This window comes from Mycobacterium sp. SVM_VP21, assembly GCA_024758765.1.
Taxonomy (GTDB): Bacteria; Actinomycetota; Actinomycetes; order Mycobacteriales; family Mycobacteriaceae; genus Mycobacterium; species Mycobacterium heraklionense_C.
In genome coordinates, this window is the sequence record CP101406.1 from 3,570,756 (window position 1) to 3,686,098 (window position 115,343).

Consider the following 115,343-nt stretch of genomic DNA (forward strand, 5'->3'; position numbering starts at 1 on the left):
CCGAGTCGTTTGATTTGTCGGGTGAGTCGGGGCGCCGGCACCGACAGCGCCTCGGCCAGTACACCCATCTGGACCGTGCCGCCCGCGGCGTTGTCCAGGATCTCCAGCAAGTGCACGTCGACCAGCGACAGCTGGTGAGCATCGATCAGGTGGCGATTGAGCATCGTGGTCATCCGCAAGACCGTCGCCAAGTAGTTCTGCCAGGACTTCTGTTCACGATGATCCAGCCCGCCCACGCCGCGGTGGGGGTGGCCCGCACCAACGCCGGCCATCACCGGCCGCCTGATCCCCCACTCACGGCCGTACTCCCCGGCGGCGGGCCGGTGCGGCGGCGGCGGCGAGTGCGACGACGTTGGCGGCCGGTGGCCCGAACGCCGGCCCGGGTGCCTGCCAGTGCGCCACCGGGTCCAGGGTGCCGTCGAGGTACTGCCAGCGGCACGCCACCCGCCGGATCTGCCCGTCAGGACTGCTGGGCAGGACGCTGGCTGGCACCAGCAGGATCGAATCCGCGCGAACGCCATGCTGATCGACCAGTGCCGACTGAATCCGCGACACCAACAGGGCGAGCTCGTCCCCGTCGACGGTGCAGCTGATCTCCTGGACCACCACCAGAGCCTCGGCGTCGTCGGCGAACACCGCGCCTCGCCCACTCAGCAACACCGCATGGCAGTCCTGCACCGTGGCTTCGATCTCGTTGGGGTAGTGGTGGACACCGCCCAACACGACCAGATCCGGGCAACGGCCGATCACGCATAACTGCCCGCCATGAATGAAGCCGCGGTCCCCGGTCCGCAGGAACGGTCCCCCACCCCCGTCAGCCAGAAAGGCCTCGAAGATCCGATCCGTCTGCGCCGGCGCCCCCCAATAGCCTTGGGCCACACCGGGCCCGGCCACCCAGATCTCCCCCACCTCATCGGGGCCGCATTCCAGGCGGGTGTCGGGGTCGACGATCACCACCGGCTGACGCGCACGCCCACACCCCAACACCGCAACCGCCCCCACGTCGTCGGGGGATGCGGGAGCGACCCACCCCGCACCCAGCCCCGCCCGATCCACCGAACACACCAACGGCCCCGGACTCTCCGCACCACCGGACACCAGCAGGGTTGCTTCCGCCAGCCCGTACACCGGCGTCAACGCTTGCCGCACAAACCCTGCCGGCGTGAACGCCTCAGCAAAGGCCTGCACGGTGGCCGCGCGCGCCGGCTCGACCCCGACGAGCACCGCCCTCGACAGGCTGGAGAGATCCAGACCCGCACGCTGGGCCGCGGTACTGCGCTGCACGACGAGCCGATAGGCGAAATCCGGGGCCACCGTCGCCGTGGCCCGCCACCGCGACACCGCCTCCAACCAGCGCATCGGGTTCTGCATAAACGCCGACGGCGCCATCAACACCGTGCTGGCACCCAAGAAAATCCCCGTCAGCACCACACCGATCAAGCCCCACACCGAATGCGTCGGCAACCACGACACCACCACATCCCGGTCATCGCCTAACCCCGCCGCGCCAACAGCGTCCAGGTTGGCCATCACATTCTCGTGCGTGCACACCACGCCTTTCGGGGAGCACGTCGTTCCCGCCGGATACGCGATTACCGCGACACTGTCGGAGTCGACCACCGGCGCCGCCCACGCATCGGCATCACTCTCCTCGGGGCCACACCACACCAGCGGGGCCCCATGGGCTGAGCCGGCGATGGCGTCCACCGCCGAGCGCACCGCAGCCGGCATCTGTGGCGATGCCACCGCGAAACCCACCCCGGCATCGGCGATCACCGCCGCCAGGCGCGGGCTCAGCTGCTCGGCCACCGGCACCGCCACCGCCCCGGCATACCAACACCCGAAAACACCGGCAATGCCGTCCAATCCGGGCCGGCACACCACCAACACCCGCGAACCAGCACCAGCCCCCAACCGCTGCAACCCCGCCCCGATCGCCCGCGCCCGAGCATCCAATTCCCGAAACGTCACCGCGCAGCCATCACGACCATCACCGTGATAGGAGTAACTGAACGCGGTCTTCTCCCCACACCGCGCCGCCTGCTGACGCAACAACTCCACCAGGGTGTCCGCGGTCGGCACCACATGTCCCCCCATCCGAGCCTGCCTCAACCCCGCGGACACAGCGGGGACATCCGTTCCGGCAGCGGTGAGTCGCGGCGGGGCTCACACCACACGCAGGCCATCGGGAATCCTTCGCGAATCACGCCACAACGCATCGGGGACAAAACGCTGGAACAGATCCGGCGGCAACAACGTCTGTCGCGGCGAACATCGGACGGTGGCACCGACGGTGTGCAATCCAGGGGTGCCTGCCGCAACAGGAGATGACGTGCATCGACCTCACCGACACCCTCCTGGCACACCGGGCCGGCGGCCGCCGGGCCCCAAGACCCGACGACCGCCAGCGTGGACGACTCCGTGAGCAGATTGGACAGTGTTCACGGGCTAGCCGGCTTTACCGTCGGCTCCCTTACTGCCGGTGGCACCCTGGCTGCCGTCGGGCTTGCCGGAGCCGGGCCCGCCACCGGCGCCACCCGCGCCGCCGGTACCGGGTGTCCCAGTCGTCCCGCTGCCGGTGGGGGTGCCGCTATTCCCGCCGGCACCACCGGTGCCGCCGGCCCCGCCGTCGGCGCCGGCTCCTTGGGACCCGTTGGCGCCGCTGGCGCTCACGCCGCCTGCGCCACCATCTCCGCCGGCGCCGCCGGTACCGCCAGTTCCGCCGGCGCCGCCGTCGAGGCCGTTGCCGGCCCTGTCCACACCACCCGCGCCGCCGTAGCCGCCGGTGCCACCTTCGCCGCCCAGACCGCCGGCGCCGCCCACACCGCCGGCACCGGAGCCCGACGTGCCCCCGGCACCACCGGCACCGCCGGCACCGCCGGTCCCACCGGTATCCCCAGTGGCGCCCGCCGCGTTCGGCACACCGCCGGCACCGTGATAGCCGTACCCGCCCGCCCCGCCGGTCCCACCGGTACCGCCAGCACCACCATCGGCAGCCCGGGCCCCGTCACCACCGGCACCACCGGTACCGCCGACACCCCCGGCCTGGCCGGTACCACCAGACCCGCCAGCACCACCAGCGCCACCATTACCGGCGTGACTGGCGCCGAGGCGCAGGTCGTTGGTCGGGATCGGCGTGCCACCGCTGTCACCGCCACGACCGCCGGCGCCACCGGCGGCACCGGCCGAACCTGCCGCGGAAATGCCCGTTCCGGAACCGCCGAGACCTCCGGCGCCACCGCTCCCGCCGATAGCCGTACCGTAACCGCCCGCACCCCCAGCACCGCCGTCACCCGCGGGATGATTTCCATATTCACCGCCGCGACCGCCGGCACCGCCGTTGCCGCCCACGCTGACAACGTCGCTGCCGCTCGCGCCTGCGCCACCGGAGCCGCCGGCGCCGCCCGCGCCGCCTTCCACCGAGAAGCCGCCCGCACCGCCGTTACCGCCCTTACTGAAGATTGTGCCCGCCGAGAAATGCTCGCCGTTGGCATCGTCCCAGCCGGTACTGGTGCCCCCAGCACCACCGGCACCCCCAACAGTGCCGCCAGGCCCGCCGGCGCCGCCATTACCCCCGGCGTACGTACCGGTACCGCCGGCACCACCGTTGCCACCGTCACCTAAGCCTCCGTGCCCTCTACCAGCCTGTCCACCGGCACCACCGGCACCACCGGAGGTCTGGACGGTGTCGTTGCCGGTAGCAGCGTTGCCGCCGTTACCACCGTCACCGCCGGCACCGCCGACAGCATTACTTGGGGCAAGGCCGAAGGCCACGGAGGCGTTGCCTTTACCGCCCGCGCCGCCGGCACCGCCTTTACCGTCGGTGGCGTAGCCACCGTTACCGCCGTTTCCACCGGCGCCACCGGTGCCGGCGGGTTCGGTCGCAGTACTTGCGCTCTGGCCACCTTCCCCGCCGGCGCCGCCCGCGCCGCCGTTGAGGCCGGCACCGCCATTCCCGCCGGCACCACCGGTGCCGCCCGCACCGGCCCCGTAGGAAAAGGGGCCCCAGCCACCCTCACCGCCCGCGCCGCCGTTGCCTTGGTAGACGCCATCGACTTGGTATGCATTGCCGCCGGCGCCGCCCGCGCCGGAAATGAGGGTGGTGCCGGATGCGCCCTGCCGTCCCAAGGAGAAACTCGAACCCGTGGCGCCGCCAACCCTGCCAGCACCGGCATCACCGCCATCGCCACCCACACCGCCGTTGACGTGGGCGGCGATGCCGACCGCGCCCGCACCGCCATAGCCTGCGGCACCCCCGTCGCCTCCGTTGCCCCCGTCACCGAAGACGAACCCGCCCCGACCGCCGTAGCCACCGTAGCCACCGCCAGTGCCGTCACCGCCGGCGCCGTTGCCCCCGTCGGCGAAGCTACCGGCGGCACCGTTGAGTCCCTGACCGCCCGCGCCGCCATTCCCGCCGTTGCCGAACAGCCAGCCAGACGCATCGCCGCCATTACCGCCAGTGCCCCCGTAGCCGTGTTGGCCGCCTTGGCCAGGAATACTCGCCATACCGTTACCGCCGCTACCGCCAGCACCGCCGTTGCCCATCACAACACCGCCGGCACCACCGTTGCCGCCAGCTCCGCCAGCACCGCCATCACCGCCGGCCCCACCGTCACCGATCAGCCCCGGCGCGTTGCCGCCGGCACCACCGGCCACACCCGGGTCTGCGGCGGCGTCATAGCCGGTCCCGCCATTGCCGAACAACAATCCACCGGCACCACCATTGGGATCGGTCGCCGTCCCGTTGGTACCGTTGCCGATCAAATACACCCCGAACGCGGTGTTGATGCTCTTGTCGACCTGCTCCCCCAACGGACTGGTGATCCACGCCTGCAAACCAGTATTGATAGGGGCGTAGATCCACTGGTCGAACAACTGCGTGTAGTCAACCGACGCCGAACCACTTGTTGCCGCCGCCGCACTATCGGCGGCGAACGTGGGATCAAAACTGCCCACCAACGAGCTCAGATCCGCACCCCACGCCGGATCCACACTCGACAACGAATCAATAATCGGATCGAAGAAAAGGTCCTCAATATCGGCCCTGGCCGACGGGACCGCCGCCAGCGGACTCATCCCGAAGGCCAAAAACGCGCCCACCGCACCACCGGAGCCAATCGCCCGACTACGGCGCCGCCCTTTCGTGTAGTGAGCACCATGCTTGCTGGGGGTGTGACGACGACTCATGTGCGGAAAACCTTTCGTATAAACAGCCCGATCCGGGCAGAGGAAGCTTCAGGAGGGGAGTTGTTCGGCCGCTCACAAGGCGGCAAGAAGGTCCTGCCAGACGGTGGACACATCCGCGGCCATCGAGCCCGCAGAACCCCCATCAAAGAAATCCGTCGGAATCGTCGGCAAGGTGACATCGGCCAACGGCGACCCCGACCCATGCCAACCCAACAACGCCGCAATGGTCTGCGCCCACCCCTCCCAAGCCCCCAACGGACCCACCGGCTGGCTGGGAGCATCAAGGGTCTGAATGGCGGGGACACCGGTGAAGTTGATGCCCACACTGTTGAAGATCGACCCACCGACCCCCGGGTCAGCGTTGTGGCCTACGCTGCCGGGGCTGAGCAGCCCGCCGAACCCGATATCCAGATTGGCCATGGCCATCCCCTTCGGGAATAGGCCCAAGCCGTTGATCGTCGGCAGCAGGCTGTCAAGGTTGAGGGTGGCGCCATTGAAATAGCCGCCGACCATATTGGCCAACGTCTCATTCAGGCTGTCGCCGGCGCTGATGCTGTTGGCCAACGCCACCCACGGGCTGATCTCGGGGCCCAGCATGCCCATGATGATCCCGCTGGCCGGTGACCCGAGAAAATTAACAATGGGGATAGCGGCTGCCTGCTCGCCGGCCGGAATATAGCCGGGGATCTCCGAGAAAAGCTCCGCATGGCCCGGGCTGATGCTGCCGATGCCGTCGAGGGTGTGCGCAAGGACGATATTCGTGGTGGCCGTGTCGGCGTTTTGCAGCCCGTAGCCCGTCGTCACCGCATTCAGGTTCGCCTGTATCTGCTGCATCGAGGCGTTGATGCTCGTCGGGTCGTTGAACCAGTCCTGCAGGTAGCCCGACATATTGGCGATGAACTGCTGCCATCCGATAGCGGGAGCCTCGAAGAAAGTGTTGAGCAGCTTCGTGCTGTTTTCCGACGCGGTATTGAACACATCGACCCACGGGGTGAGCAGACCGGACTCGCCGGACGTCAGGGTCACCTCACGCGCGGTGGCCGGCGAGGGCGCATACCCCACACCGGTGGCCACACCCGCGACTAGGCCGGCCCCCAGCATGCAGACACCGGCAATGGCGAAGGGGCGGAGCATGGTTGGGCAGGAAGACGCCCCGGCCGCAGTGCGCGGTGCTGCGCACACGGGCGTCGGCGTGTATGGAGAAGCCATGGATGGTGTCCCTTCGCTGTGGTGAGTGGATGCGCTGACCGTCATGGCCGAACCGAGCGAAGCCGAGCGGCCGGTATTGGTACCGCGTGACAGATTCACGACGCCCCCTCCGATCGGTCTCGGCTCAGGCCAGCCAAGGTGTTCGCCAGTAAATCTGAGGGGTACGCACTTTTCGATAGCTTGCTCTTAATTCGTCTCCCAGGTTTCAGACTGAGCAACGCCTAACAACGCCAATATCATTGCCAATACTAGTGATTGACTCATACCAGCAAATTTTAAATGCCCTACTAGTAGTTCAAAATGGAACTTGCTGAGCCGACGGCACCGAAGCACGTTCGATCCGCTGGAAATGATTTGCTGCGAATCAGCTATTCGCGTTCAGCACAGATGATTACGCAGTATGACTGTTAGCTGTACCGGCCAAGCAGCAGGCAGGTGCGGGCACGCCGCTCCCCTGCGCATCACTTCATTGAGGACGCCCGCACAGGGGCGCCACCTGATGACAAGGAAAGGAGTTACCCCAGCAGACGCAGCACGCCGTCGGTGAAGGCCTGCGGGTCCTCGATCTGCGGATAGTGGCCCAGCCCGGGCAGCTCAACGACGTCGGCCGCCGGACGCAGCTGCCGCAGGCCATCCAGCACATTGGTGGTGGCCACCGGATCGCCCAGCCCCCATACGAAACCCAGCGGCTTGGGCCAGTCACGCACCGCACCGTGCCAGCGCTGCGCATGCTTCACCCGCTCGTCGAGGTAGGCACAGAGCAGGTGCGCGATCCGGTTTCCGCCGTTGTGGGTCAACAGGGCCCACTGCGCGGCGGCCTCATCCGGCGTGAGCGGATGGTCGGTGCTGAATAACTGGCCGAACCCGCGCTCGAAACTGCGCCGGTTGGTCAACCGGGCCGCGATAGCACCGAACGGGCCGCGCAATATCTTCTGAATCGGGCGCAGGCTGGCCCGCTCCAGGATCACACTGCCGTTGGTCAGCACCGCGCGTTGCAGGTCGAAGGTCAGCGTGCCCTCGATGTCGCGGGCCAGCAGTTCGGTGGCTACCGAGGTGCCCATGTCGTGGGCCGCCAACACCACCGGTCCGCTGATAGCCGATTCGACCACCTGCTGCACCAGGTCGGCCTGCTCGAACAGGCTGTAGCGATGCGGGCGCGGCTTGTCCGACAAGCCGAACCCGAGGAAGTCCATCGTCATCCAAGACCGGCCGGCAAGCCGGGCCACGACCGCCCGGAAATCATAGGAGCAGGACGGAAAACCATGCAGCAGTAGCACCGTCGGCCCGTCCCCGGCTCCTGATCGAACAAACACCCGGCCCGCGGCGCCCGACACCCACCGGCCACCGTCTTGCCACTCACGCACACTGTTGGGCCATGCCATGTTCGCCATCGCGGTCATTGTGCGCTACGCCTCAGATCAGCGCCAGCAGGTCAGCCAGCGCCGAGCCAGTCGCGTCGGCGGCACCGAGGTTCCCCAACGCGTCGATGATGTCGCCGAACACCGCCTGGGGGAATCCGAGGAACGTGGTGGCGATGTCGTGCAGACCGGTCTGCAACGCCTCGCCGATCGTGGCTGTGTCACCCCCCATCAGCGCCTCATAGAGGTTCCAGGCCGCGACTTGCGGCGTGATGATCAGGTCGCGCACATCCATGATCAGGCTGGTCAGCAATCCCGGGTCCTCCGGGACTGCAATCCCATTCCAGCTGACCAGCGTCCAGCCGTCGGTGGGGTTGCCCTCGATCTGCACAATGCCGGTGTTGGGCAACATCGGGGATCCGTCGTCGTTGGCGAACATGGTCTGCAGCGTCAGCGGCAACAGCAGCGAGATGTCGGGGTTCTTGACGTTGAGCGCCACCCAGGCGGCGATGTCGGCTTCGTTGTTGAAAGCCACCGCGGTGATGTCACCGGTGTCGCTGACGACCGGGTTGGCCATCGCGGCGCTGTACATCGCATTGACGGCGCCCGTGAAGTTCTGGTCCATCACCACGCCATTGGGGTCCTCGACCGAACCCGGGATGGGCGCCAGGACCAATCCGAACAATGTCCACAACATCGGCGTGAACTGGTAGAGGAACCCGGCCAAGCTCGCGATCGGCTGGCCGGCATAGATGCCGCTGTCGATCTCGTTGAGGCCGGGCAGGATCTGCGTGGTCATGTGTTCCAGGTCGGCGAACGGCGCGGCGGTGTCCATGTCGCGGATGGCCTGTCCGGAGAAGATCCCCGCGACAGAGTCGCCAAGTTGGTCGTGAAGCTTGTTCGCCACATCCTGGGCCTGTTGCACGCCGAGATCACTGAGCGGCGGGCCCGGGTGGTCCGGCGACGGGGTGATCATGTCGTTGTAGGGCGGCATCCGCTGACCGTGCCGGACGATGTCGATCACGATGTCCTGGTTCTCGTCAGAGGCCAGTCGGATGTCGAATACCGGGGCATGCGGCAACGACGTCGGCGCGACGCAACCGATGCCGGCGCCAGCGAGTACGACACTGGCGGCGATCGGCCAGATTCGCTGAAGAGACCTAACAGGCATGGCAAGCACCTTTCGCTCAGAAGGCCGAGAAGATCGTGTCGATCACCGCGCCGGGGAACTGCACCAGCGCCGAACTGATCACGTCGAAGCTGTGCTGAATCGAGTCCATGATCGTGGTCTGATCGCCGTTGAGCACGGCTTCGTAGACGTCCCACAGCGCGGACTGCGACGGCAAGACCAGATCACGCACATCGACGAACAGCCCGCTCAGCAGATCCGGATCCTGCGGGATCGCGTGCCCGTCCCAGCTGACCAGCGTCCAGCCGTCGGTGGGGTTGCCCTCGACTTCGACGATGGCGGTGTTGGGCAGGAAAATGGTCGTCTGGCCGTTCGGGACACTGTTTGCCTCTCTGATGAGGTCCAGGAAGAACAGCAGATCGGGGTTGTCGACGTTCTGCATCACCCACGTGAAGATCGACGCTGTGCTGGTAAACGCGACATCGGTGACCTGGCCGTTGTTGCTGATGACGTCGCTGTTGGCCAGTGCGTGGTCATACATTGTTTGAACACCGTCGTCGAATCTTTCACCCATGACGATCCCGTTCGCGTCGTGCGAGCCCGGGGCTGCCAGCAGTGCCAACCCCAGGGGCGCTCCGAGGCTCCACGCTCCGACCGTCAGAAACGCGATGCGGCCGCCGAGGCTTTCAATGGGATCGAGCGCGTAGATTCCGCTGTCAACCTCGTCGAGTTGGGGCAATAACTGCGGGGTCATCCCCACCAGATCAGCGAACGGCGCGGCGGTTTCCATCACCCGGAGACCCTGCCCGGTGAAGAGGCCGGCGACCTGGCCGAGCTCGTTGAAGAGCTGGTTCCCGACGTCGGACGCCTGTTGCTGTCCGAGATCGCTGAGCGGAGCCCCAGGATGGTCCGGAGAGGGGGTGAGCATGTTTTCGTACGGCGAGATCATTTCTGCGTGCCGCACGAAGTCGATAACGATGTCTTGCGCGGTGAGCTGGATGTCGAATGCGGCCGCGGCCGGCGGGGCCGGCGGCGCGGGAACCGGGACAACGGCGATGCCGCCGACCATGGCGACGCCGGCGGTGAGAGACAGAACATGGCTTGCCTGCATGGCGCGGACCTCTTTCGGCAGTATGCGGAATGGGTTATTTGGCAATCATTTAGCTTGTTCTAAGTAACACCAGCCGTTATTGGGCCGTGGACGAGCTAACTGCAATAGGCGGGATCATCTGCTGAGCGCTGGCTTCCCGGTGCGGTCCGGGCAGCGGTCGCTCAGCCGATCGCCATCACGCGTCTGGCCGTGCGGTCCCAGCGCGGCGCGACACCTGCGACTGTGCGTCCCCGCGGAAGAGCAGCCTTGGTGGATCCGCTCGCCAACAGCCGTAGCGGCGATTGAAATTCCTTGTTCCGGAGGGCAAATACGCATAGTTATGCGCCGTCGCCGGATCTCCTTTCGGAGCGAAGCGTTACGAGCCGCGGTTGCGCCACTGCCGGTGCAACTTGCGCTGCAGGTAGCCTTCGACACGGCATTCCCGCCGGTCGACGATCGTGCGGGGACGCCCGTCTACACGGCCCAGCGCGAGCACAACAGAGGCTGCAACCGGGAGCATGGGGGTAATCCCTTGCCGGTAGCAGCTAACTGTCATTTGCGCTCCTTAAAAACGTCTACATGACTTTAACCCATGACACTGCTGTGAGGAAGATCAATTTTTCTTTCGACACACGCCGGGAACTTCCTCAGGTGGTGGCCGGCGTTGTCGCGCGGGCGGTAGCGTGGCTGAGCGGGCGGCGTCGCCCGGCGGCTGCCGGATCCGGCTCACGACGTGTGGAGGCGAATAGATGGGCTCTTCGGAACCCGACAGACCGGTGGTGGCCGCCCGATGAGGTTCGTCAGCGGATATGACCCCGCCCACGACCTGACTTACAACGACGTTTTCATCGTCCCCAACCGCTCTGCCGTCGACTCACGTCTGGACGTCGACCTGTCCACCCGCGACGGCTCCGGCACCACCATCCCGGTGGTGGTGGCCAATATGACCGCGGTGGCCGGCCGACGGATGGCCGAGACGGTGGCTCGCCGCGGCGGGATCGTGGTGTTGCCCCAGGACCTGCCGATCGACGCCGCGAGCCACACCATCGCCTTCGTGAAAAGTCGCGACCTGGTCGCCGACACCCCGGTGGTGCTCTCGCCCGAAGACTCGGTGTCCGACGCGATGGCCTTGATCACCAAACGCGCGCACGGCGTCGCGGTCGTGGTGGTCGACGGCCGGCCCACCGGCTTGGTCACCAAAGGGTGCTGCGAGGGCGTGGATCGCTTCACCCGAGTCCGTGATGTCGCGCACGCCGAGCTGATCAGCGCACCGGTCGGCACCGAGGCGCGCGGCGTGTTCGATCTTTTGGAGCACGCGCCGGTCGATGTCGCGGTGCTGACCAATCCCGACGGCACCCTGGCCGGCGTGTTGACCCGCACCGGCGCAATTCGGGCCGGGATCTACACCCCCGCGACCGACGGATCCGGGCGCTTGCGGGTCGCCGCCGCGGTGGGCATCACCGGCGACGTCACCTCCCGGGCCGCAGCCCTGCTGTCGGCCGGAGTGGATCTGCTGGTCATCGACACCGCCCACGGGCATCAGGAAAAGGCCTTGCAAGCCATCCGCGCGGTCGCGGCACTGCAGCCGGGAGTGCCCCTGGTCGCCGGCAATGTGGTGTCGGCCGAGGGCACCCGCGACCTGATCGCCGCGGGCGCCGACATCGTCAAAGTCGGCGTCGGGCCCGGCGCCATGTGCACCACCCGGATGATGACCGGAGTGGGCCGCCCCCAATTCTCCGCTGTCGTCGAATGTGCTACCGCGGCACGCGAACTCGGCGCACACGTGTGGGCCGACGGCGGGGTGCGCCATCCCCGCGACGTCGCGCTGGCTCTGGCCGCGGGAGCGTCGAACGTCATGATCGGCTCCTGGTTCGCCGGGACCTATGAGTCCCCCGGCGATCTGATGTTCGACCGCGACGGCAAGCCGTACAAGGAAAGCTACGGGATGGCGTCCAAACGCGCGGTGGCCGCGCGCACCACCGCTGACAGTGCGTTCGACCGCGCCCGCAAGGCATTGTTCGAGGAAGGCATCTCGACGTCGCGGATGGCCGTGGACCCCGAACGCGGCGGTGTCGAAGATCTGCTCGACCACATCACCTCCGGCCTCCGCAGCACCTGCACCTACGTCGGAGCGGCCGACCTGGCCGAGTTGCATGACCGGGTGGTGTTGGGCGTGCAGTCAGCTGCGGGATTCGCCGAGGGCCATCCGCTACCGTTCGGCTGGTGAGACGATGTCATTTCGCATCGACTGTGCGGTTTCGTACGCGACACGCCACGCCAGCCGGATGAAATCGCACACTCGGTGGGGCCTGGTCCGGCGATGACCATCGCTGTCACTCTGGCCAGCCTGCTGGCGTTCGCGATCCTGACCCTGGGCACCGCGGTGTTCGTGGCCGCCGAGTTCTCCCTGACCACCCTGGAACGCAGCGTCGTGGAGGCCAACGCCCATCGCGGCGGCCGTCGGGACGTCTACATCCAAGACGCCCACCGCACGCTGTCATTTCAGCTGTCCGGCGCCCAGCTGGGTATCTCGATAACCACGCTGGCCACGGGCTATCTGGCCGAACCGGTGCTGGCCCGCTGGCTGCGCCTCCCGTTGGTGGCCGTGGGCCTGCCCGAGCGGATGACTGGCGGGGTTGCGCTGGCCCTCGCGCTGGTGATCGCCACGTCGTTGTCCATGGTCTTCGGCGAGTTGGTGCCCAAGAACCTGGCCGTGGCGCGACCGCTGCCGATCGCCCGCGCGGTGGCGGGGCCGCAGCTGCTGTTCTCCCGGCTGTTCGCGATCGCGATCAGGGTGACCAACGGGACGGCGAACCGCATCCTGCGCCGGGTCGGGATCGAGCCCGCCGACCGGCTGGCCTCGGCGCGCTCGGCGCGCGAGCTGGCGTCGCTGGTGCGCAATTCGGCGCGCAGCGGTGCCCTCGACCCGACCACCGCCGCGTTGGTGGAGGGTTCGCTGCGATTCGGTGCCCTGACCGCCGCCGAGCTGATGACGCCGCGATCCAAAATCGTGAGCCTGCAGGCCGGCGACACCGTCGCCGATCTGGCCGCGGTCGCCATCGACACCGGTTTCTCCAAGTTTCCGGTGGTCGACGGCGATCTGGACGCCACGGTCGGCATCGTTCACGTCAAGCAGGTGTTCGCGGTCGCCGTCGCCGATCGCGCATCCACCCGGGTCACGACCGTGGCCCAACCGGTCGCGGTGGTGCCCTCGACCCTCGACGGCGACGCCGTGATGGAACAGATCCGGGCCAACGGCCAGCAGGCGGCCATGGTCGTCGACGAATACGGCGGCACCGCCGGCATGGTGACCGTCGAAGACCTCATCGAGGAGATCGTCGGTGATGTCCGCGACGAACACGACGACGCCACCCCCGACGTCGTGGCCTCCGGCGGCGGTTGGCAGGTATCGGGCCTGCTGCGCATTGACGAGGTGGCCGCCGCCACCGGCTACCGTGCACCGGAGGGCTCCTACGAGACCATCGGTGGACTGGTATTGCAGGAGCTCGGCCACATTCCGGAGGCCGGCGAGACCGTCGAACTGACCGCGTTCGACCCCGACGAGCTCTCCGCGCACCCGCCACGCTGGCTGGCCCGGGTGGTCGCGATGGACGGCCGGCGTATCGACCTGCTCGAGCTCACCCCGTTGGGGGCAGGCGATGGGTGACGTGCTGAACGTGGTGCTCACCGTGGTGCTGATCATCGGAAACGGGTTCTTCGTCGGCGCGGAGTTCTCGCTCATCTCAGCCCGCCGTGACCGGCTCGAGGCGCTGGCCGAACAGGGCAGGCGCAGCGCGGTCACCGTCATTCGCGCCGGTGAACAGCTGCCCCTGATGCTGGCCGGCTTCCAGCTGGGGGTCACGGTGTGTTCGATCCTGCTCGGCCGTATCGGTGAGCCAGCGGTTGCTGACCTGCTCGAACACCCGTTCCGGCTGGCGGGTATCCCGGATCCGCTGCTGCACACGGTGGCGTTTGTCGTCGCCCTGGCGGTCGTGGTCACCCTGCATGTGCTGTTCGGCGAGATGGTCCCGAAGAACATCACCTTGGCCGGCCCCGAGACCGCGGCGATGCTGCTGATCCCGCCGTACCTGCTCTACATGGCCGCCGCGCGGCCCTTCATCGTCTTCTACAACTGGTGCGCGCACGTCATCATGCGGGCCCTGCGGGTGGAGCCCAAGGACGAGCTGGAGATCACGGTGTCCACCGTCGAGTTGAGCGAGATGATCGCCGAGTCGGTCTCGGCGGGTCTGCTCGACCTCGAGGAATACACCCGATTGACCCGCGCCCTGCAGATCCGCACCCGGGTGGTCGCCGATGTCGCGCTGCCGATCAGCGACATCCGCGCCGTGCCGGTGGCAGCTACCGGGCGCGGCCCGAGCGTCGCGGCCATCGAAAAGGCCTTCGCCCAGACCGGTTACTCGCGGTTCCCGGTTGTCGACCAGGGCGAATTCGTCGGCTACCTGCACATCAAGGATGTGCTGTTGCTCAGCGAGACTCCAACCGGGTCAGCCGCGGCAGGGGACGCCGTTGTCGACGTCGCCGTCGTGCGCCCCCTGCCGCGCATCCCCGCCTCCCTGCCGCTGGCCGATGCGCTGTCGCGGCTGCGCCGCCGCAACAGCCACCTGGCGCTGGCGGTCGCCGAGGACGGCACCGCGGTGGGGATAGTGACCCTCGAAGACATGGTCGAGGACGTCGTCGGCACCGTCCGCGACGGGACACACCATGTTTGACCTGGCGGAACGGGTTCTGGAAGCCAGGCAGTGGCAGGCCCGGGCCGAGGACTACCGGCAGCGCCTTGAGGACTTTTTGGCCCCGCTCCTGCGCCGGATCGCGGCCGGCGACCCGGTGCCGAAATTCCTGTTCAGTTACTACAGCCTGCGGCCGGCGCAGTTGCGCAGCTGGAATCCCGGCTTCGGGGTGGCGCTCGTCGGGCCGGAGGCGGTGCGCGACTACCGCGCACGGCGCGGCTACGCGGTGCGCGGCGACCGGGTCGGCGTGGCCGAGGAATACCTGCGTGAGCGAGCCGACACCGTGACGTTCATCGCACGGCTGTTGCGTGCCACTGGCGAGCGGCCGGCCCAGCTGAACTGCTTCGGCCTACACGAGTGGGCAATGGTGTATCGCGACTCAGCGCAGGAAGCCCTACGGCACGGTCATGTTCCGCTGCGTCTTGGCGCGAAAGAGACCGACGCGGTGGTGGAGTCAATTCCCCTGCGCTGCACCCACTTCGACGCGGTCCGTTTCTTCACCCCGGCCGCGGCGCCGCGCAACGCCGCGACGCCGAGCCGGGCCACCCAAATCGCTTGGGAGCAGCCGGGTTGCCTGCACGCCAACATGGACATCTACAGGTGGTGCTACAAGCTGGGTCCGCTGATCGACTCCGAACTACAGCTGGCCTGCTTGGAGCTGGCTGCAGCGGCGCGCGAGATCGACATGCGCGCCAGCCCTTACGACCTGAGCGGTTACGGTTATGCGCCGATCACCGTCGAAAACGCGGCCGGCCGTGCCGAATACGTCCGCTGCCAAAGCGAGATCGCACGCCGCGCTGCACCGCTGCGGGCCGCACTGTTGGAACGGTGCGACCTGCTGACAGAAATCGCCGGATGCGAATAGCCTCGCTACCTGCCGGTAAGGTGGTAGATCGGCTATGAGGGAGGAAATCATGACGGACCGGGTGTCGGTGGGCGACCTGCAGGTCGCACGCGTGCTGTATGACTTCATCACCGACGAGGCCCTGCCGGGCACCGGTGTCGACCCCGACAGCTTCTGGGCCGGCGTGGACAAAGTCGTCACCGATCTGACGCCCAAGAACCAGGAGTTGTTGGCGCGTCGCGACGAGCTGCAGGCGCAGATCGACAAGTGGCACCGGCACCGCGTCATCGAGCCGCTGGACACCGAGGCGTACCGGGCCTTCCTCACCGAGATCGGCTACCTGCTGCCCGAACCCGAGGACTTCACGGTCACCACCTCCGGCGTGGACGACGAGATCGCGGCACAGGCCGGCCCGCAGCTGGTGGTCCCGGTGCTCAACGCCCGGTTCGCGCTCAACGCCGCCAACGCCCGCTGGGGCTCGCTGTACGACGCGCTCTACGGCACCGACGTGATCAGCGAAGACGACGGCGCCGAGAAGGGCACGTCGTATAACAGGGTGCGCGGCGACAAGGTGATCGCCTACGCGCGCCGGTTCCTCGACGACTCCGTGCCGCTGGCCAACGGCGCCTGGACCGAGGTCAAGAGTTTCGCGGTGAACGATGGCGCGCTGGTGGTGACGCTGGGCGACGGCCTGGAGACCGCGGTCGCCGCTCCGGCGGAATTCGTCGGCTACACCGGTGAAGCCGCCTCGCCGTCGTCGGTGCTGCTGTCCCACCACGGGCTGCACATCGAAATCCTGATCGACCCGACATCGCCGATCGGATCCACCGACGCCGCCGGCATCAAAGACGTGGTGCTCGAATCGGCGGTCACCACGATCATGGACTTCGAGGATTCCGTGGCCGCGGTCGACGCCGAGGACAAGGTGCTCGGCTACCGCAACTGGCTGGGTCTAAACCGCGGTGACCTGTCCGAGCAGGTCAGCAAGGGCGACAAGAGCTTCACCCGCACCCTGGCCGCCGACCGGGAGTTCACCGCACCGGACGGGGGCACCCTGACCTTGCCGGGCCGCAGCCTGATGTTCGTCCGCAACGTGGGTCATCTGATGACCAACGACGCCATCGTCAACAGCGCGGGCGCCGAGGTGTTCGAGGGCATCCAGGACGCGCTGTTCACCGGCTTGATCGCCTCGCACGGCCTGACCGCCTCCGATGACAACGGGCCGCTGGTCAACAGCCGCACCGGGTCGATCTACATCGTCAAGCCCAAGATGCACGGTCCGGACGAGGTCGCTTTCACCGCTGAGCTTTTCAGCCGGGTCGAAGACGTCCTGGGTCTGCCGCAGAAGACCCTCAAGATCGGCATCATGGACGAGGAGCGGCGCACCACGGTCAACCTGCGGGCGTGCATCAAGGCCGCCGCCGACCGGGTGGTGTTCATCAACACCGGCTTCCTGGACCGCACCGGCGACGAGATCCACACGTCGATGGAGGCCGGGCCCATGGTCCGCAAGGCGAGCATGAAGTCGCAGCCGTGGATCCTGGCTTACGAAGACAACAACGTCGATGCCGGATTGGCCACTGGCTTGACCGGCCACGCCCAGATCGGCAAGGGCATGTGGGCGATGACGGACCTGATGGCCGACATGGTCACCCAGAAGATCGGCCACCCGCGCTCGGGTGCGAGCACCGCGTGGGTGCCCTCCCCCACCGCCGCCACCCTGCACGCGATGCACTACCACCAGGTGGATGTGTTCGAGGTGCAGAAGGAACTGGCCGGAAAGCGCCGCGCCACACTCGATGCGCTGCTGACCATCCCGCTGTCGGAGGGTCTGGCCTGGGCACCCGACGAGATCCGTGAAGAGGTCGACAACAACTGCCAGTCGATCCTGGGCTACGTGGTGCGCTGGATCGACCAGGGTGTGGGCTGCTCGAAGGTTCCCGACATCCACGACGTGGCGCTGATGGAAGACCGTGCCACGCTTCGGATCTCGTCACAGCTGCTGGCGAACTGGTTGCGGCACGGGGTGATCACCGCCGACGACGTGCAGTCCAGCCTGGAGCGGATGGCCCCGGCGGTGGACCGCCAGAACGCCGGTGACGCGAGTTACCTGCCGATGGCGCCCGATTTCGAGTCCAGCATCGCGTTCGCAGCCGCACGCGAGCTGATCCTGTCCGGGACCACTCAGCCCAACGGCTACACCGAGCCGATCCTGCACCGGCGTCGGCGGGAGTTCAAAGCCCAGGCCGGTATCTGACCCAACGCAGACCCGATGGACATCACCGTGGCCGGACAACTGACCAGGCGGAGAGGACGCACCCACCGTGGGTAGGCACAGTTTCCCCGGGCCGGACGATTCCGACGACGAGCCGGTGGGCCGCAGCGATCCCGGCGACAGCTACTTTTCCGACGGCCCCGACCTGTTCGGCTTCGGCGACCCCGACGATGACGACTACGTCGACGACTATCACGACGCGTTCTATGACGAGTCGTTCTCCGACGGCGGTGACGCCGGATATCGCGAGCCGCGATACGCGGGATACGAGGACGGCGGTGCCGGATTCGACGATGCCGATCCGGCGCAGTACATGCGTCGCGGCGGTGAGCCCGATGAGGAGTCGCGTTACCGCACCGGTCCTTTCGGCGCCATAGGCGGCGTGGCCGGCGAGTCATCGGTCGCGGATCAAGACGAGCCGCGCGGCGGACACCGCGACCTCGACCGGTGGCGCCGGCATCGCAACGACTCGGGGTCGCGCGGCGTCAGCGTCGGCGTGATCGCCGCACTGGTGTCGGTGATCGTCATCGTGGGCGCGGTAATCCTGTGGCGCTTCTTCGGCAACTCGTTGTCGCATCGTTCCGCCGTCGCCGCCGGCAACTGCCCGGCAGGCGATCTGACGGTGGCCGTCGTCGCGGACCCGACGATCGCCGACCATGTACAGGGCTTCGCCGACAGGTTCAACAAGACCGCCAAGCCGATCGGTGACCGCTGTGTGTCGGTGCAGGTCAAGCCGGTCGATTCCGATGCCGTGGTCAGCGGTTTCATCGGCGACTGGCCCGCGCAACTCGGGCAACGCCCGGCACTGTGGATTCCGGGCAGTTCGGTCTCCACGGCCCGGCTGCAGGCCTCCACGGGTGCGGAAACGGTCAGCGACAGTCGTTCGCTGGTCACCTCGCCGGTGTTGTTGGCGATCCGCCCCGAGCTCAAAAGCGCGCTACAGAAGCAGAGCTGGGCGAGTCTGCCCGACCTGCAGTCCGACCCTGACGGACTGGGTCATCTCGGGCTGGCCGGCTGGGGGCCGCTGCGGCTGGCGCTGCCGATCGGCGGCAACGGCGACGCCGCCTTCCTGGCCGGCGAGGCAGTGGCTGCCGGAGTCGCCCCCAAGGGAGCGCCCATCATCGATGGGATCGGTGGGGTGCACCGGCTCGCGGGCGGAGAACCCAAGCTGGCCGACGCTTCGCTCGCTGAGGCGTTGAACGTGCTTCTGCGCCAGGGAGATCTGGCGGCGGCACCGGTGCACGCGGTGGTGACCACCGAGCAGCAACTGTTCACCCGTGGCCAGTCGCTGTCGGATCCGGCGACCACGCTGGCATCCTGGCGGCCGCCGGGTCCGGTGCCGGTCGCCGACTACCCCACCGTGTTGCTCGCCGGGTCCTGGTTGTCGCAGGAACAGATCAGCGCTGCCAGCGAATTCGCTCGCTTCGCCCGCAAGCCCGACCAGCTCGCCGAGCTGGCCAAAGCCGGATTCCGCGTGGAAGGGGTCGCACCGCCCAGCAGCGAGGTGACCGGCTTCCCGGCGGTGTCGGACACGCTGTCGGTCGGCGACGATGCGACGCGCGCCGCCCTGGCGGGCGCCCTGACCACTTTGCCGGGCAGTGCGGCCGTCACGGTGATGCTCGACCAGTCGATGACCACCGACGAAGGCGGCAAGAGCCGATTGGCCCACGTGATCGCGGCGCTCGATCAACGGATCAAGGCCCTGGCCCCGAATTCGTCTGTGGGCCTGTGGACCTTCGACGGCACCGAGGGCCGCAATGTGGTCACCGGTGGCCCGCTGGACGAGCCGCTCAACGGCGGGACTCGCGCGGAGGCCTTGGTCAGTGAGCTCAACGACCTGAGCTCGACGCCGGGAGGTGCGGTGTCGTTCACGACGCTGCGTATGGTGTACACCCAGGCCTTGGCCAACTACCGGCCCGGGCAGGCCAATTCGGTGCTTGTCATCACCGCGGGCCCGCACACCGACCGGACTTTGGACGGCCCTGGGCTCCAAGACTTCATCCGGGCCAACAACGACCCGCAGCGACCGGTGGCGGTCAACGTCATCGACTTCGGGGCGGACGCCGACCAGGCGACCTGGCAGTCGGTGGCACAACTTTCCGGTGGCACATACCAGAACCTGCGCGGGGCGAACTCCCCCGAACTTGCCGGTGCGCTGAACTCGCTGCTCAGCTGAGGCAGCGACCGCCGGCAGATCAGCTGAAGGCCTCCACCGGCGGGCACGAGCAAACCAGGTTGCGGTCGCCGAAGGCGCCGTCGATCCGGCGTACCGGGGGCCACACCTTCGGTCGGAATCCGCGGCCCAGCGGGTAGGCGGCCTGTTCCCGGGTGTAGGGGTGCTCCCACTTGTCGACCATCAGGCACTCCGCGGTGTGCGGGGCCCCGCGCAGCGGATTGTCCTCAACCGTCCATTCGCCGGAACCGACCCGGTCGATCTCGCCGCGAATGGCGATCATCGCCTCGCAGAACGCATCGACCTCGGCGAGGCTCTCGCTCTCGGTGGGCTCCACCATCAGGGTTCCAGCCACCGGGAAGCTCATGGTCGGGGCGTGGAAACCGTAGTCGGCCAACCGTTTTGCGACATCGTCGACGGTCACACCGGTGCTTTTGGTGATCTCTCGCAGGTCCAGGATGCACTCGTGGGCGACCATGCCGTTCTCACCGGTGTAGAGCACCGGGTAATGCTCATCCAGCCGTCGGGCGATGTAGTTCGCCGACGCGATCGCGGTCAGTGACGCCGCGCGCAGGCCGTCGGCACCCATCATCCGGATGTAGGCCCAGGTGATCGGCAGGATCGACGCGGACCCGTACGGCGCCGCCGACACCGGATGCCCGCCGGGCAACTCAGCGGCCAGCGGGTGTCCGGGCAGAAACTCGGCCAGGTGCTCCCGCACCGCCACCGGTCCGACGCCAGGGCCGCCGCCCCCGTGCGGGATGCAGAAGGTCTTGTGCAGGTTGAGGTGGCTGACGTCTCCGCCGAACTTTCCGGGCCGGGCCAGCCCGACCAGCGCATTGAGATTGGCGCCGTCGACGTAAACCTGGCCGCCGGCGTCGTGCACGGCGGCGCAGATCTCGGCGATGTCGTGCTCGTAGACGCCGTGCGTGGAGGGGTAGGTGATCATCAACGTCGACAACGCCGCGGCGTGCTGGTCCACCTTGGCCCGCAGGTCGTCGAGGTCGACGTCGCCGTTGTCACGGCAGGCCACCACCACCACCCGCATCCCGGCCAGCGCCGCCGACGCGGCGTTGGTGCCGTGGGCGCTGGAGGGGATCAGGCAGATATCGCGGTGCGACTCGCCGCGGCTGGCGTGATAGGCGTGGATCGCCAGCAGACCGGCGTACTCCCCCTGCGATCCCGCGTTGGGTTGCAGCGACACCGCGTCATATCCGGTGATGCCCGCCAGCCAGCTCTCCAGCTGCGCGATCAGCGTCCGCAAGCCCACGGCGTCACCGGCCGGAGCGAACGGGTGCTGGCGCGCGAACTCGGGCCAGGTGATCGACTCCATCTCGGCGGCGGCGTTGAGCTTCATCGTGCACGACCCGAGCGGAATCATGCTGCGGTCCAAGGCGATGTCCTTGTCCGACAGCGAGCGCAGGTAACGCATCATCGCGGTTTCGGTGCGATAGCGGGTGAACGCCGGGTGGGTCAGGAATTCCGACGTGCGGGTGTCGATGGGCGCGCCGGCCGGCTCGACCGCCGCCAGCCCGAAGGCGTCCAGCACCGCGGCCACCTGCGCGTCGGTGGTCGTTTCATCGCAGGCCACCGAGACGTGGTCGGCGTCGACGCGCCACAGGTTGATCCCGCCGGCCTTGGCCGCGGCGATCACCTCGTCGGCGCGGCCCGGCACCCGGGCCAGCACCGTGTCGAAATAGCGGTCGTGCACCAGCGCGTCACCAAGGGCGGCGCCGATCTTCTCGGCCTGGGCGTGCACTCGCCGCGCGATCGCGGTCAGACCGTCGGCGCCGTGGTAGCTGGCATACATCGCGGCCATCACCGCCAGCAGCACCTGCGCGGTGCAGATGTTCGACGTGGCCTTGTCCCGGCGGATGTGCTGTTCGCGAGTTTGCAGCGCCAGCCGGTAGGCATCAGCGCCATCCCGATCCCTGGACACCCCGACCAGCCGCCCGGGCAGCTGGCGGGCGTGACCCGAGTGCACCGCCAGGTAGCCGGCATGCGGGCCGCCGAAGCCCATCGGCACCCCGAACCGTTGGGCAGTGCCGAACGCCACGTCCGCGCCGATCTCGCCGGGCGGGGTGAGCAGCGTGCATGCCAGCAGATCCGCGCCCACCGCCACCAGCGCGCCCCGGCCGTGGGCGGCCTCGATCAGCCCCGACCAGTCGGTGATCCGCCCCGAGGCGCCCGGCAACTGCACGATCACCCCGAAAAAGTCACCGTCGGGAAGTCCGTCACGCAGGTCGGCCGTCACGATCTCGATGCGCAGCGGTTCGGCCCGAGTCGCCAGGACCGCCGCCGTCTGGGCGAACAGGTCGGCGTCGACCAGCAAACGGTGCGAGGTGCCGCGCGTCGCGCGGTGCATCAACGTCATTGCCTCGGCGGCCGCGGTGCCCTCGTCGAGCATCGAGGCGTTGGCGATCTCGCACCCGGTCAGATCGGCGATCATGGTCTGGAAGTTCAGCAGCGCCTCGAGCCGGCCCTGGCTGATTTCGGGTTGGTACGGCGTGTAAGCGGTGTACCAGGCCGGATTCTGCATGATGTTGCGCAGCAGAACCGGCGGGGTGAACGTGTCGTAGTAGCCCTGGCCGATCATCGACGCCGCGACCGTGCTGGCATCGGCCAGGGCGCGCAGCTCGGCCAGGGTCTGGGCCTCGGTAGCCGGGGCCGGCAAGACGTCCAGCCCGGGCGCGATGCCGTCGGCACTCAGCGCGTCGAGGATACCGGCGGGAACAGCCTTGGCCGCGAGATCCTCCAGCGACGCGACACCGATGGTGGCGAGCATCGCGCTGATCGCGACGCTGTCGGGGCCGATATGCCGGTCAACGAAGCGGGATTCGGGGTGCTCGGACACGGGGACTCCTGGGCGCTAGACGACTGCGAGACGGTGTCCTCCCCCTCTGTCGTCTGCCCGGCCCGGGCGCCTGAGAGATTCGGCCCCGAGATTTCTTCGGTGCCTTTCCCCATGGGCGGGTGAAACCCGAACGGGCGTCACCGCTTTCCAGAGGCATCAATGCCGGCGCGGTCCGGGTGCCTGAGAGGTTGACGGAGAGGTATTGCTCCTTCGGCGTCCGCGGCTGGCTGCCACGGAACTCTCCCGCGAGAGGCTGATGCGGACCCAATACTACCCGCCGAGCCCATGCGGCCAGGATTCCTGGGCGGTTTTCAACCGCTGCGTCGAGGTTTTGAGCCCTAACCGGTTTTGCGGTCGCGGAACTTGCGGCGGCTGGCCAATTCGTCTTCCGGTGCGGCGATCGACTCGCCGCCGTCGGCACGCTCGCCGGGGAAGTCGGAGATCACGCCGGTCAGCTCGCGCATCGCGCCGGACACCGCGATACCGAACACGCCCTGGCCGCCCTGCAGCAGGTCGACGACCTCTTCAGCCGAGGTGCATTCGTACACGGTGGTGCCGTCGGAGAACAGCGTGATGTTGGCCAGATCCTGGACACCGCGCTCGCGAAGGTGGTCGACAGCGATCCGGATGTTGTGCAGCGAGATGCCGGTGTCGAGAAGTCGCTTGACGATCTTGAGCACCAGGATGTCTTTGAACGAGTACAGCCGCTGGCTGCCGGAGCCGGCCGCACCCCGGATGGAGGGCACCACCAGCGAGGTACGAGCCCAGTAGTCGAGCTGGCGGTAGGTGATGCCGGCGATCTGGCAGGCGCTGGGGCCGCGGTAACCGACGAGTTCATCGGGAACGGAGTCGTCCGGGAACAGGCCGCCCTGTACGGGTTGGCCGGCGCTGGTGGGGGCCGCGGGGACTTCGCGGTCACCCTTGTCGGGCTGACCCGTGAAGTCCAGCTGTTCCTGCCCCGGTTGGTCGCCCACGCTGCTTCCTCTCGCCGATCGCGCTCGTTGCCACTGACTGGCCAGTGGCCGCGTTTGCTCTTGCCCGAGTTGGTCGTGAGCATACGCCCTCCGACGAGCTGCTGTGCAGTTGTTCCCGCCGTGGTTCAAGTATGGGGGCCGTCTTTTGCGCGTGTTGCTTTCGTTCGGGCGTGTCGCGCCGACGGCAGAGAGATGAAACGGATCTGTGACGAGGCTGAGTCCGCCGCGCCGGGTCAGGTTGCTTTGAAATCGTCGGGCGACACGCTATCGAGGAATTCCTTGAACTTCTCCACCTCGTCTTCACGCACCGTGCCGGCCGTCTCGTCATCGCCCTCGTCGGGGATCAGCAGGCCCGCCTCGGCCAGCACCGCTTCTTCGACGTAGATCGGCACACCCACCCGCAACGCGATGGCCACCGAGTCCGACGGGCGCGCCGACACCGTGATGTCGCGATCGAAGATCAAGTCGGCGTAGAACGTGCCCTCCTGCAAGTCGACGATTCGGACCTCCTTGAGCGAATGCCCGAGCGCGCCGATCAAGTCACGGATCAAGTCGTGAGTCAGCGGCCGGGCGGGCTCCACACCCTGTTGCTCCAAGGCGATGGCGGCAGCTTCGGCCTGCCCGATCCAGATCGGGAGATATCGATCACCGTCGGCTTCGCGCAGGAGCAGCACCGGCTGGTTCTGCGGCTGCTCGACGCGGATGCCGACCACGCGTACTTCACCCATCTCCAGTCAGCCCTCCGCGTTCGCTGCGTCCCAAAGTCCCTGTCGTCCCAGTATGACTCGCTGCGAAACCCCCGGTCGGAAACCGCATGCCGCGCAACAAGCCGCCGAGGCGAAGTCTAGTCCTCAGCCGTGCAGTACGTCGTGTACCGACGACTTGAGCAGCGCGGTGTGCAGAGCGATCGCCAGCGCCGCGACCTCGCGCGCCAAGTCATCGGCCCGGTCGCGTGCGCCCGCCTTGCCGCCCTTGACCAGCGGGCCCGCAATCTGGGCGATCAGGTCGGACTGCCGGTCTGCCGCCGAGCGAAATGCTCGCAGGTGCCGCGGCTCCACGCCGTAGTCGGCCAAGCCGCGCGCGCACTGGACGATCACCACCGCGTGCTCGTCGAACAGTCCCCCCGGGCCGGCGGTGATCACGCCCGATCTGACCAATGCCGTCAACAGCGCATCGTCGCCGCCCGAGCGCGCCAGCAGATCCTCCCGGCTCAACCGCACCTGCCGCGGCGGCGCGGGCAGCGCCGTCCCGTTATGGGCGATCTCGCTGCCTGCCGACACCAGTCGTGGCGTGGGGTAAGGCGACTCCGGTGACGGCAGCGCGCCATCCGCTTCGGCGTCCAGCCGCGCCTTGATCACTTTCAACGGTAGGTAATGGTCGCGCTGTGCGGTCAGCACGTAACGCAGCCGTGCGCAGTCGTACGCACTGAATCGGCGGTAGCCCGACGCCGCCCGCTGCGGCATGACCAGCCCCTCGGTTTCCAGGAAACGAATCTTGGAGACCGTGACGTCGGGAAAATCCGGCCGAAGCAGGTCCAGCACCGCTCCAATTGACATCCCGGCCAGTTCAGGGCTGTCCGGCGCGGTCATTAGCTGCCCGGCCCGGCCTCGGTCTCACCCGTCTTCGGGCCGGTCAGGAACACCAGGCGGAACTTGCCGACCTGCACCTCATCGCCGTTGACCAGGACCGCCGAATCGACCGGCTCCCGGTTGACATAGGTCCCGTTGAGGCTGCCGACGTCGACAACCTGAAACTCGTTGCCCTCCAGCCGGAACTCGGCATGACGACGACTCACCGTGACGTCATCGAGGAAGATGTCGCTGTCGGGGTGCCGACCTGCCGCGGTGACCGGTTGGTCGAGCAGGAACCGCGATCCGGCGTTGGGACCGCGCTTGACGACCAGCAGTGCCGAACCCACGGGCAGCCCTTCCACACCCGAGGTGAGGCTCTCGCCGCCCGCCTGCGAGGGAGCGTCGAGTTCGTTGAGGAAGTCGGCGCGGAAAACCGATGTGGTTTCCACCGTGACCTCATCGCCTGCCTGGTCTTGCCCCGTTGCCGGGTCCTTCTCCGTCACCCGCTACTCCTCACTGGCCGCTGTTTTGCTACCTGGTCGCGCCCGCCGGACATGTCTTGCGCCCAACCCTGAATCGTTGAGTCGACCGTACCGCGCAGCGGTACGTCATGTCCCCCGCACCGCGGGATCGTGTCGGGTGGATACCCGCGCGTCCCGGCAGGCAGGCTAACAATCGTCATTCCGACAACGTCGCCCGGTAGGCATCGGCGGTCAGCAGCCCCGACAAACTCTGGTCCAGAGCCGCCGAATCCGCGTTCGCCACCTGAAGTTCCAGCAGCCAGCCGGCGCCGTAGGGGTCGGAGTTCACCAATTGCGGGTTAGCGTCCAGTTCGGCGTTGACCGCGCTCACCGACGCGGTGATCGGTGCGTAGAGGTCCGAGACCGACTTGGTCGACTCCACTTCGCCAAAGGCCTCTCCTGCGGTGACCCCGGTGCCCGCTGCGGGCAGCTGCACGAAGACCACGTCACCCAGGGCGGCCTGCGCGAAGTCGGTGATACCCACGCGGACGGTGTCCGGGCCGGTGCGGCGAACCCACTCATGCTCAGCGGTGTAGTACAGGTCGGATGGAACTAAGCTTTCCGAGCTCACGGTGATCGTGCTCCTTGCGCTGTCGGGCTCACTTGACTGGCTGAGCGTATTGGCGGGGTTTCGGTTGTCGCAACACGGTCACCTGAACGCGGTCGGCCTGCTGCACTGCCATGGCACCGCCAAGACGTTTGACGCTGTCGACGGCCCCGCCGGGAATGTTCATCGCGGCCGCCAGAGTGGGGGGATCCCCAATCGCCAGAACCGAATACGGCGGCGTCAGAGCCGTGCCGTCGAACTCCAGCGCACCGGGTGTGCCGCCAACCCACGAATCCACCCCGATGCGCACCGCCTTGGTGCCGTCGCGGACCTCCATCGCCTCGGCACCGGCAGCCCGCAGCTCGTTGATCACGTCGAGCATCGTCTCGGGTGCCACCCCGCGGGCCGGATCGTCGACGGTGACCACGACGCCGGGTCCGACCGCGCCCACGGTGCCGATCATGATCGCCAGGGCGGCTAGCCGCGCTTGGGCGTTCTCGATGGCGGCCTGGTCACTGCTGCCGGATTCCTGCAGGGCGTTGAGCGTCTGCTGCAGCTCGGCGACTTCGGTGTTAAGGGTGGCCTCGCGTTGGCGCAGCGAGTCCAGCAGCACCAGCAGGTCAGCGGGCCGGGCCGTCTCCAGCGCGTCCTGGGAGTCGTTCTGGCGGACCTGAGTGACAATCGCCACGCCCAACAGCAGGCACAGCAGCATTCCCAGCACGCTGAACAGCGGCCCGGAACGGCCGCGGGGCGGCGGCATACCGTTCTGCGAGGGCGGCTGCGGCAGCTCGTGGCGGCCGTGCGACGCCGGGTCGGTGCTACTCATGCGTGTCAGGCCCCGAACAACCGTCGCCGCAGCGCCGCTGCGTTGCCGAAGATGCGGATGCCCAACACCACGATGATCGCGGTCGACAGCTGTGTGCCGACCCCCAACTGGTCACCGAGGTAGACCAGCAGCGCGGCGACCAGAACGTTGAACACGAACGACACGACGAACACCTTCGCGTCAAAGATCCGCTCTAGGTAGGCACGCAGGCCGCCGAACACGGCGTCCAGCGCGGCCACCACGGCGATCGGCAGGTAGGGCTGAACCACCTCCGGCACGCTGGGGTGAAAGATCAACCCCAAGACGATGCCGGCGATCAGCGCGGCGATACCGATCATTGCGACATCACTCCAGCCTCCCGAACCGGACCCGTTCCGGCCACTACGGCCAAGCCGCGGCCCGCAGCGCAAGCTTGCGTCACGATGCCCCTATCTGTTTGGCAAACCGGACATCTCGTATCGATCCGGCCGGCAGGGTGATGTCGGCCGAGCTGCGGCCGTCGACACGGACCACCACCCCGTAAGAGGCCTCCAGCAGCCGTAGCCGGTACAGCCCCGGGCTGCGGTCGAAGGCGTCGCGCAGCCGGCCTGGCGGTCCGATGGCTTGCAGCAAATAGGGACTGCTGATCGGCTTGTTGTCGACCAAAATGGCTCCGCCGGCCTGCCGGATCGTGACATTCGGGCCGATGCGCACGTCGCCAACGGCGATCGCCTCGGCTCCGCTGGCCCATAGCGAGTTGACGACCAGCTGCAGGTCGCGGTCCAAGATGATCTGCTGGCTGCCCGACACCCGCTGTTTGGAGGCATCGGAGAGATTTCGCCCGGCTCCGGGGTCGGTGACGGTGACGGTCACCCCGGGACCGCTCACCCGCGTGCTGGCAGCCTCCAGGCTGAGCGCATCCAGGCCGGCCAGCACCCGCTGCCCCTGGGCGTCGTCGGCCAGCCGGTGCCGGCGCAGCTCGTCGACACGATTGGCGTAGGTGTCACGTTTGTCGGCCAGCCGGCCGGTGACGATTTCGGCCGCTCGGACGTTTTTCGCCAGTACCTGTTGGGCGTCGTGCACCCCGGGGGCCACCGACCGCGCCTGCGCCACCGCGACGGCGAACACCGTCGCCACCAGCAACGCCGCCACCGCCTCCCATGCCCACCCCGCGACCCGGGCGGTGGCCGCCGGGGGCGCGGTGCGGCGTGCACGCCTGGCCGCCGCGGCGGCATAGCCCGAGTCGAGATGTTCGGACAGCAGGGAACGCAGCAGAGACGGCACTGCGAATTTCCGCGGCCTGCCGGCCTCGTGGGTGCCTGCCCCCTGGGAGTCGTATCCGCTCAGCGCGAAGAACGGCTCAGCCACCGGCAACCTTCGGCATGGTGCGGACCACCAGTCTCACCTGGATCAGGTACAGCACGAACGCCCACAGGTACATGCCCAATCCCCAGATCAGGAAACCCCATCCGGCCGCCAGCACCACGCGGCTCCACAGCGCGTCCCACTGTCCCAGCAGGATCAGCGGAAACGCCGACATCAGCGCGAAGGTGCCCGCTTTACCCACATAGGTGACCGGCAGCGCGGTCAGGCCCCGGCTACGCAGCGCCGGCAGCGTGGCGGCCAGCAGCAGGTCTCGGGCCAGCAGCGTTGCGATGATCGCCCAGGGCACCAATCCGCGCACCCCGAACGCGACTGGAATGGCGATCATGTAGAGCCGGTCGATCGCCGGGTCCAGCAGGGCGCCCAGCGTCGAATACTGGTTGAACAGCCGGGCCACTTTGCCGTCGGCCCAGTCCGAGGCGCCGCTGAGCATCAGCGTCGCCACCGCCGGCCCGTCCGCCCGCGCAACCAGCAGTAGATAGAGAAAGACGCCGATCAGCCCGAGACGTGCCAGGCTGATCACGTTGGGCACCGTGAGTACCCGGTCTTGGACTTGCTCGGTGCCAGAGCCGGCAGCCATACCGACCCCCTAGCGGAAGATCCCGGGCAGGCTCAGCGCGTCCATGCTGTCGTCGCTCAGCGGGTTGTCGCGAACCATGTAGGTCCACGTCGAGGTGGGCCGGGCCAGCTTCGACAGGTCGATACCCGGCTCGGACTCGATCGAATCCGAGGTCTCCAGGGTCTGCTGGGACGCCTCGATGGCATCGGCGGCCAGGGAGGCGAACGCGTCGAGCGCCAACCGGTGGAACTCGTCGAGCGGGTTCTGCCGGCCCAGGGCACGCAGGTGGATGCTCTCCCGGATGTCGGCCAAGTACGCCAGGTGGTCGGCCCAGCCGCGGTCCAGGTGGTAGAGCATGATCAGCCGGCAGATCTTCTCCAGCTTGGCTTCGCCGTCCTCCCCGTCTTGCCCCAGCTGCTCCTTCAATTCCGCGTAGCGCTTCGGGGTGAGCTCGGCCAGCTCCTCACGAGCCGCCGGGGTGGACAACAGCGTGTTGCGCCGTTCCACGATGATGGTGCGCTGCTGGGCGATCAGCTGGTTGTACCGCCAGGTGTTGGCGTGGATGTCGAGCAGCTTGCCCTCGGCGATGCGCTGCGCGTGGTCGAGCAGACCGGAGGCCTTGGGGCTGAGGATCCGGCCGTCGTCGTCGGTCTCGGTGGGCAGCTTGTTGGCTTCCAGGTTGGTCGCGGCGACCTCGTCTTCCCAACTGGAGAAGAACACCGACGAACCGGGGTCGCCCTGACGGCCGGCGCGGCCCCGCAACTGGTTGTCGAGGCGCTGGGTGTGCTGTCGGCCGGTGCCGATCACGTGCAGCCCGCCCAGTTCGACGATCGCGTCGTGGTCAGCCTCTTCGGATCCGCCCAGGCGGATGTCGGTGCCGCGGCCGGCCATCTGGGTGGAGACGGTGACCACCCCGAGCTTGCCGGCCTCGGCGATCACCGTGGCCTCTTCGGCGTCGTTCTTGGCGTTGAGGACCACCGCCGGAACACCGCGCTTGCGCAGCCGCTCGTGCAGTTCCTCGGACTCGGCGACGTCGTGGGTGCCGACCAGGACCGGCTGTCCGGTGGCGTGCACCTCGACGATGTGCGCCACGATCGCGTCGTTCTTGGCCGCGGCGGTGATGTAGACCCGGTCCGCCTCGTCCTCGCGGATGTTGGGCATGTTCGGCGGGATCGGCGAAACCCCCAGCTGATAGAACTGCCGCAACTGCTCACCGGCCGCCAGCGCGGTACCGGTCATGCCGCACACGGTCGGGTACCGGTTGACCAGCGCCTGCACCGTGATGGTGTCGAGCACCTCACCGGTCTCGGTGGTCTCGATGCCTTCCTTGGCCTCCACCGCGGCCTGCAGGCCGTCCGGCCAGCGCTGCAGGGCGGCGATCCGGCCGCGCGAGGCGTTGATCAGCTGTACCTTGCCGTCGCGGACGATGTAGTGCACGTCGCGCTGCAGCAGCACGTGGGCGTGCAGGGCGACGTTGACCTCGGTCAGCGTGGAGACCACGTGCTCCTCGGAGTACAGGTCGATGCCGCCGAGCGCCTTCTCGACTTTGTTCGCCCCCACCTCGGTGAGGTGGATGTTGCGCCGGTCCTCGTCGGAGTCGTAGTCCACCCCGGGCTTGAGTCGTCCGACCAGCTCGACGATCTCCATCCGCGGCGTCTCGCGGTGGGTGGTGCCGGCCAGCACCAACGGCACCAGCGCCTCGTCGACCAACACCGAGTCCGCCTCGTCGATCAGCGCCACGTCGGGGTTGGGCGAGACCAGGTCGTCGACATCGGTGACCAGCTGGTCGCGCAGCACATCGAAGCCGATCTCGTTGATCGACGCGTAGGTGACATCGCACTTGTAGGCCGCGCGGCGCTCTGCCGCCGTGGAGTCTTCGGTGATCCAGCCGACGGTGACCCCAAGCGCCTCCAGCAGCGGGCCCATCCATTCGGCGTCACGGCGGGCCAGGTAGTCGTTGATGGTGACCACGTGCACGTGCCGGCCACCGATGGCGTATCCGGCGGCGGCGATCGCACCGGAGAGCGTCTTGCCTTCACCGGTGGCCATCTCGACCACGTCCCCGGCCAGCATCCGCAGCGCGCCCTGCAACTGAACATCGAACGGACGCTGGCCGATGCTGCGCTCGGCCGCTTCGCGGGCGATCGCCAAGAACTGCGGGATGTCCGAGGCGTCGGCCAGCTCCTTGAGTTTGAGCAGTTGCGCGGCTTTGAGCAGCTGCTCGTCGTCGAGCCCCGCCGCCTTCTTGGCGTACTCGCCGGCCGCCGTGACCTCGGCCATCGAACGACTCTGGTTCTTCTCGGTGCTGGCGCCCAGCAGTTTCCAGAATTTCCCGCTGAGCCGACCCGACTTGGTTCGCGTTGCGGAGACAGTCTTGGAGGTGTTAGCCACAGCACAACGGTACGCGGTGGCCGGCGCCTGCAACCCGGGGGCACCGTCGCGTCGGCGGGGTGCCGGGCATTGCTTATCCGGCACGACGCCGCACTGCTGCGGTAGGTTTCGCACGGGATTTCTCGATTCGGATACCGACCGCGACGCGATTGCGGCAACACGAACGGCAAGGAGACATCGACAGTGGACTCGAAGCTGTTCAATCCGTCCATCGACTGGGCGCACGCGCTGCCCGATTCACTGGTGTGGATCGCGCTGGCCTGGACCATCAGCGCGGTTAGCGTGCTGGCCGTGGCGACCCTGCTGCGGGTCAGCACTCGATGGGGGCGCCAGTTCTGGGAGATCAGCGGCGCCTACTTCACCGGGCGTGACAGCCGCCGGGTCTGGCTGATGTTGGGTGTGCTGCTGCTGTCGGTGATCACCGCGGTCCGGCTCAACGTGTTGTTCAGCTTCCAGGGCAACGACATGTACTCGTCGTTGCAGACCGCCTTCCAGGGCGCCGCCGGGGGCGACGAGGCCATCAAAGCCTCGGGCGTACATGGATTCTGGATGTCGATCGGCATCTTCAGCCTGATGGCCGTGCTGCATGTGATGCGCGTCATGCTTGATATCTACCTGACCCAGCACTTCATGGTGAACTGGCGTAGCTGGCTCACCGAGCGACTGACCGGGGACTGGTTGGACGGACGGGCCTACTACCGGGCCCACTTCGTCAAGACACCGCTCGACCCCGCCGTCGGCGAAGCCATCGAAGGCGCGATCGACAACCCCGACCAGCGTATTCAGCAGGACATCGACATCTTCACCGCGGGCAACGGCGCCAACGTCAACGCACCGGCCAACGGCACCGGCAGCACGCTGTTGTTCGGCGCCGTGCAGTCCATGGTCACGGTGGTGTCGTTCACCGCCATCCTGTGGAATCTGTCGGGCACCCTGACCGTGTTCGGGTTCGACATTCCGCGGGCGATGTTCTTGATCGTCCTGGTCTACGTGGCCATCGCAACCATCGTCGCGTTCTGGATCGGCCGCCCCCTGATCCGGTTGAGCTTCCGCAACGAGCTCACCAACGCCGCCTTCCGGTATGCGCTGGTGCGGGTGCGTGACGCCGCCGAGTCGGTGGCGTTCTACCGCGGCGAGCTGGCCGAGCGGGTCCAGCTGCGGACGCGGTTCCGCGCGATCATCGCCAACTATCTGAAGTTCGTGAACCGGACCATCGGGTTCTCCGGCTGGAACCTGTCGGTGAGCCAGGCGATCGTGCCGCTGCCCTGGGTGATTCAGGCGCCGCGGCTGTTCTCCGGACAGATCATGTTCGGCGGGGTGGCGCAGACCGCGTCGGCGTTCGGCAATATCTCCGACTCGCTGTCGTTCTTCCGCAACGCCTACGACAACTTCGCCGGCTACCGGGCCTCGATCATCCGTCTGCACGGCCTGGTGGAAGCCAACCGGGAGGCACGGGACCTTCCCGAGCTGTTGGTCAAGCCCAGCCCGGACGGCACGGTGGCCCTCGAGGGCGTCGAGGTGCGCAACCCCGAGGGCATCCCCCTGATCGAGGCACTCGATATGCACCTGGGCATCGGTGACGCGCTGATGATCGCCGGACCGTCGGGCAGCGGCAAGACGACGCTGCTGCGCAGCCTGGCGCAGTTGTGGCCGTACGCGTCGGGAACGCTGCGGCGCCCCGATGCGGTCAACGCCACGATGTTCATCTCGCAGCTGCCCTACATCCCGCTGGGTGATCTGCGCGCGGTGGTGTCCTACCCGCTGGCGGTCGGCGAGGTCGCCGACGCCGAGATCACCGAAGCGTTGGTCAAGGTGTCACTGCCGAACCTGGTCGATCGGCTCGACGACGTCGAGGATTGGGCCAAGGTGCTCTCGCCCGGTGAGCAGCAGCGGGTGGCGTTCGCCCGAATCCTGTTGACCCGGCCCAAGGCTGCGTTCCTCGACGAGTCGACGTCGGCGCTCGACGAAGGCCTGGAGCTGACGCTGTATCGGTTGCTGCGCTCCGAGCTGCCCGACACCATCCTGGTCAGCGTGAGCCACCGGCACACGGTGCGCCAGCACCACAAGCACGTGCTGGAACTGCTGGGCCAGGGCCGCTGGGACCTCTCCGCGGTCTAGCCTGCCCCCCGCACTCCACCGCGAGCAGACGCAAAATCGCCCTAAATCTGTTAAAAACGGGCGATTTTGCGTCTGCTCGCGCCAAGAACGCTCTAGTGAGATGCCGCGTGTGCCCCGGCGCGTCGGCCGAAGAACGAGCCCTCGCCCAACTGGGTCCCGCTGGCGTATCCCTTGCCGTCCTGAGCGATGTTGGCCGCACAGGCCCCGGCTGCATAGAGGCCCGGTATCGGCTGGCCGTCACTGCGCAAGACTTCGCCGTCCACCGACGTCGCCAACCCGCCGATGGTGAAGCCGGCGTAGACCGCCTTGCCCAGCGACAGGTCGAACGCGCCCCACGGGCCGTTGTCCTGCGGCGCCAGGAACGGCGGCTGCTTGTGGAAGTCCGGGTCCTCGCCCTGCGCCGCGTACGTGTTGTAGCGGTCCAGGGTCGCCACCAGGTTTCCTTCCGGAATGCCCAGTGCGGCTTCCATTTCCGGCACGGTCTCCCATCCGTCGATCAGCGGGACCAAGGGCACCTGCGGCTTGCGCATGTGGGCCTCGTCGACGATCAGGAAGGCTGCGCTGTCGGGCTGGTCCATCACGAATCCCGACGTGCGTGAGTGGTAGGAGTCCTCGGCGACAAAGCGCTTGCCCTCTTTGTTGACGATGATCCCGGTGAGCAGGATCGAGGGCGGGTAGACCGGCGCGGTGATGAATATCTGGTCCATGTGCTTGGTGGCGCCGCCCACCGACATCCCCATCCGGATGCCCAGCCCGTCGTCGTAGGTGTTGCCCAGCACGAACGGCTTCTCGGCCAGCTTCGGTGTGTACTGGGCGACCATCTCCGGGTTCATCACGAAGCCACCGGCGGCAATCACCACCGACTTCGCTTTGATCACACCGCTTTCGGTGAAGTGCTTCCACGTAACACCCACGACGGCGCCGGAACCGTCGGTGACCAGCCCGGTGGCACCGGTTTCGTAGCGGATCGTCACCCCGAGGTTGTCGGCCCGCTTGAGCAGCAGGTCGATTGCCATCTTGGCGCCCTGGGTGTCACCGGGCACCGGAACCTTGTGCCCGCGCGGTGCCGGAACGGCCTCGTTGAGGAACGGCCACACCTTCTCGTTGCCGGTGAACATCAGCCCCTCGGTGTTGGGCTGGATCACCGCCTTCTCCGGATAGTAACTGCGCTCGAACGCAATTCCGAGGTCTTCCAGCCAGTTGAAGTGCTCGACGCTGCCGTCGCAGTAGGCCCGGATCTTGTCGTGCTCGGGTTCGCGCGACACCGCGACGAGGTACTTGTACATCTCGTCCGCGGTGTCGGCATGCCCGGTGGCCTGCTGGACCGCGGTGCCGCCGCCGAGATAGAAGTGGCCGCCTGCCATGGCAGTGGTACCGCCCGCCTCGGCGGCCCGCTCCAGCACCAGGACCCGCGCTCCGGCTGCCGCCGCAGTGACGGCCGCGCAGCCGCCACCGATGCCGAAGCCGATCACCACGACGTCGAACTCGTCGGACCACTCCGAAACCGTGTCGGCACTGGTGGTGTCCGGGATCTGGGTGCTCATTGCCGCCACTCCTCGTTGTCGCCGGCGCTGCTCATCGGCGCCGATGCGGTGGTTACCGCTGCTCCTGTTTGATGTAGTCGAAGACCGCTCGGATCTCGGCAGGGATGTAGGCGATCTCCAGGTAGGGGATGCCGGCTTCCGGAGCTGAGACGTACGCGAATTGCATGCCGCCAGGCATCACGCCCCGGGCAACGATCTGGGCGCCCTGCTCGGCGGCGTCGTTCAGCATAACGTCGAAGTTTTCGGGGTCCTCGGCCTCGATGCAGACATGGTGCAGGCCTGGTCCGTGGGCACGGAGGAAGTCGTCGTAGAGGCTGCGTCCGCGCACCGGTGCGATCAGCTCCAACTGCATGTCACCGACGTAACTCAGCGCGATGTCGGCGACGAAATCAGCCGGCTCGCCCAGATAGCTGCACGTGTCCGGGGCGAAGTGAACCCCGGGCATACGGATCCATTTGCGCACCCCGAGCAACGCGGTCAGCGTCGACTCGGTGGCATCGAGATCGCTGGTGACCCAGGCGATCTGGATGGGTGGACGAGGCGACGCGGTCACGACAGCGGGGTCGGCACGCCGACGTCTTCACGGACCTGCTGCGAGATCGCCGGCCACGACACCGCGGCGGGGTAGTCGCCCCACATGCTGTTGAACAGTCCGACAATCCGGGCCGAGCCACCGTCGCGCAGCGCATACACCGGGCCGCCGGAGTCACCCTGCTGACTGCGAACACTGCGACTCATGGTGAACCAGCCATTGTTGACCCGCTCGACGGTACCGCAGGTTTCTCCGGTGACAATGCCGAAGTGGCAGACCGGCTCCCCGGGCTCAAGGCCGTCGTCCGAGCCGGCCTGCAGGTGCCGACCATCCGGCAGGACGTCGTTGACATCGACATCGTCGGCCAGCTCTATCGCCTCGTAGTCGGCGATCACCTGATCGGTGTTGACCGTCGAACCATTAGGAGTGTTGTCGCGAAAGGTCGCCAGCCTGCCGATCACCGTTCCGCCCCGGTCTGTGACGATTCCACTCCCCCGGCAATGACCGGCGGTGAAGGCCACCCGCAGCACCGGGTCGACGTAACCGAGAGTGCAGACGTGGGTGTCCTGGCGGATCTCCATCCCCGGGAACACCAGCACCCGATCGGCTCGGGCCGGAAAGACCGTCGGGCCAGCAACTGTCGCACCAATCCCCAGCAGCACAGCCAGCACCCGCGCAACGAGCCTGCGCAACCGTCGACTCCTATCGTTGAGGGCCGGTTTCGGTCCGGCCAGACCAAGCCACCGTGGCGCAGCGCGGCGGCCCGGCCACTTGGGATCCGGGCCGCCGCGTCGGCGCTCTGCGGCGATCAGGGGATCGTCAGCTCCTGACCGGGGTGGATCAGGTCGGGGTTGGCGATACCGCTGGCCTCCGCGATCTGCGGGTACTTGTTGCCGTCACCGTAGAACCGCTCGGCGATGGCGAACAGGGTGTCGCCGGCGACCACGGTGTAGGTGCGGGCCGCAGGTGCGGCCTCCTCCACCGGAGCCGGTGCCTCTTCAGCCTTGGGCTCCTCCGGCGGCGGGGCGTCGGTCTCGGTCTTGGTGGACCAGGCCGCGCCGTCGGCCGCGTAGAGCACCAGGTTGCGGTCGTCCTGCAGAACCAGCTTGACGTCCTTCTTGCCCTTGGTGTCGGTGTGCCAAATCGGCTTGTCGGCGGTGTACAGCACGAAGTTTCCGTCCGCCTGCACCTCGGCGCGCACCACGTCGTTGCCGTTGGTTCCCGACGCCCAGATAGCTTTGCCCCGCGCCGCCAAAACCAGGTTGCCGTCCTCCTGCAGCGTCAGGGTGTAGGCCCCGTTGTTGGAGGTCAGCGACTCGCCCTTGACGAGTTTCTTTCCTGCAGTGAGCGTGTCTCCCAAGCTCTGTGCCACGTTGTCCCCTTCTCATCGGCACGCCGCGACCTGACTTGCCGGGCGTTGTCGCTCGGATGCGACGTTAGTCAGCCTAGGCGAACACCCGCCGGTGTGCCCCGCATTACGTCAGCGCGATCTCCGAACCGGAGCCCCCGGCCGGTTCTCTGACGACGGGTTGCCAGCCGGGCGGGCCGAAGAGGTAACCGAAACGGTCACGCCACCGAGTCGCACTGCGCACATCGGCGATGATCGCGGCGTACTCGTGGAATTGCAGGGTCACAATGTTGAAGGTGTCGACCGGCTTGGTCAGCCCATAGTGCGGGCGAAACCGCTCCGGGGCGAAGCTGCCGAACATCCGGTCCCAGATGATCAGGATCCCGCCGTAGTTCTTGTCCAGGTACTCGGGGTCCATGCCGTGGTGCACCCGGTGATGCGACGGAGTGTTGAAGACGAACTCGACTGCCCGAGGCAGCTTGTCGATCCGTTCGGTGTGCACCCAGAACTGGTAGACCAGGCTCACCGAAAAGCTGGCGAACACCATCCACGGCGGAATGCCCAACAGCGGCAAGGGAATCCACATCAAGATCTCGCCGCTGTTGTTCCACTTCTGGCGTAGCGCGGTGGCGAAGTTGAAGTAGCGGCTGGAGTGGTGCGCCTGGTGCGTCGCCCAGATCAACCGGGTCCGATGCGCGATGCGGTGGTAGCTGTAGTAGAGCAGGTCCACACCGACGAGTGCGATCGCCCAGGTGTACCAGCGGGCGGGCGACAGATGCCACGGCGCCACATAGGCATAGATCGCCGCGTAGCCGAGCAGCGCGACGAACTTCCACGCGGCGGTAGTGGCCATGGACACCAGGCCCATCGAGATGCTCGCCCAGGCGTCCTCGGTGCGGTAGGCACCGACGGGCGCGCGCTCTGATTCAAACTGTTCGAGTTTGCGTGCGGCGAACCATTCCAGGCTCAGCAGCAGCAGGAAAAAAGGCACGGCGAATATAACCGGGTCACGCATCGGCCCGGGCAACGCCGACCACACACCCGCGATCGCATCCACCGTCGTTACCTCCGGAACATCAGCCTAGCGCCGCGCCCGGTTCCGATCAGTCCGATGACAACGACGACTGGTCCTCGGCGTGCCACTGCACCGCGTAGACACCCGGCTGCAGGGACAGCTCGCCGACCAGGCGCTCAAGACGGTCCGGCGCCCGACTGTCCGACAGCATCGATGCGGTGAGCGCGATGTTGTCCTCGCCGGCGCGAACGGTGTGAATCCCCCGCAGAATCAGGTCGTTGCTGGCGGTGTGTTGCACGATCTGCGCGCGCAGGTATTTCTCGGACTTCGGCCGGCAGATCACCTGCACCTCATACGGCGATTGCGGTTCGTCCTCCTCCACGTGCTGATCACGGTCGATCAGCCGACCCAGCGGCCGCAGCAGCAGATGGGTGCCGACGATCGCGCCGGTCCCGATCAGCGCGAACGTCAGGTCCCCCGCCGCCGCCAGCACGCCCACGGCAGCCGAGCACCACAGCGTGGCCGCGGTGTTGAGGCCGCGGACGTTGAACCCCTCACGCAGGATCACCCCACCGCCGAGGAAACCCACCCCCGACACCACATACGAGGCGACGCGCGTGGCGCTGGTGTCCCCCGAATCGACGGAGTACAGCACGAACAGCGTCGCACCGGCGGCAACCAGCGCGTTGGTACGCAGTCCCGCCATTCGCGCCCGCCACTGTCTTTCCAGCCCGATCAGTGCACCGCAGCCCAGCCCGACAGCCAGTCGCAACGTGAACTCGGCGACGCTCAGCGTCTGCATGACTTCAACGATGACACATGCCTAGCCGGCGACCACCGGCCGAGCCATCACCGTGGGCTTGAAGCCATACCGCGGGGCGGCGAAACCGTAGTTCCGGCCCTGGCCGGCGCCTGCCAGCGGCACCCCGGGCATACCGGCGGCACCGGCCTGCGGAGCGTGCGCAGCGACCGTCCAACCGGTGGCGGCGACCGAGCTGCCCGGCGCTGCGGTAGCCGGAACGGCGGCAGCCCACGACTGCGGAACCGACAATGCACCGACCGACGCCGCGTGGCCCATGCCTGCCGAGGCGGTGCCAAGACCACCCAACCCGGCGCCCAGGCCGTGCAGTCCGTTGCCCATTCCACCGCCCAGCGCTCCGAGCATCGGCGTGAACGGGTCGATCGCGCCCAAGCCCAGCGGGTCACCGGCGGCGATAGCAGCACCCCGCACCACCGCCATGTCGGCAGCGAAGCTGGAAACCGCAGCCGCGCCCATCGGGCTGAAGGAGCTGCTCATCAGGTTGGTTACTGCGTTCGTCAGGTCGCCCGTGCTGATCGCCTCTCCCCCGGTTGTCGGCGGTTGCACCGGCGTCGCGAGAGCTTGCAGCGCCTGTGGGGTGTTCGTAAGCGCCTGGGACGCTGCGGATTGCGCATTGGATGAGGCGGCCGTGCCGGCGGCCTGGGAGACTGCCGCCTGCTGCGCACCCTGCGCCGACGGGTCGGCGACCTCATGCGGTGCGGTGAACGGCGTGACCTTGGTGGCCACCGCCGACGACGCCGCGTAGCCGTACATCGCGGCGGCGTCCTGTGCCCACATCTGGCCGTACTGCGCCTCGGTGGCCGCAATCGCCGCAGCGTTCTGACCGAGGAAGTTGGTCGCCACGAGCGCTGCCAGTTGGGACCTGTTGGCGACGATCAGGGGCGGTGCGACCGTCATCGCGTAGGCCGCGTCGAAAGCCGCGGCCGCCGCCTTGGCCTGCACAGCGGCCTGCTCTACCTGGGCGGCGGTGATACCCATCCACACCGCGTAGGGGGTGGCAGCAGCGGCCATCGCGTTGGAGGCCGGACCCATCCAGCCTTCGCTGACGATTCCGTTGATGACGCCCTGGTAGGCGGCCTCGGCAGAGCTGAGTTCGGCGGCCATCTTGTCCCAGGCCGCCGCGGCGGCCATCATCGGTCCCGAACCGGGGCCGGTGTAGATACGTGCTGAGTTGATTTCCGGCGGAAATGCTCCGAAGTCCATGGCATTGCTCCTTTTTGGTGGTTTTTTCGGCCACGAATGGCTGGTCTTGGGGTGTGCAGGCAGGGTCGATGCCCGATATGTGTTGCAGCCGTACTCCGGACGGCAAGAGATCGGACAGCGGTCATAGCGACATACCGGAGCCGCTCATGCCAAGTCGATCGTCCGCTCGACGGAAATACCGAGCTACCAATCGATTTCAGGGCACGCCGAAGCATGGCGCCTTCCACTGCGGGAAGGTGCGCCAGTCGACGAGTTCAGCGCCGGTGCGAATCAGATGGTGAAAGCAGTACCGAGATCGAAGGAGACGAACATCGATCTCGGATAGGAACTATCACTCGGACTCAATGTCGCTCTCACCTCCTCTCGGCCTGGGCACGCGCGGGTGCCTGCACGTATGCACGACGAGGTGAAGTAACCCGGCGACGACCGGGCTCGGCACCCCTCTCGTCAGAGCTTCGGCACTGCACGGCGTGTCCTGGCTTGCGCAAATGTGCAAACCCGGAAGCCACTTGGGCTCAACCCTTAATCCGGGAGGAGCTGTCCTGACCCGGGGCGTCTTTCGACGTTCGGGGTCAGTGGCCTATATCCGTGCAGACGCCTCACCTAACGAGGTGCTTGCTTAACCATAGTGCACCAGTGGGGTGACGGGGTCAATCCGCCCCGCCGAGCCGCCGGCGGTCTCTGGCAGATCCTTACGCACTGAAGGCGAAAACGCTTGCGCTCGACCGAAATAGGCGGTCCACGCAATGCAAAACGCGGCAGCACACCCATGGATCGGGTGTGCTGCCGCGCTGCGAAATTGCGGGCGCTCAGGCCCAGCTGGAGCCGACCGAAGCGTCGGTGTTGGCCATGTTGTTGCCGGCCGACTGCACCTTCTGACCGTGGCTGTTGGCCTGCTCGTAGATCACCGCGAAGTTGCGACCCAACTGCGCCACAAACTCCTGGCACGCCACCGAACCCGCACCACCCCAGAAATCACCGGCAGCCAACACATCGTGCACGATCGCCTGGTGCTCAGCCTCCAACGACGCCGCCTGCGCACGAATCAACGCACCGTGCGCATCCACATCACCGAACTGGTAATTAATCGACATATTCGTGTTCTCCTCTAGCTCGACAGGATCTGCTGAGAAGCAGCTTCCTGCTGCTCGTAGTGGTTAGCGTCACGAATCAACCCATCCCGCACACCGTGCAACATGTTCACGATATTGCGAAACGCCGTCTGCATCTGACCCATGGTGTCCATCGAGGTCCGCTCCGCCAGACCACCCCAACCCGCACCGGAGATGTTGGTCGACGACGCCCACATCCGACGAGCCTCGTCCTCCACCGTCTGCGCATGCACATCAAAACGGCCCGCCATCGAACGCATCGCGTCCGGATCAGTCATAAAACGTGTTGCCATGGTTTTCTCTCCTCGATTCTGCGAAAGTTGTTGGAACTGAACGGTATTTGGAACTATCCGGCCGACGCGGCGTTAGCGGCCTCGGTCGCTGCGTAGGTGTTGGCGCTGGTGTTCAAGGTGGCGACGAACGCCTGGTGGATAGCCTCCGCCTGCGCGCTGATGGCCTGGTACATGCTGGCGTGCGCGGCGAACTGCGCAGCAGTCAGCGCCGAAACCTCATCAGCAGCGGCCGGAACCACCCCCGTGGTCGGCGTTGCCGCCGCGGCGTTCTGAGCACTCAGCGCCGACCCGATGGCGGCCAGATTGCCCGCAGCCGCCGTCAGCGCCTCCGGTTGGGTGTTCACAAAAGTCATGGGGCTCTCCTCCAATATTTGCCGGCCGCGAAGGACCGACGCTCACCGGCTACGCCGAACAGTGGCCCCGTGACGACGTCGTATGGAGCGTGCTCAACGCAGTGTGGTTCAAATAACAGAAACGGTGCCGGAGCCGGATCGGGACCAAATAGTCGCCGCTTCGGGGCGGGCATTATCGCCGGGACACAACTCTCGTCCTCACCTCCTGACACCGACAGAGACGAACTGGGCCAGGCAAAAGCACTGGCCCCCTTACCTGCGCAATGGTGGCATCGGTACCAGTGAGCGTCAACCCAGACAGGCGGTCCTTACGCTGTGAATCGACTGTCTGGCAGCTGTTAAGTCAGGATGTTTTCTTCTCGGCAACCGCCGCGCTGAGCCCTTCGGCGAGGTCCTCGCGGGTCAGCTCCTTGAACTTGTGCAGCCATTCCTCGCTGAAATCGGTGACATCGCCGGAGAGCACCGCGTCCAGTTCAGAATCATCGAGACGGAAACTGCGGTGATCACGCGCCTTCTCCACGACGTTGCGGACGAATCCGGCGTTACCCAACACATCGATACCGCGGATCAGGTCACCGTCTTCGGAGTAGTTCTCGTCAGCGTAGAACTTCTCATAGGACGGCAGCAGTCCCTCGACCGCCTCGTCACTGACCACGTCCTCGTTCTCCGCCCCCATCATCTTGGTCAGTTCCAGCAATTCCGGCGGGGTGTAGCTGTAGAACTCGATCACCGTCGAGAACCGGCGCCGCAGGCCCTGGTTCACCTCAAGCATCTTCTCCATGGCGTTGGCATAGCCGGCGCCGAAGACCACCAGCTCGTCACGGTGGTTCTCCATGTAGAGCAGCAGCGTGTTGATGATCGCGTTGCCGTATGCGTCGCCCTGGCTGTAGCCGCGTTCATGCAGGGTGTGCATCTCGTCGAAGAACACCGCACCACCGAGTGCGCCCTCGAGCAGCTCTTCGGTGTTCTTCTCGGCATCCGCCATGTAGCGGCCCAGCAGCTTGGAACGGTTGGTCTCCACCACCAGCGGTTTGCGCAGCACGGTCAAGCCACACAGCTGCTTGGTGAATGCCCGCGCCACCGAGGTCTTGCCGGTGCCGGGCGGACCGAGCAACAGGGTGTGCCGCGATGTCACCGGAACCGGCAGGCCCATCTTGGCGCGCGCCAGATTCACCTTGGTGGTCGCCTTGATCAGCTTGATCTCGCGTTTGGCCTGCTCCATACCGAGCATGGCGGCCAGCTCCGCGTCACCCTCGGCCAGGTAGCGCGCGGCTTCCTCGGCATGCCGATGAGCTTCGGCCTGCTCCCGCGTGGGTGCGCTGTCCGGGTCCCATGGATCGGTGCGGGCCTCGATGGTCTCGGGGTCGGTCAGCACCAGCCGAAAGTCGGGATTGTCCAATGCCTCGCGGGCGGGTGTGAATTTCGAGTCCCGCGAATAGACCCGGCGCAGCAGCTCAGCGGCCTCGTCCTCGCGGCCGAGATGCCGCAGACACATGCCTTGGGTGTAGAGCGCGACGTTGGCCGCGCCGGGCACCCGGTCGCCCTCGATGGCCTCCTGCGCACGCCGCGTCGCTTCTTCGAACACCCCCAGCGAAGCCAGCGCGGTGGTGGCCATCGCCGCCGCCGCCGCCTTGAGTTCGGGTTGGCGCCAGGGCGCCGACGCGGGGAACTGCTTGAGCACGTCTGGCCAGCGACCGGTCCGGAAATACAGCAGACCGCGGACGTAGCTGACCAACTCCGTCTCGAAGGGGTTCCGCGGCTCGATGCCGTCGAGCAGCTTCGCCGCTTCTTCGTAGCGTTTTGCTTCGGCCAGCGCGGCGGCGTACGCGGCGGCCAGCGATTCCACACTGGCGACCATCAGGCGCAGGAACATGCCGTCGGAGACTTCCGGGCGGAACTCCAGGTCGGACAGGCCGAGACGGCGGGTCTCCCAGCCGAACGTGCGCACCGTCGACCAGGCGTTCGCCAGCGTCTCGATATCGGAGTCACCGGCCAGCACCCGGGCCAGCCAGGCATCGCACATGCTCGGGTCGATCGAGCTGGCGGTGGTGAACATCTGCAGCGCGACCTGCGGATTATGGCTGGGCTGCAGCCCGTTGACCGAGATCCCGGAGGCCAGCAAGCCCGCGACCATGGCGTTGCGGGCGTCGGTGGTCGACGGACCGGTCACCCGCGCGCCCCAGCCGCCGCCGCAGGGGTGTACTCCTCGATCACGTCGACCGATACCGGCAGCTGCTCGCCGTCGTGCAGGTCGCGTCCCGGCACCGCCATCCGCCGGTGGGCGGTGGGCGCCGGCAGGCTGGCGCAGACCGCTTCCAGCTGACGCCGGCCCACGAACCGGTTCAGTGCGGACCGGACGTTTCGGCTGGGTTTGTCCGCGGTGTGATACCTCGCCAGCACCGAGACCTCGGTGGTTCGGCCGGCACCGCGAGTCAGCCGCACCGTCACCACCGTTGCGTCGCTCTCCGGGTACCACAGGTGTTCGAGGTTCTCCGGGTTGATGTCGTTGGGCGACACCCAGTAGCTGGTGATCTGGCCGGCCGGTCGTTCGCGGAACAGCCGGTGCCGCAGCTGGGTGGCCTCGAGGCCCGCGAGGACCGCCTCGTCGACGGCGTCGAACTCGTCGGCGTGCAGCACCTGGGCGCTGAGCTGACGTCCGTCGATCTCCTCGGCCAGCCGTTCGGTGGCGGCGGCCAGGGTGGCGGCCAGCGAGTCGCGCGTGGCGACCGCGTTGACGTTGTGTTGCGGGTCCATCCGCAGCACCACCCAAGTGTGGCGGCGGTCGGGCATTGACGGGTTCTCTTCGACGTCGGGGTCGTCGGCGGGGCGGGGATCCTTGCGGGTTCCGACCGAGACGACATCGATGCTGTCCAGCCGAACGTCGAACTGGCGCAGCCCGGCGGCCAAGCGCTCCACCGGCAAGGTCGCCTCCGCGGCGCGGCCGTGCCGGCCGGTCGCCGACGTGGCCCGACCGCCCACGGCGATGACCGTCACCAGCCGACCTTCGTGTTCGCGGACCCCGATCGACTCCCGCCCGAAGCGCCGGTGGTGATCGATAGTGGTGCCACGGCCGCGGTGCAGGGCCGCTTCGGGGTCGGTGAACTGATCGGCCACCCAGGCCGCCCACATCGTGCTGACCGGCACCCGACGGTAGGTGAGCAGCGCGATGAGCGCGACCAACACGGCGACGGCGACGCCCGACCACCACACGTAGTCAGCGACCTTCGGGTCGCCGGGCCAGCGACCGGCGAGGACCAGGATCCCCACATCGATCAGAAAGACGACGGTGACCCGCATCCAAGACAGGTTCAGACCTAGTGCGTGCTGTGCCTTCATCGGTTCCTTGACGATCGTCGCAGTGCTGCCACTCCCAGTGCCACGCCGGCCGCCGCGAGGGCCGCCAACAGCCCGGCTCCGGCGACCCAGGCCGGTGTCATGTCGCGTTCGGGCGGCATCGGCGGCACCTGCAGCGGTGCCGACAGCCGCTCCGGCGCCTGAGCCGGAACATCGGGAACGTCCCAGGTCAGTGCCGCGACCGGGTCGACGATCCCGTAACCGACCACATTGTCGACCCCACGCGCCGGTGGCCGAGCCGTGCGGATCAGCCGGTTGATCACCTGGTGCGACGACAGTTCCGGGTACTTGGCCCGCACCAGCGCCACCACACCGGAGACGATCGCCGTGGAAAAGCTGGTACCGGACGGGACCAGCAGCGAGTTCTCCGGGCCGTCGACGGCGTTCATCAGCCCGTCATCGCGCGGCGAAAGCCCCTCGATGTCGGTACCGGGCGCCGCGATCGACACCCACGGGCCGGCCACACTCGACTTGGCCATCGGTGCACCCGCCGAGTCGACCGCGCCGACGGTCAGCACGTACTCGTCGTACCAGGCCGGTGTCACCACGGTGTTGACGCCGTTCCAGTCGCGCGGGTCGTCGGGCCGCATCGCGTTGTAGATGGGGTTCTGCTTGCAGTCCCGCCAACTGGCGTCACCGGCGGCAGCGACGATCACCGCGTTCTTCTCCACCGCGGCGTAGCGCACCGCCGCACCCAGATCGGCCTGGTCGATGAGCGTGCGCACGTTCATGCAGATGGCCGAGGAGATGTTGATGACCTGCGCACCCATGTTGGCGGCGTGCACGATCGCGCGTGCCATGGTGCGGATGCCGTCGGTCTTCTCCCGCAGCTGCGGGTCACGTCCGTCCGCGAACGGCTCCTTGGGCCCGAAGGCCGCGCTGTACTGCCGGATCGCGATCAGCTGCACGTCGGGCGCGATGCCACTGAAGGCGTCCGGCGCTCCGCCCGGCGGCGGTGCGCTCGGGGCGCGGAAGTCGACCGGTGCGGTCTGGGCTTGCCCGGAGAAGCCGGCCGATCGCACCGCACCTGCGCTGGCGCCATGGGGAGTGTGCGCCGACGACGCTGCCGCGCCGGGTCCCGGGGCCGGCCCGGGCGCGGGTCCAGGTGCCGGTGCGGGGGCGGGGGCGGGTCCAGGTGCCGGTGCCGGTGCGGGGGCCGGGCCCAGGCCCGGTTCCTCGCCCTCTTCGGGCGGTGGCGGCGGCGCTGGCGGCGGCGGCATCACCAGGATCGTCGTCGCCGGCGACGGGGTCGGTGGCGGCGGCTCGTTGGTGGGAACCGACGGCGGCCTCCGGGTCTGGCGGGGCGGTGGCAACGGGGCCACCCCGTTGTCCGGCATCGCGGCGATCAGCGAGGCCACCAATGTCCCGTGCGCATCACAGTCCGACAGCCCGTCGCCGCCGGCCATCACGTAGTCACCGCCGGGGATCAGGTTCGGCAGCCGCGGGTGCGGGGTCACGCCGGTGTCGATGACGGCGACGGTGACGCCTCCCCCGCGCCCGAACTTCCAGGCCTCCTGCAAGTTGAGCATGTCCATGTAGGCCGGCTGCACGCGGAAGTCGGAGTTCGGCAGCACACCTACCTCAGTGCAGTACGCGGTCTGTCGCATGGTCTGCGGCGGTCCGGGCGTGCCGTCCGGCGGCAGCGCCGCCGGGTCGATCCCGGGCGGCTCGATCGCGCCGGCAGCCGGCATTCCAGCCAACGAGCCGCTGGCCACCATGATCATTGCGGCGCCAGCGGCCGCAGTGCGCTGCAGCCGACGCACGCCCCTACCGGTACCGGATCGCTTCATAGGTATTCATCAACCACAGTGCCAGCGGGAACAACGGCATCAGGCAGAGGTACTCGATCCACTCGACGAACTTGCGGAACAACGGGCTGTAGATGGTGTTCGGCACGATCACCGCCGACAGCAGCCCGAACATCGGCACCAGCACCAGCACAGCCACGCCGACCACCAGCGCGGTGGGCGTCCACAGCACCACCGCGAAGCGCACCACCACAGCTGCGATGATCACCAGCCCGGTCAGCGTCACCGTGACCGCCTGCAAGCGGTCACGGAAGGAACGGCCCCGCAGCACCAGGAACCCGGCGGTCAGGGCGGCCAGCAGCACCGGCAGCCACGATCGGTCCGAGAGGGGGTCGCACAACCCGGTCATGCACACCGCGATCAGCACGCCCAACCCGGACAGCAGGCCGGTCATGAACGACCGCGCCCGCTCGGCGCGCAGCACCACTTCGCGGACCGACTCCGGCCCCTCCAACGACGGCGGCGCTCCGGGAGTGCTCACCACCGTGGTGGGCAAGTCGGGGCGAGCCTCGAAGACCCAGCGGCTGGTGGCCGACGGGAAGACCGGCAGCCGCAGGCCGGCCAGCCAGCGCGATAGCGACGGAGCCCACTGGTAGGCCAGCACACAGACCAGGTACACGCACGTCATGAGGGTCACCGCGCCGGTCAGGAACAGCATCCGCAGCACGCCGGCGAACATCACCGCCACGCTGATCGCGGCGACGGCCGAGTAGGCGGCCAACTGCCGTCCGGTGAGCCGGATGACAGCCAGTGCAGCGATACCGGCGACGCCGAAGCCCAGCGCGGCATGCGCGGCGCCCACCTCACCGGGCACCGCCGCTGCGGCCGCCACCACCAGCGGAACCAGACCGGTAGCCAGCAGAATGTCACCGACCTGCCGGTCGGACGCGTTGCGCGCCTGCATCAGGATCAGGGCGGCGGCGATCAACACCAGGAAGGCCAGCCCCGCGCCGAAGCCCGCCGTGAGCCAGCTGTCGTGCTGGAACCGCCAGGCCGCGAGCAGTCCGGTGGCCAGCAGCACACCCAGCGAGAGGGTCGACACCCCGACCCGCACCGCCGTTGCCGCGTCGACCGGTGCGAATCGCTTCGCCAGGTTGACCGAGACCGCGGTGGAGATGTGCTCGATGACCGGCGAGCGCCGCTCCCGGTCTTCGATGAAGCGCAGCCACAACCGGTCGCCGTCGTAGACGTCCTGCTCGGTCAGCGACTGGTTCGGCCGCAGCGCGGTACCGTCGACCAGGCACAGCACCCAGCGACCGCGGCCCTCGGCTTGCAGCGTGGGTTCTTCGAGTTCCTGGAGCCGGCCGTTGATCACCTTCAGCAGCGGGTCCAGCATCACCGAGACCGGGGCGTCGGCGTCGAGCAGCGTCCCGATCTGGACGCCGTCGCCTGCCATGACCCCGACCACCACGGCCCGGGGTGCCGACGGCGCGAGTTCGCCGCCCGCCTGTCCCGACTCGATCGCCGCGGTCATGATTGCATCACCCGACCGACGAATACTGACCGCATAGAACCCATAGGTGCCGCCTCGCAATTTGTCATTTTTAAAGTCAGTCCAATTCTAAAGGCACTTCATGCAATTCGCACGAACCGCGTTTACCCGCAGTTTTCCGTTGCGACACTTGACATTCGACGCCCAGATCTGCCGAGCAGAGCGCTACACCCTCCGATGCGTTTTCCAGGCGCCGTAGGGCAGGGTGTCCAGAACGGTCTTGACGCCCACCTGAACCAGCTGCGGGGTGGCCGGGCAGATCGCCAGCCATGCTTCGCCCGAGCCTGCGGTGCGCGCCTGCTGATACAGCGCGATCCGGCCGCCTGACCCGTCTTTGAGCGACAGCACCGAGGCGCTGGGTCCCTTCGCGTCGTCGCGGTATTGCCGCGCATAGACCGCGGCTTCGGCTGCCGGCTCCGAAAGCGCCTGCCCCAGCGCCGCGACGGTGGCGGCGCTGATGCCCATCCGGCGCAGGTCTCCCCCGGTGAAAATGTTGAAGCCCGAGTCCTGCCAGCTCTGGGTGGCCTCCAGCATCTCCTCCATCGGCACGTTGACCGCGGTGATCTGGGCCGGGTCGGCGTGGTGGATGGATTCCATCCCGTCGATCACCAGCGCGGCGATCGAGGCGGCGTCGGTCACTGAGACGTCGTCGACGGTGATGTCGGTGCCGACGCGTACGGCCGACACCCAGTGCTCACCGCGCCGCGCCAACAGCACCCGGAACTCGTTGTCGGGGATGTCGCGGGTGCCGGGCTCCTGGTCCTCGGCGTCGATAACGCCATAACGCAGCTTGCCCAGCGACAGCAGCGCGACCACCTCAAGGTCTGGCGCGGCAAGCACCCTCATTCGTGCCGCGACGGTCTCGTTGACCTCGTCGTCGACGACGATGCCCTGTTCGCGCATCACCGCCATGCCGGGGTGTTGCGACAACCAGTCGCTGGAGTCGGTGGAAACGTAAGGACGACACCGCAACTCCGGAGCAACATGGCGGATGTCCAGCAATGCCTGCAGCATCCAGAAACCCTCGACGTTGACGGTGATGTCGGTGCGGGTGCTCGGGTCCATCACTACCCTCCTCTACCGGGTTGTTCGCTCGATTTGGCTAGTGGAGTACTTGGCTATTGGATCACGCGAGCGGGCGTGACCGCTCGGCACCACCCGCCAACTGCAGCACGCGGCAGCACACCCATGGATCGGGTGTGCTGCCGCGCTGCGAAATTGCGGGCGCTCAGGCCCAGCTGGAGCCGACCGAAGCGTCGGTGTTGGCCATGTTGTTGCCAGCCGACTGCACCTTCTGACCGTGGCTGTTGGCCTGCTCGTAGATCACCGCGAAGTTGCGACCCAACTGGGCCACAAACTCCTGGCAGGCCACCGAACCCGCACCACCCCAGAAATCACCGGCAGCCAACACATCGTGCACGATCGCCTGGTGCTCAGCCTCCAACGACGCCGCCTGCGCACGAATCAACGCACCGTGCGCATCCACATCACCGAACTGGTAATTAATCGACATATTCGTGTTCTCCTCTAGCTCGACAGGATCTGCTGAGAAGCAGCTTCCTGCTGCTCGTAGTGGTTAGCGTCACGAATCAGCCCATCCCGCACACCGTGCAGCATGTTCACGATGTTGCGGAAAGCGGTCTGCATCTGACCCATGGTGTCCATCGAGGTCCGCTCCGCCAGACCACCCCAGCCAGCACCGGAGATGTTGGTCGACGACGCCCACATCCGACGAGCCTCGTCCTCCACCGTCTGCGCATGCACATCAAAACGGCCCGCCATCGAACGCATCGCGTCCGGATCAGTCATAAAACGTGTTGCCACTGCTTTGTCTCCTTGCCTGAAGTTCGTTGTTTCTGATTGATATTCGTAGTTGACGGGTTATTGCCGCCGGTTACGTCGGTAACCGACGACCGGCTTGGAACGAATGAATGGTTCCCCTTCCACCAGTCCGTAGCCGGTAATGCGGTTGGCTCCTGATCAGCCCGCCGCGGCAGCGTTGGCTGCCTCGGTGGCGGCGTAGGAGGTCGCACTGCTGTTGAGCGTGGCGACGAACATCTCGTGGATCGCCGCGGCCTGCGCGCTGACCTGCTGGTACATAGTCGCGTGCGCAGCGAACTGCGCCGCGGTCAGTGCCGAGACCTCATCGGCAGCGGCCGGGACCACACCGGTGGTCGGGGCGGCAGCAGCGGCGTTCTGCGCGTTCAACGCCGAACCGATACCGCTCAAGTTCGCAGCGGCAGCTGAGAGCGCTTCGGGCTGCGCATTCACAAACGACATTCGAGTCCCTCCTCATCGATCGCGGTCAGCAATCTCTCCGCTGTCGATCGTAAGGGCTCAAGGTGCCCCGGAGTAGCCATAACGCCGACTGTTCACCTGCCGATAACAAGAGTTCATCTGGGGTAACAATCCGGTAGCAGCGACCAGGCCGTTCGACCCGTGAAATGGCTCCGTACTGGAAAAACACAGAGCTGATATTTCCGGTGCGGGCGGCCGCCGCCCTGCCCTCCGATACGAGCGAGCACGAGGCCCTTGGTATAAATCTTGCCGCAATTAATTCACTGCCCGCCCGGGGGCTGTGACAACGCCAGCAACCACCGTGGCGCTGTTGCTCGCGTCACGGTGGTTGCTGGACAGACCGGTCAGCCGGCCGGGGTGGCCGCGCGCTCTTGCGCCGGCGCCCGCCGCAGCTCGGTGGCGGCGACCTGAACGAACACGCCGGTGTCCTCGGCCATCAGCAGGCCACGACCGCGAGGCAGCGGGCCGCCCTTCATCTTGCCGCGGATGAAGCCCTCGTCCGGGTCGGCGTCCATCACCAACAGCGGCGCGTTGGCCTGGTGCAGAGCCCGCAGCAGCGGGTCGGCACCGGCGGACGACCAACCGCCGAACGTGCGGGTGGCGATCACGTGCAGGCCAACGTCTGCCGAGCGGGTGACCCAGGGCGCAGCTTTCTGGAACGGCGAGTCGAAGCCGGGCGGGAACTGCTGGATGTCGTCGATGATCAAGAAGATCTCCGGCCCGCTCCACCAGGTCCGCGACAGCAGCTCCTCGGCCGACAGCCCCGGCGGCGGCTCGCGGTTGGCCAGCGTGGCGGCCAACTCGTTGACCAGCGCGACGGTGCCGTCCATGTTGTAGGCGAACTTCTCCACGTAGTCCGACCCCAAGGTGGTCAGCAACTGCCGACGCGGGTCGATCAGCCACACCTGGGCCGAGGGCCGCCCGTCCGGGCTGGGCGCCGGTGCACTGCTGGAGCCCGGCGCGTAGAGCCGCTCGATCTCGCTCATGATGGTGGCCAGCGTGGTGGTGCGGCCGCATTCGCGGCGGCCGGTCACCATCAGGTGGCCGTTCTCGGCGAAGTTCAGATAGACCGGCTGCAGGTCGAGTTCGGAGATCGCCCAGGCGATACCGCCCGCTCCCACTCCTTCGCGGCGGTCGTTGGCCGCGACCGCGCGCACCTCTTCCAGCCCGAACCGCGCCGGCAGACGCCGCACCGGGCGCACCCGGCCGACCGCCACCTGGCTAACCGCGGCCGCCACGCTGTCGGACTCGAACACCTTGCCGCCGGTGTCGTCCATGGCGGGCCGAGCGATCAGGGTGTGCAGACCAGACTGGGGGTCGCTGTCGAGGCGTACGTAGTTGACCGCAACCATGCCGCGTCCGGGCTTCACCGGGACATCCTTGGCGAACCGGGAACGCACCAGCTTGGCGTCCTCGACCGCGGCCAGACGCAGCTCGACCCGGGATCCGAAACCGCTTCGCACCGGCGGGCGCAGCTCCGATTCGCGGTCAGCGGTCACAATCACGTGCACACCGAACGACGGCCCCTGGTTGATGATCTGGTTGACCTGCTCGACGAGCACCTCGTTTTCCTCCGAGAGCGCCCGGTAGTTGTCGACCACCAGATAGACATCGCCAAATCCGTCGTTGGGCACTCTCCCGGCTTCGCCGGGAACAGTACTGAACTTGCGCCGGCGGAAGACGTCCATCGACGCAACGTCGTTCTCCAGGAAGCTGCGCTTGCGGGTCCGCACCAACGCCAGCAGTTCGGCCACCGTGCGGCGGACCCCGTCGGGGTCGGTCGGGCCACAGACACTGCCCACGTGCGGCAATCCGGCGACCGTGGTCAGCGAGGTGCCGCTGTAGGCCAGGCAGTAGAACTGGACCTGTTCGGGGGTGTGCGTCAACGCCGCCGAGCAGACCAAGGTCTGCAGTGCGGTCGTCTTGCCCGAACCGCCGGCGCCCAGGATCAGCACGTTGGCGCCCGGGCCGGAGGTGTCCACCGTCCACGGCGGCTGGTCGTGCTTGAACGGACGGTCGATGACACCGATCGGGAACACCAGGTCGCGCCGGGTGCCGTAGTCCTGCTGCCACGGGTGACCCAGGTAGCGGTTCACCAGGTTCTCGACGGTCACCGGGACATCCAGCGGCGGCTGCCACAACCGGTAGGGCTCGAAATCGATCTGGCGCAGCTGGTCGATGATGACCGTGCCGACCTTGGGAGTCCGGATGAAGTCCTCTTCCTCGGCCGGCTCGCCGAGCGCGGCTGCCGGCTTGGAGTCGATCGCCGCCATCTCATCGGCCGCCTCGATCTCGGGCGTGCTGACGCTGACCTCGAGCGGAGTGAACTCGGTGGTGAACAGCTGCGGCCGGATGTAGTCGACGGCATGCGTCAACGGCATCTGCTCGTCGTCGAGCAGTCCGCCCCGGTGGTAGTCGCGCCACAGGAACTCGGCCTGGAATCGGATGACCTCTTCGCCGCTCTTGCGGAAGTAGCCGAGGCCGGCCTTGGCCGGCAGGTTCACCGCGTTGGGCACGCCGGCGGCCTGCGCGGCGCCGGCGGTCTGCGCCTTGAGCACGAGCCGGTAGCCCATGTTCTCCATAAGCTTCTCGGCGCGGCTCTCGATGGTCTGCGAGGCCATCATCAGGTGCACCCAGTAGGCGCGGCCCTGTCGGCCGATCGAGTCCAGCACCTCCACCGCGGTGGGCATGATGCGGAACCACTCGTAGAACTCGTCGATCACGACGACCAGCATCGGCAGCGGCGGCAGGCTGTCGTCTCCGCGCGCCCGCATCCGGGACCGGATCTCGTTGTACTCCTTGGCGCCGTCGACGCCGGCGTTGTCGCACATGGTCTTTCGCCGGGCGATCTCACCCCACATGGCTTCCAGGAAGCGCTCCATGAGGGCCTGGTCGTCTTCCAAGTCGGTAATGATCCGCGACACGTGCGGAACGCCGGCGAACGGCTTGACCGCCGATCCACCCTTGAGGTCGGCCAGCACGAACTGCAGCTCGTCCGGTGGGTGAGCCAGCAGCAGCGACTCGATCACCGTGCGCACCAGGGTCGACTTACCGGAACCGGTGGTGCCGGACATCACGCCGTGCGGCCCGTCACCGCCCTCGTCGAGGGACTTCATGTCGAGGAACAGCAGTTCGCCGTTGTCGGAGCGGTTTCCGAACGGAATCCGCAGCCGACCCCTGCTGCCGCCGTCGCGCCGGCTGGCCCACAGCTCTTCGAAGTTGATCCGCCCGGCGTCGTCGATGCCGTAGTAGGCCATGATGTCGCGCGCACCGATGTGGTGCGTCACCTTCTGGCCGATCTCCTCGTAGGCCGCGGCCAGCCGCCAGTGCGCCAACCGCTGCGCGAACTGCTCGGCGTCGGTCGGGCTGACCTGGTCGGCGAGCGCGAAGAACCACTCGTTGTCGTCGATCACCATCCAGGTGTCGCGGTCACGCGGCAGCGCGTTGATGATGCCCTTGTCGTCGAGACGCAGCACCCGCTGCGAGACGCCGCGCCACTCCGGGGCGCCGGTCAAGTCGAAGAACGTCACCCCGTCGATGCCCTCGGTGGTGTTGACGTACTCCCACTGCGGGTCCAGGCCGTCGACGATGATCAGGTGGTGCGGGGTCGGGGTCTCCGCCGAGGAGCTTGCGTGGCGCGGCATGAATGATCCACGCCCGGAGAACAGTTCGGCGTGTTCGGTGGCGAAGTCCTGCACCGAGCCGTAGACCATGCGGGCATTGCCCGCGGCGTCCTGGCGGCGCGGATCGCCGAAGTGCGGCATCCACTTCACCCAATCCCACTGCGCCACATCCGAAGTCACGACGACCATGCGCAGATGGTCGGGCCCGTGGGAGAAGGCCAGTTGGCAGATGATTGCGCGCATCAGCCCGAGCACCTGCTCGCGGTCGCCGACCAGCGAGTACCACGGCTCGACCAGCAGCGAGATCATCTTCGGCAGGTTGTAGACCACGCTCTGGTAGCGCCCGAACTCCTGCAGCGCCTTACCGGTCACCGGTTCCAGCTCGATGTCGGTCGGCATGTTCTGCGGCTCACCCCAAGTCACCTCGGGGCGGGTCATCCCCACCCCGACTCGGGCCAGGCCGAAGTTGAGATCCTTGCCGTTGGGCTGGCGTTCCCACATGCGCGACGACCCCACCGCGGCGGCCAGGGTAGACGGCGCCGGGTGGTACCACCGGTAGTTGGCGTCCATGCTGTCCGCGGACTCCGCCGCCGACTCACGCAGCCGGTCCAGCATAAGCATGAACTGGGCGCGCATGGCGTCGAGCTTGGGGCGGCTCAGTTGCTGGGCACCGCCACCGAAACGGCCGCCGAACATCATCATCGCGACGCCGCCGATCATGAAGATCGGGAAGATCGAGCCCGCGCCCAGGAACATCCGGGAGCCGCTGGCCACGGTCATGGCGACCATGCCGACGAGCAGGCCGACCACCAGCACGCCGACCACCACCAGCCACCACGGCTTGCCTTCTGGCGGCGGGACGCTCAGCGGCGTCGGCAAGACGATGTTCTCCGGCTTGACCACCGGCGCGCGCTCCGGCGTCGGCCGGGCGTATCCACGTTTCACTTGGGCACCGCCAATTCTGCTGGGCTCATATCGGTTGGCAGGGTGTCGTGACGGACCAGCGCATCCTGTCGGGACAGGGTCGGGCCGTGGGCCAGCAGGCGCAACGCCACCGACGGCGCCAGGGATGGTTCTCCGACCAGGCCCAGCGCCTTGCGCTCGTCATCGCCAGGGATCCCGAATCGCACGCCCGAGGCCGATATCCACCACAACGATTCCCGCGTGGAGGCGTCCGGGTCGTTGCCGGTCACCGCGACGAAATTGCCGTAGCCGGAACCGAAGTAGACCCGGTCGGCCTCCGGCACGTTAGCGTCGTTGGTCTTCACCAGGGACACCACCCGGTTCATCTGCTTCTGCGCCACCGGAATTGTGGGGCCGGACACCACCTGCACCCGGGCACGGCTGTCACCGGTCGAACGCTCCCACCACCAGCACGTGGAAGGGTTCTCCTTGATGTCTACGACCTGAAGCGGCCCCTCGGGGTATGCCGACAGGTCCAGTCCGGTGACCACCGGCATCTTCGCCAGATCCTGCGGCGTCACCACTGCGGGCGCACCGCCCCCGGTGGCGCCGGCGTTCTGCAGGATGCGGGCTACCACCGGCGACACCGTCTGCACGCCGTTCATCAACACCACCGAATACTGTTGCGGCCCAGCCAACTGCGGTGTGGTGAACACCATGCCCACCGGACCGGGGGCATTCGGGAAGGCCGGCGGGTGACCGGCCTCCGGCACAAAGGGCACCGCCAGTTCCGGACCCACCGGCAACGCGTCGAACAGCGCCTGGCTCATGGGGCGGGCGTGGTCGACCTGCTCGGGGGTCAGCCCCAGCGGCAGCAGCACCGCCCGGTCCGCGGCGTCGATACGCGAGCGGCGCCCCTGGCGAACCACCCAGGAGTCATTGCCGTAGCGCAGCACGACCGCGTCGGGCCCGTCCAGCACCCGGCGGCGGGAGTTGAGTTCCGGCGCGCCGTCGATCACCGTCACGGTGACCGGCGACGGCGCGCCGACGCCCTGGACGTTGGCGACGGTGTCACAGATCAACCACGACGAGGTGGTGGGTGTTGTCGGCAGGATGTCCGACGGCGCACCGGGAATTCCCACGAGCGGGCCGTGCGGCTGCTCGGCTATTTGGGTGGAGCGCACCTTGTGCGGGTTGTCGGCCCGGCCGGCGATCAGTCGTGCCGAGGCCAAATTCAGAGCCGGATATATGGTGTCGCCGACTCGCACGTACAGGGCGCCAGAATCACGGTCGGCAATGATCGGCGATTCGTTCATCTGGCCCGACGGACTCAAGAACGACCACAGCAGTGCACCGAGGCAGACGACAGCCGCGGCCGACACGGAAGCCACCACGGCCAACGACTGGCGCCGACCGGGCTCTACTTCCATCCGAACCTGCCAGCGGGTCAACGCCATCGCTGTGCGTCGTGCCAGGAATTGGTACCCGGTCATCTGGGTACGCGTCGACAGCCCAAGGCCGTAGCCGGGTCCCCGCTGTTCGTCAGCCACGGTGCGCCCCAACCGCCGCCCGCAGCATTGGCAGCACTGCCGAATTACGGCGCGGTGCCGGTCCCGTATAGGTCGTCATCTACCCCTGCCTGGTCACAAGTTTCTCCACTGCGCATGCTAGCGGTGTCGCGCTACGACTGCCCGCAGTGCAGATTGCAATCTGATGGCGAAGGCGAAACGTACTTCGCCTGGTCTTCGGTGAATTATGACCGCGTTAGATGAACGGTCTGTAACGCGCTAGATCCGCGTGAGTTCACTTGCGTCTTGCTCAGCAGAAACGGGGGTTTGCCCACCGAAAATAATCGCGGCGATCACAAGATCGCGCCGGTCGGCGAGCCAGGACCGTGCAGGCTGCGGCACGACGGCCGCCGATGGCCGCCAAAATCCGCACTTGCGATACCTGAGTTTCCTGTCAGAAGCCTGCGTATCTGATGTCAGAGTATCGGGTCACGAGCTTTTACGCGCTACCGTCGAAAAGTGACCACGATTGATGGACAGGGTGCTGACGGGCAGCTCGACCCACGGGGTCCCGCAACCTCACCAGCAACGAAAGAGACAACTCATCCGGTCAGCTACTCCGCGGACGTCGTCGACGTCGAGCTGGAGCTGGAACAGGGCTACCGGGCCGAGATTCACAAGAACTACAACGAGACGGTCGACGTCGAGACCTACGGCGGAGGCTTCGACCTGACCCGTCGCGCGGTTGCCCCGCATCTGCGTATCGGCCGGGATAAATGGTTCAACCTGCTGTGGCTGATCCCGATCGGCTTCGTCGGACTGGTGGCGACGATCGCCATCGGTAAGGGAATCCGCAACATCCCTGCGGTTGAGGACTTCATCACGCGGTATCCGGGCAGCGCCGCGTCGTCGGAGTTCGCCGGCGGCATCCCCGCCTGGGCCGGCTGGACGCACTTCTTCAACCTGTTCATGATGATCTTCATCATCCGAGCCGGGATCCAGATTCTCTGCGACCACCCGCGGCTGTATTTCAGCCGCAACTCCACGCCCGGCAAGGACGAATGGCTGCGGGTGGGACCGCCGGTTCCCGACGACCCGTACTGGACGGCCAACGCCGACACCGTCGCGCTGCCCGCGCAGTTCGGGCTGCCTGGCTTCCGGCACTCGATCGGGCTGGCGCGCTGGTGGCACATGGGGCTGGGCGTGTTGTGGCTGCTCAACGGCGCGGTGTTCTACGTGCTGCTGTTCACCACCGGTCAGTGGCACCGGATTGTGCCCACCAGCTTCGACGTCTTGCCGAATGCGGCGTCGGTCGCCATCCAGTACGCATCGCTGGACTGGCCGACCGATCACACCTGGACCAACTACAACTCGCTACAGATGATCTCCTACTTCGTCACGGTGTTCATCGCGGCGCCGGCCGCGCTGATCACCGCCCTGGGGATGTCCCCGGCGCTGTCACAGCGGCTGGGGCTGATCAGCAAGCACATGCGACTGAACCTGCAGATCGCCCGGTCCCTGCACTTCGTGGTGCTGGTCTACTTCCTGTTGTTCATCCTCGTGCACGTCACCATGGTGTTCGCCACCGAAGCGCTGGTGAACCTCAACCACATGTTCGCCGCCCGCGACGACCACAGCTGGGTCGGGTTCGGCGTCTTCTCGGTGGCTTTCGTGGTCTGCGCCGTCGCGTGGATCGCAGCCACGCCGCTCACCCTGCGCTACCCGCGGGTTGTGCAGAAGATCGGCTATGCCCTGATCGGGCCGTTCCAGCGCGCCCTGGAACATCTCGACCCCGAGCCCGGGACCTTCACCGAAGCCGACATCTCGCCGTTCCACTGGCGCAACGGCCGGCTGCCGGAGACCGTCGAGTACAAGGAATACGAGGCGGGAGACTTCAAGGATTGGCGACTCAAGGTCTACGGCCTGGTCGAGAACCCGATGGAGTTCTCGCTGGAGGATCTCAAAGCCCTGCCGTATCACGACCAGATCACCCAGCACATGTGCGTGCAGGCCTGGTCCGGCGTGGCCAAGTGGGGCGGAGTGTCGATGTCGACCATCATGGACATCGTCAAGCCGCTTCCCCAGGCCAAGTGGGCGATCTTCTACTCGATGGGCCTGGGCGCCACCGGCGGCATCTTCTACAACGCACACCCGGTCGACCAGATGTGGCACCACATGTCGATGCTGGCCTACAACATGAATGACCAGCCGCTGCCCTACATGCACGGCCGGCCGCTGCGGCTGCGCAACGAGCTGCAGCACGGCTACAAGCTGGTGAAATGGATCAAGGGCATCGAGTTCGTCGAGAGTTACAAGGAGATCGGCAGCGGCCACGGCGGCTACAGCGAAGACCACAAGTTCTTCGGCCGCCATCAGACGATCTGAGCCGATCCCAGGAACACCGGCTCCGCGGCCTGACAGGAACACCTGTCAGGCCGCGCCGCATCTGCGGAAGTTCCGAGGGCAGCAGCCCGGTCTGAACGTTGTCGACGGCTGGTGCACCGAATCACCCCCGCGTCGTAGGGTGACATGAGGCAACTGAACAACGGGGAGAATCCATGCGCAATCGCGGTATCGGAAAGTCAGTCCTGTCGGTGGTGGCGGTGGGGCTCGCCGTGGGGGCGGTGACGACCGCCTGCGGCGGTTGCGACAGTGACTCCGAGGAAGACACCTACGGCGAAGTCACCCAGGCACCCGCGGCGCCGACGCCGCTGGCGCCGACCCCACCCGCCGACAGCGGCGCCGACGAGTCCGGCCCCACTACGTTGCCGGATGCACCGCTCACCAGCGCTGCTCCGGTTGTTGAGCCCACCGCAAAGCAGGCCCCGGCAGCTCCCGCAGTGCCGCGGGCCCCGTCTGCGCCCGCAGTCCCGGCAATCCCCGCAATTCCGGCAATCCCGGCGATTCCCGCCATTCCGGCGATTCCGGCCATTCCGGCGATCCCCTACCCCTAGGGATCGCACCGGCCAGCGGTCAGATTCCGGTCCAGGCGGAGTCCAGCTGCTCGGCCACGTCGATGATCTGCGCCCGCTGGGATTGCGGACTGTCGATCTCGGCTGCCACATAGCTGGCGATGAACCGCCGGATCTCCCCGTCGACGCCGGCGAAGATCCGCAGCAGCTCGCCGCGGATGGACGTCGACGACACCTCGACGGTGATGTCCGAGGACCGTGGTTTGGGCACATCGATGATCAGCAGCAGCGGCTCGGCGGCCCGCGCGGTGGCGTGCAGGGCGATGTCGCCGGCCACGGTGAACCGTTGCTTGTCCAGACGCAGATCGATGAGCAGGTCGATCTCCAGCGGAATGTGGATCGCGAACGTCAGCAGATCCCCCAGACCGCGTGCCACCCGCGGCTCTTGGACCCGCACCTTCGCACTGACCTTGGCGATGCCGCCCGGTCCCTGCCGCATGGCGGGCATCTCGAACTCGTCGCCGGCGATGACGGCGAACGCAGCTGCCACTCGTTCCTCGGTGACCGCGACCTCGAAGAACTTGCGCCCGAACTCTTCGTAAGTCAGGTAATTGTGGTTCTGCATAGGTTGATACGGTCTCACGTCCTCGTCGCAGACGGGCGCTGATCTGGCTGCGCCACGCGGTCGTCTTCGCACTCCACCACACCGCGATCGGTCAGATGCTCGATGAGCGGCATCACGCCGGCCGACAAGTGCTCGGCCATCGCGGTGCGTGCCAACGTCTGATCGTGTGCCGCCAGCGCGGCGAGCACTCGCCGGTGATCGGCCATGGACCGTTCCGGCCACCCGGCGATGCCCGGGAAAACCGCCTCGGGCGCATACCGGGTTATCTGCGACATCATTTGGGCCAACTTGGGCGAGGCAGCGGCCACGTTGATGGCCCGGTGAAAGTCGTGGTTGAGCCGCACGGTCCGCTCGACGTCGTCTCCGGCGTAGGCCTGCTCCAGCTGGGACTGGATCTCATTGAGCTCGTTCAACTGCTCCTCGGTGATACCGGCCGCGGCCCGCGCCGCCAGCTCACCGCCCACAAACGCCTGGACCTCGGCGACGTCCGCCAGATCACGCTTGGTCACCGGCAACACGACGAACCCGCGATGTGGCTGCTGGTAAAGCAGACCTTCAGCGCGCAGCTCGAACAGCGCCTCCCGCACCGGGGTGACGCTGATTCCCAATTCCGTTGCCAGCTGGTCCAATCGGACGTACTCCCCCGCGGCGTAACCACCGTCGAAGATCCGCTGGCGCACGAAGCGTGCCACGGCTTCCGACAACTGCGGTCGGGTGCTGAAGTCGGGAGCAGACATAGCGTCAGATGCGGTAGTCGGCCAGCAGGCGCTTGCTGATGATCTGCTTCTGGATCTCACTGGTGCCCTCACCGATCAGCAGGAACGGCGCGTCGCGCATCAGGCGTTCGATCTCGTATTCCTTCGAGTAGCCATAGCCGCCGTGGATCCGGAAGCTCTGCTGGGTGACCTCGTTGCAGTACTCGCTGGCCAGGTATTTCGCCATGCCCGCGGCGACGTCATTGCGTTCGCCGGAATCCTTCAGTCGGGCCGCGTTGACAACCATCAGGTGTGCGGCCTCGACCTTGGTCGCCATCTCGGCCAGCCCGAACGCGACGGCCTGATGCTCGGCGATCGGCTTGCCGAAGGTGTTGCGCTGCTGGGCGTATCGGGCCGCGAGCTCGAATGCGCGGATGCCCACCCCGCAGGCGCGTGCCGCGACATTGACCCGGCCGACCTCGATGCCGTCCATCATCTGGTAGAAGCCGCGGCCGGTCGTGCCGCCCAGAATGTCGGCGGAACTGGCCCGGTAATCGTCGAAAATCATCTCCGTGGTGTCGATGCCCTTGTAGCCGAGCTTCTCGAGCTTGCCGGGAATCGTCAGTCCCGGGACGACTTCGCCGAAACCCGTTGGCTTTTCGACCAGGAAGGCCGTCATGTTGCGGTGCGGTGTGGCGGCCCCCTCGTCGGTGTGCACCAGCACCGCTACCAGGCTCGACGTGGCGCCGTTGGTCAGCCACATCTTCTGGCCGTTGATGAGGTAGTCGCCATCGCCGGTGGGTGTGGCCCGGGTGCGGATGGCGGCGACGTCGGAGCCCAGCTCGGGTTCCGACATCGAAAACGCCCCGCGCACATCCCCGGTCGCCATCGCCGGCAGGTAGCGCTGCTTCTGCTCGTCGGTGCCGTGCTGGCGCAGCATGTAGGCGACGATGAAATGGGTGTTGATCACCCCGGAGATGCTCATCCAGCCACGCGCGAGTTCCTCGACGCACAGCGCGTAAGTCAGCAGCGACTCGCCCAATCCCCCGTAAGCCTCCGGAATCATCAGGCCGAACAGGCCCAACTGCCGCATGCCGTCGACGATCTGTTGCGGATAGGCGTCGGCGCGCTCGAACTCGGCGGCGTGCGGAATGACCTCTTTGTCGACGAACGTCCGTACCGCCTCGATGATCTCGGTCTGGCTCTCGGTCAGTCCCAACGTCTGGCACAGCTTGGCCATTTACGCCACCCTCTCGAACACGGCGGCCAAGCCCTGGCCACCTCCGATGCACATGGTCTCCAGTCCGTAGCGCTGCTGGCGGCGGTGCAGCTCGCGTGCCAGTGTCGCCAGCATCCGGCCGCCGGTCGCGCCCACCGGATGCCCCAGCGAGATCCCTGAACCGTGCACGTTGGTCCGGGCACGGTCGGCGACACCGAATCGCCACTCCGCCATCACCGCTAGCGCCTGAGCGGCAAATGCCTCATTGAGCTCGACCAGGTCGATGTCGCCGAGCGTGAGACCGGCCTTGGCCAGGGCAACCTCGGTGGCTGGCACCGGGCCGATGCCCATGACATTGGGTTCGACCCCGGCCAGCCCCCAGGAGACCAGCCGCACCAGCGGGGTCAGGCCCAGCTGCTCGGCCTTGGCGCGGGTGGTGACAACACACATCGAGGCCGCGTCGTTCTGGCCGCTGGAATTGCCGGCCGTGACAGTGGCGTCCGGATCGCTGTTGCCCAGAACCGGTTTGAGCTTGGCCAGCGACGCCATCGAGGTATCGGCGCGGGGATGCTCGTCGGTGTCGATCCACTGCTCGCCGGTGCCGGAGCGCACCGTGACACCGATGATCTCGTCGGCGAACACACCGCTGCGCTGGGCCGCCACCGCGCGCTGATGCGAGGTGACTGCGAGTTCGTCCTGCTCGGCGCGGGAGATCTGGTACTCACGGCGCAGGTTCTCCGCGGTCTCCAACATGCCGCCGGGCACCGGGTGGTGCTGCCCACCCGCGGTGGTCCGGCCGCGCGCCAGTCCGTCGTGCACCCGTACACCGTCGCGGCCAGCGCCCCAGCGCATGTCGGTGGAATAGAACGCCACGTTGCTCATGCTCTCCGCACCGCCGGCGATCACCACCTCATGCGCGCCACTGCCGACCTGCAGGCAGGCCTGGATCACCGCCTGCAGTCCTGATCCGCACCGCCGATCAACCTGCATACCCGGAACCGTCACCGGCAGGCCGGAATCCAGGGCGACCACCCGCCCGATCGCCGGTGCCTCACTACTGGGATAACAGTGCCCCAGCACCACGTCATCGATGGCATCGGCGGCTAGACCGGTGCGCTCCAGCAGTCCGGTCAGCGCGGCGACACCGAGCTCGACGGCGGTCAGCGACTTGAAGATCCCGCCGTAGCGCCCGATCGGGGTACGAACCGGTTCGCAGATCACCGCCTCGCGCAGAGTCATAGGTGACGACCACCGGTCACCTCGAGCACCGTGCCCGTCATATAAGAGGACAAGTCGGACGCCAGGAACAGTGCGACCGTCGCGACCTCGTCGGGTTCGCCGGCCCGGCCCATCGGCACCTCGGCGACCTTCGAATCCCAGATCCGCTGCGGCATGGCCTCGGTCATCGCCGAGCGGATCAGCCCCGGCTGGATCGCGTTGACGCGGACACCGAGGTAGGCCAGCTCCTTGCTGGCGGCCTTGGTCATACCGACGATGCCGGCCTTGGCGGCCGAATAGTTGGTCTGCCCGACCATGCCGACCTTGCCCGATATAGAGGACATGTTGACGATCGCGCCGCGCTTGCGCTCCCGCATGATCGCCGCGGCCGCGCGCAGCCCGTTCCAGGTGCCCTTGAGGTGGACTGCGATCACCTGATCGAAATCGTCTTCGGTCATCTTGCGCATGGTGGCGTCGCGGGTGATTCCGGCGTTGTTCACCATGACGTCCAAGCCGCCGAACCGCTCGACAGCGACGCCCACCAACGCCTCGACGTCGGCGGCGTCCGTGACATCGGTGCGCACCGCCACCGCGACATCGGCGCCGAAGCGCTGCGCCGCGGCCTCGGTCGCCTCCAGGTTCAGGTCGCCGAGCACCACCCGGGCGCCCTCGGCGACGAAGCGTTGCGCGATCGCGAAGCCCAGCCCCTGCGCTCCACCGGTGATCACCGCCGTCTGCCCGTTGAGTAACGCCACGCCGAAACCGTCCTCTACATGTCGTGATGTCGTGCCCACCCCGTGGTCCGGGACATCATATTTCATATATGATTTGTCGGCCAGTGCCGAAAGGGGCCGTGCCATGACGACCGCATCCGTCGCGTCCGTTGACGACGACGTCTTCGCCGAGATCCTGTCCCAGACCCGCCGGTTCGTCCGGACGATGGTCGTCCCGCGCGAACAGGAGATCCTCGACACCGATCAGGTGCCAGCCGACCTGCGGCAAGCCGCCAAGGACCTGGGCCTATTCGGCTACGCGATCCCCCAGGAGTGGGGCGGACTGGGCCTGAATCTGACCCAGGACGTCGAACTGGCCATGGAACTGGGCTACACCTGCCCGTCAGTCCGGTCGATGTTCGGCACCAACAACGGCATCGCCGGCCAGGTGCTGGTGGGGTTCGGCACCGATGAACAGAAGCAGCGCTGGCTAGAGCCCATCGCCGCCGGAGCGGTCGCGTCCTTCGCCCTCACCGAGCCTGGAGCGGGCTCCAATCCGGCGGGTCTGCGCACCAAGGCCGTCCGTGACGGCTCGGGAGCGGAAGAGACCTGGGTGCTCGACGGGCAGAAGCGGTTCATCACCAACGCCCCGCTGGCCGATCTGTTCGTGGTGTTCGCCCGTACTCGACCCGCCGACGAACGCGGCGCCGGCATCGCGGTGTTCCTGGTACCTGCCGACACCGCCGGGGTCGAAGTCGGCGCCAAGGACGCCAAGATGGGCCAGGAAGGCGCCTGGACGGCCGATGTCACCTTCTCCAGCGTGCGACTGCCCGCCACCGCCCTGGTCGGCGGTGATGAGGACATCGGTTACCGGGCGGCGATGACGTCGCTGGCCCGCGGCCGTATTCATATTGCGGCGCTGGCGGTGGGAGCCGCACAGCGCGCGCTGGATGAATCGGTGAACTATGCCGCCACCGCCACCCAGGGCGGCAGCATCATCGGCGACTTCCAGCTGGTGCAGGCGATGCTCGCCGATCAGCAGACCGGCGTGCTGGCCGGCCAGGCGCTGGTCCGCGACGCCGCCCGCAAGTGGGTAAGCAACGAAGATCGGCGGATCGCTCCGTCGGTGGCGAAGGTGTTCTGCACCGAGATGGCCGGCAACGTCGCCGACCTAGCGGTGCAGATCCACGGCGGCAGCGGATACATCCGCGGCGTGCCGGTGGAGCGCATCTACCGCGACGTACGGCTGCTGCGGCTCTACGAAGGCACCAGTGAGATCCAGCGGCTGATCATCGGGTCGAATCTGATCAAGAACGCGAAGCGTTCACTGTAAGCAGCATCACTTTCTGCCCGGAGAACGACAAGCTGACCCGCGTCGACATTTTCTCCGATACCGGCGGTAATGGATACCTCTGCCGCACCCATTGATCAGGCAATTTCATCCTAATAATGCAAATTTGTGACCTTTGGGACCACGCCCAACAAACACATATGAGTCATCTACCAGCGCTTACGGAAATTAACGGCCGTGTTCGCTGCATTTTCCCGGATCTACCTGGCGTTTTCCGTTGCGACGTTATGTTTGACAACATGAATGCCAAACGTGATGGGCACCACAGATTTTGGTAAGTGCAGTTATCCATGGTTAATGTGCCTGGTCATGTTTGGTCTAGAAGCACTGATGGCGCTCATCCAGCAGGTTTCGGGCACTCCGTACATCGTCGGTGGGAACACTCCCGCCGGCACGGACTGCTCGGGTTTGGCCTCCTGGGTGTCCAACGTCGCCAGCGGCCGGCCGGCCTTCAGCGGTCGGTTTCACACCGCCAACGAGGAGTCGGCGCTGCTGGCCCGCGGATTCAAGTACGGCACCGCCCCCAACGCCGTGGTGGTGGGCTGGAACAGCCACCACACCGCGGTGACCCTGCCCGACGGCACGCCGGTGGCCAGCGGCGAGCCCGGCGGCGTGAAGATCGGTGGCGGCGGCGCATACCAGCCGCAGTTCACCCATCACATGTACCTGCCCATGGAGGAAGCACCGGCACCCGACGCGCCCGTGGTGGAGTTCGCCGCCATGGTTGAGCCGGGACCCGAGCCCGTCGCAGAGCCGATGGCCGAGCCCATGGCCGTCGAGCTGGCCGCGCCGCCCATCGAGGCTCCGCCGTTCGAGGCACCGCCGATCGAAGCCCCGATGGAGGCGCCGATCGATATGCCGCCCGGCGAGGCGCCGCCGATGGATGCCCTGCCGCTCGACGAGGCCCCCGCTGAGCCCGGCCCGGAGCCCAGCGACCGCGAAGCGCCAGCTCCGGCCTAGTCCCGTCCGTCCAGGTGCGCTGACGGCGCCGTCGCCTCGCCGCGTCGCGCCAACAGCCACGCCAACCCGTCCGCTTCACCCTCGGCGATCATCTCCAGATCGGCGAACGCCGTGCGCAGCTCCCCCGGCGCGGCCCGAAACCGCCCCGCGGTGCTGCCGACCTGGCTCAAAGCGGTGATCGCCAGCAGCCCACCCGGGGCCAGGCGCTGCACCATTGGCGCGTCGAGCCGACTGTCGCGGAACCGCGCGCAGTAGACGACGTCGGCCGGCGGCCCGTCCGGCAGACCGTCGTCGAGATCGACGACGTCGAATCGGCACCGGTCGCCCACACCGCTGTGTTGGGCGAACGCCCGCGCCTGTTCGATAGCGACCGCCGAGACGTCGAACCCGGCCACCTGCAGGCCGCGCTGAGCCAGCCAGACCGCCGCTGCGCCCTGACCGCAGGCGATGTCAAGCGCGTGGCCCGCGGCCGGAAACACGTCTGCGAACGGCGCAAACACGGTGGCCGGCCCGATCGCGTCCAGCAGGGAACGGCCGGCGTACTTCGCATCCCAGCGGGTGCGGTCCTCGGCGCTCATCGGAATGGACGATACTGCGATAGTGAAATTACGGCCCTGGATCGCCCTGTTGCTGTTCGTCGTTGGTGGAGCTGCAGGTCTGATCGGTGACCACTCGCACGTAGTCACCGGGACCACCGAATACCTGCCGGGATCGCACGTCGTACCGTTCATCTGGAACAGCCCGCTGTATTTCCCGATCTTGGTCGGGTCCGCGACCGTCTTCCTGGCGGAGTTGCGACTGCATCTCCCCTCGCCGCGGACCGCAGTCACGGTGCGTCAGGGGGTGGCTGGTCTGGCCGCGGTCCTGGGCAGCTACGTCGTCACCGCGATGTTGCATGCCTCGCCGGTGGTTCCCCTCACGACGTTGATCTGTTCGTTCGCCGCCATCACGTTCTGCGCCTTGGGTGATCGTCCGGCGATTGTCTGCGGTGCGCTGGTCGCCGTCGTCGGTCCGGTGGCCGAGATCGGGATCTCCGCGGCCGGACACTTCCGCTATGCCGCCGGCTCGGACGGGTTGTTCGGCGTGGCACCGTGGCTGGTTCCGCTGTATTTCGCATTCGGGGTCGTCGCCGCGCTCTTCGCTGAAATCGCCACCGGCGTCACGCGGTCGGCAGACTAGGGCCACCTGGGGACGGACGCGATGGCACCGGTCACGCTGGGCGCCTACCCGGCAAAACAGTGTGCCCGCGTCACCCATAACGAGTTCGCCCCCGGAGTTCCCGAAGCCGCGCCGCTGCGCCCGGACTTGGAGTCGCTGCGCACTGTCGGAATCGCATTCGAGGAACGGGTTCTCGACGAGCTACGGTCACGCTACGGCGACTCGGAGCGGCTGCTGCTCCTCGACGCCGACACCAGCCGGGCTGAACGCCAGCGGCGCACGGCGGCCGCGATGCAGGCCGGTGTCGAGGTGATCGCCGGCGGGTGCCTGCCGGATGTCAACGGGCGCAGGGGCCTTCCCGACGTGTTGGTCAGACACCAGGACGGCTACCTGCCCGTCGACATCAAGAACCACCGCACGCTGGCCTTTGCGAAACGCGCGGAGGTGGAGATCTCGAAGCTGTGGCAACCCGATCGGCGGCTGACCTATCCGGGCCACAGTGACCACGGTGCGCGCTGGCGTGACGATGTCATGCAGCTGGCGCACTACACCCGGATGCTGCAGGAGTTGGGTTTTCACGGCGGGGCGAACCGCGGCGGCATCATCGGCAGCTCGGACCTGACTGCCCTACTCGGCGAGAGTCTCGGCATCACCTGGTATGACCTGGATACCGAGAACATCGTCACGTATTCGGCCAGCGATCCATCGCATCGCCGACCGCGCTCGGCTCTGCAGCGCTACGACCACGAGTTCGCCTTCCGCGTCGACGTCGCGCAGGCCGCAGCGGCCGGACGAGAACTGGTGCGGCCCTACCGCATCGCCGACTGTGGCACGTGCGCCTGGTTCGACTACTGTGCCACGGTGGTCGGCGACAACGATGCGTCGTTCGCGATCGAGACCGGCCACCTCACGATCCGGGAGTGGCAGTACCTGTATCGGCACTGCGGCGATGGCGCGGCGTTGAGCGTTGCGCAGTTGGCGGCTGTCGATGTGGACGCACACCTCGAAGCATTCCGCGTCCAGTCCGTCGGCACCAAAATGCCGCAGGACCGGCTGGCCAACGCGGTCCGACGAGCCCGGATGAGCTGCACCGGAATTGATTTCGAGGCACACGAATCAGGCTCAACGACCGTTCCCTCCGCCGACATCGAGGTCGACTTCGACATCGAGTGGGACGATCAGGGCCGGATCTATCAGTGGGGCCTTCGCGTTCGCGATGGCCAGGACGACTCCACTGCCCGCTACCAACCCGTCGTTTCATTCGATCCACTCGACGAGGCCGGCGAAGCCGAGCTGGCCGCCGAGTTCGCCTCTCGGATGCAGCAATTGCGCAGCCATGCCGCCCAGTTCGGCAAGTCGCTTCAGGTCTTCCATTGGCACCATCCCGAGATCAGCAGCACCCGCAGGTTCGCCGAGGTGGAACAGGCACTCGACGGCCTCACCTATGACCTGCGGAAGTGGTTCGACGCGACGTTTTTCGTCCGCACCTCGTCGTCGATCAAACAGGTCGCCGGCTTTTTCGGTTTCAGCTGGGAAGTCGACGATCCGGGCGGCCTGGCCTCCCAGGGCGCGGTCGAAGCCGCCCGGGGCAACGGCCCGCAGGCCGACGCCGCCCGGCAGTGGTGTCTGAGCTACAACGAATGTGATGTGGCGGCGCAGGCCGCGATCCGCGACGGAGTGCGCGCGTACCGCCGCTGAGCCGGGTTCAGCCCTGCGTCTTCGCCGTCGGGCAGATATTGGTGCGGGCCGACTCGACCACCTCACCGGCAGTGGGCTTGGCGATCTGCAGGTAGACCGAGACCTGCTCGATGATGACGCTGGTCGGATGCTTCGGGAACTCCAGGCACGCGGTCCGTCCGGCGGCCAACCGGCGGGCTTCGGTACCCGGCGGGAACTTGCCGCGGACGGCGTTGAGGTAGGCCATCTCAGCTGGACTCGGGTACGTCGACTGCTGCTGGGTGCACAGCAGGATGTCGGGACTGTTGCCGCAATAGTCCGGATCACGAGGATTGAGCGGATTGGCCTGAGCGGATGACGTAGCACCGATCAGCCCGGCCAGCAGACCGGCGGCCAGGGCCGCCGCGCGTGCGGTTGATTTCACGTCCAGCGCCTTTCTGTCGCCGCTGACGCTAGCAGCAATCCGAAGCCGCTCGGGCGGACTTGCCGGGTCTGGCCGGCACCGGCGAAACCGCGCCGGTGCCACCGGCCGTAGCATTGCCGGTATGAGTTGGGTAGCCCGGTTCACCGCACCCTTGGCCATCACCGGTGTAGCGGTGGGAGCCCTGGTGGGGGCCGCGCCGGCGCACGCCGACGATGCCAGCTTCATGAAATACCTCAACACCCACGGCTACACCGCCCGCTACGGGAACGACGAGCCGATCTCGGAGTCCAGCGTGCGCGCCCTCGGGCACATGATCTGCGAGAACCTGCGTGTCGGCCGAACCGTCGAAATGCAACTACCGCATTACCCGGCGTGGCCGCAATTTGGCTTGATCGCCGAGGCGGCGCGCCAGGAATTGTGCCCGGGCGCCTAGCCACTGTCGGCACTGCGCGTCGGGCGGTCCTATCACCCGCAGTGGGAGGCCGAACGTTCCGAGGAGAAGTACGACCGGGACAGACGGTTTCGGTCGACGATCCGCTGGTGGTCCGTGCGGGGCGTTAGCGCCGGACCCGGCTGACAGCCGGTGCGGTCCGCCGAAGCGTTCTATTGTGCGACGGAAGGGCAGCAGCAGTTTCATCGGTGGAGTTGGAGGTGACACGGTGACAGCTCAGGAGCGGCAACGCCGCGGCCAGGCTCTGCTGTTCGATCCACTGACCACCAAGGGCACCGCCTTCAGCCAAGACGAGCGCCGCGAGTTCGGACTGCTGGGTCTGCTGCCGGTCGCGGTGAAAACCATCTCCGAACAAGTCGCCCACACCTACGCCGAGTTCTCCGCGAGGCATGACGACCTGGACAAGCACATCTACTTGCGGGCGCTGCAGGACCGCAACGAGACGTTGTTCTACCGGCTGCTGAGCGAACATATCGAGGAGATGCTGCCGATCGTCTACACGCCGACGGTCGGTGAAGCGTGCCGGCGATTCAGCGAGATCTACCGGCGCCCGCGCGGATTGTTCGTGTCCTACCCGGACCGCGATCGGCTGCGGGAGGCTCTGCGCAACCGACGGGAACAACAGGTCGACGTCATTGTCGTCACCGACGGACAGCGCATCCTGGGCCTGGGCGACCAGGGTATCGGCGGCATGGGCATCCCGATCGGAAAGCTCTCGCTGTACACGCTGATCGGGGGGATCGATCCGGCCCGCACGCTGCCGATCATCCTCGACGTCGGCACCGACAATGTCGACCTGCTGCACGATCCGCAGTACCTCGGCTGGCGTCATCGCCGGATCAGCGACGAGGACTACTACTCCTTTGTCGACGACTTCGTGAACGTCGTGCATGAGGAACTGCCCGACGTGCTGCTGCAGTGGGAGGACTTCGCCACCACGCATGCGCTGCCGCTGTTGATGCGGTACCGGGATCGGCTGCTGACGTTCAACGACGACATTCAGGGCACGGCGGCGGTCGCTCTTGGTGCGCTGCATGGCGCTGTCCGCGCTGCCGGGCGGCCGCTGGCACAGCAGCAGGTGGTGATGCTCGGCGCCGGTTCGGCCGGCATCGGCGTGCTGGAGATGATCCGCCAGCAGATGGTCGCCGAAGGGCTCTCCGGAACCGAAGCCGCCGAACGGATCTGGGCGATTGACGTCAACGGATTGCTGACCGACGACCGCGAGGACCTCTCGGACAGCCAGCGCCGCTTCGCTCAATCCGCAACTCGGGTGGCCGATTGGAGTGGTCGGGGCCTGGCGGATGTGGTGCACCACGTCGATGTGGGCATCCTGCTGGGCCTGTCGACGGTAGCCGGTGCATTCACCGAGCAAATCGTCCGACAGCTGGCGGCCAAGACGGACCGTCCGATCATCTTTCCGCTGTCCAACCCCACCAGCCGGGCCGAGGCGCACCCGGCGGAACTCGACGAATGGACCGATGGGCGCGCGCTGATCGCCACGGGCTCGCCCTTCGCCCCGATACGACGCGGCGAGCGCACCCGCCCCATCGCGCAGTGCAACAACGTCTACATCTTCCCGGCGATCGGGCTTGCCGTCACCGCCGCGCGCGCGTCGCGTGTCACCGACGCGATGATGCGGGCTGCTGCCGCGACGCTGGGCGATGCGTCCCCTGCCCTGATCGACGCCGACCAACCGCTGCTGCCCGCGTTCGAGAATCTGCCTGAGATCACCACGCGTATCGCTACCGCGGTGGCCATCCAGGCGGTGCGCGACGGCGTCGCTCCGGCCGCCTCCGATGAGGCGATTGCCGAATCGGTCCGGCGGTCTCGCTGGACGCCGGACTATCCCACTCGGTGGCCACACGAAACCACCGATCCGGCGCTATCCAAGCTCAAGTAACTAAAGTGCTCTGAGTGGACGGACGAAAGATTGCTAGGTTCTGCGGTCGCAGCCTGGCCATTCTGACGTCGCTGGCGGTCTCGGCAGCCCTCATCCACGCCCAGAGCAGCCACGATGCGGCGCCCAAGCCCACCGAGACTGCCGTGGCCGCCCCGTCGACGGCCCCGTCGAACCCACCCCAGCCGCCAACCGGAGGGATGCGCATCGCCAACCCCGCCGAGGCCGCGGCGCTGGCAGCCAGCGTGCCGATGCCCACCGAAGGTCAGCAATTCACCTTCCCGCTGCCCCCCGGGGCGGCGCCGGAGAACGGGCTTCAGGTCAAGACCATTTGGGCGGCCCGCACCATCGGCGTGTTGTTTCAGGAGATCAAGACCATCTACGGGTATCGCCAGGACCCGTTGAAGTGGCATCCCGACGGGTTGGCCATCGACGTGATGATCCCGGACTACCACAGTGAGGCAGGCATCCTGCTCGGCGACCAGATCGCCGGCTACGCGCTGGCCAACGCCCAACGGTGGGGTGTCAACCACGTGATCTGGCGGCAGAAGATCTACCCCGGCGTCGGCGGCGGCAACTGGACCTCGGATTACGGCAACGAGACCGCCAACCACTACGACCACGTCCACATCGCCACCGACGGCGGCGGCTACCCCACCGGACAGGAGACCTACTACGTCTCCTCGATGACGCCGGCGCCCACGGATTGAGCGATCCCGCTGAGCGATCCCAGCTGAGCGATCCCGCCTCCACCAGCTTGTCGAACATGTGTTCTAATAAGCGGGTGAGCTTGCCCGCCGCCGCGGGCGACGAATGAGCAAGGAGGTCGCCACGATTATGACTGCACCCACGTTCGCCCCCGAAACCCCGGCCATCACCCCCGACAGCTTTGAGATGGGTTCGATGGCCGACGCCACGCCGGCACCCGACACTGTCACCGCTGCCCCTGAGCCCCCCGACACTCCTGAAGTCAAGGAGCCGGTCAAGAAGTCGGCCGGGAAGAAGGCCAAGACGCTCGAGTTGACGCTGACCGTGACCGGTACCGCCGACGGCGAGTGGCACGCCGAGATCAAGCAAGGCAGCAGCTATCTGGTACGCAACCTCGCCGTCGCGGCCGCCGCGGTGTCGCGGGCCGCCAAGGAACTGCACGAGGAGCTGTTCGCGCCGATCGAGGCGCTGATGGACGAGGCGCGCTCCCAGCATGCCGCGCGAGTGGCCGCGCTCGAAGCCGAACTGGAGGCCGCGCGGAAAGCCTTGGCGGACTTGGACTGAAGCCCGCCGCTCACCGGCGCGCGAGCCAATCCAGGAACTCGTCGACGGTGAACACCGGCTTGCCGTAGTCCTGGGCTTTGCGGGCCTTTCCGGATTGCGTGCCCGCTTCGGCGATGACCAACACCTCACAGCGCGTTTTGGTCACGGTCCGCACCGGCGCCAGCCCGGCCGCGGCAGCCCGCCGTTCTATTTCGTCGCGGTCGAGCACGTGGCCGTGGCCATCGACCGCGGTTCCGGTGAAGCAGACGCGGGCGCCGGGAACCAGGACCGCATCGATGTTGTCGGCCGTCGACGGCGTCTGCGCCAGCCCGGCCGCCAAGTCGCCGGCGCCCAGCGCGCGCAATGCGTCGCGCAGGCGCGCCGACACCTCATCCGGTAGCCGGGTGCGGGTGGCCGCCAGGACTAGTTGGTCGGCGGCGGTCTGGCGTGCCGCCTGCTCCCAATTGGTCTCCCCCGCCGCCCGCATCTGGTCGACGGGAGTGACGCCCAACAGGATCGCTCCAAGAGTTCGGCTGATTCGCAACAGCGCGGACAGCGCCGGAAGGTGTTCTGCCGCCGGGGTTATGACGTCCGGATCACGGCTGAGCAGGATTCCCGAGAGGGCCTCGGCATCGTCGGGTTCGTCGAAGGGCGATGAACCGCAATCCACGTCGGCGGCATCGAGGCGCTGGAGCGCAGTGCGGGCACGCTGCAGCGCCGTGTCACCGGTGATGTTTGGGCCCCGCAGGTCGATACCCAGCGGCATCGGAGTCACCTGCCCCAGTCGCTTGAGTTCGAAGTCGATCAGCCCCAGCGTCTCATCGACTTTGACGCCCACCGGTGTGCAGCCGGCCAGCATCGGCGCGATCACCGCCCAGGCCTCCCGCAGTGTGGGCGCCAACAGCACGTCGGCCACCCCGATTCGATACGCCTGGCGGGCATCGGCCAGATCCCGCTGGGGATTGATCAGCGTCGACACCGCCGTGCCGTCATCGAATGCCACCGCCAACTCCACCGGGCGCGGTCGCGACATCCGCCCCTCATCGCCCACGGTGAGCAAACCGATCGCACAGTAGCGGCGCGCGCGGTCGCCGTTGGCCGCGGTACGCAGGAACCGGGCGATCCGGCGATCCACCTTCAGATCCTTCGGCAGTACAGGGCGTTTGAGCACGAGCCCGGCCAACGAGGTACACCGGCTCAAGGCCACATACAGCTGGCCGGTGGAGAACATGCCGCCCGACAGATCCACCACCAGCCGCTCCAGTGTCTGGCCCTGGCTTTTGTGAATGGTGATCGCCCAGGCCAGCTTGAACGGCAACTGGGTGAAGGTGCCGACGACGTCGCGACGCAAGGCGCCGCCCTCGACCACGGGACGGGTGGCCTCCCAGGTGAACGGGGCGACTTCGGCGATGTCGCCGTTGGGGAACTCGATTTCGACCACGGCGCCGTGGCGGTCGTAGCCCACCCCCACCACGCGGCCGATCGAGCCGTTGACCCAGCGCTCGGCCTGATCGTTGTTGAGCATCATCACCTGCGCGCCGACTTTGAAGCGCAACTCGTCGTCCAGCGGCTTGTCGAACAGCGACAGGTCACCGGATTCGGTGGCGCGGTGCACCAGCTCCTCGCCCGGCAACCGCTCCAGCTGCTGGCGATTGCGCGCGGTGACCAGCCTGTTGGTAGGCGCCAACGTCAGCCACAGTTCGTCGTCCGGCGGCACGAAGTCGGGATCCACCCGGGCGTCCAGGTGCGCCCTCGCGTGGCCGAGCAGCACACCTTCGCGAATCTCGTTGAGGATCGCGGTCATCCGGTCATCGCCGAGCTGGCGGAACACCGTCGTCAGCGAGACACTCGGGAACTCCGCACGACTGAAGGTGCTCGCCGAAAAGAAGTACGGGGTGGCATACGTCGTCGAGAAATAGTGTTGCTCGCCCTCGGTGACCACCGGCGGCAGCTGGTAGAGGTCACCCACCAACACCACCTGGACGCCGCCGAACGCCGTGCCGGGCTCGGGGCCGAAGCGCTGCAGCGCTCCCGCGATCATGTCGAACACGTCGGCACGCACCATGGACGCCTCGTCGATGATCAGCGTCTGCAGTTTGGCCAGTGTCTTGGTGAAGCGCCCGGGCCGGTAGTCGCCGCCGGCGACATCGGACAGCGTTGTGGTGGGCCGGAATCCGAACAGGCGGTGGATGGTGTGGCCGTCGACGTTGAGGGCGGCGATCCCGGTCGGCGCAACTACCACGACGTTGCGATCGGTGGAGGCCATGAAGTGGCGGACAAGCGTCGATTTGCCCGTGCCGGCCTTACCGGTCAGGAACAGGTTCCGGCCAGCCGCCAGCAGCCCCAGTGCTGCACGGAACTCGTCGGTCAGCACGACGGTATTGCTGGCTGCTACCACGCTGGCACCCTACTGGCGAGCGCAGACGCGATCAGGCGAGGGCATCACCGGCCCAGCACGGAGACGATCTTCTTGGCGGTCGCCTTGGCCGATCCCGGATTCTGGCCGGTGACCAGTCGTCCGTCGACGACGACGTGCGAGGCGAACGGGATCAGGCCTTTGCCGTAGTGGGCTCCGCGCTTCTTCATCTCCGCTTCGGCGTTGTAGGGCACCAGTTTGTTGACGCGCGCCAGCACCTCCTCCGACCAGGCAAATCCGGTGAGCTTGCGCCCGGCGACCAACAGCGACCCATCGGAGAGCGTGGTGTTGAGCAGCCCGCAGTAGCCGTGGCAGACCGAGGACACCACTCCCCCGTTCTCGAAGATCTCGCGGGTGATACGTTGCAGCCCTTCGCTGTTCGGGAAGTCATACATAACGGCGTGCCCACCGGTGAAGTAGATCGCGTCATAGTCCGCAGCGTTGATCTCTTCGGGTGCGGCGGTGCCGGCCAGCAGCGCCATCTTCGTACTGTCGGCCTTCCATGCCTTTGCGCTCTTGTCGAAGTTGGGAAACTTCAGCGACCGCGGTTCCAGCGGCGATAGCCCTCCCTTCGGACTGACGATCGTCTGTCGGTAGCCCGCTTCGGCGAACACGTGATACGCATGCGTCAGCTCCGAGAGCCACAGCCCGGTCGGCTCCGCCGGGTCGTCGTAGTGGGCGACGTTGGAGACGACGTTGAGGATGCGCTTGGTCATCTCCCCAGGATTCCGCGGATGCTCGGGCGGCGCCAGCGAACTGGCCACTTTGCATGACTTGTTGGCCAGCTATCACCTGTTATTCCCCCTACGCTGGAACACACCGAAGACCGACGGTGAAGCAGCGACCAACAACGGCTAGGTGAAGTCCATTTGAGTACGCACGACGTTCTGTCATCACAGGGGAGGGGAGTTCTGGATGTATGCCATAACGCTCAATGGTTTCGGCGATCCCGAGGTGATGGAGTGGGCCCGAGTCGACGACCTTCCCCCACCGGGCGCCGGAGAAGTGGCCATCGATGTGGTGGCTGCGGGAGTGAACCGGGCTGATGTGATGCAGCGCATGGGCTTCTACCCGCCGCCTCCGGGCGTCAGCGAGGTCCCCGGCCTTGAGGTTTCGGGTGTGATCGCGGAAGTCGGTGCCGGAGTCTCGGACTGGGAACCCGGCGACGCGGTGTGTGCGCTACTGGCCGGTGGCGGATACGCCGAACGCATCAACGTGGCCGCCACCCAGGTATTGCCCGTACCGCAGGGGGTCAGCGTCACTGCGGCTGCTGCCTTGCCCGAGGCTTCCGCGACGGTGTGGTCGAACGTGGTGATGACCGGGGGTTTAGAGCCTGGGCAGACACTGCTGATTCACGGTGGTGGAAGCGGAATCGGCACGCATGCGATCCAAGTGGGCCGCGCGATTGGTGCCAATGTGGCGGTGACCGCTGGATCGCAGTCGAAATTGGAACGGTGTCGCGAACTCGGCGCGCAGACCTTGATCAATTATCGCGAGCAGGATTTTCCAGCGGTCGTGAACGCCGAGCACTCCGGCGCCAACGTCATCCTCGACATCATGGGCGGCAGCTATCTGGCCAGGAACGTGGAGGCCCTTGCTGAGAACGGTCACTTGACAATCATCGGGTTACAGGGCGGCGCCACAGCCGAACTGAATCTCGGTGCGCTGCTGTTCAAGCGAGGATCAGTGCATGTGACCAATCTGCGGCGCCGGCCCGAACAGGGCCACGGTTCCAAGGCCGAGATCATCACCGAACTTCGCGGGCACCTGTGGCCGATGATCGCCGAAGGTGCCGTGGAGCCTGTCGTTGCCGCCGAAATCCCGATCATCGATGCAGCCGAGGCCCACAGGCTGCTCGACTCTTCCGACACGGTCGGGAAGGTTGTGCTGACCGTACGCGAGCCGTGATATCGAGCTCTGACGACCGGTGTGGCCGTCCCACAACAGCCACGCCGGTCGTCCTCTACTGTGACTAGATGGGAGCGATCTCGCCGAAAACGCAGCACCTCGCCGCATTCCTGGTCTCGCTGGTGCTCGTCATCGTCGTCGCAGCCCTCGGCGGGCTCGCCTCGGCCGACGCCGCCGCCGACTACGGGAAGCTCACGCAACCGAGCTGGGCACCACCGAGCTACCTGTTCGGTCCGGTGTGGAGTGCTCTTTATCTACTGATGGCGGTCGCGGCCTGGCTCGTCTGGCGGGCAGACCCTCGGTGGACAAATCCCGCGATCATCGCCTATGGCGTACCGCTGGTCTTGAACCTGTTGTGGTCGCCACTGTTCTTCGGACTGGGCTGGCGCGGCCCGGCGTTGGTCGACATCCTGCTGCTCGACGTCGCCGTGGCAGTCACCATCGCGGCGTTCTGGAAGACCCAGCGCACCGCGGCATTGCTGATGCTGCCGTATCTAGGGTGGATCCTGTTCGCCACCGCGCTGAACTACTCGGTGTGGTCACTGAACAGCTGAAACGTAAGGAACCTGGGCCGGACTGCTTGTATAACGCTACTCCTCGTAGTGTAATTGCGGGATGAATCGCACCGCACCGCAGGTCACCGCCCCGACGAGCGCAGCTGACACCGACATCCAACTGAACGAACTCGGCTACTACGCCGTCACCCGACACCCGGCGGATGCTCGCGTGGTGCTGCCCGAAGCCCGAGAGGCCGATGCGCTCGGCCTGGGTTCGTGCCACATCGGGGAACGTTTCACCGTGAAAGACCCCGCGGTGCTCAGCGGCGCCGTGGCGGGCTGCAGCTCCAGTTTGGGTATCGCCCCGTCGACCAACCACCACACGCGCCACCCCACCGTGACCGCGACCGTGGGGTCGACCATGCACGCGCTGACCGAGGGCCGTTTCGCGATGGCGTTCGGCCGCGGCATGGCCGGGTACTGGCCGGCGATCGGTCTACCGACGGTCACCGCGGCTCGGCTGCGCGACTTCTTCGGGATCCTTCGCCGGCTGTGGGCCGGCGAGACGATTTTCAATCATGACGGCCCGGCCGGGAAGTGGCCGATGCTGCGGCATGCGAACGGCTTGGGCGAGGGGCCACCGATCGGTTTGGTCGCCGTCGGCCCCAAGACGATGGAACTCGCCGGTGAGATCGCCGATTTCGTTGTGCTGCACACCTTCTTCTCCGACGAGGCGACCACGGCGTCGGTCGCGGCGGTGCGCCGCGGCGCCGAACGTGCGGGCCGCGATCCCGACAGCATCCGCATCTGGGCCTGCCTGGCGACGGTGTGCGACTCGTTGTCGCAGGACGACCAGCTGCGCCGCGGGGTCGGCCGCTTGGCGACCTATTTGCAGGCCTATCCCGATGTGCTGGTCTCCGCCAACGGCTGGGATCGACATGTGTGGGAGCGGGTCCGGCAGTCCGAGTTGTTCACCGATGCGGCCACTGCCGGGCCCATCGACGCCAGCGCCTCATACGAGACGTTGCAGCGGATCGCCGAGCTGATTCCCGCCGAATGGTTGGCGGCGGTGGCAGCCGGTTCGGCCCGCGACTGTGCGAGCACCATCGCCCGGCAGTTCGACCTGGGTGTGCATTCGGTGATCATGCACGGGGCCAGCCCACATGAGCTCGCGCCCGTCGTGCAGGCCTACCGGGCCAACCGGCCGACGCTGCACCGGGCTGTCACCGCGAACCCCGGCAGATTCGCCTGAGCCGGGGCAACTTCGACGCGGGTCAGTCGACCTTCGGGCAGTAGAAGTGCGGGTCGTTGCGGTAGTCCACCGGCGGCAGGTTACGTGCCGGGGTCTGCACCAGGGGCGCATCCACTGGAAGGCGGCCCGACGCCCGATCCAACGCCGACCGCTTGCGCGGATGCATCAGGGCTCGCTTGGGGCCGTACTTGGAGACGAAGGTGATTGCCTTGCACAGATATCCGTGGATCCGCTCCTGGCGCGGAGACCAGGTGTAGCCCATGAGTTCGCGCACCGGTGGGTCATAGAGGGCCACGGTCATGAACGTCAGGAAGCGCTGCATGACCTTGAGGTTCTGCGCCCACAGCCAGTCCGGAATCCATTCCAGCGACGGGTGTTTGGGCATGGTCGACAGGTCCATGACCTCACGGGCCGCCCAGTTGTTCTCCAAGACGTTGTTGCACATGTGATCCCAGTACGTTTGGAACTCTTCCCAGGACTTGGGCACCGGGCGCATGCTCATGCCGTACATCCGGTACCACTGCACATGCTCGTCGAACAGCTGCCGCTTGTCGGCCTCGGCCAGCCCGCCGGCGAACTTCTCGGCGGCCAGCAGAGTCGACTTGAAGAAGGTTGCGTGCGCCCAGTAGAAAACGTCAGGGTTCAGTGCGCTGTAGCGGCGCCCCTGCTCGTCCACACCCTTGATGCCGATGTGGTAGTCGCGGACCTCGGCGCCGGTCTGCGGTGCGCGGTAGCCGTCGAACACCACGCCACCGATCGGGTAGATCGACCGCATCAAGCGCGGGATGCGCTCGATGAAGAAGATCGAGTGGTCTTTGACTGCGGCACCGAGCTGCGGGTGCATGTTCTGCATGGACCCGGCCCAGGTCCCCTGGAACAGACCAGTCCATTGGCCGAAGTACTTCCAGGTCAGCGAGTCGGGGCCCAGCGGGATCGGGGGTGCGTCGTAGCCATTGCCGCTCACGGGGCAGCCGGCAGCGATCGGCGTTTCACTGGCCGCGGGGCAGGTTTCCGACATGTCTTGGCTCACGCGCGCGCACTCCCAGTCATCGTTGACCATTTCTGACAACATGCGTTATCAGTATTGGGAGTCTAGGGGGACTCTGGGCTCGGGTCAATGAGCGAGTTCGGGCCGCCGCTCGGTTCACCCACGCGCGCCGACAGTGGATTTCGCAAACCGCCATTCACTAATACAGTTCCCCCATGACCTCCCCCGTCCTGCGGGTCACCCCGGTCAGCCTGCGCGAGCTGGCGCAGCGCTGCGCGGCGCTGTCGGGGCAGGTCGCGCAGGCACTGCCCGCGGCGAGCGCATCGGCATGGCAGGCCAGCGGAGCAGCGACCAGCAGCGTCAATACCGGTGCGAGCAGCGCTGGCACCGTCTCCAGGTCCCGGATGAGCGCCAACTCGAGCAAGTTGAGCATCGCGGCTCGCGAGTACGAGGCGATGGACCACAACGGCGCCGCCGCCCTGGCCGCAGTCCCCCAGCACGCGGGCGGTCTTCCCTCGCTGACCCCCCGCAGCTCCGGTGTCGACGGCGGCGCCGGCAAGCTCGGGATATAAGCAGGTAGACCGCGATGTCCGGATTGCCGCCGCTGGCCGAGATCGAAGATGCCACTTGGGATTACCTCACCACCAACGCCACGGCCTGGACTAACCTCGCCAACACCTGGGAAGCCGCGTTCACCGAAGTCCGTGACGGCTCGCTGCGCCCCGGCGGCACACCGTGGACCGGCGCCGGCGCCGAAGCGTTTCAGCAGCGCGCCGCCGCCGATGTGGTGAAGATCCACGGCCCCGCAGACATGCTCCGCAAGGCCGCGGACGCAGCTGCCCGCGGCGCGAACGCGCAGGTGGCGAACAAAGGATTGGTGTTGTCCGCCGTCGACGCAGCCGAACGGGAAGACTTCCGAGTCGGCGACGACTACTCCGTCACCGATACCTATACCTACTATTCCTCCGCCGCCGAGCAAGCGCAGCGGGAGCAGGCCGCCCATGCCCACGCCAGCTTCATCAAGTCGCGAGCCGCCAACCTGGTCTTCAACGAGCACAACATTGCGCGTCAGCTCACTATCACCACCGCGGGCCTGCACGGCTTCGCCTTCCCCGACGAAGGCGCCGACGGCGGCGCTGGCGGCGCCCATGCAGGGCCAGGGCTCCCCCCAGACGATCCGAAGCAGTTCGCGCACTGGTGGAAACGGCTGAGCCAAGAACAGAAAGACGCCGCCTACAGCCGTGACCACTTCATCGGCAACCACCCGGGGATGCCGTTCGACGAAAAAACGCTTTACAACGAACGGCATCTGCCCGAGCTGTTAACCGGTGCGCAGGCGGACGTCAATGCGATGCAAGCGCGCTTCGACCAACTCGCCCGCCAGGTGTACATGGGCGATCACAGCGCGGCGACTGGAAGCGAAATGGCCGAACTCGGGCCGAAACTGCAGGCGGCCAAGCACTCTCTGGCGGAGTATCAAGGTGTGCAGCAAGCCATGCACGCCGACCCCGACGGCCCGTCGCGCTACCTGGGCTACCTTGACGACCACGGCCGCGCCGCGGTCTCCATCGGCAACCCCGACACCGCCAGGCGCAACGCCGTCCTAGTCCCCGGCACCGGACAGGACCTCACCACCATGGGCGGTGCCATCGATAAATCACTGCGCATGTTCCGAGCTGCGCACACTGCTGACCCCGACCTGCGTGCCGGGGATGTGGCGGTGACGACGTGGATGGCGTATGACCGACCCATGGATGTGCCGGAGGCGGCGCACACGCACTACGCCCGCAATGGCGCCGCGGGGCTGGATAGTTTCGAGGCCGGGATGCGCGCCTCTCATGTCGGGGCACCATCATTGGACACCGTGATCGGGCACAGCTACGGCTCCACCCTGGTCGGCGCCGCGTCCACCGGCGGGCATCATCTTGCCGCTGACAACGTGATCGCCGTGGGCAGTCCCGGCATGCTCACCAACTGTGCGAGCGGACTCGATTTGAACCCCGGCGCCCAGGTGTTCGCCTCCCGGGCAGATAACGACGTCATCACCTGGGCTACCGGTCTCACTCTGGGACCAGACCCCACAGCAGTGGACTTCGGAGCCACCCGCCTCGCTGCCGATCCCGGACCACCGGGGTTCTTGGGGATTCCCGGCACCAGCATCCCGGCCCACAGCAGCTACTGGGATCAGGGCAATCGCGCGCTGCTTGATTTCGGTGCCGTCATTGCCGGTGTCCAACCGCCCTACGTGGTGGCGCCGTGATGAACCGACCCATCTCGTGGGCGCTCGCCCCCGCAACAGCGCTCTGGCTGATCGCCGCAGCGGCGGGGTGTGGTCACCACACCCCGCTCGGGCCACCCATCCCGCAAGGAGCAACCATGATCGGCGGACCAGACATCACCGACCCTCCACCGCCGCCTGGCTGGAAACAGAACCCCGTCATCCCTACCAGTCAGCAGCAGGCTCAAGACACCATCCTGGGCTACCTGAAGAAGACCCTGGCAGCGCTGCCGGCCGGAACGACGTTGGACGCCAACCGTTTCGGGGGCGCGACGAGCACCGCCGGGTGCGACGACAACGACAGCAGCCCGACCGCACCCAAGAACCTCGACACAGTCGGTGACCTCACCCCACCGCCAGGTGTCGACACCGTCAGCCTGGTCGCCCAGACCGGTGAGATCTGGAAGAGCTGGGGTTGGCACGTCATCGAACGCGACGGCTTTTATAAGCCCAACCGCTTCGGCTACGCGCCCGACGGCTACCGCCTCCAGATCTTGGCGAGCGCTCGACCAGACCGCGCCCCCAGTCTCAGCGGTGTGTCGCCCTGCTTCCCCGGGGACGTACCCGAACAACGCACCCCGTTCCCGAAGGTGTTGCGGGCGGAGTGATTTGGATGGTCGAGCAGAGCCCCATCAACTTCCGATCGGCACGAATCCGCTACCAGGTCCGTCACCGGCGTTGACGTCCTCCAGGATTGCGCTGAATTTCGTCAAATATGTGACCTCCATCGGTGGGCTGTATCTGCCCCGATAGATGAGGTTGCCGCCGTAGACCAGGCCGACCAGACGACCGTCCATCGTTACCGGAGCACCGACATCACCCGCCTCAAACTGGCCAACCATCGGCACATCCGGCCAACCGTCGCGCCAAACGGGATGGCAGATGCCAGGGGTCGCGGGTCCCCACTTACACACCAGCGAACCGGCTACCGGATCTGGGCCGATGCCGTTGATCACGGTGCCGGCGTAGTCAGAAACCGGAATAAGCTCGGGCACATCGAACTTGATCACCGCATAGCGAAGGTTGCCGTTGGCAGCTACCACGGTGCCCACGGTGGTGTCTGTTCCCGCGATCGCGACCTCGGCCCCTGGCCCACCGCACTGCGATCCGGTGAAGCCCACCACGTCACCGGCCCGGTCACGTCCGATTGTGGTCAAGGTGCAGTAGCTGTTTCCGTCGACGACGATGACGGCCCCACCACCCAAGATCACCATGGCAGCCGCGGGCGGGGCAGCCGGTAGGCCGGCACCCACAAGCAGCGCGAGGACCAGCGGGATCCGCCAACGAGTCAGTTGCAAGACGCTCCTCCACATTCGATCAGGTGACACCGCCGGGCCTTGGCTCACGTCAGTCTCGATAGCCGTCAGTGCGTAAGGGTGTCACGAGCACTGGCCGGTGCGGGTTTGGCCCTCGCCACCCTTTTCGCCATGTCTGCCGGCACCGTTGCGGTTGGAGCCGACTTGGCCCAGCGCCGCCTTGGCGGCGGCGTCGCCTCAGACCAAGAAGTAACTCTGGCAGCGGTCCTCTACCGAGACGGCACCTGTTCCCCGGCGGGTCCGCCCGCCAGCGCGTCCAATACCCGATCGATGAACCGGTCGGCATGAGCACGAAGACCGTCGTTCGTGTGTTGGGTCGTGTCGACCTGGATCGGATCCCCCGACGCGAAGCGCACCCGCATGGCACGCCGGTAGGTCCGCTCCCCGAAACCCTCCGCCGAACCATAGGCATTGACGTCGACCCCAGCGACCTGGCTCAGCGGCCGGATCACCGCAGCCAGATCCTGCTCCTCGGCAGCGTCGGCGATGTAGTCCAGCTGTCCGATCGCGTGCCTGTCGATCCACACAAGACGGCACCGCTGATCTAGCAGCTTCTCGCGGGCGAAGCCTTCAACCGGCCATCGCCTCACCAGCTCGCCGATCTGCTCAACAACGATCCGGGGCGGCCGCGACCAGTCCGGGAATACGTCCCTGGCTATCTGCCGGAGTTGTTCTTCATTGGTCATGGACGTCCAAGTAGCCCCCATCGAACGACGGTCGCCGGCTGGCGCGGTTACCGTCGCCCTACCCTTTGACCTCTGTCGCGCTTACAGGATTTGAACCTGCGACCGTCGCGGAGTTGATCGGCACCGAACCCATGCCAGAAAGTTAACAGCACTTCTGGGCTGCCGCTACTCATCCCAAGGAGGCCGCGCGAATCCAATGTCCGTAGGTATCCATATCGACGTTGTTGCCACACACGATGGTGACCACGTGTCGGCCAGCGAAGCGGTCAGGGTCCTCGATGATCGCCGCGAGGCCGAGCGCGGCCGCCGGCTCAACGACCAGACCGGCGTGCTCGAGGAGCATCCGCATCCCAGCGATGATCGAGGCCTCGCGGACCAGAACCGCGTCGTCAGCGACCAGGAGCAGATCCGACAGGACGGCCGGGAGGGGAAAACGGCCGGCGACCGCGTCGGCGATGGTATCGGTCGAGTCGGTGGTCACCACGCGGCGTTGGTGCCACGACTGTGTCATCGCCGGTGCGCCAGCTGGCTGAACGCAGATCACCTCGACGGCGGGCGCGAACTCCTTCACGATGTGGCCCACACCGGTGGCCAGCGCCCCACCGCCGAGAGCAATCAGGATGGCATCGAAAGACCCTGCGGTGTCAACCAGTTCCAGGCCGATAGTCGCTGCGCCCTCGCAGGTCTCGATGTCCAGACTGTCCTCGACCAACCGGATCCCGTCATACCGGGCGATGGCGGCTGCCCGCTCGCGAGCGATCTCAATGTCGCCGTCCACCAGCTCCAACCGGGCATCCAGGGCGCGGATGCGCTCAAGCTTGATGGCCGGAGCGAAGCGGGATGCGACGACCGTGACGTCAAGCCCCCGGGCGCGACCAGACCATGCGAGGGCTTGACCAAGGTTGCCTGCGCTGGCACACACCAGCGCGCCCGAGCCGGTGCCGGCGAGCAGGCTCGCTACTACCTCGGTGCCGCGTGCTTTGAAGCTGCCGACTGGGTTCGCCGTTTCGAGCTTGATGCTCACCGTGCACCCAAGGCTGGGCGCCAGCGCCTCGCAACGGTATAGCGGAGTGTCAAGGAAAAGCGGATCGATTACCCGGCGCGCTGCCCGGATCCGAGCTGTATCAAGGCGCGTTTCCCGCACGACAGAACCGTCGCTAGATCTTCTGAACGGTGCGCGCCCATTCAATGAGCGCGACGTCGTCGAGAGTCGTAGTGATGTAGTCGCCGTCGAGCTGCTTACCGGATTGGGACGGCACGGTCACCACGAACGCGTGTGCCGCACGGGCGGCAGCAACGCCGGTCGATGAATCCTCGAACGCAACGCTCGCTCGCGGCGCGGCGTCGAGACGATTGAACGCCGTCAAATAAAGCTCCGGATGCGGCTTGGCGTGCTCTACCTCGTCGGCAGCGACCGATACCTCAAAGAAGTCTGCGAGCCCAGACGATTTCAACGCAGCGGTGAGCATGGCCCGCGGGCTGTTCGTTGCAACCGCGATCGGCACCCTGCCATGCAAATATTCGAGAAGCCGCCTAGCGCCGAGCATGGGCTCAACCTGCGCCGAAAGCTCTGCTTCGACACGGGGAACGAGGTCGGCCACCAGCTGAGGACCGGCTCCAGGCATTCCGAAGTAGGCGGCTATGTTCTCGCACGCCGCCTCAAGAGTCCGGCCGATCAAGAGGTCTTTCTCGGCGGGGCCAAACCCGAATCCATGATCGGCAAACAGAGCAGCCTCCGCGCGTGACCAGCAGCTCTCCGTATCGAGAAGCAAACCGTCGCAGTCAAAGACGATCGCACTCACATGCGGAGGAAGATCCATGGATCAGACGGTATCGGTGTGCAGGCTGAGCCCGCAGTCTCTTCACCAGCTGCGCCCCGCATCCCCCGGCACCAGCACGCAAGCTGCCGGCGTGGACCCCCATGACCGCAACCAATCCGCGCCGTGGCCACCGTGGCGTTACAGGCGCTAACCGGGCAGCGCCTACGGCTGGTTGATCGTCGGCTCCACGCCGGGTGCTGGTGGCGGCTCGGAACCAGGTGGGACGTATGTGCAGGCGGAGTCAGCAACCTTTCCGCCGGAGAACGGCACAAAGTGAAACGAGCATTCGTCTCGCCCGCCATCGGGGTAGGTGCAAGTGGAAGTCGGGTTCAGCCAAGCCTTGCCGGTGGCCTTGCAGTACACGTGCCGCCACGACCGCCGGGGTCAGCCGGGATCGCTGTTGGTGCCCGCGGCGCCGCCCAGCCCGGTGGTCAGGGCACCCTGTCAGTTAGGCGAATGGTTTATGGGTTCGGGGCAGACGCGCCGTCAGCCCCGGGCGTTCCTGGGGTTCCGTCGGCGCCGCCGTTGCCGCCGTTGCCGCCGGGGGAAACGGCATTCGAACTGCCGTTGCCGCCGTTTCCGCCAGCACCGTTGCCATTCGGACCGACTTGTCCACCATCGCCACCGTTTCCGCCGGTAGTGCTGTTTCCGCCGTTGCCCCCGACGCCACCCGCGCCACCGTTTCCGCCGTCGGCAGCTCCGCCGGTCCCGCCTTTGCCGCCGTTACCGCTGACGCCAGAGCCGCCGTTGCCGCCAGCGCCACCGTTTCCACCTTGTCCGCCGGTACCGGCGCCGCCACCGCCGCCACCGCCGCCACCGGAACGTCCCAAGTCGCCGGTGGTTGACCCCGCGCCGCCGTTTCCACCGGCGCCACCGACTCCGCCATCGCTGGCGCCACCGGCGCCACCGGCTCCACCGTTGCCGCCGTGGCCGCTGGAACCCGCACCGGTGGCACCGCCGGTGCCACCGGTACCACCGTGGCTGGCAGCGGCGCCGTCGGTGCCGTCCCCACCACTGCCGCCGTTGCCACCGGCCCCACCATTGCGACCGCCAAACGGACTGCTCAAAGTCCCGCCACCGCCATTTCCGCCGGCACCGGCGGTGCTACCGGTTCCGCTGGCCGCGCCACCATCGCCGCCATTCCCGCCGGTACCTCCGTCACGGCCGCCAGTGGTGCCGGCCATGTTGCCGCGACCGCCGTTTCCGCCGTTGCCGGCGGTGCTGTCGGCACCACTGACGGCGCCGCCCTGACCGCCGTTTCCACCGGAGCCACCGTCACGGCTAGCCCCATAGCCCGCTACGGCGCCGTTTCCACCGTCACCGCCGACGCCGCCGGTGCTGCCGACTCCTTCGGCACTACCGCCATCACCACCGTTGCCGCCCGTACCACCATCAGCACCGGTGGTCAGCACGGCCAGGATGCGCGGGTACGAACTAGGCCCGGGGACACCGCCGCGGCCGCTGGCACCACCGTTGCCGCCGGCACCACCGGTCCCGCCGTCACCGACCGAATTGCCGCCGTTGCCACCGTTGCCGCCATCACCGTTGGTGCTGAAGAACACACCGGCATGGCCACCGACCCCGCCGTTGCCGCCGTCGCCGGCGTGCAGGCCGTCCAGACCCGTGCCGCCGTCACCGCCGGTGCCGCCGTTGCCGAAGAAGCCACCAGCACCGCCAGCACCGCCGTCGGCGCCGGCACCACCGTCGCCACCATCGCCGCCGTTGCCCAACCAGCCGCCGTAGCCGCCGACGCCACCGGCGACACCGTCTTGCGTGCTGTTCCAACCGTTGCCGCCGTCGCCGAAGATCCAGCCACCATTGCCGCCGTCGATACTGGTTTCGTTGCCGTCGACACCGTTGCAGATCAAGCCACACGCGCCGCCGAAGGCGAACAACGGGTTGATGAACTCGTCGACTGTCGAACCGAACGGGCTGTCGATCCAGTCCTGCATCGCGGCATGCAACGGCAGGTAGAGGTCGTTCTGGACCCAGTCGGCAAAATCAGTACCGACAGCCGCACCTGCGACGTCGGCACCGCTGAACAGCGAGGCCAAGTCGAGCGTCGACGCGGAGTCCGGGCTGTCCCAGTAGCCGGGCTCGAACATCGTTCCCCACGCGGTGGGGTCCAACAGGTCGGCAAAGAAGTCCTCGTAGTCCGCGTGAGCTGTCGGCGCCAATCCAAACGCGGCCAACGCCCCGACCGACGCTCCCGCCGCAGCCACCCGCCGCGCTGACGCAGACCCGTTTTCCTTAAGCCAACCTGAGATCTTCACCCGGTGTGTCTAGCACGGAAGCTAGTGAACCGCCATTCGAGCGCAGATACAGGGCAGCGAGAAACCACCGCTGAACAGTGCCGACACTGTCGGGCTGACAGGATTTGAACCTGCGACCACTTGACCCCCAGTCAAGTGCGCTACCAAACTGCGCCACAGCCCGCCACCGCCGCAACAACTCCGGCAGCAGGTCGAAAGCCTACCGCACGCCCGCGGGTGTCCCGAATCCGCGTGACGACACCTCGACCGCGTAGGCTCGCCACGCGGGACTGCCTCCCCTCGGCAGCGCGACTACCCCTCAGGAACCACACCACTTATGCAGCTTCCCCCCTCGCAGCAGTGGTCGGCTATGCCCGACCCCACAGACCCCATAGACATCCCCGAGACCAGCGCCGACTCCGCCGTCACCGACGAAGTGATCGACATCGGCGACACCGGCGACACCATTTTGCTGTTGCAGAAGATGGAAAATCGCCTCATCCGGCACACACTGCGCCGGCCCGACGTGCTCAGCGCCGAGCAGCTGCGCCGCCTGCGGTATCTGCTCAACTTCGCCCGGCTCGACGACTTCGAGCCCGGTGCCGCCGGCCCGGGCGGCGCCCGCGGCCGCGGTGACGTCTCGGTCGGCGCGGAACTGGCCGGGTGGCGGGCCAAGGTGGCCGACGCGCTGCGCGGCCCGCTGCGTGAAGAACGCAACCCGGTGATGGCGTTGGTCGCCGCCCGCGACACCCTGGGCGCGCTGGCCGCCGAGCAGGACGAGCAGCGCCGCCTGCTGGCCGAACGCCACGGCAACGACTTCTCCCTGCCCGAGGTCGACGCCGAGGTGGGCCACAAGAAGCTGGTCACCGTCCTCGGTGGTGGAGGCGGCGCGGGCTTCGTCTACATCGGCGGCATGGAGGCCCTGCTGGAGTCCGGGGCGGTGCCCGACTATCTGATCGGGTCCTCGTTCGGCTCCATCCTGGGATCGGTGGTCAGCCGCACCCTGCCGGTGCCCATCCACGAGTACATCGAGTGGGCCAAGACGGTGTCGTTCCGCGCCATCCTGGGTCCTGAGCGGCTGCGCCGTCGCCACGGCCTGACCGGTGTGTTCGCCTTGAACTTCGATCTTTTCGCCGACGCGATGTTCCGCTGCGAAGACGGCGCGCCCATGAAGATGTCGGATCTGGCGATTCCGTTCGATGCCGTGGTGGCCGGGGTGCGCCGCCAGCCCTTTGCGGACCTGCCAGGGCGCTACCGCAACCAGCGCCTGGCCGCCCTGCAGCTGCGGTCCTTCCCGTATCTGTCAATCGGGCTGGGTCCGCAGATCGCGACCCGGATGTGGCAGACCGCCGCCTTCATCGACCCGCGGGTGGTGACCCCGATCGTGATCGGCGGCGACAATCCGGACCGCGACGTCAACGTCGTTGACGCAGCATCGTTCTCGTCGGCGATCCCCGGGGTGCTGCACCACGAGCCCAAGGACCCGGCCATGGAGCCGCTGTTCGACGCGCTGCTCGCCGACAACGACGTAGGCGCCCTGGTCGACGGCGGCGCGGCCAGCAATGTGCCCCTGGAGTTGGCCTGGAAGCGCGTCCGGGCCGGCCGGTTGGGCACCCGCAACGCCTGCTATCTCGCGTTCGACTGCTTCCACCCGCAGTGGGACCCCAAGCACCTGTGGCTGGTGCCGATCACCCAGGCGATCCAGCTGCAGATGGTGCGCAACGCGCCCTACGCCGACCATCTGGTCCGGTTCTCCCCCACGCTGTCACCGGTCAACCTGGCGCCGTCGGCGGCCACCATCGACCGGGCCTGCCAGTGGGGACGCAAGAGTGTCGGGCCCGCCCTTCCGGTGGTTTCCGCACTGCTGCAACCGGTCTGGTGGGAAGGTACCGAGCCCGCGGTGGTGACGCCGAAGGCGCCCGCACAACCGGAGCACCCGCACGCCGCGTCGATGAATGAGGTGATGGCCTCGGCCCGGGCACCGCGCGGCCGCTGGGAGCGGTGGCGCAGGCAGAACCCGGCCTGAGCTGGCTAGACGCTCAGCAGCCGGTACAACCCGATCAGGCCGACCACCAGGATCACCGCGCGCAGCGCGTTCGGGGACAACCGGCGCCCGTAGTGACCGCCCAGGTATCCCCCGATCAGGGAACCGACTGCGATCAATCCGGCTGCCGGCCAACTGATCCGGTCGAACGCCGTCGCGATGTAGGCCACGGCGGCGACCACGTTGACGATCAGTACCAGCAGGTTCTTCGCGGCGTTCATCCGCTGCATCGACTCGGGCAGCAGCACCCCCATCACGCCGACCAGCAGAATTCCTTGCGCCGCAGCGAAATAGCCGCCGTACACGCCGACGACGAAGGTGCCGATCGCCAAAGCTGTTAGCCGGCCACCGCTGAGCTGGTCGGTCGAACGGCCCTCGGCCGCCGCTCGGCGCTGCGCCACTGCCTGGATCTTCGGCCCGATCACCACCAGCGCCAGGGCGCCGACCAACAATGCCGGCACGATTCGGTTGAACACGCTCTCGGGCAGGTGCAGCAGCAGATACGCGCCGAGCACCGCGCCCAGCAGTGATCCCGGTATCTGCCAGCGCAGCCGGTCCCACTGACCTCGCAGTTCGCGACGGTAGGCCCAGGTGCTGGAGATACCGCCGGCCACCAGGCCGATCGCGTTGGAGATCGTCGCGGTCAGCGGCGCAAAACCCAGCGTCACCAGGGTCGGGAAGGTGATCAGTGTGCCCGAGCCGACCAGGGCGTTGATCGCCCCGGCGCCCACCCCCGCCAGCAGGATCAATACCATCTGCGATACCGCCATTTGCAGCACCCTACGCTGATCGTGCGCAGGGCTAAGGCAGCCCAGCGGAGAGGTGAGGCAATGATCCGCATAACGGGAAAGTGGGCTGTTGGTGCTGTCTGCGGGCTGCTGTTCGCACTCGGGGCGCCGCCGGCGGCCCAGGCCGCCCCGGAGGTGCCCTCAGGCCCGTACGCCTTCACCGCCCAGCATGGCCCGTCGCAGCGGGCAGCGACGTGGACCTTCACCCCGTGCGGCGCGACGTGCACCAGCGTCGACGCGGAACGCTGGCTGCAGAACGCGGAGTTTCATCTCAACGGTGGCCGCTGGGAGTACAGCGGGCGAGGCAGCATGGACTGCCCGGTGGACCACACCCCGCTGCCGGTGTCGAAGACGGTCAGCTTCGATGCGGTGACGCTGGCCGGGCAATGGACCACCGCCACCCTGGAACCGTGTGGTCGAGGGCCAGCGGGCGGCGTGGTCGGGCAGTGGGATTTTCAGCTGACCAAGGGGGGTTAATCCCAGACCTCAGCGAGAATGCTTGGGGCCGCGCTTCTCTCGCACTCGCACATTGATCCGGATCGGACTGCCCTCGAATCCGAACGTCTCGCGCAGCCGCCGCTCCAGGAACCGGCGGTAGCCGGCCTCTAAGAATCCCGACGTGAACAACACGAACGTCGGCGGCCGCGACGTGGCCTGGGTGGCGAACAGGATGCGCGGTGCGCGGCCGCCGCGTGCCGGCGGCGGGGTCGCGGCGACCACCTCTTTGAGCCAGTTGTTGAGCTGGCCGGTCGATATCCGGGTGTCCCAGGAGGCCAGCGAGGTCTCCAGCGCGGGCACCAACTTCTGCACGGCGCGACCGGTTTTTGCCGAGATGTTCACCCGCGGCGCCCACGCCAGCCGGGCCATGTCCCGGTCGATCTCTTTGTCCAGCAGGTAACGCCGGTCCTCATCGACCAGGTCCCACTTGTTGTAGGCCAGCACCACCGCCCGGCCCGCCTCGACCACCATCGAGATCACCCGCTGATCCTGCTCGGTCAGCGGCAACGACGAATCGACCAGCACAATCACCACTTCGGCGGCGTCGATAGCGCCGTGGGTGCGCACCGAGGCGTAGAACTCGTGCCCGCTGGCCTGCCCCACCTTGCGGCGCAGCCCGGCAGTGTCGACGAAACGCCAGATCTTGCCGTCCATCTCGATCAACGAGTCGACCGGGTCGACGGTCGTGCCGGCCACATCGTGCACCACCGAACGCTCATCGCCGGCAAGCCGGTTCAGCAACGAGCTCTTACCCACGTTGGGCTTGCCGACTAAGGCCACCCGTCGTGGACCAACACCGCCCGCCTGCGCTTCCGATACCTCGGGCAGCTTGGCGATCACCTCATCGAGCAGATCGGCCACCCCGCGGCCGTGCAGCGCGCTGACCGTGAACGGCTCGCCCAGGCCCAGCGACCACAGTGCCGCCGCGTCGGATTCGGCCCGCTCGCTGTCAACCTTGTTGGCCGCCAAGAACACCGGCTTGCCGGAGCGGCGCAGAATCCGCGCGGCGGCCTCGTCGCCGGCGGTGGCGCCCACCACCGCGTCGACCACCAGGATCACCGCGTCGGCGGTACGCATCGCCACCGCGGCCTGCTCGGCCACCAGCTGCTGCAGGCCCTTGGCGTCGGGTTCCCAGCCGCCGGTGTCCTGCACCACGAAGCGCCGGCCGGTCCACAGCGCGTCATAGGACACCCGGTCACGAGTCACCCCGGGCAGGTCCTGCACCACCGCTTCGCGCCGGCCCAGAATCCGGTTGACCAACGTCGACTTGCCGACGTTGGGCCGGCCCACCACGGCCACCACCGGCGGCGGGCCGGAGTCCTCGACAAGATCGTCGAAACCACCGTCTTCGCCGATCTCCCAGTCGCTTTCGTCGACCCAGGTTCCGTCACTCATCGGATCGCCCCGCAATGCTGCTCAACCAGGTCTCGCAGATGGTCGATCACCTGCGCCTGGGTCATGTCTCCGGTATCCACCATCACCGCGTCGTCGGCGGGCCGCAGCGGCGACACCGCCCTGGTGGAATCCAGCTCGTCGCGGCGAAGCACGTCAGCCAGCACGCCGGCGTAGTCGTCGCGCAGTCCTGCCGCAACATTCTGGTCGTTACGCCGCTGGGCGCGAGTCTCGGCCGAAGCGGTCAGGAAGATCTTCACGTCGGCATCGGGCAACACCACAGTGCCGATGTCGCGACCCTCCACCACCACACCGCCGCCCTGGGCGGCCAGCTGTCGCTGCACGGCCACCATTCGGGTGCGCACCGCGGGAACCGCAGCCACCGCCGACACCGCACGGGTCACCTCGTCGCCGCGGATCTCGCGCGAAACATCTTCGTCGCCAAGAAAGGCGCGATCTCCCTCGGGCTGCGAGTCCACCGAGACCTCGACCCCCTGTGCGACCGCGCCGATGCCGTCGATGTCATCAAGCGCGACGCCGGAACGCAGCACCGCCAGCGTGACGACCCGGTACATCGCGCCGGTATCCAGATAACGTGAGCCCAGCGCCGCAGCCAATCCCCGGGCGACGGTGGACTTTCCGGTTCCGGCCGGCCCGTCGATGGCGACGACGGCCGCGCCGCCCGCGCTCACAGGCCTACCGCCGCATAGAGTTCGCCGACTTCTTTGCGGGTCAACGCCCGGATGCTGCCGGGGCGCTGCTCCCCCAGCGCAACCGAGCCGATGTCGGTGCGCACCAACTCCTGGACCGGAAATCCGACCGCCGCCAGCATCCGCCGTACGATCCGCTTGCGGCCCTCGTGCAGCGTGACCCGCACCAGCGACTTGCCGGGCACGGTGTCGACCACCGCGAAGTCGTCGACTTTCGCCGGGCCGTCGTCAAGTTCGACACCCTCGCGCAGCTTCTTACCCAGCCCGCGCGGGATAGTGCCCACCACGGTGGCGATATAGGTCTTGGGTACCTGATACGACGGGTGCATCAGCCGGTGCGCGAGTTCGCCGTCGTTGGTCAGCAGCATCAGGCCCTCGGTGTCGGCATCGAGGCGCCCGACGTGAAACAGCTTGGCGTCACCGCGAACTCGGTGTTCGACATAGTCGCCGATGCACGGCCGTCCGCGGTCGTCCGACATGGTCGAATGCACTCCGCGCGGCTTGTTCAGCGCCAGGTAGACCCGGGTGTCATCGACGGTCACCCGGGCTCCGTCGACTCGGATCACCGAGGCGGCGGTGTCCACGCGGGTGCCCAGTTCGGTCACCACCCGACCGTCCACTTCGACCCGGCCGTCGCGAATCATCCGCTCGGCGACCCGCCGCGAGGCGACCCCGGCCTGCGACAGCACCTTCTGCAGGCGCACGCCGTCTTGCTCTTCGTCCGGCCACGCCATCAGAGGTGATCCACATCAAAGGCCAGCGGCTGATCGGCCGCCGGCGCACCGCCGAGTTTCATGAAACGCGGTTCGCTGTCCAGGGTTTCGCTCATTTCATCAATCACGTCGACATCGGGCAGCAGCGGGGCGATGTCGGGCAGGTCGGTCAACGACGACAGACCCAACCGCTCCAGGAACAGCTCGGTGGTCGCGAACGTCACCGCACCGGTGTCGGGATCGGTGCCTGCCTCGGTGATCAGGCCGCGCGCCACCAGCGTTCGGATCACGGCGTCGACATTGACGCCGCGCACCGCGCTGACGCGGGCCCGGGTGACGGGCTGACGGTAGGCGACCACCGCCAAGGTCTCCAGCGCGGCACGGGTCAGTTTGGACCGGGCGCCGTCGAGCAACAGCCGCTCCACGTACGGCGCGAAACGCGCGCGGGTGTACAGCCGCCAGCCACCACCGGCCTCCCGCAGGTCGATGCCGCTGTCGCGCTGCGTGAACTCCTCGGCCATCGTCCGCAGTTTGGCCGTGATCCGGTAGACCGGTTGATCGGTGGCGGCCGCCAATGCCTCCACGGCCACCGGGGTGTCCACCACCAGCAGCAGGGCCTCGAGCACCGATCCGAGTTCGGCGTCCTCGAGTTCGGGTGCCAGCGCGACGTCGATCCCCAGGTTGGAGCCCAACGGGCCGGCGGATTCCGCCGCGCCCGCGTGGTCGTCTACAGCGTCGGCAGCCTCGGGAGCCTCGGAATCCTCCGCCCCGTCGGAGTCGGGCATGTGGTCAGTCATCAATTCGTCTCGCACTACTCGGCCGATTCTGCTTTCACCAGGTCTTCATTGGTGGGACGTTCCCCCGTCCACGACACCTGGAGCACACCAAGTGGTTCTGACTGCTCAAATGCTACCGCCCGGGCCCGATACAGTTCGAGCAGCGCCAGGAAGCGGCCGACGATCTCGATCGGCATCGAGCAGTCGGCGACCAGTTCGGAGAACGACGCCCACTGCCCCGTGCCGCGGGCCTCCAAGAGCCGCAACACCACACCGGCCTGCTCGGGCACCGACACCATCACCTGATGGAGGTGTTCGAGGCCCACCACCGGGACCGGACGCGGGGTGAACGCGGCCGCCGCAATCTGGGCGAACGAGTCGGCGTCGACACCGATCATCACTTCGGGAAGCAGGTTGGCGAAGTTGTCTTCCAACGACACCGCACGCGGGTAGCTGCACAGCGCGGCGGCTTCCAGCTCGGCGAACATCTGCGCGACGTGCTTGAACGCCCGGTATTGCAGCAGCCGCGCAAACAGCAGGTCGCGAACTTCGAGCAGCGCCAGGTCTTCTTCGTCGTCGACCTGACCGGCCGGCAGCAGCCGGGCCGCCTTGAGGTCGAGCAGCGTCGCAGCGATCACCAGAAAGGCGGTGGTCTCTTCGAGCTCCAGCTGCGCACCGACGTCGCGGGTGTAGGCGATGAAGTCATCGGTGACCTGGTGCAGCGCCACCTCGGTGACGTCGAGCCGGTGCGCGAAGATCAGCTGCAGCAGCAGGTCGAACGGACCCTCGAAGTTGGTCAGCCGGACTTGGAAGCCCGGCGGTTCAGCGAGGCTCGACGGAGGAGAGCCGACGCTGGGACCGCCGCATGAATCCTGCGAATCGGCGGGGGCGTCGGCCGTCTCAGTGTCGGCGTTCACGCGCCGAATCGGTCAATGACTTCGCGGGCCAACGCACGATAGGCCTGCGCGCCGCCGGACTTCGGGGCCCAAGTGGTAATGGGCTCGCCGGCCACGGTGGTCTCCGGGAAGCGCACGGTACGGGTGATGACGGTGTCGAACACCAGGTCGCCGAAACGCTCCACCACCCGCGACATCACCTCGCGGGAGTTGACCGTGCGCGGGTCGTAACGGGTCAGCAGAATGCCGCTGATCTCCAGCTTCGGGTTGAGCCGGTCGCGGACCTTGTCGACGGTGTCGGTCAGCAGCGCCAGGCCACGCAGCGAGAAGTACTCGCATTCGGTGGGGATCACCACGCCGTCGGCGCAGGCCAGACCGTTGACGGTGAGCAGCCCCAGCGACGGTTGGCAGTCGATCAGCAGGTAGTCGTAGCGGTCCAGCACCGGGGTCAGCGCCCGCGCCAGGGAATGCTCCCGACCCACCTCGTTGACCAGCTGGATCTCGGCCGCGGACAGGTCGATGTTGGAGGGCACCAGGTCCAGGTTCTCCACCGAGGTGTGCACCACCACGTCGTCGATGCCGACCCGTGGTTCGACCAGCAGGTTGTGCACGGTGTGCGCCAGGTCGTAGTGCGGCACCCCGAGGCCCGCCGACAGCGCACCCTGCGGATCGAGGTCGACCAGCAACACCCGGCGGCCGTACTCGGCCAACGCGGCACCGAGGTTGATGGTGGAGGTGGTCTTGCCGACGCCGCCCTTCTGGTTGCACATCGCAATGACCTTGGCCGGCCCGTGCGTCGAACGGGGCTGCGGCTCGGGGATATTCCGCGGCGGACGCCCGGTCAAGCCGACGTCGGGAGTGTCGTCGTCGCTCATGGCCGAACCGGCGCTGTGGTGGCGGACATCCGCAGAAGTCTAATAGGTGACCGGCTCTTGTATTAGCCACATGACCAGTGATTGCGGCACCGCCGGCCATAGGATCGCATCCATGAGCCTCAAACGACGTCTCCCCTTCCTGCGGTGGTCGTTCCTGCGGATTGCCACCGGTGCGCGCAACATCGTCACGACAGGCCAGATCGGCGACGGCCGCGAGGCCGCAGCGGTCGACTTCGTGCTGGCCAACGCCCGGGCCGGCGACATCGACGACGTGCTCGCCCGCATCGACGAGTTCGCCTACGAGAAGTCTTTGCTGATCAATATCGGCGACGAGAAGGGCCTGCTGCTGGACGCCGCGGTACAGCGGGTCAATCCGGCGCTGGCGCTGGAGCTGGGCACCTACTGCGGCTATAGCGCGCTGCGCATCGCGCGCGCCGCACCGTCGGCACGGATCTACTCGATCGAGCTGGCCGAGGCCAACGCCGCCAACGCCCGGCGGATCTGGGCGCACGCCGGGGTGGCCGACCGGGTGACCTGTGTGGTGGGCACCGTCGGTGACGGCGGGCGCACGCTGGACACCTTGACCGCTAAGCACGGCTTCGCCGCCGGCGGGCTGGACTTCCTGTTCATCGACCACGACAAGGACGCCTACCTGCCCGACTTGCAGGCCATCCTCGACCGGGGCTGGCTGCATCCGGGGGCGGTGGTGGTGGCAGACAACGTGAAGGTCCCGGGAGCGCCGCGGTACCGCGAGTACATGCAGGCCCAGCAGGGTTCGCGGTGGGACACCACCGAGCACCGCACCCACGTGGAGTATCAGAGCCTGCTGCACGATCTGGTGCTGGAGTCGACTTATCTCGGCGGTTAGCTGGCTGTAGGTCGAGTCAAGAGGGTGTGCGTCCGTAGTGGGTCGTCGACCCTGGGTGGGGGCGTTGCGTTGTCGCGGTCGGTTGGTGCTGCTGGATGAGGGACGGGTGCCTGGCGCCCACGCTGATGTATGCAACCTCTGGTACTTTGACGGGTCTCTCGAAGAATCACGCGATGACCTTCAATCATTCGGCAACGACACGCCGGTCCCGCTGATCAGGTCCGACTCGTACACCACTCTGCTGGACGCAACCTACGGCATTTGCGCAACGCCGACAGCCGCTATCGCTACGACGCCTTCGCGGCCTTCACCAAGTTAGGCGGCGGATCACCGCTGGAGCCGGCCGGGCGACAGCACCTTATTCGACGGGTGAGTCCAGAGGGAGCGAGTGCAACGGCTGGCTAAGAAGAAACTGTCGATCTCGCACGGCAACACGGATCCCTGGCGAGAACCACGCAGTCGCGGGAAACCCACGCCCGTTACGGCAACCCTCGTACAGCAGTGGCCACCGGTAATAACCAATCGTGTTGGGCGTCCGCGGTGTCGGCGCTGTCGAGCGGCTCGTGTCCGGCGTCGTGTCGACGACCAAACCAGACCCGCATCTCCTTGAGTATGTCGAGGACGACTGGCAAGAACTTGTGCGGTGATATCGAGCGCATCCCTGGCGCGACCGCAACATTGCAGTACCCTCATCGCCAGGTGGGCTGGCGCAGAAAATTTTTCAGAACGTTTCCGGTGGCGGCGATCGCTGCCAGAGAGGCTAACGCTCCACACAATGGCCGACGACCCGATCTCGACGATCTATCTGGCGGACCGCGCTGATGGCTCCGCCATCTACCAAGCCAACATGAATCTCCTCTACGTGATCACCACGTACGGAGCTCTCGTGTTCGCTGCGCTCGGCTCAAACTTTATCAAAAACGCGTGGGCACTGGCATTCATCGGAATCCCGCTCTGGGGTTTATTGTGTTACCAGGTGCAGCTTTTGGTGCTGGCATCCGTGAGGGTGAATTCCATCCGCATTCTGGAGCAGAAACTACTACACGGCGAAGAAAGACTTTCCGATCCGCAAAAGAACCAGCTCGGCTCAGACGCCGGCGATCGAGTTTCGCGCGTTTCCAGACAACCCCGGTGCCTCGCCGCCGCGAACCTAGCGGCCTTCTTTGCCATCGGCCTAGCGTCGATCGCTGTAGCCCTAGCTTCGCTAGCGACTGTTCCAAAGTGCAGCCCTGCATTCATTTTCGGTGCTACGACGCACTTCTTGCTGGCCATCATATTTCTCGGCGGCCTAATTTCGCTCCTGCGAATCAAAACTCTGATAGGTGCCCTCGGCAGGGAGGGTCCGTACCCCTGTAGGTCCGCCGGCGCATGATGACCTGGTCGGCCGGGACTTCACCGCCGGGGCGACGTCGTTATCTGCCGACATGCCAACAACTTATCGACGCCCACCGCGAACAAGGCTACGAGCAATGCCGGGGTAATACTAGTGTAGGGTTGCCGGCTCCGTGTCATACGACGATGCGCTGAACTGCGGCGATGCTGGTTGTCTCACCTCGTGTCGTCATCTCCTCGGCCAGCCCGAGAATGCGCTGATGAGGTACCGGTTCCGCAGGTAGTCGGCGATCACACTGAGCATGTGTTGACGGTGCGGCCAGTTGGGGTTCGGTCTGCGCCTCCTGCTAGCGTCGCCGTTCGTTGGCTCTGCCTGCCATGAAGTTCATTTCAAGGAGACCCCGTTGCGACTGGACCGGACCCCCGCTTTCTCCCGCGTAAAGCTGCTGCACGTCAACCTCCTCCCGACCAGTGAGAACACGGACATCAAAGAATCAGAGCTATTGGGTACAACTGTTACGGCATGGACGGGCCTCGAACCGAGCGACGACGTCTTCGCTGAGTGCGACATGCGTGGCGTACTTACCTCGGGGTCTGAGCTTTGTTGGATTGCAGGCGATTCCGAAGTCGAGATGATGCAACCCCCTCGGTATGCCGGTTTGCCGGAGGAACTGGTGGCGGAAGCGAAACCCATCGCGTCTCCTGCGGGTTCGAAAGCTTATTCGGGCACAGCAGAGGGATGGCCACCGTTGATCTGGAAGTCTCGGACGGTTTATTCCGCGATCAAATACGATGACTACGACACCGCCGTTGAAGTTCTTCTATGCGCTTTGTCGGTGGCGCCGGATGACGGCGATCTTCGCCCGATGCTGCTGGCGAGTTTGAAGGCACAATACGCACGGGTGCTGCGCCATCCCGACTCCTATCCTCAGCCCTGGCGGACGCAAAAGAGTCCGAGCAGCGCCATGTTGGACAGGCTTCGACTCTGACGCCCACGAGACTCCTACTCGATCGTCTGGTGCCTGCAGTGCGCCCCGGCCGGGTCGTCCTCCGCGCCGATAATGACCAAATATGCCACTCCGTCGGCCCTCTCGGGCGCATCGCGCCGGCAGCCCTCGACGACCCGCCGAAACTTAGACCTGAGCAACGGCGTCATTCCGACCGGTATTCACCTGTCGTCGGGGCCGTTGGGTTTGCCATCATGTCTGCTCCACGGGTCACCCACGTCGTGCACTAAGCGGTCTCGGTCGGCAGCCCATGCCCGATCTTCGGGCCCCTGGAACAGTTCGGTGATATCGGGCCATAATGGCCCACTTTCTGAGATGTTCGTTTCATTGTGGGTCATGTGTCTACGTTCCTCGCTGACGGCGCTTGGCACCTCTATCCACCTACAGTCTGTCGCTAGTGCCGACTGATCGCACGCGGCACGGAGTTCCCCCGGGCTGCAGGAACGGGGCTCCGCTGCACAATCAGGTGAAGATGTCACCAATCCGTGCAGCAGACCCCGGCGACATCCACGGTCCAAACAGCCGCCAGTCGAAACCTCCTACGGCAGGTTGGAGGTTGCAGTTGGCTACAAGCTATCAACGGTTTTCATGGTCTCCACGCTGACAGTTGTAACCCGCTTAATCAACTCGATGATGTACGTCGGGTCGTCGTGTTCGTCGCACCAGTCGTTGGGGTCGTTGACTATTCCCGACGCCTTGTCGGTCTTCACCTGATACCGGTCGATGATCCATGCCAGCGCCGAACGTGAGCCGAGCATGTAGCGCTCGGCTTCTTCCGGGATGCCGGTGATGGTGACCTTGCCGTTGTAGAGCAGGGTCGTGACGTTGTCGACGTTCTTACCGGTCTCGGGGTCTTTCTTCTTGGCCCACTTCATCTTCGTCACCCGCCACGTCTCACGGCTTGACGGATCACCGCCGGGCTTGAGTTGCACCTCAAGCGGATACGGCTCGACCGACTCGTAGCCGACGTGCAGCTCGGCCAGCCGGCGGCCGGCGTCGGCCAACTGGCCGAACCGCTCCCGGGTCTCTGGGGTCGGGATGTGCGGCAGCATCTTCTTCAGGTCCGCGGCGTACGCCGTCCGGTAGGCCGGATCGTGCAGCAGGCCGTAGACGTAGTAGAAGATGTCGTCCTTGGTCACCTGGTCGCCGATGGCCTCGCGGTAGAGAGCCAGGATGCCGTCGGTGATGTTGTCGACGCGGCGGTAGCCGTACTCGTCGACGTCGCCACTGCTGTTGTGGAGCGCCAGTTCACCGTCCGTGGATTCGACCTTCTTGTAGGTCCATCGAGGGAAGAACTGCGCCGTGTACGTGAAGAACGATAGGTCAGGTAGCAGGTCTGTCGCGAGGGTCGCGAACTGCGTGCCGTCACGCGGTGCAAGCACGAGGAAGCCGATGTTCTTGTGGTGTGGCGTCGGAAACATCTGTGCCAGCTCGCCACGCCGATGGTTGAGCATGGGGCCGAAGTAGACGTGTTCAACGTCGAACGGGCGATAACAACCTCGCCGCACCTCCTCGCCTGAGTACGCACTCACCGTCCCGCGAGCGAGGTGTTGTTTGAGGGTTGCCGACCACTTGATGCGCGTCTCGTCCGCTGCGTGTGGGTTCTGAGCTAGGTATGCGGTGACGGCTTTCTCGTCACGGCGGGTTACACCTTGGGCTTGGCAGTAGCTGTCAAAGGGTTCGAGCTGATCGTTGTAGTTGGTGACCAGGCGTGAGACGTTGGCTTTAAGTTCCTGGCGGGAGTAGTTGTACACCCAAGCATCCCGCGCCGTCTCCAGTCCGCGCGAGAGCGTGGTGAAGATAGTGACGGATCCTGGAGCAGGCTTCTTATCCCCGATCACAGGCCATGAGCCGTAGGCGTCATCGCGCTGATTCACCCAGTCGCCGTGTTCGTTCGGGGTGATGGTCTTCCAATCCACGGCGTCGAATTGGGTCTCATCTACGATCCGCAGCTTGTCCTCGCGGCTGAGGTAGTCACCAATGTCGTGGTAGAAGACGTCGCACGGCCCGCTGCGGTCGGCGCCTTTGACCCCGACGAAGACGGCGACGGTGTTGCGGCTGCCCGCGCCGAAGACCTTGCCGCCCTCCTTACGAGACAACTCACCCGCGGTGCGCTGGTTCCCTCGCAGGTTGTAGACGTAGACCGCCGAGTAGTCGTCGGCCAGGGATAGCCGGATCCCGTCGGCGGTGTTGCCGTCGATCCAGCCGCCGTTGGATACGAACCCGACAACGCCTGCATCCCCGATACGGTCAGTTGCCCAGCGGAAAGCCCGGATGTAGGAGTCGTAGAGGCTGTTCTTGTTGGTCGCGGTCGACCGCTTCGCGTAGGTGTCTTCGATCCGCCCGTCCAGCGTGGGGTATTTCACGTTGGCGTTCAGGTCATTGGCGCTGGTCTGCCCCACGGAGTACGGCGGATTCCCGACGATCACGTTGATGGGTGTCGCCAGCTGGGCTTCGATGCGGGCGTTGTTGTGCGGGAACATCAGCGAGTCCATCGAGTCATCAGCTTCGCTGATCTGGAAGGTGTCGGCCAGCACGATGCCGGGGAACGGCTCGTAGTCGTCAGTGTCGGCGGTTTTGCCCGCCAGGGCGTGGTAGGTGGTCTCGATGTTGACCGCGGCGATGTAGTAGGCCAGCAGCATGATCTCGTTGGCGTGCAGCTCGGTTGAGTATTTGCGCTTTAGGTCCTGCGCGGTGATCAGCTCCGATTGCAGCAGGCGGGTGACGAAGGTGCCGGTGCCGGTGAACCCGTCGAGGATGTGCACGCCCTCATCGGTCAGGCCGCGGCCGAAGTGCTGGCGAGACACGATGTCGGTCGCGCGGAGGATGAAGTCAACTATCTCGGTGGGGGTGTAGACGATGCCCAACGCTTCGGCCTGCTTCTTGAAACCGATGCGGAAGAACTTCTCGTAAAGCTCGGCAATGATCGCCTGCTTGCCTTCGGCGCTGCTCACTTCGGCTGCGCGACGGCGCACCGATTCGTAGAACCCTTCGAGTCGGGCGGTTTCGGCTTCCAGTCCGGTGCCGCCGAGCGTGTCGACCATCTTCTGCATGGTGCGCGACACCGGGTTGTGCGAAGCGAAGTCGTGGCCGGCGAATAGGGCATCGAATACCGGCTTGGTGATCAGATGCTGGGCGAGCATGCTCACCGCGTCGGCTTCGGTGATGGAGTCGTTGAGGTTGTCCCGCAGGCCCTGCAGGAAGTGGCCGAACGCTTCGGTGGCCGCCCCGTCCGCGCCGTCGAGGATCGCGGTGATCCGGGTGACCAGAGCTGAGGCGATGTCGGCGACGTCAGCGGCCCACTGCTCCCAGTAGGTGCGGGTGCCGACCTTGTCGACGATGCGGGCATAGATCGCCTCCTGCCACGCCGATAGCGAGAACAGGGCCATCTGCTGTGCACGATCGGCGTCCAGGTCGTCCTGGTCGCTGATGTGGTCGAGAATGGGGCCGATGTGGCCGCCGAGCAGCTTGTTGGTCCCAACACCGCCCTTCTTGTCGGTGTCATTGTTGAGGGCAATCGAGTTGACCATCGCATCGAAGCGTTCATCGTGCGACCGCAGCGCGTTGAGGACCTGCCAGACCACCTTGAACCGCTGGTTGTCGCCGAGTGCGGTCGACGGTTCGACTCCTTGGGGGACCGCGACGGGCAGGATCACGTAGCCGTAGTCCTTGTTGTCGGCTTTGCGCATCACCCGCCCGACTGACTGCACCACGTCCACGACCGAATTGCGCGGGTGCAGAAACAGCACCGCGTCCAACGCAGGAACATCGACGCCTTCGGACAGGCAGCGGGCGTTGGTGAGGATGCGGCATTCGTCTTCGGCGACAACGCCCTTCAGCCACGTCAGCTCGGCGTTGCGTTGGAGGGCGTTGAAGGTGCCGTCGACGTGGTGCACCGCGCAGGTCAAGCCGCGGTTGGTGGCCTCGACGTGTTGGCCATCGTTTTCGTGCTCATCAAGCAGTTGCTGGTAGCGGGTGACCACGATCGGGAACATCTCGGCGACCTGCTTGGAACTTTTGATGTCCCGGGCGAACGCCACTGCGCGGCGCATCGGCACTTCACCGGGAGCGAAGCCGCTGCCGTCGGGTCCGGTTCCGGCGCGTTTGGCCAATCCGTTCCAGCAGCCGACCAGTTTGGAGGCGTCATCAGGGGTCAGCTCCCCGTCGATCGCCGACAGTTGGCGTTGCAGTCCAGGTGCGATCACCGATTCGTCGATGGTCAGCACCAGCACCTTGTAGTCGGTGAGCAGGCCACGCTCCACGGCGTCGCCGAACGACAGCCGGTGAAACTCCGGGCCGTAAATTTCTTCGCTGTCCATCGTCGCCAGCTCGGCCGAATGCGCGGCGGCCTTGTCTTTCACCGCGTCGGTGAAGATGCGCGGTGTGGCCGTCATGTACAGCCGGCGCTGCGCCTTGAGGTAGTCGGCGTCGTGGATGCGCACGAAGTTCGATTCGTCATCGCCGGCCAAGGTGACGCCGGTGGTGCGGTGGGCCTCGTCGCAGATCACCAGGTCGAACTCATCGACCCCGAGCTTCTGCGCCTCCGCCACCACCGACAGGGACTGGTAGGTGGAGAACACCACCGTCAGACCCTTGGCACGCTTGCGGTGCGCCATCTCATCGGCAAGGCGCTGTGGATCGGTGGTGACCGGGATGGGTACGTCGTGGACGTTGTAGTCCTCGACGGTGCGCGAGACCTTGGTGTCCGAGCAGACCGCGAAGGCCCGCAAGTCCAGCTCGGTTTGAGCAGTCCAAGCTCGCAGCGTCTGGCTCAGCAGGGAGATCGACGGAACCAGGAAGAGGATGCGCGCCGCGCCGCCATTGTCGGTGGCGGTGCGTTCAGCGATCTTGAGTGCGGTGAAGGTCTTGCCGGTGCCGCAGGCCATGATCAACTTGCCGCGCTCGTTGCCGGCGGCGAACCCGCGGAACACCGCGTCGATGGCCTGTTCCTGATGCGGTCGCGGCTGGTGTTTCAGCGCCGGCGATAGGTCAACGTGCAGGTCACCGGCGGGCCAGGCGATGTCCCAGTCGATCGGCGATTCGGCGATCTCGGCCATCCCGATGCGCTGCACCGGTTTGGTCTGATCATCCAAGGCGGCCTCGGCGTTCTTGCCCCACCGGTCGGTGGTGGAGATGATCACCCGGTTGGTGAACGCGGTCTTGCCCGATGCGGTGAAAAATGAGTCGATATCACCCTTGGCCAGGGTGTGGGTGGGCTCGTAGAACTTGCACTGAATCGCCGTGTAATCGCCGGTGTCGCGTTCGCGGGCCACCAGGTCGATCCCGGTGTCGGCTTTGCCTGCGCGGCCGGGCCAGTCGACCCAGCGCCATACCGCGTCGTACTGCTGGGCCAGCATCGGGTCCAACTCGAAGTAGCGCACCATCAGCTGCTCGAACTTCGTGCCACGCTCGGAGTTCGACGGCGCCTTGCGGAACGCCTCGATCACCTCGTGAATGGAACCCATGCCTGCGCCTTCAGCTGTCGATAGTTGCGTCTACAGACCTTAGGCAATCGCCCGAGGCCACCTTGCTCGATCACGTCGGATCGGCGGCAAGACCCTCGGCCTGGGGAACCAGTCGGCATGGCGTGGAGTATCCGCGGTGGGGGTGACAGGGCCAGCGGGTAGCTGTCGTTGCCGAGCGACGGAGCGACTGTGGTTGCCGTACCCTGCGATGCCTACCAGGTCGCCCGCAATGACGACGCGGGCTAGCGTTGGGTTATGCCGGTACCCACGGAGCAGAAGGTGACCGCGCTCAGCCGTGACTTCGGCTCGCGGCGTCTCGCGGAGCTACTTGGGGTGGACGCCGCACAGGTCGCGCGGTGGCAGGACGGCGATGCAATCGATGGGGTCAACGCGGAGCGGGTGGACCTTCTCGAAGTCGTTATGGCCCACCTGTTGCAGCTGCATTCGATCGAGAACGCTCAGCGCTGGCTCGTCGGGCTGAACCCCAACCTTGGTGACCGTCGGCCTGCGGATCTCATCCGACGGCGGCGGACCCGCGAAGTGCTCGATGCGATTGCCAATGAGCGGGCCGGGAGTTTCGCCTGAGGCCCGTGGCGTTTTGCCTGCGTCATCGGCGTCATGTGGCGACCTGTGCGCTATTCCTGGCGCCTCCGCGCGGTCGCAACGGTACTCCGTAGGTTTTCGCCCATCGGGCCATGGTGGTGGTGCTGACGCCGCGTTCGCGGGCGAGATCCGGTAGTGGGCGTTCACGGGTGACGGACTTCCGAATGCACTTGGCGGTAAGCGGTCCGTGAGGCGGCGGGCTCGTCTAGTCAACCTGGCCGGGGGCAGTCCCCGGATACCGCGCTGAGGCCGCGTCGATCGTGATCGTGAGTCGTTGGCCGCAGGCACGAGCAAGTCGTTCGAGCAGCTCGAACGTAGGGGTACGGACGCCGGATTCGATGGCGGTAATCGCTGACTGGGTGACGCCCATCTTGCGGGCCAGTTCGACTTGAGTTAGTCCGGCGGCTTCGCGTGCACGGTAGGCGGTTTCGGCCAACTCGATTACCACGCTGGCGGTCGCGTAGGCCTCATCGAAAACGGCCCGATCCTCGGGGGTGAGATCAGCCAGAACCTGCGCGCGACGGTCGGTATAGCTGCTCATCGATTTACTCCTGTCCTGCTCGCAGCGTAGGACGCGGCATTCGGTGCAGCCAATGGCGCCGAGTCAGGTGGCGATCTTGGCCTTATTCCTGGCCGCTCCTCCCCGTGTCCGTAGGGGTACACCATGGGTTTTCGCCCATCGAGCCATCGTTGTCGTGCTGACGCCGCGTTCGCGGGCGAGGTCGGGTAGCGGGCGTTGATGGGTGACGTATTGGGTGTAGAGCCAGTCGGGGTCAACGGTGTGCTTGGTTGCTCGGCCGGGTTTGCGTGTCTCGATCTGGTAGTCGGCGGCCAGGCGCGCGATGGTCTGTCGGCTGACACCAGCCTGGTCGGCGATCTCGGCAAGGCTCAACCCGCAGAGTGCGTACTGCTCGATGAAGGCCTCGCGTGGGTAGGCCTCTTTGGCGCGGCGGTAGGCGTTGAGGTCGGTGGCGGCCGATGGGGTTGGGTGGCAGGTGAGGAGGTAGCGGGCGGTGTCGAGGTCTGTGCCGGCATCTTCGGCGGCGTGGCCGAGGAACAGCCCCTGCTGGATGCCGCGGTGCAGAGCGTCGAGATCGACGTGGTCGGGATTCTGGCCCGGCAGACGTAGGCCCTCCAGGAAGTCTGTGTCTGGCTCGAAATGTACTGGTTCGTCCCGGACCCCCTGCTCGGCAAGGAATTCCAGTGCGACGTGATCGAGCGCGTAGCTGAGCTCGGCGGTGAGGTAGTAGGGGAAGTCGGCGATTTTGGTCCGTAGAGCGGGGCTGATGTTCTCGCTACCGACCGGCATGCTGGAGATGCGTTCTTGCAAATAGGCTCGGGCCACCTGGGCGCGGGCCGGCCCGCGGCTGGTGGCGCCGGTTTCGCGGCAGATGCGCAGCCAGGTGTCGTCGGGCAGCAACTCGCGGTAGTCAAGACGGCGGCGGCGTGAGTAGTTGATCGGGACCGTTGATTGGGCGAGGTGTTCAACCAGGGACAGCAGGGCCTTGCTGATATCGATCCAGTTGGCGTGTTGGTTGAGGAGCTGCAGAGCGCGCGAGACCCCATGGTCGTCGAGTGGGCTGCTTATGCTGCGGGCCAGCGGCGACAGTTTCGTCTTTGTGTCGATGAGCAATACTGCGGCCGAGAGCGCCGGTCGCAGCTGACGCAGATGACTCCCGGGGACGGTCAACCGTAGGGCGACGTTCTGCCAGAGTGAGGTGGGGAGCTTGTCAACCTCGGTGATGCAACCCAATGTTCGGGTCGGGAAAGCCGGCCAGTTGCTGGTGGTGCGGAATCGGAGTTGTTCGCTGGGTTTGAGGCTCGGGCCTAGTGCTGCAAGTTGGGCAGCGCCAGCGATGCCTCCCGTCCACGCCAGGCGCGTAGTGGACGAGTGGGCGCCGCGTGAGCGGATCGCGGTGATCAGCCACCGCAGTGAGTCGCCTGCGGTTTGTACATCTCGTTGGTCGAGAGCCTGTAGTGCGGTGAGGGCGCCCGCGACGGTTACGCTCGCAGCCGTCGGCGCCTGTACAACGAGTGACTTCCTGGGACTCGCCGCCCGTGCGGTCGGCAGTTGTGGATGGTCCAGCTGGTAGGCGGTGAGCAGATCCTTGCCGATGATCGGTTCGAGTTCCGGTGGGCTGGCATAAGTGAGCGCTTTGACGGCGATTGCCCGTATGTCGGCGAGCACCTTGGCTGGTTGTTGCGGATCGTGGGCATAGACACCGCTGGTGACGACATCTGCGGTGATGATGTCGTTGATTCGGCGTTGGGCACGCAGGACGCGATGCTCGTCGTTGTCGAAGGTGAGGACTTCAGCGGTGCTCAGATCCGCTCCGCACCGTTCGGCCCGGGTTGTGCGATTGTCCGCCGGTGCTGCGCAGTGTCCCGGTCGTGGGATGCCGTCAGCGGCTAACTGCCGGATTCGGGGGCGGACACCGCAGGCAGGGCAGGCGTCGGCGAGCAAACACCTGTGTTCGAGGCAGGTAAAGGTCCATCCAAGTCTCCAGGCCAGCTTCCAGCGGCCACCGGACTCGGCCAGGCAATGCGGGCAGTAGCGCGAGCCGGGCCGCGGCCCCCAAGGGAAGGTGGTGTCCAAGCGGGTAGGAGTCTTTATCACCGCTGCCGCTCGGCCGTCGTAGTGCGACAACGTCATTGCCGACAGGACTGTCGAGTTCACCGCGGTGGCCGCATGCAGGGCGGTCTGCTGATTCGGGGTCAGTCTGATCATCCAGCGGGGCACCGAGTGAAGCGCTGGCTCGGTCAGGTGGACCGCTACGCGGAGATCGCCCCAGCTGGTGTGGGTGCGGTGCCCGAGTGCTTCCAGCCAGGAGTCGAGTGCTTCGCCGGCAATCGGATCGACATTGATGGGGATGCGTCGGATGTCGGTCATGACGCTCGCACGCTGACTCGCGTGGTGAGCTTGCCGGCTTGCAGTGCAGACTGCAGTTCCTGGCGGGCCTTCTCTGAGGCTTCGTCGTTTTTCACCCGGTCGAGTAGGTCTCGGGTAAGCCGTTCGGATCCGGTCCGCACGGCGCGTTGGCAGCCCCGGTTGACCAGCGTGATCAGTGATCCGATATGCCCGGTGGATCGGGCATACAGGTAGTCGGAGAGCTCATCGGCCAGCATGCCCGGGTGACTGTCGGCCAGGACAATCCGGCGCTCCAGGGTCAACAGGAGATCACGCCATCGTTTGCGCTCTGCCTTGGTCTTGATGGTGAATGCGTCCATCCCGAGCTTTGTTGTACGCCTGCCTGTTTGGGCGATGATCGCATCCTGGTAGGACGACCCCTCCGAGAACAGCCCGTGCTTGGTCAGCCCAACGCCGATATAGATGATGGTGACCGGGAATTCGTTGGCGATGTATTTGAAGTGGTTGCTGATTTCCACACCTTGGGTGTTGCGCCAGCGCAGGAAGTGCAGGTCGTCGATCATCAACAGGCGGGTTTGGCAGGCCAGTACGCAGTCCAGGGCTCGGTGGGCCAACTGCGCGGCGGTCCCGCGATGGGTGCCGGGGTGGCCGAAGTAGTCGAGCATGGCTCGGTTGAAATCGACCATGCCGGTGTTGCCGGTCAAGCCCACCCGACAGACGGGGATTCGCCGGTGCCCTCCTGGCGTTGCCGATCCGCGTTCGGTGATTTCGCGGCGGTGGAAGTCGCGGGCGAAGGCTAGGGCTGCGGTGGTCTTCCCCAGTCCGGGGTATCCGTCAATGGCGACAGCGCTTTTGGGTTTGTCGCCGGTTTGATGGTTGCTGTCGACGATGTCCCAGAGTTGTTCGTGCAGCTCGGCGAGTTGCGGTGTCCGCAAGGGTCCGAGGTTGGCGTGCCAGGTGCGTCGTTGGGCGTTGTAGTCGATCAGCGCGGCCTCGCCGAGTGCCTTGATCCCTGCCCGGGTCAGCGGTTCGGGACGGGTCAGCACCGGGGCCTCGGCGAAAGCGAAGAATCCTTCGTTGCGCGCCAGCGTGAGATTGTCCAGGTTCGCCGGGTGTGGCGGCGGCTGCACCGCGGCAGTCATGCGTCCTCCCATGCAGTGGCGTAGAACTCGTCGGGGTCGTCGCTGCTGTCGTCGTCGCCACACTCGTCATGAGGTGGTTCGTCAGCCAAGGGTCGCCCGCTATCGTCCGCGCCTCCCTCAGTGGTCTGGTCCGGCAGTGCCGGTTGGACCGATGACAGGGCCTGCACCAATTGCTGTGTGCTATCGGTTGCGGCACAGAGCAGTTCGTCGTCGCGGGATTGGCGCAGCGCCAGGCGTCGTTCGGTTGGTGTTTTGCCCAGTCCGAGGTTCCACCGTTCCAGCAGGAGCTCCATCGCGAGCTCGTCATTGGGATAGGTGAATTTCTGTCGCGCCAGCCCGCGGCCGAAGGCCAGTGCATCGTCGCCGAAAGGTGCTGTGAGCGCTCCCGCGTGCTCCCACATCAGGGGGTACCACGTTCGTTCACTCGGATCACGGAAGTAGACGCGGGAGATGTCGTCAGGGTGGTAGTGAACCGGCCACCGCCCGCCGGGGTAAGGGCTGCGCTGGTCGCGATAACGATCCAGGGCTGGCCCGTTGTACTTCCTGCCCCGGATCTCGATGCCGGTGTGCTGGATAGTGCGCTTTTCAACGGGGAGAAACTCGAGGGCAAGATCACGGTCTCGCGGAGCTTCGATATACCCGGCGCGGGCAAGACCGTGTTCGAACATAACCGCCGGCGACAGGTCCAGCGCCGGCAGGCCCGGTTCCACCAGTCCGCGGTGGGGCCGCCGATGATACACCACCGCAATCCATTCGCGGATGATCGCTTCGAGTTCGTCGATGTAGAAGTGCGCATCGTCTTCGGGTGCGACTCCGCGGGAGTGGATGTCGGGACCTTTATAGCCGGGCAGGTACTGCAGCAAGCCTTCCCGGACGGTGCGGAAGAAGCGTTCGACCGGACCTTTGTCACGTCCGGTGCGCAGCCGTGCAGGTTGGATGGAGATACCCATACGTTGGCACACGCTGGTCATGTGCTCGGACACATAGATTTTGCCGTGGTCCACCAGAAGCGTCTCGGGAACGATCGCGGGCCCGACTGCTCGCGCGCCTTCACGGTCAATCGCCGCGACGTCGAGCAGCACCGACCGAGGTATACCGTGTTCGGGCCACGTGGCCTCCTTCGGCCAGGCCGTCGGTGCCGGCGCCGGCCGATAGGTCTGGTATAAAACCGTCGCCGCATCGATTGACTTTGTCGAGACCGGTGTCAGACGCAGACCGGTGATGCAGCGTGTATACCAATCCATGGCCACGGTGAGCTCGACCTGGACCCAGCGCAACGTGATCGGGTCCATGGCGAAGACATCGAGTCGGGTGGTGTCCATCAGCAGGTATTCGCCGGGACGGGTGGGCCGCAATTTCCCGAGGACACCCGGGTTACGCGCGGCGATGTCCCGGTTGCGTTTGGTACTCAACCGAAATGTCGGATGTTTTGACTCCAGCGCGGTCAGGGTCCGGTAAGCGGTGGCGCGGCTCGGCAACGGTATGACGTCAGGACCGAAGCGGGCGATGACGCGCGCGTTGGTGTGTTTGATCACCGCCGTTCGTGACGGGCGCGAGAGATCGGTGTGTTCCACCATGATCTCCAGGGCGGTCTCCCACCACCTGACATCCACGCCCGGCACGTTCTGTACGCGCAGGGTCTTGGCGTTAGCCAGGCCTGCCTCGCCGTGTTCGGAGAACGCGGCCACCATGCGCTGAACAGTGCGCGCGTCGACTTCGAGCTCTGCGGCCTTGGCGTGATACCTGGCCGTAAGTGGCAGCTCGGGGTGGTATTCCGGTCGAGGCTCACCTGGCTCGGCCGTCGCCTCATACCCGGAGCGATATCCGGTGAGGACCTCCCGGATGTGGCCCGCACGTTCCCGGATTCGGTTCCGTTCTTCTTTGTTGAGCATCGCCAGGACCGTTGCAGCGACATCACGGGGGTTCGGTGATCCGTCGGTTCGGGTGGCCTCGTCGTGCGGATGATTGTGGCGGTAGGCGAGCAGCTCTCGAAGTGATACGCCGCGGATTTGTTCGGTCCCAACGGTTTTCACCGTGGCGACATTGCCTCCGGTGCCGGTACGGATCTCCACGATCTGGACCAGCTCACCCTCGTAGCAGAGGCGACTATCTGGGCCGATGCGAAGTCGCTCGTTCATGACCGTGCCCCCGTGCGCAGGACGGAGGTTGCCTGCAGCGGGACGTCGAGATCGGTGACCCACGTTCCGTTCCACAGTAGGTGGCAGATCGCCGCGCGCACCAACGGACGCGACAAGTCGGGGAGGGCGGCGGTCGCTTGCCCGACGGTCAGACAGTCGAGATCCGCCTTCCTGACCAGTTCCAGGACTTGCTTGTTGATTCGGCGTTCGTCGCGATAGCCGGCCAGAAAACGCAGGTTGGCCAGTTCAACTGGGGGCGGCTCGCTCCACACTTCGTAATCCCATCCGTGGTCCTCGATGAGTTGGCGTGCCCACGACAAGGTGTAGGCGACCGTGGGGGCACTCACGCGGTGTCGCAGCTTGACCTCGACGACCACCGGACCGTTCGGCGTGCGCAAGAGGAAGTCGGGGATGTGCCGGCGCCACCGGCCATCGACCTCGGCTTCCAGCAGGAACGGTTGAGCCACGATCGAGGTGACGTTTTGGTCGAAGTCGGCGTAGATCAGCCGTGCGAGCTCCAATCGCGATTCGTAGATGACGTGATCGCGTTGGGTCCTGGACCAGTAGGTCCCCGAGTAGTGCTGCTGGCCGTACCACCAGCGGAAGGTCCGCCACGGGGCCAGCGGTGCGGCCAAGACTGCCGCGGCGTCGTCCCAGTCGAGTGTTTCGACGGAATCATCCGTGGTTCGGAACCGGACTGTGGCGGTGGCTGGATCGACCTGGATCAGTCGATCGGGTCCATCGGCGGGCGGCCGGATGGGCGGCACGGGTTCGTGCCCGTTGACAAGCGCGCTCGAATACGTTGAAATCATGAGGGTCCCTTCGCATGGGGGTTAGTTCGAATTGCGGCGCATGTGCCGCTACCAAGGCCGAGTCGCAACCTCGGCCTTTTGGTATTTCTAGGGGTTGTCAGTGCGACAACATCTACTCAATCGTGGCTGTCCGCACCTCCCGCCGTTGCTGGCTTCTTGACCGCTGACTGCCTGTGATCGGTTGGCGCAGCGGTGATTTCAGATACTGCTTCACTTCTGAAAGCGTGTTCGTAACCGAGTTCGATGAGCTTGGCGCCAGCCGTGGATAGCGAGACATTCCAATCTTGAGCGCACCAGTAGAGGACCTCGGCAGCTCTTTGGGGAAGTCGAAGCTCCACCCGAACTATGTCTCGTGGTCGAAGTCTCGGGCGCATCGCCGACCTTGCCTTCCGCTGATTACGTCGTCCACGTCCGGTGGACCACCGTTGGAACGCCATTGTTATGCCAGTATCAAACACCCTGGCGGACAAAATGTCTCGGGCAGAAAATCGCTCCGGCAGACACATTCAAGCAGCGCTACACAATTCGTAAACAGTTGCGCGGCTACGCTATTGCGTGATTGGAGGAAAAATCCCTGGACAGCACGGATGCCTTCCCAGAAAACTCAGTCCTGAGACGCCGCAGATCACACACAGTGACGTTCGTCACACCGTTTCGTTGGTGGTGCAGTAGTTGTAGCTGATGTCAGTGGGGAATGCTTTTGCTGCCGCTCGAAAGCCTTGTACGCATGCGGCTTTTCGCATGACAGGTCGATGCCCGGTGAAGTGGGGGCTATCGCGACAAGCCGAGTGGGCAGATCATCCATTTGCGCCGTGCCGCAGGGCAGCAGCAAACGCGTCTTGATCGGCGCGCCGGCGGGTCAACTGGTTCGGCGTCAGGCGCGCGTCAGTGGCATCAAGTACGTCATCGTGATCATCGTAGGGGGCCAACTTGATTCGGACTTCGAGGTCGACCGCCGCCAGGATACGCAACAGGACGGGAAGTGACGGTTGCCGCGTGCCCGATTCGATGCGGGCGATCGTCGACTGTGGCATATCAGCCAATTCGGCGAGCTGCCGCTGCGATACGCCGGCCCGGCTCCGGGCTACTTTCAACAGATTTCCCGCCAGCCGCTCCGCGTACCCGACTCCCGTCGGCCCCGTTCGCGCCATAACACCACGATAGCCAATCAGCTATCGTACGTTCGGCCGCGGGCCAGACCGATCCCATAGCTGTGTTGTGCCGAACCCCACTTCCAGGACCATTTCTTGAGAGACAGGGGAGGGTCCAATGAGAGACGACGACACACCAGAGGCGCCGAGTCGGTTGCTGTCGGCGATGTCGCATCGACGGCGATGCTTAGCCGGTGTGTTGGTGGTCTGATTCGGACATGGACGGAGTCGGGATCGACTTGCCCTTGGTCAGTTCCCAGCGCCGACTTTGTCCTGGCTAGTCAAGGGGTGGGTGTTCTTGGTCGAACCTCGAAGGCGGAAGGGGCCTTCCAGGAAGCGGGGATGTTGGTGGCGGATC

96 protein-coding genes, 1 tRNA gene, 1 pseudogene and 2 riboswitches (2 of these 100 cut by a window edge) are annotated in these 115,343 nt (G+C 66.5%); of the genes and pseudogenes, 30 read left to right on the forward strand and 68 right to left on the reverse strand.

Translation table 11 applies throughout. The features are described 5' to 3' along the window. The 7 genes from NM962_16740 to NM962_16770 all read right to left on the reverse strand — a co-directional run. Nucleotides 1-272 carry the 5' portion of a MarR family transcriptional regulator gene (locus NM962_16740; protein ID UVO11584.1) on the reverse strand. Its footprint begins 229 nt before the window's first position, so the window shows 272 of its 501 coding nt (coding positions 1-272); its start codon is at nt 270-272; its stop codon lies off the left edge, out of view. 22 nt (nt 273-294) lie between these two features. Continuing rightward, the gene (locus tag NM962_16745) at nt 295-2,097 is read right to left on the reverse strand and encodes a fatty acyl-AMP ligase (protein ID UVO11585.1); all 1,803 of its coding nucleotides are present in this window, start codon (nt 2,095-2,097) and stop codon (nt 295-297) included. Nucleotides 2,098-2,448: 351 nt separating this feature from the next. Further along, nucleotides 2,449-5,187, reverse strand: a complete 2,739-nt coding sequence (locus NM962_16750; GenBank protein UVO14937.1) for a hypothetical protein — start codon at nt 5,185-5,187, stop codon at nt 2,449-2,451. A 72-nt stretch (nt 5,188-5,259) separates the two neighbouring features. Then, entirely contained in the window at nt 5,260-6,321 is a 1,062-nt protein-coding gene (gene gjpA, locus NM962_16755; protein UVO11586.1) for an outer membrane porin GjpA, read from the reverse strand. Between the two features lie 590 nt (nt 6,322-6,911). After that, the gene (locus NM962_16760; protein UVO14787.1) at nt 6,912-7,778 is read right to left on the reverse strand and encodes an alpha/beta hydrolase; all 867 of its coding nucleotides are present in this window, start codon (nt 7,776-7,778) and stop codon (nt 6,912-6,914) included. Between the two features lie 31 nt (nt 7,779-7,809). After that, nucleotides 7,810-8,925: a histidine phosphatase family protein gene (locus tag NM962_16765; protein ID UVO11587.1), complete on the reverse strand. Its 1,116-nt coding sequence runs from the start codon at nt 8,923-8,925 to the stop codon at nt 7,810-7,812. Between the two features lie 16 nt (nt 8,926-8,941). Next, the gene (locus NM962_16770) at nt 8,942-9,994 is read right to left on the reverse strand and encodes a phosphoglycerate mutase family protein (GenBank protein ID UVO11588.1); all 1,053 of its coding nucleotides are present in this window, start codon (nt 9,992-9,994) and stop codon (nt 8,942-8,944) included. A gap of 769 nt (nt 9,995-10,763) precedes the next feature. Here NM962_16770 and NM962_16775 point away from each other — a divergent pair. The 6 genes from NM962_16775 to NM962_16800 all read left to right on the forward strand — a co-directional run bounded on the left by NM962_16775 (nt 10,764) and on the right by NM962_16800 (nt 20,016). Continuing rightward, nucleotides 10,764-12,200, forward strand: a complete 1,437-nt coding sequence (locus NM962_16775; GenBank protein UVO11589.1) for a GuaB1 family IMP dehydrogenase-related protein — start codon at nt 10,764-10,766, stop codon at nt 12,198-12,200. Between the two features lie 93 nt (nt 12,201-12,293). Next, the gene (locus NM962_16780; GenBank protein ID UVO11590.1) at nt 12,294-13,640 is read left to right on the forward strand and encodes a hemolysin family protein; all 1,347 of its coding nucleotides are present in this window, start codon (nt 12,294-12,296) and stop codon (nt 13,638-13,640) included. Further along, nucleotides 13,633-14,703, forward strand: coding sequence for a hemolysin family protein (locus tag NM962_16785; protein ID UVO11591.1), 1,071 nt, complete (start codon nt 13,633-13,635; stop codon nt 14,701-14,703). The genes NM962_16780 and NM962_16785 overlap by 8 nt, the downstream gene beginning before the upstream one ends. Beyond that, a complete protein-coding gene (locus tag NM962_16790; protein ID UVO11592.1) occupies nt 14,696-15,586 on the forward strand; it encodes a 3-methyladenine DNA glycosylase in 891 nt (296 codons plus the stop codon). Before NM962_16785 ends, NM962_16790 begins: the two co-directional genes overlap by 8 nt. Before the next feature lie 49 nt (nt 15,587-15,635). Next, complete coding sequence (locus tag NM962_16795) at nt 15,636-17,822, forward strand: malate synthase G (protein ID UVO11593.1); 2,187 nt, start codon at nt 15,636-15,638, stop codon at nt 17,820-17,822. A gap of 115 nt (nt 17,823-17,937) precedes the next feature. Then, entirely contained in the window at nt 17,938-20,016 is a 2,079-nt protein-coding gene (locus NM962_16800) for a substrate-binding domain-containing protein (GenBank protein UVO14788.1), read from the forward strand. A 19-nt stretch (nt 20,017-20,035) separates the two neighbouring features. Here NM962_16800 and gcvP read toward each other — a convergent pair whose 3' ends face one another. The 11 genes from gcvP to secA2 form a co-directional block, all read right to left on the reverse strand. Further along, nucleotides 20,036-22,867: an aminomethyl-transferring glycine dehydrogenase gene (gene gcvP / locus NM962_16805; protein UVO11594.1), complete on the reverse strand. Its 2,832-nt coding sequence runs from the start codon at nt 22,865-22,867 to the stop codon at nt 20,036-20,038. 158 nt (nt 22,868-23,025) lie between these two features. Continuing rightward, a riboswitch (glycine riboswitch) is annotated at nt 23,026-23,123 on the reverse strand. A gap of 82 nt (nt 23,124-23,205) precedes the next feature. After that, nucleotides 23,206-23,841 (reverse strand): MerR family transcriptional regulator, encoded by a 636-nt coding sequence (locus tag NM962_16810; GenBank protein UVO11595.1) that lies wholly within the window; start codon nt 23,839-23,841, stop codon nt 23,206-23,208. A gap of 233 nt (nt 23,842-24,074) precedes the next feature. Further along, nucleotides 24,075-24,569 carry a bifunctional nuclease family protein gene (locus NM962_16815; protein ID UVO11596.1) on the reverse strand — a complete coding sequence of 165 codons (495 nt, stop codon included), beginning with the start codon at nt 24,567-24,569 and terminating at the stop codon, nt 24,075-24,077. A 123-nt stretch (nt 24,570-24,692) separates the two neighbouring features. After that, nucleotides 24,693-25,430 carry a MerR family transcriptional regulator gene (locus NM962_16820; protein ID UVO11597.1) on the reverse strand — a complete coding sequence of 246 codons (738 nt, stop codon included), beginning with the start codon at nt 25,428-25,430 and terminating at the stop codon, nt 24,693-24,695. Then, nucleotides 25,430-25,915 carry an FHA domain-containing protein gene (locus NM962_16825; protein ID UVO11598.1) on the reverse strand — a complete coding sequence of 162 codons (486 nt, stop codon included), beginning with the start codon at nt 25,913-25,915 and terminating at the stop codon, nt 25,430-25,432. Before NM962_16825 ends, NM962_16820 begins: the two co-directional genes overlap by 1 nt. A gap of 175 nt (nt 25,916-26,090) precedes the next feature. After that, on the reverse strand, nt 26,091-26,504 hold the full coding sequence (gene gcvH, locus NM962_16830) for a glycine cleavage system protein GcvH (protein ID UVO11599.1): 414 nt from the start codon (nt 26,502-26,504) through the stop codon (nt 26,091-26,093). Nucleotides 26,505-26,532: 28 nt separating this feature from the next. Beyond that, nucleotides 26,533-27,240 (reverse strand): DUF881 domain-containing protein, encoded by a 708-nt coding sequence (locus tag NM962_16835; protein ID UVO14789.1) that lies wholly within the window; start codon nt 27,238-27,240, stop codon nt 26,533-26,535. Between the two features lie 71 nt (nt 27,241-27,311). After that, nucleotides 27,312-27,644, reverse strand: coding sequence for a DUF1290 domain-containing protein (locus tag NM962_16840; protein UVO11600.1), 333 nt, complete (start codon nt 27,642-27,644; stop codon nt 27,312-27,314). A 79-nt stretch (nt 27,645-27,723) separates the two neighbouring features. Beyond that, a complete protein-coding gene (locus NM962_16845; protein ID UVO14790.1) occupies nt 27,724-28,632 on the reverse strand; it encodes a DUF881 domain-containing protein in 909 nt (302 codons plus the stop codon). 13 nt (nt 28,633-28,645) lie between these two features. Continuing rightward, nucleotides 28,646-29,248: a CDP-alcohol phosphatidyltransferase family protein gene (locus NM962_16850; protein ID UVO11601.1), complete on the reverse strand. Its 603-nt coding sequence runs from the start codon at nt 29,246-29,248 to the stop codon at nt 28,646-28,648. Nucleotides 29,249-29,257: 9 nt separating this feature from the next. After that, nucleotides 29,258-31,618 carry an accessory Sec system translocase SecA2 gene (secA2, locus tag NM962_16855; GenBank protein UVO11602.1) on the reverse strand — a complete coding sequence of 787 codons (2,361 nt, stop codon included), beginning with the start codon at nt 31,616-31,618 and terminating at the stop codon, nt 29,258-29,260. Nucleotides 31,619-31,801: 183 nt separating this feature from the next. Between secA2 and NM962_16860 the strand changes: the two genes are divergently transcribed. Continuing rightward, a complete protein-coding gene (locus tag NM962_16860; GenBank protein ID UVO11603.1) occupies nt 31,802-33,736 on the forward strand; it encodes an ABC transporter ATP-binding protein/permease in 1,935 nt (644 codons plus the stop codon). Nucleotides 33,737-33,828: 92 nt separating this feature from the next. On the opposite strand, the gene NM962_16865 is transcribed toward NM962_16860, so the two are convergent. From NM962_16865 to eccB, 20 genes are all read right to left on the reverse strand, one after another. Next, nucleotides 33,829-35,280: an FAD-binding protein gene (locus tag NM962_16865; GenBank protein ID UVO11604.1), complete on the reverse strand. Its 1,452-nt coding sequence runs from the start codon at nt 35,278-35,280 to the stop codon at nt 33,829-33,831. Nucleotides 35,281-35,332: 52 nt separating this feature from the next. After that, on the reverse strand, nt 35,333-35,833 hold the full coding sequence (locus NM962_16870; protein UVO11605.1) for a VOC family protein: 501 nt from the start codon (nt 35,831-35,833) through the stop codon (nt 35,333-35,335). Beyond that, nucleotides 35,830-36,393 carry a S1 family peptidase gene (locus NM962_16875; GenBank protein ID UVO14791.1) on the reverse strand — a complete coding sequence of 188 codons (564 nt, stop codon included), beginning with the start codon at nt 36,391-36,393 and terminating at the stop codon, nt 35,830-35,832. Before NM962_16875 ends, NM962_16870 begins: the two co-directional genes overlap by 4 nt. Nucleotides 36,394-36,620: 227 nt before the next feature. Continuing rightward, nucleotides 36,621-37,172, reverse strand: a complete 552-nt coding sequence (locus NM962_16880; GenBank protein UVO14792.1) for a LysM peptidoglycan-binding domain-containing protein — start codon at nt 37,170-37,172, stop codon at nt 36,621-36,623. A gap of 115 nt (nt 37,173-37,287) precedes the next feature. Next, nucleotides 37,288-38,217: a sterol desaturase family protein gene (locus NM962_16885; protein UVO11606.1), complete on the reverse strand. Its 930-nt coding sequence runs from the start codon at nt 38,215-38,217 to the stop codon at nt 37,288-37,290. Nucleotides 38,218-38,263: 46 nt separating this feature from the next. After that, nucleotides 38,264-38,977: an MgtC/SapB family protein gene (locus NM962_16890; protein UVO11607.1), complete on the reverse strand. Its 714-nt coding sequence runs from the start codon at nt 38,975-38,977 to the stop codon at nt 38,264-38,266. A 21-nt stretch (nt 38,978-38,998) separates the two neighbouring features. Continuing rightward, nucleotides 38,999-40,198: a PPE family protein gene (locus NM962_16895; GenBank protein UVO11608.1), complete on the reverse strand. Its 1,200-nt coding sequence runs from the start codon at nt 40,196-40,198 to the stop codon at nt 38,999-39,001. A 432-nt stretch (nt 40,199-40,630) separates the two neighbouring features. Beyond that, a riboswitch (M-box (ykoK) riboswitch) is annotated at nt 40,631-40,816 on the reverse strand. A gap of 191 nt (nt 40,817-41,007) precedes the next feature. Beyond that, entirely contained in the window at nt 41,008-41,292 is a 285-nt protein-coding gene (locus NM962_16900; protein UVO11609.1) for a WXG100 family type VII secretion target, read from the reverse strand. Between the two features lie 14 nt (nt 41,293-41,306). After that, on the reverse strand, nt 41,307-41,603 hold the full coding sequence (locus tag NM962_16905) for a WXG100 family type VII secretion target (GenBank protein ID UVO11610.1): 297 nt from the start codon (nt 41,601-41,603) through the stop codon (nt 41,307-41,309). A gap of 53 nt (nt 41,604-41,656) precedes the next feature. After that, nucleotides 41,657-41,956, reverse strand: a complete 300-nt coding sequence (locus tag NM962_16910) for a PE family protein (protein ID UVO11611.1) — start codon at nt 41,954-41,956, stop codon at nt 41,657-41,659. Between the two features lie 343 nt (nt 41,957-42,299). Next, a complete protein-coding gene (gene eccA / locus NM962_16915; protein UVO14793.1) occupies nt 42,300-44,090 on the reverse strand; it encodes a type VII secretion AAA-ATPase EccA in 1,791 nt (596 codons plus the stop codon). Nucleotides 44,091-44,122: 32 nt separating this feature from the next. Then, nucleotides 44,123-45,292: a type VII secretion protein EccE gene (eccE, locus tag NM962_16920; protein ID UVO11612.1), complete on the reverse strand. Its 1,170-nt coding sequence runs from the start codon at nt 45,290-45,292 to the stop codon at nt 44,123-44,125. After that, nucleotides 45,289-47,100, reverse strand: a complete 1,812-nt coding sequence (locus tag NM962_16925; protein ID UVO11613.1) for a S8 family serine peptidase — start codon at nt 47,098-47,100, stop codon at nt 45,289-45,291. The genes eccE and NM962_16925 overlap by 4 nt, the downstream gene beginning before the upstream one ends. Then, on the reverse strand, nt 47,078-48,592 hold the full coding sequence (eccD, locus tag NM962_16930) for a type VII secretion integral membrane protein EccD (protein ID UVO11614.1): 1,515 nt from the start codon (nt 48,590-48,592) through the stop codon (nt 47,078-47,080). The genes NM962_16925 and eccD overlap by 23 nt, the downstream gene beginning before the upstream one ends. Before the next feature lie 183 nt (nt 48,593-48,775). After that, nucleotides 48,776-49,675, reverse strand: a complete 900-nt coding sequence (locus NM962_16935) for an ESX secretion-associated protein EspG (GenBank protein ID UVO11615.1) — start codon at nt 49,673-49,675, stop codon at nt 48,776-48,778. A 163-nt stretch (nt 49,676-49,838) separates the two neighbouring features. Continuing rightward, complete coding sequence (locus NM962_16940; protein UVO11616.1) at nt 49,839-50,123, reverse strand: WXG100 family type VII secretion target; 285 nt, start codon at nt 50,121-50,123, stop codon at nt 49,839-49,841. Between the two features lie 14 nt (nt 50,124-50,137). Next, entirely contained in the window at nt 50,138-50,434 is a 297-nt protein-coding gene (locus NM962_16945) for a WXG100 family type VII secretion target (protein UVO11617.1), read from the reverse strand. A 156-nt stretch (nt 50,435-50,590) separates the two neighbouring features. Then, entirely contained in the window at nt 50,591-50,890 is a 300-nt protein-coding gene (locus NM962_16950) for a PE family protein (protein UVO11618.1), read from the reverse strand. Nucleotides 50,891-51,252: 362 nt separating this feature from the next. After that, nucleotides 51,253-55,476 (reverse strand): type VII secretion protein EccCa, encoded by a 4,224-nt coding sequence (gene eccCa, locus NM962_16955; protein ID UVO11619.1) that lies wholly within the window; start codon nt 55,474-55,476, stop codon nt 51,253-51,255. Next, entirely contained in the window at nt 55,473-56,984 is a 1,512-nt protein-coding gene (gene eccB, locus NM962_16960; protein ID UVO11620.1) for a type VII secretion protein EccB, read from the reverse strand. Before eccB ends, eccCa begins: the two co-directional genes overlap by 4 nt. 600 nt (nt 56,985-57,584) lie before the next feature. On the opposite strand from eccB, the gene NM962_16965 reads away from it, so the two are divergent. Together NM962_16965 and NM962_16970 are read left to right on the forward strand one after the other, a co-directional pair. Continuing rightward, on the forward strand, nt 57,585-59,327 hold the full coding sequence (locus NM962_16965; protein UVO14794.1) for a molybdopterin-dependent oxidoreductase: 1,743 nt from the start codon (nt 57,585-57,587) through the stop codon (nt 59,325-59,327). A gap of 173 nt (nt 59,328-59,500) precedes the next feature. Beyond that, nucleotides 59,501-59,896, forward strand: coding sequence for a hypothetical protein (locus tag NM962_16970; protein ID UVO11621.1), 396 nt, complete (start codon nt 59,501-59,503; stop codon nt 59,894-59,896). Between the two features lie 19 nt (nt 59,897-59,915). Here NM962_16970 and NM962_16975 read toward each other — a convergent pair whose 3' ends face one another. The 5 genes from NM962_16975 to fabG are packed head-to-tail and all read right to left on the reverse strand — an operon-like array spanning nt 59,916 to nt 64,366. After that, entirely contained in the window at nt 59,916-60,479 is a 564-nt protein-coding gene (locus NM962_16975) for a hypothetical protein (GenBank protein UVO11622.1), read from the reverse strand. A 14-nt stretch (nt 60,480-60,493) separates the two neighbouring features. Further along, nucleotides 60,494-61,216, reverse strand: a complete 723-nt coding sequence (locus tag NM962_16980; GenBank protein ID UVO11623.1) for a GntR family transcriptional regulator — start codon at nt 61,214-61,216, stop codon at nt 60,494-60,496. 4 nt (nt 61,217-61,220) lie between these two features. Then, nucleotides 61,221-62,414 carry an acyl-CoA dehydrogenase family protein gene (locus NM962_16985; protein UVO11624.1) on the reverse strand — a complete coding sequence of 398 codons (1,194 nt, stop codon included), beginning with the start codon at nt 62,412-62,414 and terminating at the stop codon, nt 61,221-61,223. After that, entirely contained in the window at nt 62,415-63,632 is a 1,218-nt protein-coding gene (locus NM962_16990) for an acetyl-CoA C-acetyltransferase (protein ID UVO11625.1), read from the reverse strand. It abuts the gene before it with no gap. After that, on the reverse strand, nt 63,629-64,366 hold the full coding sequence (gene fabG, locus NM962_16995; protein UVO11626.1) for a 3-oxoacyl-ACP reductase FabG: 738 nt from the start codon (nt 64,364-64,366) through the stop codon (nt 63,629-63,631). The genes NM962_16990 and fabG overlap by 4 nt, the downstream gene beginning before the upstream one ends. A 103-nt stretch (nt 64,367-64,469) precedes the next feature. On the opposite strand from fabG, the gene NM962_17000 reads away from it, so the two are divergent. Next, nucleotides 64,470-65,657: an acyl-CoA dehydrogenase family protein gene (locus NM962_17000; GenBank protein UVO11627.1), complete on the forward strand. Its 1,188-nt coding sequence runs from the start codon at nt 64,470-64,472 to the stop codon at nt 65,655-65,657. Nucleotides 65,658-65,984: 327 nt separating this feature from the next. Next, a complete protein-coding gene (locus tag NM962_17005) occupies nt 65,985-66,635 on the forward strand; it encodes a peptidoglycan endopeptidase (protein UVO11628.1) in 651 nt (216 codons plus the stop codon). Here the strand turns inward: NM962_17005 and NM962_17010 are convergent. Continuing rightward, nucleotides 66,632-67,213, reverse strand: coding sequence for a class I SAM-dependent methyltransferase (locus NM962_17010; protein UVO11629.1), 582 nt, complete (start codon nt 67,211-67,213; stop codon nt 66,632-66,634). The two genes, NM962_17005 and NM962_17010, sit on opposite strands and share 4 nt — an antisense overlap. Nucleotides 67,214-67,235: 22 nt before the next feature. Between NM962_17010 and NM962_17015 the strand changes: the two genes are divergently transcribed. Both NM962_17015 and NM962_17020 read left to right on the forward strand, forming a co-directional pair. Further along, a complete protein-coding gene (locus NM962_17015) occupies nt 67,236-67,814 on the forward strand; it encodes a hypothetical protein (protein ID UVO11630.1) in 579 nt (192 codons plus the stop codon). A gap of 21 nt (nt 67,815-67,835) precedes the next feature. Further along, complete coding sequence (locus tag NM962_17020) at nt 67,836-69,491, forward strand: recombinase RecB (GenBank protein UVO11631.1); 1,656 nt, start codon at nt 67,836-67,838, stop codon at nt 69,489-69,491. Between the two features lie 7 nt (nt 69,492-69,498). On the opposite strand, the gene NM962_17025 is transcribed toward NM962_17020, so the two are convergent. Beyond that, a complete protein-coding gene (locus tag NM962_17025) occupies nt 69,499-69,894 on the reverse strand; it encodes a hypothetical protein (protein UVO11632.1) in 396 nt (131 codons plus the stop codon). Between the two features lie 121 nt (nt 69,895-70,015). On the opposite strand from NM962_17025, the gene NM962_17030 reads away from it, so the two are divergent. From NM962_17030 to NM962_17045, 4 genes are all read left to right on the forward strand, one after another. Next, nucleotides 70,016-70,327 carry a DUF732 domain-containing protein gene (locus NM962_17030; protein UVO11633.1) on the forward strand — a complete coding sequence of 104 codons (312 nt, stop codon included), beginning with the start codon at nt 70,016-70,018 and terminating at the stop codon, nt 70,325-70,327. Nucleotides 70,328-70,553: 226 nt separating this feature from the next. Next, nucleotides 70,554-72,245 (forward strand): NAD-dependent malic enzyme, encoded by a 1,692-nt coding sequence (locus NM962_17035; GenBank protein ID UVO11634.1) that lies wholly within the window; start codon nt 70,554-70,556, stop codon nt 72,243-72,245. Nucleotides 72,246-72,259: 14 nt separating this feature from the next. Continuing rightward, entirely contained in the window at nt 72,260-72,952 is a 693-nt protein-coding gene (locus NM962_17040) for a glycoside hydrolase (protein UVO11635.1), read from the forward strand. Nucleotides 72,953-73,136: 184 nt separating this feature from the next. Further along, nucleotides 73,137-73,514: a DUF6319 family protein gene (locus NM962_17045; GenBank protein UVO14795.1), complete on the forward strand. Its 378-nt coding sequence runs from the start codon at nt 73,137-73,139 to the stop codon at nt 73,512-73,514. Nucleotides 73,515-73,524: 10 nt separating this feature from the next. Here the strand turns inward: NM962_17045 and NM962_17050 are convergent, their stop codons facing one another. Together NM962_17050 and NM962_17055 are read right to left on the reverse strand one after the other, a co-directional pair. Beyond that, nucleotides 73,525-75,891 (reverse strand): AAA family ATPase, encoded by a 2,367-nt coding sequence (locus NM962_17050; GenBank protein UVO11636.1) that lies wholly within the window; start codon nt 75,889-75,891, stop codon nt 73,525-73,527. Between the two features lie 44 nt (nt 75,892-75,935). Then, nucleotides 75,936-76,625, reverse strand: a complete 690-nt coding sequence (locus NM962_17055; GenBank protein UVO11637.1) for a type 1 glutamine amidotransferase domain-containing protein — start codon at nt 76,623-76,625, stop codon at nt 75,936-75,938. A gap of 199 nt (nt 76,626-76,824) precedes the next feature. Between NM962_17055 and NM962_17060 the strand changes: the two genes are divergently transcribed. The 3 genes from NM962_17060 to NM962_17070 all read left to right on the forward strand — a co-directional run bounded on the left by NM962_17060 (nt 76,825) and on the right by NM962_17070 (nt 79,566). Beyond that, nucleotides 76,825-77,817, forward strand: a complete 993-nt coding sequence (locus NM962_17060) for an NAD(P)H-quinone oxidoreductase (GenBank protein ID UVO11638.1) — start codon at nt 76,825-76,827, stop codon at nt 77,815-77,817. A gap of 68 nt (nt 77,818-77,885) precedes the next feature. After that, nucleotides 77,886-78,371: a tryptophan-rich sensory protein gene (locus NM962_17065; GenBank protein ID UVO11639.1), complete on the forward strand. Its 486-nt coding sequence runs from the start codon at nt 77,886-77,888 to the stop codon at nt 78,369-78,371. 61 nt (nt 78,372-78,432) lie between these two features. Continuing rightward, the gene (locus NM962_17070) at nt 78,433-79,566 is read left to right on the forward strand and encodes a TIGR03857 family LLM class F420-dependent oxidoreductase (GenBank protein ID UVO11640.1); all 1,134 of its coding nucleotides are present in this window, start codon (nt 78,433-78,435) and stop codon (nt 79,564-79,566) included. A 22-nt stretch (nt 79,567-79,588) separates the two neighbouring features. On the opposite strand, the gene NM962_17075 is transcribed toward NM962_17070, so the two are convergent. Next, nucleotides 79,589-80,626, reverse strand: coding sequence for an oxygenase MpaB family protein (locus tag NM962_17075; protein ID UVO14796.1), 1,038 nt, complete (start codon nt 80,624-80,626; stop codon nt 79,589-79,591). A gap of 143 nt (nt 80,627-80,769) precedes the next feature. On the opposite strand from NM962_17075, the gene NM962_17080 reads away from it, so the two are divergent. The 3 genes from NM962_17080 (at nt 80,770) to NM962_17090 (ending at nt 83,440) form a co-directional block, all read left to right on the forward strand. Continuing rightward, on the forward strand, nt 80,770-81,126 hold the full coding sequence (locus NM962_17080; GenBank protein ID UVO11641.1) for a type VII secretion target: 357 nt from the start codon (nt 80,770-80,772) through the stop codon (nt 81,124-81,126). A 14-nt stretch (nt 81,127-81,140) separates the two neighbouring features. Next, nucleotides 81,141-82,814, forward strand: a complete 1,674-nt coding sequence (locus NM962_17085; protein UVO11642.1) for an alpha/beta hydrolase family protein — start codon at nt 81,141-81,143, stop codon at nt 82,812-82,814. 116 nt (nt 82,815-82,930) lie between these two features. Beyond that, nucleotides 82,931-83,440, forward strand: coding sequence for a hypothetical protein (locus tag NM962_17090; protein UVO11643.1), 510 nt, complete (start codon nt 82,931-82,933; stop codon nt 83,438-83,440). Between the two features lie 24 nt (nt 83,441-83,464). Here the strand turns inward: NM962_17090 and NM962_17095 are convergent, their stop codons facing one another. From NM962_17095 to NM962_17120, 6 genes and pseudogenes are all read right to left on the reverse strand, one after another. After that, nucleotides 83,465-84,130: a S1 family peptidase gene (locus NM962_17095; protein ID UVO11644.1), complete on the reverse strand. Its 666-nt coding sequence runs from the start codon at nt 84,128-84,130 to the stop codon at nt 83,465-83,467. A 227-nt stretch (nt 84,131-84,357) separates the two neighbouring features. Continuing rightward, complete coding sequence (locus NM962_17100) at nt 84,358-84,834, reverse strand: hypothetical protein (protein UVO11645.1); 477 nt, start codon at nt 84,832-84,834, stop codon at nt 84,358-84,360. Nucleotides 84,835-85,003: 169 nt separating this feature from the next. Next, nucleotides 85,004-85,858 (reverse strand): pyridoxal-phosphate dependent enzyme, encoded by an 855-nt coding sequence (locus NM962_17105; protein UVO11646.1) that lies wholly within the window; start codon nt 85,856-85,858, stop codon nt 85,004-85,006. 133 nt (nt 85,859-85,991) lie between these two features. Continuing rightward, nucleotides 85,992-86,654, reverse strand: a complete 663-nt coding sequence (locus NM962_17110) for an HAD family phosphatase (protein ID UVO11647.1) — start codon at nt 86,652-86,654, stop codon at nt 85,992-85,994. A gap of 1,001 nt (nt 86,655-87,655) precedes the next feature. Beyond that, a pseudogene (locus NM962_17115) lies at nt 87,656-88,420 on the reverse strand (PE family protein). 596 nt (nt 88,421-89,016) lie between these two features. Next, nucleotides 89,017-89,090, reverse strand: a tRNA-Pro gene (locus tag NM962_17120). 186 nt (nt 89,091-89,276) lie between these two features. On the opposite strand from NM962_17120, the gene NM962_17125 reads away from it, so the two are divergent. Further along, nucleotides 89,277-90,932: a patatin-like phospholipase family protein gene (locus NM962_17125; protein UVO11648.1), complete on the forward strand. Its 1,656-nt coding sequence runs from the start codon at nt 89,277-89,279 to the stop codon at nt 90,930-90,932. 5 nt (nt 90,933-90,937) lie between these two features. On the opposite strand, the gene NM962_17130 is transcribed toward NM962_17125, so the two are convergent. Further along, nucleotides 90,938-91,720, reverse strand: a complete 783-nt coding sequence (locus tag NM962_17130; GenBank protein UVO11649.1) for a sulfite exporter TauE/SafE family protein — start codon at nt 91,718-91,720, stop codon at nt 90,938-90,940. A gap of 60 nt (nt 91,721-91,780) precedes the next feature. Here NM962_17130 and NM962_17135 point away from each other — a divergent pair, with 60 nt between their 5' ends. Next, nucleotides 91,781-92,215, forward strand: coding sequence for a hypothetical protein (locus NM962_17135; protein UVO11650.1), 435 nt, complete (start codon nt 91,781-91,783; stop codon nt 92,213-92,215). A 9-nt stretch (nt 92,216-92,224) separates the two neighbouring features. Here NM962_17135 and der read toward each other — a convergent pair whose 3' ends face one another. The 6 genes from der to NM962_17165 all read right to left on the reverse strand — a co-directional run bounded on the left by der (nt 92,225) and on the right by NM962_17165 (nt 97,598). Then, nucleotides 92,225-93,631, reverse strand: coding sequence for a ribosome biogenesis GTPase Der (gene der, locus NM962_17140; protein ID UVO11651.1), 1,407 nt, complete (start codon nt 93,629-93,631; stop codon nt 92,225-92,227). Next, nucleotides 93,628-94,320 carry a (d)CMP kinase gene (gene cmk, locus NM962_17145; protein UVO11652.1) on the reverse strand — a complete coding sequence of 231 codons (693 nt, stop codon included), beginning with the start codon at nt 94,318-94,320 and terminating at the stop codon, nt 93,628-93,630. Before cmk ends, der begins: the two co-directional genes overlap by 4 nt. Continuing rightward, nucleotides 94,317-95,075, reverse strand: coding sequence for an rRNA pseudouridine synthase (locus NM962_17150; GenBank protein ID UVO14797.1), 759 nt, complete (start codon nt 95,073-95,075; stop codon nt 94,317-94,319). The genes cmk and NM962_17150 overlap by 4 nt, the downstream gene beginning before the upstream one ends. Then, nucleotides 95,072-95,848, reverse strand: a complete 777-nt coding sequence (scpB, locus tag NM962_17155) for an SMC-Scp complex subunit ScpB (protein UVO11653.1) — start codon at nt 95,846-95,848, stop codon at nt 95,072-95,074. The genes NM962_17150 and scpB overlap by 4 nt, the downstream gene beginning before the upstream one ends. A 14-nt stretch (nt 95,849-95,862) precedes the next feature. Beyond that, nucleotides 95,863-96,627: a segregation/condensation protein A gene (locus NM962_17160; protein ID UVO14798.1), complete on the reverse strand. Its 765-nt coding sequence runs from the start codon at nt 96,625-96,627 to the stop codon at nt 95,863-95,865. Between the two features lie 113 nt (nt 96,628-96,740). Beyond that, nucleotides 96,741-97,598 carry a ParA family protein gene (locus tag NM962_17165; GenBank protein UVO11654.1) on the reverse strand — a complete coding sequence of 286 codons (858 nt, stop codon included), beginning with the start codon at nt 97,596-97,598 and terminating at the stop codon, nt 96,741-96,743. Between the two features lie 112 nt (nt 97,599-97,710). On the opposite strand from NM962_17165, the gene NM962_17170 reads away from it, so the two are divergent. The 3 genes from NM962_17170 to NM962_17180 all read left to right on the forward strand — a co-directional run bounded on the left by NM962_17170 (nt 97,711) and on the right by NM962_17180 (nt 100,787). Next, nucleotides 97,711-98,466: an O-methyltransferase gene (locus NM962_17170; GenBank protein UVO11655.1), complete on the forward strand. Its 756-nt coding sequence runs from the start codon at nt 97,711-97,713 to the stop codon at nt 98,464-98,466. Nucleotides 98,467-99,241: 775 nt separating this feature from the next. Continuing rightward, complete coding sequence (locus NM962_17175) at nt 99,242-99,838, forward strand: hypothetical protein (protein ID UVO11656.1); 597 nt, start codon at nt 99,242-99,244, stop codon at nt 99,836-99,838. Nucleotides 99,839-100,202: 364 nt separating this feature from the next. Beyond that, entirely contained in the window at nt 100,203-100,787 is a 585-nt protein-coding gene (locus tag NM962_17180) for a hypothetical protein (protein UVO11657.1), read from the forward strand. A 584-nt stretch (nt 100,788-101,371) separates the two neighbouring features. Here the strand turns inward: NM962_17180 and NM962_17185 are convergent. After that, complete coding sequence (locus NM962_17185; protein ID UVO11658.1) at nt 101,372-106,270, reverse strand: DEAD/DEAH box helicase; 4,899 nt, start codon at nt 106,268-106,270, stop codon at nt 101,372-101,374. 279 nt (nt 106,271-106,549) lie between these two features. Between NM962_17185 and NM962_17190 the strand changes: the two genes are divergently transcribed. Further along, nucleotides 106,550-106,855, forward strand: coding sequence for an MbcA/ParS/Xre antitoxin family protein (locus NM962_17190; GenBank protein UVO11659.1), 306 nt, complete (start codon nt 106,550-106,552; stop codon nt 106,853-106,855). 223 nt (nt 106,856-107,078) lie between these two features. On the opposite strand, the gene NM962_17195 is transcribed toward NM962_17190, so the two are convergent. The 6 genes from NM962_17195 to NM962_17220 form a co-directional block, all read right to left on the reverse strand. Continuing rightward, nucleotides 107,079-107,414: a helix-turn-helix domain-containing protein gene (locus NM962_17195; protein UVO11660.1), complete on the reverse strand. Its 336-nt coding sequence runs from the start codon at nt 107,412-107,414 to the stop codon at nt 107,079-107,081. 63 nt (nt 107,415-107,477) lie between these two features. Next, nucleotides 107,478-109,763 carry a TniQ family protein gene (locus NM962_17200; protein UVO11661.1) on the reverse strand — a complete coding sequence of 762 codons (2,286 nt, stop codon included), beginning with the start codon at nt 109,761-109,763 and terminating at the stop codon, nt 107,478-107,480. Then, a complete protein-coding gene (locus NM962_17205; protein UVO11662.1) occupies nt 109,760-110,884 on the reverse strand; it encodes a TniB family NTP-binding protein in 1,125 nt (374 codons plus the stop codon). Before NM962_17205 ends, NM962_17200 begins: the two co-directional genes overlap by 4 nt. After that, nucleotides 110,881-113,022 (reverse strand): Mu transposase C-terminal domain-containing protein, encoded by a 2,142-nt coding sequence (locus NM962_17210; GenBank protein ID UVO11663.1) that lies wholly within the window; start codon nt 113,020-113,022, stop codon nt 110,881-110,883. The genes NM962_17205 and NM962_17210 overlap by 4 nt, the downstream gene beginning before the upstream one ends. Beyond that, nucleotides 113,019-113,834 (reverse strand): TnsA-like heteromeric transposase endonuclease subunit, encoded by an 816-nt coding sequence (locus NM962_17215; protein ID UVO11664.1) that lies wholly within the window; start codon nt 113,832-113,834, stop codon nt 113,019-113,021. The genes NM962_17210 and NM962_17215 overlap by 4 nt, the downstream gene beginning before the upstream one ends. A 797-nt stretch (nt 113,835-114,631) precedes the next feature. After that, nucleotides 114,632-114,985 carry a helix-turn-helix domain-containing protein gene (locus tag NM962_17220; protein UVO11665.1) on the reverse strand — a complete coding sequence of 118 codons (354 nt, stop codon included), beginning with the start codon at nt 114,983-114,985 and terminating at the stop codon, nt 114,632-114,634. Nucleotides 114,986-115,327: 342 nt separating this feature from the next. Between NM962_17220 and NM962_17225 the strand changes: the two genes are divergently transcribed. Further along, nucleotides 115,328-115,343: the start of a hypothetical protein gene (locus tag NM962_17225; GenBank protein ID UVO11666.1), read on the forward strand. Its footprint extends 491 nt past the window's final position; only the first 16 of its 507 coding nucleotides appear in the window; the start codon lies at nt 115,328-115,330; the stop codon falls past the right edge of the window.

Excerpts from the sequence above, each read along its gene's own strand:
- NM962_17065 (UVO11639.1), top strand. The coding sequence starts at position 77,886 with ATGGGAGCGATCTCGCCGAAAACGCAGCACCTCGCCGCATTCCTGGTC.
- NM962_17170 (UVO11655.1), top strand. The coding sequence starts at position 97,711 with ATGAGCCTCAAACGACGTCTCCCCTTCCTGCGGTGGTCGTTCCTGCGG.
- NM962_16835 (UVO14789.1), bottom strand. The coding sequence starts at position 27,240 with ATGCCGCCGCCCCGCGGCCGTTCCGGGCCGCTGTTCAGCGTGCTGGGA.
- NM962_16925 (UVO11613.1), bottom strand. The coding sequence starts at position 47,100 with ATGAAGCGATCCGGTACCGGTAGGGGCGTGCGTCGGCTGCAGCGCACT.
- NM962_17175 (UVO11656.1), top strand. The coding sequence starts at position 99,242 with ATGGCCGACGACCCGATCTCGACGATCTATCTGGCGGACCGCGCTGAT.
- NM962_16970 (UVO11621.1), top strand. The coding sequence starts at position 59,501 with ATGCGCAATCGCGGTATCGGAAAGTCAGTCCTGTCGGTGGTGGCGGTG.
- NM962_16760 (UVO14787.1), bottom strand. The coding sequence starts at position 7,778 with ATGGCATGGCCCAACAGTGTGCGTGAGTGGCAAGACGGTGGCCGGTGG.
- eccD (UVO11614.1), bottom strand. The coding sequence starts at position 48,592 with ATGACCGCGGCGATCGAGTCGGGACAGGCGGGCGGCGAACTCGCGCCG.
- NM962_16815 (UVO11596.1), bottom strand. The coding sequence starts at position 24,569 with ATGGGTGAAGTACGCGTGGTCGGCATCCGCGTCGAGCAGCCGCAGAAC.
- NM962_16745 (UVO11585.1), bottom strand. The coding sequence starts at position 2,097 with ATGGGGGGACATGTGGTGCCGACCGCGGACACCCTGGTGGAGTTGTTG.
- NM962_16895 (UVO11608.1), bottom strand. The coding sequence starts at position 40,198 with ATGGACTTCGGAGCATTTCCGCCGGAAATCAACTCAGCACGTATCTAC.
- NM962_16840 (UVO11600.1), bottom strand. The coding sequence starts at position 27,644 with ATGATCGGTATCGCCGCGCTGATCGCCGGCATCGTCTTGGGGTTGATC.
- NM962_17215 (UVO11664.1), bottom strand. The coding sequence starts at position 113,834 with ATGATTTCAACGTATTCGAGCGCGCTTGTCAACGGGCACGAACCCGTG.
- NM962_17070 (UVO11640.1), top strand. The coding sequence starts at position 78,433 with ATGAATCGCACCGCACCGCAGGTCACCGCCCCGACGAGCGCAGCTGAC.
- NM962_16775 (UVO11589.1), top strand. The coding sequence starts at position 10,764 with ATGAGGTTCGTCAGCGGATATGACCCCGCCCACGACCTGACTTACAAC.
- NM962_17055 (UVO11637.1), bottom strand. The coding sequence starts at position 76,625 with ATGACCAAGCGCATCCTCAACGTCGTCTCCAACGTCGCCCACTACGAC.
- NM962_17090 (UVO11643.1), top strand. The coding sequence starts at position 82,931 with ATGATCGGCGGACCAGACATCACCGACCCTCCACCGCCGCCTGGCTGG.
- NM962_17200 (UVO11661.1), bottom strand. The coding sequence starts at position 109,763 with ATGACCGACATCCGACGCATCCCCATCAATGTCGATCCGATTGCCGGC.
- eccE (UVO11612.1), bottom strand. The coding sequence starts at position 45,292 with ATGAAGGCACAGCACGCACTAGGTCTGAACCTGTCTTGGATGCGGGTC.
- NM962_17080 (UVO11641.1), top strand. The coding sequence starts at position 80,770 with ATGACCTCCCCCGTCCTGCGGGTCACCCCGGTCAGCCTGCGCGAGCTG.
- NM962_16785 (UVO11591.1), top strand. The coding sequence starts at position 13,633 with ATGGGTGACGTGCTGAACGTGGTGCTCACCGTGGTGCTGATCATCGGA.
- NM962_16750 (UVO14937.1), bottom strand. The coding sequence starts at position 5,187 with ATGAGTCGTCGTCACACCCCCAGCAAGCATGGTGCTCACTACACGAAA.
- NM962_17110 (UVO11647.1), bottom strand. The coding sequence starts at position 86,654 with ATGGATCTTCCTCCGCATGTGAGTGCGATCGTCTTTGACTGCGACGGT.
- NM962_16900 (UVO11609.1), bottom strand. The coding sequence starts at position 41,292 with ATGTCGATTAATTACCAGTTCGGTGATGTGGATGCGCACGGTGCGTTG.
- NM962_17185 (UVO11658.1), bottom strand. The coding sequence starts at position 106,270 with ATGGGTTCCATTCACGAGGTGATCGAGGCGTTCCGCAAGGCGCCGTCG.
- NM962_16865 (UVO11604.1), bottom strand. The coding sequence starts at position 35,280 with ATGAGCACCCAGATCCCGGACACCACCAGTGCCGACACGGTTTCGGAG.
- NM962_17075 (UVO14796.1), bottom strand. The coding sequence starts at position 80,626 with ATGGTCAACGATGACTGGGAGTGCGCGCGCGTGAGCCAAGACATGTCG.
- NM962_16795 (UVO11593.1), top strand. The coding sequence starts at position 15,636 with ATGACGGACCGGGTGTCGGTGGGCGACCTGCAGGTCGCACGCGTGCTG.
- NM962_17100 (UVO11645.1), bottom strand. The coding sequence starts at position 84,834 with ATGACCAATGAAGAACAACTCCGGCAGATAGCCAGGGACGTATTCCCG.
- gjpA (UVO11586.1), bottom strand. The coding sequence starts at position 6,321 with ATGCTCCGCCCCTTCGCCATTGCCGGTGTCTGCATGCTGGGGGCCGGC.
- NM962_17030 (UVO11633.1), top strand. The coding sequence starts at position 70,016 with ATGAGTTGGGTAGCCCGGTTCACCGCACCCTTGGCCATCACCGGTGTA.
- NM962_16820 (UVO11597.1), bottom strand. The coding sequence starts at position 25,430 with ATGACCGCGCCGGACAGCCCTGAACTGGCCGGGATGTCAATTGGAGCG.
- NM962_16935 (UVO11615.1), bottom strand. The coding sequence starts at position 49,675 with ATGGACCCGAGCACCCGCACCGACATCACCGTCAACGTCGAGGGTTTC.
- NM962_16950 (UVO11618.1), bottom strand. The coding sequence starts at position 50,890 with ATGTCGTTTGTGAATGCGCAGCCCGAAGCGCTCTCAGCTGCCGCTGCG.
- NM962_17205 (UVO11662.1), bottom strand. The coding sequence starts at position 110,884 with ATGACTGCCGCGGTGCAGCCGCCGCCACACCCGGCGAACCTGGACAAT.
- NM962_16790 (UVO11592.1), top strand. The coding sequence starts at position 14,696 with ATGTTTGACCTGGCGGAACGGGTTCTGGAAGCCAGGCAGTGGCAGGCC.
- scpB (UVO11653.1), bottom strand. The coding sequence starts at position 95,848 with ATGACTGACCACATGCCCGACTCCGACGGGGCGGAGGATTCCGAGGCT.
- NM962_17005 (UVO11628.1), top strand. The coding sequence starts at position 65,985 with ATGTTTGGTCTAGAAGCACTGATGGCGCTCATCCAGCAGGTTTCGGGC.
- NM962_16780 (UVO11590.1), top strand. The coding sequence starts at position 12,294 with ATGACCATCGCTGTCACTCTGGCCAGCCTGCTGGCGTTCGCGATCCTG.
- NM962_16770 (UVO11588.1), bottom strand. The coding sequence starts at position 9,994 with ATGCAGGCAAGCCATGTTCTGTCTCTCACCGCCGGCGTCGCCATGGTC.
- NM962_16850 (UVO11601.1), bottom strand. The coding sequence starts at position 29,248 with ATGGCTGCCGGCTCTGGCACCGAGCAAGTCCAAGACCGGGTACTCACG.
- NM962_17125 (UVO11648.1), top strand. The coding sequence starts at position 89,277 with ATGCCCGACCCCACAGACCCCATAGACATCCCCGAGACCAGCGCCGAC.
- NM962_17165 (UVO11654.1), bottom strand. The coding sequence starts at position 97,598 with ATGAGCGACGACGACACTCCCGACGTCGGCTTGACCGGGCGTCCGCCG.
- eccA (UVO14793.1), bottom strand. The coding sequence starts at position 44,090 with ATGGTCGCGGGCTTGCTGGCCTCCGGGATCTCGGTCAACGGGCTGCAG.
- NM962_16905 (UVO11610.1), bottom strand. The coding sequence starts at position 41,603 with ATGGCAACACGTTTTATGACTGATCCGGACGCGATGCGTTCGATGGCG.
- NM962_17010 (UVO11629.1), bottom strand. The coding sequence starts at position 67,213 with ATGAGCGCCGAGGACCGCACCCGCTGGGATGCGAAGTACGCCGGCCGT.
- NM962_17210 (UVO11663.1), bottom strand. The coding sequence starts at position 113,022 with ATGAACGAGCGACTTCGCATCGGCCCAGATAGTCGCCTCTGCTACGAG.
- NM962_16980 (UVO11623.1), bottom strand. The coding sequence starts at position 61,216 with ATGTCTGCTCCCGACTTCAGCACCCGACCGCAGTTGTCGGAAGCCGTG.
- NM962_17085 (UVO11642.1), top strand. The coding sequence starts at position 81,141 with ATGTCCGGATTGCCGCCGCTGGCCGAGATCGAAGATGCCACTTGGGAT.
- NM962_16985 (UVO11624.1), bottom strand. The coding sequence starts at position 62,414 with ATGGCCAAGCTGTGCCAGACGTTGGGACTGACCGAGAGCCAGACCGAG.
- NM962_17060 (UVO11638.1), top strand. The coding sequence starts at position 76,825 with ATGTATGCCATAACGCTCAATGGTTTCGGCGATCCCGAGGTGATGGAG.
- NM962_16910 (UVO11611.1), bottom strand. The coding sequence starts at position 41,956 with ATGACTTTTGTGAACACCCAACCGGAGGCGCTGACGGCGGCTGCGGGC.
- der (UVO11651.1), bottom strand. The coding sequence starts at position 93,631 with ATGAGTGACGGAACCTGGGTCGACGAAAGCGACTGGGAGATCGGCGAA.
- NM962_17135 (UVO11650.1), top strand. The coding sequence starts at position 91,781 with ATGATCCGCATAACGGGAAAGTGGGCTGTTGGTGCTGTCTGCGGGCTG.
- NM962_16875 (UVO14791.1), bottom strand. The coding sequence starts at position 36,393 with ATGGAGATCCGCCAGGACACCCACGTCTGCACTCTCGGTTACGTCGAC.
- NM962_17195 (UVO11660.1), bottom strand. The coding sequence starts at position 107,414 with ATGAGCAGCTATACCGACCGTCGCGCGCAGGTTCTGGCTGATCTCACC.
- NM962_16890 (UVO11607.1), bottom strand. The coding sequence starts at position 38,977 with ATGCAGACGCTGAGCGTCGCCGAGTTCACGTTGCGACTGGCTGTCGGG.
- NM962_16940 (UVO11616.1), bottom strand. The coding sequence starts at position 50,123 with ATGTCGATTAATTACCAGTTCGGTGATGTGGATGCGCACGGTGCGTTG.
- NM962_16765 (UVO11587.1), bottom strand. The coding sequence starts at position 8,925 with ATGCCTGTTAGGTCTCTTCAGCGAATCTGGCCGATCGCCGCCAGTGTC.
- NM962_17045 (UVO14795.1), top strand. The coding sequence starts at position 73,137 with ATGGGTTCGATGGCCGACGCCACGCCGGCACCCGACACTGTCACCGCT.
- NM962_17130 (UVO11649.1), bottom strand. The coding sequence starts at position 91,720 with ATGGCGGTATCGCAGATGGTATTGATCCTGCTGGCGGGGGTGGGCGCC.
- NM962_17000 (UVO11627.1), top strand. The coding sequence starts at position 64,470 with ATGACGACCGCATCCGTCGCGTCCGTTGACGACGACGTCTTCGCCGAG.
- NM962_16990 (UVO11625.1), bottom strand. The coding sequence starts at position 63,632 with ATGACTCTGCGCGAGGCGGTGATCTGCGAACCGGTTCGTACCCCGATC.
- NM962_17220 (UVO11665.1), bottom strand. The coding sequence starts at position 114,985 with ATGGCGCGAACGGGGCCGACGGGAGTCGGGTACGCGGAGCGGCTGGCG.
- NM962_17020 (UVO11631.1), top strand. The coding sequence starts at position 67,836 with ATGGCACCGGTCACGCTGGGCGCCTACCCGGCAAAACAGTGTGCCCGC.
- NM962_16975 (UVO11622.1), bottom strand. The coding sequence starts at position 60,479 with ATGCAGAACCACAATTACCTGACTTACGAAGAGTTCGGGCGCAAGTTC.